The 115,343-nt window shown below is 29.7% G+C and carries 104 protein-coding genes, 2 tRNA genes, 1 rRNA gene and 1 pseudogene (2 of these 108 cut by a window edge); 72 read left to right on the forward strand and 36 right to left on the reverse strand.

What is annotated here, in order from left to right; genetic code table 4:
• The 5 genes from O3I44_RS01710 to dcm form a co-directional block, all read right to left on the reverse strand.
• A protein-coding gene (locus tag O3I44_RS01710; protein WP_303717467.1) for a DUF262 domain-containing protein crosses the window boundary here: on the reverse strand, nucleotides 1-2,135 show its 5' portion. The gene continues 163 nt to the left of window position 1, outside the view; the window shows 2,135 of its 2,298 coding nt (coding positions 1-2,135); it begins with the start codon at nucleotides 2,133-2,135; its stop codon lies beyond the left edge, outside the window.
• On the reverse strand, nucleotides 2,119-2,655 hold the full coding sequence (locus O3I44_RS01715) for a hypothetical protein (protein WP_303717468.1): 537 nt from the start codon (nucleotides 2,653-2,655) through the stop codon (nucleotides 2,119-2,121). The genes O3I44_RS01710 and O3I44_RS01715 overlap by 17 nt, the downstream gene beginning before the upstream one ends.
• Nucleotides 2,656-3,060: 405 nt before the next feature.
• Nucleotides 3,061-5,307, reverse strand: a complete 2,247-nt coding sequence (locus tag O3I44_RS01720; protein WP_303717469.1) for a DUF262 domain-containing protein — start codon at nucleotides 5,305-5,307, stop codon at nucleotides 3,061-3,063.
• On the reverse strand, nucleotides 5,291-5,821 hold the full coding sequence (locus O3I44_RS01725; RefSeq protein ID WP_303717470.1) for a hypothetical protein: 531 nt from the start codon (nucleotides 5,819-5,821) through the stop codon (nucleotides 5,291-5,293). Before O3I44_RS01725 ends, O3I44_RS01720 begins: the two co-directional genes overlap by 17 nt.
• Complete coding sequence (gene dcm / locus O3I44_RS01730; protein WP_303717471.1) at nucleotides 5,811-7,055, reverse strand: DNA (cytosine-5-)-methyltransferase; 1,245 nt, start codon at nucleotides 7,053-7,055, stop codon at nucleotides 5,811-5,813. Before dcm ends, O3I44_RS01725 begins: the two co-directional genes overlap by 11 nt.
• Nucleotides 7,056-7,170: 115 nt before the next feature.
• On the opposite strand from dcm, the gene O3I44_RS01735 reads away from it, so the two are divergent.
• A complete protein-coding gene (locus O3I44_RS01735) occupies nucleotides 7,171-8,106 on the forward strand; it encodes a protein NO VEIN domain-containing protein (RefSeq protein WP_303717472.1) in 936 nt (311 codons plus the stop codon).
• Nucleotides 8,107-8,109: 3 nt separating this feature from the next.
• Here the strand turns inward: O3I44_RS01735 and O3I44_RS01740 are convergent, their stop codons facing one another.
• Nucleotides 8,110-8,820: a tyrosine-type recombinase/integrase gene (locus O3I44_RS01740; RefSeq protein WP_303717473.1), complete on the reverse strand. Its 711-nt coding sequence runs from the start codon at nucleotides 8,818-8,820 to the stop codon at nucleotides 8,110-8,112.
• 534 nt (nucleotides 8,821-9,354) lie between these two features.
• Here O3I44_RS01740 and O3I44_RS01745 point away from each other — a divergent pair.
• From O3I44_RS01745 to O3I44_RS01770, 6 genes are all read left to right on the forward strand, one after another.
• Nucleotides 9,355-9,774: a hypothetical protein gene (locus O3I44_RS01745; protein ID WP_303717474.1), complete on the forward strand. Its 420-nt coding sequence runs from the start codon at nucleotides 9,355-9,357 to the stop codon at nucleotides 9,772-9,774.
• An 82-nt stretch (nucleotides 9,775-9,856) separates the two neighbouring features.
• The gene (locus tag O3I44_RS01750) at nucleotides 9,857-11,881 is read left to right on the forward strand and encodes a lipoprotein 17-related variable surface protein (RefSeq protein ID WP_303717475.1); all 2,025 of its coding nucleotides are present in this window, start codon (nucleotides 9,857-9,859) and stop codon (nucleotides 11,879-11,881) included.
• Between the two features lie 24 nt (nucleotides 11,882-11,905).
• On the forward strand, nucleotides 11,906-13,450 hold the full coding sequence (locus tag O3I44_RS01755) for a hypothetical protein (protein ID WP_303717476.1): 1,545 nt from the start codon (nucleotides 11,906-11,908) through the stop codon (nucleotides 13,448-13,450).
• A 138-nt stretch (nucleotides 13,451-13,588) separates the two neighbouring features.
• On the forward strand, nucleotides 13,589-14,419 hold the full coding sequence (locus O3I44_RS01760; protein WP_303717477.1) for an ABC transporter ATP-binding protein: 831 nt from the start codon (nucleotides 13,589-13,591) through the stop codon (nucleotides 14,417-14,419).
• Nucleotides 14,419-15,633: an ABC transporter permease gene (locus O3I44_RS01765; protein ID WP_303717478.1), complete on the forward strand. Its 1,215-nt coding sequence runs from the start codon at nucleotides 14,419-14,421 to the stop codon at nucleotides 15,631-15,633. The genes O3I44_RS01760 and O3I44_RS01765 overlap by 1 nt, the downstream gene beginning before the upstream one ends.
• A gap of 7 nt (nucleotides 15,634-15,640) precedes the next feature.
• Nucleotides 15,641-18,232, forward strand: a complete 2,592-nt coding sequence (locus O3I44_RS01770; RefSeq protein ID WP_303717479.1) for a hypothetical protein — start codon at nucleotides 15,641-15,643, stop codon at nucleotides 18,230-18,232.
• 46 nt (nucleotides 18,233-18,278) lie between these two features.
• On the opposite strand, the gene O3I44_RS01775 is transcribed toward O3I44_RS01770, so the two are convergent.
• On the reverse strand, nucleotides 18,279-18,566 hold the full coding sequence (locus O3I44_RS01775) for a rhodanese-like domain-containing protein (protein WP_303717480.1): 288 nt from the start codon (nucleotides 18,564-18,566) through the stop codon (nucleotides 18,279-18,281).
• A 67-nt stretch (nucleotides 18,567-18,633) separates the two neighbouring features.
• On the opposite strand from O3I44_RS01775, the gene O3I44_RS01780 reads away from it, so the two are divergent.
• From O3I44_RS01780 to O3I44_RS01900, 25 genes are all read left to right on the forward strand, one after another.
• A complete protein-coding gene (locus tag O3I44_RS01780) occupies nucleotides 18,634-20,661 on the forward strand; it encodes an Mbov_0121 family peptidase domain-containing ABC transporter (protein ID WP_303717481.1) in 2,028 nt (675 codons plus the stop codon).
• Nucleotides 20,642-21,019 carry an MAG1140 family protein gene (locus O3I44_RS01785; RefSeq protein WP_303717482.1) on the forward strand — a complete coding sequence of 126 codons (378 nt, stop codon included), beginning with the start codon at nucleotides 20,642-20,644 and terminating at the stop codon, nucleotides 21,017-21,019. The genes O3I44_RS01780 and O3I44_RS01785 overlap by 20 nt, the downstream gene beginning before the upstream one ends.
• Nucleotides 21,020-21,036: 17 nt before the next feature.
• Nucleotides 21,037-21,492 (forward strand): rRNA maturation RNase YbeY, encoded by a 456-nt coding sequence (gene ybeY, locus O3I44_RS01790; protein WP_303717483.1) that lies wholly within the window; start codon nucleotides 21,037-21,039, stop codon nucleotides 21,490-21,492.
• A complete protein-coding gene (locus O3I44_RS01795; RefSeq protein ID WP_303717484.1) occupies nucleotides 21,485-21,853 on the forward strand; it encodes a diacylglycerol kinase in 369 nt (122 codons plus the stop codon). Before ybeY ends, O3I44_RS01795 begins: the two co-directional genes overlap by 8 nt.
• The gene (gene cdd, locus O3I44_RS01800) at nucleotides 21,853-22,251 is read left to right on the forward strand and encodes a cytidine deaminase (RefSeq protein WP_303717485.1); all 399 of its coding nucleotides are present in this window, start codon (nucleotides 21,853-21,855) and stop codon (nucleotides 22,249-22,251) included. The genes O3I44_RS01795 and cdd overlap by 1 nt, the downstream gene beginning before the upstream one ends.
• Complete coding sequence (gene era / locus O3I44_RS01805) at nucleotides 22,242-23,111, forward strand: GTPase Era (RefSeq protein WP_303717486.1); 870 nt, start codon at nucleotides 22,242-22,244, stop codon at nucleotides 23,109-23,111. The genes cdd and era overlap by 10 nt, the downstream gene beginning before the upstream one ends.
• 31 nt (nucleotides 23,112-23,142) lie before the next feature.
• Nucleotides 23,143-23,805: a DNA repair protein RecO gene (gene recO, locus O3I44_RS01810; protein ID WP_303717487.1), complete on the forward strand. Its 663-nt coding sequence runs from the start codon at nucleotides 23,143-23,145 to the stop codon at nucleotides 23,803-23,805.
• Nucleotides 23,806-23,925: 120 nt separating this feature from the next.
• Nucleotides 23,926-25,272: a glycine--tRNA ligase gene (locus tag O3I44_RS01815; RefSeq protein ID WP_303717488.1), complete on the forward strand. Its 1,347-nt coding sequence runs from the start codon at nucleotides 23,926-23,928 to the stop codon at nucleotides 25,270-25,272.
• Nucleotides 25,273-25,443: 171 nt separating this feature from the next.
• On the forward strand, nucleotides 25,444-26,967 hold the full coding sequence (locus O3I44_RS01820; RefSeq protein WP_303717489.1) for an MATE family efflux transporter: 1,524 nt from the start codon (nucleotides 25,444-25,446) through the stop codon (nucleotides 26,965-26,967).
• Nucleotides 26,968-27,026: 59 nt separating this feature from the next.
• Entirely contained in the window at nucleotides 27,027-27,548 is a 522-nt protein-coding gene (locus O3I44_RS01825) for an MHJ_0274 family protein (protein WP_303717490.1), read from the forward strand.
• Complete coding sequence (gene pgsA, locus O3I44_RS01830; protein ID WP_303717491.1) at nucleotides 27,549-28,154, forward strand: CDP-diacylglycerol--glycerol-3-phosphate 3-phosphatidyltransferase; 606 nt, start codon at nucleotides 27,549-27,551, stop codon at nucleotides 28,152-28,154. It begins immediately after the preceding gene.
• A 60-nt stretch (nucleotides 28,155-28,214) separates the two neighbouring features.
• Nucleotides 28,215-30,734: an alpha-amylase family glycosyl hydrolase gene (locus O3I44_RS01835; protein ID WP_303717492.1), complete on the forward strand. Its 2,520-nt coding sequence runs from the start codon at nucleotides 28,215-28,217 to the stop codon at nucleotides 30,732-30,734.
• 73 nt (nucleotides 30,735-30,807) lie between these two features.
• On the forward strand, nucleotides 30,808-31,242 hold the full coding sequence (gene rplM / locus O3I44_RS01840; RefSeq protein WP_303717493.1) for a 50S ribosomal protein L13: 435 nt from the start codon (nucleotides 30,808-30,810) through the stop codon (nucleotides 31,240-31,242).
• Entirely contained in the window at nucleotides 31,242-31,634 is a 393-nt protein-coding gene (gene rpsI / locus O3I44_RS01845; RefSeq protein ID WP_373317542.1) for a 30S ribosomal protein S9, read from the forward strand. Before rplM ends, rpsI begins: the two co-directional genes overlap by 1 nt.
• A gap of 30 nt (nucleotides 31,635-31,664) precedes the next feature.
• Nucleotides 31,665-31,741: transfer RNA gene (locus tag O3I44_RS01850), tRNA-Ile, on the forward strand.
• A gap of 37 nt (nucleotides 31,742-31,778) precedes the next feature.
• Nucleotides 31,779-31,855 (forward strand) — tRNA-Ala (locus tag O3I44_RS01855).
• 96 nt (nucleotides 31,856-31,951) lie between these two features.
• A complete protein-coding gene (gene upp / locus O3I44_RS01860; protein WP_303717494.1) occupies nucleotides 31,952-32,575 on the forward strand; it encodes a uracil phosphoribosyltransferase in 624 nt (207 codons plus the stop codon).
• A gap of 59 nt (nucleotides 32,576-32,634) precedes the next feature.
• Nucleotides 32,635-33,543 (forward strand): ATP-binding cassette domain-containing protein, encoded by a 909-nt coding sequence (locus tag O3I44_RS01865; RefSeq protein WP_303717495.1) that lies wholly within the window; start codon nucleotides 32,635-32,637, stop codon nucleotides 33,541-33,543.
• Nucleotides 33,536-34,369, forward strand: a complete 834-nt coding sequence (locus O3I44_RS01870; RefSeq protein WP_303717496.1) for a hypothetical protein — start codon at nucleotides 33,536-33,538, stop codon at nucleotides 34,367-34,369. Before O3I44_RS01865 ends, O3I44_RS01870 begins: the two co-directional genes overlap by 8 nt.
• A gap of 120 nt (nucleotides 34,370-34,489) precedes the next feature.
• Nucleotides 34,490-35,056 (forward strand): Holliday junction branch migration protein RuvA, encoded by a 567-nt coding sequence (gene ruvA, locus O3I44_RS01875; protein WP_303717497.1) that lies wholly within the window; start codon nucleotides 34,490-34,492, stop codon nucleotides 35,054-35,056.
• The gene (ruvB, locus tag O3I44_RS01880) at nucleotides 35,040-35,996 is read left to right on the forward strand and encodes a Holliday junction branch migration DNA helicase RuvB (RefSeq protein WP_303717498.1); all 957 of its coding nucleotides are present in this window, start codon (nucleotides 35,040-35,042) and stop codon (nucleotides 35,994-35,996) included. Before ruvA ends, ruvB begins: the two co-directional genes overlap by 17 nt.
• Nucleotides 35,997-36,043: 47 nt before the next feature.
• Nucleotides 36,044-38,560 (forward strand): protein translocase subunit SecDF, encoded by a 2,517-nt coding sequence (gene secDF / locus O3I44_RS01885; protein ID WP_303717499.1) that lies wholly within the window; start codon nucleotides 36,044-36,046, stop codon nucleotides 38,558-38,560.
• 156 nt (nucleotides 38,561-38,716) lie between these two features.
• On the forward strand, nucleotides 38,717-40,015 hold the full coding sequence (hisS, locus tag O3I44_RS01890; protein WP_303717500.1) for a histidine--tRNA ligase: 1,299 nt from the start codon (nucleotides 38,717-38,719) through the stop codon (nucleotides 40,013-40,015).
• Nucleotides 40,002-41,696: an aspartate--tRNA ligase gene (gene aspS / locus O3I44_RS01895; RefSeq protein ID WP_303717501.1), complete on the forward strand. Its 1,695-nt coding sequence runs from the start codon at nucleotides 40,002-40,004 to the stop codon at nucleotides 41,694-41,696. The genes hisS and aspS overlap by 14 nt, the downstream gene beginning before the upstream one ends.
• Nucleotides 41,697-41,743: 47 nt before the next feature.
• A complete protein-coding gene (locus tag O3I44_RS01900; protein ID WP_303717502.1) occupies nucleotides 41,744-42,232 on the forward strand; it encodes a hypothetical protein in 489 nt (162 codons plus the stop codon).
• On the opposite strand, the gene O3I44_RS01905 is transcribed toward O3I44_RS01900, so the two are convergent.
• Complete coding sequence (locus O3I44_RS01905; RefSeq protein ID WP_303717503.1) at nucleotides 42,207-42,596, reverse strand: hypothetical protein; 390 nt, start codon at nucleotides 42,594-42,596, stop codon at nucleotides 42,207-42,209. The genes O3I44_RS01900 and O3I44_RS01905 overlap by 26 nt on opposite strands.
• Nucleotides 42,597-42,625: 29 nt before the next feature.
• On the opposite strand from O3I44_RS01905, the gene O3I44_RS01910 reads away from it, so the two are divergent.
• From O3I44_RS01910 to O3I44_RS01940, 7 genes are all read left to right on the forward strand, one after another.
• Complete coding sequence (locus O3I44_RS01910; protein WP_303717504.1) at nucleotides 42,626-43,102, forward strand: signal peptidase II; 477 nt, start codon at nucleotides 42,626-42,628, stop codon at nucleotides 43,100-43,102.
• Between the two features lie 545 nt (nucleotides 43,103-43,647).
• A complete protein-coding gene (locus tag O3I44_RS01915) occupies nucleotides 43,648-44,619 on the forward strand; it encodes an alpha/beta fold hydrolase (RefSeq protein ID WP_303717505.1) in 972 nt (323 codons plus the stop codon).
• Nucleotides 44,620-44,622: 3 nt separating this feature from the next.
• On the forward strand, nucleotides 44,623-46,539 hold the full coding sequence (locus tag O3I44_RS01920; protein ID WP_303717506.1) for an MFS transporter: 1,917 nt from the start codon (nucleotides 44,623-44,625) through the stop codon (nucleotides 46,537-46,539).
• Between the two features lie 85 nt (nucleotides 46,540-46,624).
• The gene (locus O3I44_RS01925) at nucleotides 46,625-48,751 is read left to right on the forward strand and encodes a helix-hairpin-helix domain-containing protein (protein WP_303717507.1); all 2,127 of its coding nucleotides are present in this window, start codon (nucleotides 46,625-46,627) and stop codon (nucleotides 48,749-48,751) included.
• 1 nt (nucleotide 48,752) lies between these two features.
• On the forward strand, nucleotides 48,753-49,265 hold the full coding sequence (locus tag O3I44_RS01930; protein ID WP_303717508.1) for a hypothetical protein: 513 nt from the start codon (nucleotides 48,753-48,755) through the stop codon (nucleotides 49,263-49,265).
• Nucleotides 49,258-49,719: a DUF4231 domain-containing protein gene (locus tag O3I44_RS01935; protein ID WP_303717509.1), complete on the forward strand. Its 462-nt coding sequence runs from the start codon at nucleotides 49,258-49,260 to the stop codon at nucleotides 49,717-49,719. Before O3I44_RS01930 ends, O3I44_RS01935 begins: the two co-directional genes overlap by 8 nt.
• Entirely contained in the window at nucleotides 49,709-50,116 is a 408-nt protein-coding gene (locus O3I44_RS01940; RefSeq protein ID WP_303717510.1) for a hypothetical protein, read from the forward strand. Before O3I44_RS01935 ends, O3I44_RS01940 begins: the two co-directional genes overlap by 11 nt.
• A 61-nt stretch (nucleotides 50,117-50,177) precedes the next feature.
• On the opposite strand, the gene O3I44_RS01945 is transcribed toward O3I44_RS01940, so the two are convergent.
• Nucleotides 50,178-50,333 (reverse strand): hypothetical protein, encoded by a 156-nt coding sequence (locus O3I44_RS01945; protein ID WP_303717511.1) that lies wholly within the window; start codon nucleotides 50,331-50,333, stop codon nucleotides 50,178-50,180.
• An 85-nt stretch (nucleotides 50,334-50,418) separates the two neighbouring features.
• Nucleotides 50,419-51,639, reverse strand: a complete 1,221-nt coding sequence (glyA, locus tag O3I44_RS01950) for a serine hydroxymethyltransferase (protein ID WP_303717512.1) — start codon at nucleotides 51,637-51,639, stop codon at nucleotides 50,419-50,421.
• Nucleotides 51,640-51,858: 219 nt separating this feature from the next.
• Between glyA and O3I44_RS01955 the strand changes: the two genes are divergently transcribed.
• The 9 genes from O3I44_RS01955 to atpC are packed head-to-tail and all read left to right on the forward strand — an operon-like array spanning nucleotide 51,859 to nucleotide 58,857.
• Nucleotides 51,859-52,278 carry a hypothetical protein gene (locus O3I44_RS01955; RefSeq protein WP_303717513.1) on the forward strand — a complete coding sequence of 140 codons (420 nt, stop codon included), beginning with the start codon at nucleotides 51,859-51,861 and terminating at the stop codon, nucleotides 52,276-52,278.
• A 3-nt stretch (nucleotides 52,279-52,281) separates the two neighbouring features.
• On the forward strand, nucleotides 52,282-53,058 hold the full coding sequence (locus tag O3I44_RS01960; protein ID WP_303717514.1) for a F0F1 ATP synthase subunit A: 777 nt from the start codon (nucleotides 52,282-52,284) through the stop codon (nucleotides 53,056-53,058).
• A 25-nt stretch (nucleotides 53,059-53,083) separates the two neighbouring features.
• Nucleotides 53,084-53,365, forward strand: a complete 282-nt coding sequence (locus O3I44_RS01965) for an ATP synthase subunit C-like protein (protein WP_373317530.1) — start codon at nucleotides 53,084-53,086, stop codon at nucleotides 53,363-53,365.
• Between the two features lie 2 nt (nucleotides 53,366-53,367).
• Complete coding sequence (gene atpF / locus O3I44_RS01970; RefSeq protein ID WP_303716602.1) at nucleotides 53,368-53,916, forward strand: F0F1 ATP synthase subunit B; 549 nt, start codon at nucleotides 53,368-53,370, stop codon at nucleotides 53,914-53,916.
• On the forward strand, nucleotides 53,916-54,455 hold the full coding sequence (gene atpH, locus O3I44_RS01975) for an ATP synthase F1 subunit delta (RefSeq protein ID WP_303716604.1): 540 nt from the start codon (nucleotides 53,916-53,918) through the stop codon (nucleotides 54,453-54,455). The genes atpF and atpH overlap by 1 nt, the downstream gene beginning before the upstream one ends.
• Nucleotides 54,456-56,162: a F0F1 ATP synthase subunit alpha gene (gene atpA / locus O3I44_RS01980; protein WP_303716606.1), complete on the forward strand. Its 1,707-nt coding sequence runs from the start codon at nucleotides 54,456-54,458 to the stop codon at nucleotides 56,160-56,162.
• Nucleotides 56,162-57,010, forward strand: a complete 849-nt coding sequence (gene atpG, locus O3I44_RS01985; protein ID WP_303716607.1) for an ATP synthase F1 subunit gamma — start codon at nucleotides 56,162-56,164, stop codon at nucleotides 57,008-57,010. The genes atpA and atpG overlap by 1 nt, the downstream gene beginning before the upstream one ends.
• A gap of 9 nt (nucleotides 57,011-57,019) precedes the next feature.
• Complete coding sequence (atpD, locus tag O3I44_RS01990) at nucleotides 57,020-58,447, forward strand: F0F1 ATP synthase subunit beta (protein ID WP_303716609.1); 1,428 nt, start codon at nucleotides 57,020-57,022, stop codon at nucleotides 58,445-58,447.
• 2 nt (nucleotides 58,448-58,449) lie between these two features.
• On the forward strand, nucleotides 58,450-58,857 hold the full coding sequence (gene atpC / locus O3I44_RS01995; protein ID WP_303716611.1) for an ATP synthase F1 subunit epsilon: 408 nt from the start codon (nucleotides 58,450-58,452) through the stop codon (nucleotides 58,855-58,857).
• A 357-nt stretch (nucleotides 58,858-59,214) separates the two neighbouring features.
• On the opposite strand, the gene O3I44_RS02000 is transcribed toward atpC, so the two are convergent.
• Both O3I44_RS02000 and O3I44_RS02005 read right to left on the reverse strand, forming a co-directional pair.
• Nucleotides 59,215-59,424, reverse strand: coding sequence for a hypothetical protein (locus O3I44_RS02000; protein ID WP_303716612.1), 210 nt, complete (start codon nucleotides 59,422-59,424; stop codon nucleotides 59,215-59,217).
• 77 nt (nucleotides 59,425-59,501) lie between these two features.
• A complete protein-coding gene (locus O3I44_RS02005; protein WP_303716614.1) occupies nucleotides 59,502-60,074 on the reverse strand; it encodes a hypothetical protein in 573 nt (190 codons plus the stop codon).
• A gap of 112 nt (nucleotides 60,075-60,186) precedes the next feature.
• Between O3I44_RS02005 and O3I44_RS02010 the strand changes: the two genes are divergently transcribed.
• From O3I44_RS02010 to O3I44_RS02035, 6 genes are all read left to right on the forward strand, one after another.
• Nucleotides 60,187-60,909 carry a phosphotransferase gene (locus O3I44_RS02010; RefSeq protein ID WP_303716615.1) on the forward strand — a complete coding sequence of 241 codons (723 nt, stop codon included), beginning with the start codon at nucleotides 60,187-60,189 and terminating at the stop codon, nucleotides 60,907-60,909.
• Between the two features lie 829 nt (nucleotides 60,910-61,738).
• Nucleotides 61,739-62,215 (forward strand): hypothetical protein, encoded by a 477-nt coding sequence (locus O3I44_RS02015; protein WP_303716616.1) that lies wholly within the window; start codon nucleotides 61,739-61,741, stop codon nucleotides 62,213-62,215.
• A 35-nt stretch (nucleotides 62,216-62,250) separates the two neighbouring features.
• On the forward strand, nucleotides 62,251-64,044 hold the full coding sequence (gene lepA / locus O3I44_RS02020) for a translation elongation factor 4 (protein WP_303716618.1): 1,794 nt from the start codon (nucleotides 62,251-62,253) through the stop codon (nucleotides 64,042-64,044).
• Nucleotides 64,045-64,065: 21 nt separating this feature from the next.
• Nucleotides 64,066-64,188, forward strand: coding sequence for a hypothetical protein (locus tag O3I44_RS02025; protein WP_303716620.1), 123 nt, complete (start codon nucleotides 64,066-64,068; stop codon nucleotides 64,186-64,188).
• 31 nt (nucleotides 64,189-64,219) lie between these two features.
• Complete coding sequence (locus O3I44_RS02030) at nucleotides 64,220-64,873, forward strand: hypothetical protein (protein WP_303716622.1); 654 nt, start codon at nucleotides 64,220-64,222, stop codon at nucleotides 64,871-64,873.
• Complete coding sequence (locus tag O3I44_RS02035) at nucleotides 64,873-65,691, forward strand: MSC_0882 family membrane protein (RefSeq protein WP_303716624.1); 819 nt, start codon at nucleotides 64,873-64,875, stop codon at nucleotides 65,689-65,691. Before O3I44_RS02030 ends, O3I44_RS02035 begins: the two co-directional genes overlap by 1 nt.
• Before the next feature lie 46 nt (nucleotides 65,692-65,737).
• On the opposite strand, the gene O3I44_RS02040 is transcribed toward O3I44_RS02035, so the two are convergent.
• Nucleotides 65,738-66,883 (reverse strand): iron-containing alcohol dehydrogenase, encoded by a 1,146-nt coding sequence (locus O3I44_RS02040; protein WP_303716626.1) that lies wholly within the window; start codon nucleotides 66,881-66,883, stop codon nucleotides 65,738-65,740.
• Nucleotides 66,884-67,003: 120 nt separating this feature from the next.
• Here O3I44_RS02040 and O3I44_RS02045 point away from each other — a divergent pair, with 120 nt between their 5' ends.
• From O3I44_RS02045 to rrf, 3 genes are all read left to right on the forward strand, one after another.
• Nucleotides 67,004-67,231 carry a YneF family protein gene (locus O3I44_RS02045; RefSeq protein ID WP_303716628.1) on the forward strand — a complete coding sequence of 76 codons (228 nt, stop codon included), beginning with the start codon at nucleotides 67,004-67,006 and terminating at the stop codon, nucleotides 67,229-67,231.
• Between the two features lie 35 nt (nucleotides 67,232-67,266).
• Nucleotides 67,267-68,307, forward strand: a complete 1,041-nt coding sequence (locus O3I44_RS02050; RefSeq protein ID WP_303716629.1) for a DMT family transporter — start codon at nucleotides 67,267-67,269, stop codon at nucleotides 68,305-68,307.
• Nucleotides 68,308-68,320: 13 nt separating this feature from the next.
• Nucleotides 68,321-68,424 (forward strand): 5S ribosomal RNA (gene rrf, locus O3I44_RS02055).
• A 43-nt stretch (nucleotides 68,425-68,467) separates the two neighbouring features.
• Here rrf and O3I44_RS02060 read toward each other — a convergent pair.
• From O3I44_RS02060 to mutM, 4 genes are all read right to left on the reverse strand, one after another.
• A complete protein-coding gene (locus O3I44_RS02060) occupies nucleotides 68,468-70,432 on the reverse strand; it encodes a heavy metal translocating P-type ATPase (protein WP_303716631.1) in 1,965 nt (654 codons plus the stop codon).
• Nucleotides 70,413-70,616, reverse strand: coding sequence for a cation transporter (locus O3I44_RS02065; protein ID WP_303716633.1), 204 nt, complete (start codon nucleotides 70,614-70,616; stop codon nucleotides 70,413-70,415). Before O3I44_RS02065 ends, O3I44_RS02060 begins: the two co-directional genes overlap by 20 nt.
• Nucleotides 70,603-70,935, reverse strand: coding sequence for a winged helix-turn-helix domain-containing protein (locus O3I44_RS02070; protein WP_303716635.1), 333 nt, complete (start codon nucleotides 70,933-70,935; stop codon nucleotides 70,603-70,605). Before O3I44_RS02070 ends, O3I44_RS02065 begins: the two co-directional genes overlap by 14 nt.
• A gap of 421 nt (nucleotides 70,936-71,356) precedes the next feature.
• Nucleotides 71,357-72,166 (reverse strand): bifunctional DNA-formamidopyrimidine glycosylase/DNA-(apurinic or apyrimidinic site) lyase, encoded by an 810-nt coding sequence (gene mutM, locus O3I44_RS02075; protein WP_303716637.1) that lies wholly within the window; start codon nucleotides 72,164-72,166, stop codon nucleotides 71,357-71,359.
• 190 nt (nucleotides 72,167-72,356) lie between these two features.
• Here mutM and O3I44_RS02080 point away from each other — a divergent pair, with 190 nt between their 5' ends.
• From O3I44_RS02080 to deoC, 6 genes are all read left to right on the forward strand, one after another.
• Nucleotides 72,357-72,881, forward strand: a complete 525-nt coding sequence (locus tag O3I44_RS02080; protein ID WP_303716639.1) for a hypothetical protein — start codon at nucleotides 72,357-72,359, stop codon at nucleotides 72,879-72,881.
• 619 nt (nucleotides 72,882-73,500) lie between these two features.
• Nucleotides 73,501-78,240, forward strand: coding sequence for a beta strand repeat-containing protein (locus O3I44_RS02085; protein WP_303716641.1), 4,740 nt, complete (start codon nucleotides 73,501-73,503; stop codon nucleotides 78,238-78,240).
• 184 nt (nucleotides 78,241-78,424) lie between these two features.
• Nucleotides 78,425-78,691, forward strand: coding sequence for a hypothetical protein (locus O3I44_RS02090; protein WP_303716643.1), 267 nt, complete (start codon nucleotides 78,425-78,427; stop codon nucleotides 78,689-78,691).
• 292 nt (nucleotides 78,692-78,983) lie between these two features.
• Nucleotides 78,984-79,583: an FMN-dependent NADH-azoreductase gene (locus tag O3I44_RS02095; protein ID WP_303716645.1), complete on the forward strand. Its 600-nt coding sequence runs from the start codon at nucleotides 78,984-78,986 to the stop codon at nucleotides 79,581-79,583.
• 634 nt (nucleotides 79,584-80,217) lie between these two features.
• Nucleotides 80,218-81,513, forward strand: a complete 1,296-nt coding sequence (locus tag O3I44_RS02100; RefSeq protein ID WP_303716648.1) for a thymidine phosphorylase — start codon at nucleotides 80,218-80,220, stop codon at nucleotides 81,511-81,513.
• A gap of 1 nt (nucleotide 81,514) precedes the next feature.
• Nucleotides 81,515-82,177, forward strand: coding sequence for a deoxyribose-phosphate aldolase (deoC, locus tag O3I44_RS02105; RefSeq protein WP_303716650.1), 663 nt, complete (start codon nucleotides 81,515-81,517; stop codon nucleotides 82,175-82,177).
• Nucleotides 82,178-82,423: 246 nt separating this feature from the next.
• On the opposite strand, the gene O3I44_RS02110 is transcribed toward deoC, so the two are convergent.
• The 3 genes and pseudogenes from O3I44_RS02110 to O3I44_RS02115 all read right to left on the reverse strand — a co-directional run bounded on the left by O3I44_RS02110 (nucleotide 82,424) and on the right by O3I44_RS02115 (nucleotide 82,915).
• On the reverse strand, nucleotides 82,424-82,582 hold the full coding sequence (locus O3I44_RS02110) for a hypothetical protein (protein WP_303716651.1): 159 nt from the start codon (nucleotides 82,580-82,582) through the stop codon (nucleotides 82,424-82,426).
• 1 nt (nucleotide 82,583) lies between these two features.
• Nucleotides 82,584-82,643: pseudogene (locus O3I44_RS03665) on the reverse strand (hypothetical protein); the annotation flags it as partial.
• Nucleotides 82,631-82,915 carry a hypothetical protein gene (locus O3I44_RS02115; RefSeq protein WP_303716653.1) on the reverse strand — a complete coding sequence of 95 codons (285 nt, stop codon included), beginning with the start codon at nucleotides 82,913-82,915 and terminating at the stop codon, nucleotides 82,631-82,633. The gene O3I44_RS02115 and the pseudogene O3I44_RS03665, both read right to left, overlap by 13 nt.
• Before the next feature lie 245 nt (nucleotides 82,916-83,160).
• On the opposite strand from O3I44_RS02115, the gene O3I44_RS02120 reads away from it, so the two are divergent.
• Both O3I44_RS02120 and O3I44_RS02125 read left to right on the forward strand, forming a co-directional pair.
• A complete protein-coding gene (locus O3I44_RS02120) occupies nucleotides 83,161-84,873 on the forward strand; it encodes a hypothetical protein (protein ID WP_303716655.1) in 1,713 nt (570 codons plus the stop codon).
• Entirely contained in the window at nucleotides 84,851-86,797 is a 1,947-nt protein-coding gene (locus tag O3I44_RS02125; RefSeq protein ID WP_303716657.1) for an ATP-binding cassette domain-containing protein, read from the forward strand. Before O3I44_RS02120 ends, O3I44_RS02125 begins: the two co-directional genes overlap by 23 nt.
• A gap of 127 nt (nucleotides 86,798-86,924) precedes the next feature.
• Here O3I44_RS02125 and O3I44_RS02130 read toward each other — a convergent pair whose 3' ends face one another.
• Nucleotides 86,925-87,272 carry a hypothetical protein gene (locus O3I44_RS02130; protein ID WP_303716658.1) on the reverse strand — a complete coding sequence of 116 codons (348 nt, stop codon included), beginning with the start codon at nucleotides 87,270-87,272 and terminating at the stop codon, nucleotides 86,925-86,927.
• Nucleotides 87,273-87,279: 7 nt separating this feature from the next.
• Between O3I44_RS02130 and O3I44_RS02135 the strand changes: the two genes are divergently transcribed.
• Complete coding sequence (locus tag O3I44_RS02135) at nucleotides 87,280-87,681, forward strand: hypothetical protein (protein ID WP_303716660.1); 402 nt, start codon at nucleotides 87,280-87,282, stop codon at nucleotides 87,679-87,681.
• The gene (locus tag O3I44_RS02140) at nucleotides 87,671-88,498 is read left to right on the forward strand and encodes an ABC transporter permease family protein (RefSeq protein ID WP_303716662.1); all 828 of its coding nucleotides are present in this window, start codon (nucleotides 87,671-87,673) and stop codon (nucleotides 88,496-88,498) included. The genes O3I44_RS02135 and O3I44_RS02140 overlap by 11 nt, the downstream gene beginning before the upstream one ends.
• A 671-nt stretch (nucleotides 88,499-89,169) precedes the next feature.
• Here the strand turns inward: O3I44_RS02140 and O3I44_RS02145 are convergent.
• The 8 genes from O3I44_RS02145 to O3I44_RS02180 are packed head-to-tail and all read right to left on the reverse strand — an operon-like array spanning nucleotide 89,170 to nucleotide 100,746.
• Nucleotides 89,170-90,582, reverse strand: a complete 1,413-nt coding sequence (locus O3I44_RS02145) for an ATP synthase beta subunit C-terminal domain-containing protein (protein ID WP_303716664.1) — start codon at nucleotides 90,580-90,582, stop codon at nucleotides 89,170-89,172.
• Nucleotides 90,582-92,075 carry an ATP F0F1 synthase subunit alpha gene (locus O3I44_RS02150; protein ID WP_303716665.1) on the reverse strand — a complete coding sequence of 498 codons (1,494 nt, stop codon included), beginning with the start codon at nucleotides 92,073-92,075 and terminating at the stop codon, nucleotides 90,582-90,584. Before O3I44_RS02150 ends, O3I44_RS02145 begins: the two co-directional genes overlap by 1 nt.
• Nucleotide 92,076: 1 nt before the next feature.
• Nucleotides 92,077-95,028, reverse strand: a complete 2,952-nt coding sequence (locus tag O3I44_RS02155; protein WP_303716667.1) for a hypothetical protein — start codon at nucleotides 95,026-95,028, stop codon at nucleotides 92,077-92,079.
• Nucleotides 95,028-95,465, reverse strand: a complete 438-nt coding sequence (locus O3I44_RS02160; protein ID WP_303716668.1) for a hypothetical protein — start codon at nucleotides 95,463-95,465, stop codon at nucleotides 95,028-95,030. The genes O3I44_RS02155 and O3I44_RS02160 overlap by 1 nt, the downstream gene beginning before the upstream one ends.
• A gap of 2 nt (nucleotides 95,466-95,467) precedes the next feature.
• Complete coding sequence (locus O3I44_RS02165; protein WP_303716670.1) at nucleotides 95,468-96,286, reverse strand: hypothetical protein; 819 nt, start codon at nucleotides 96,284-96,286, stop codon at nucleotides 95,468-95,470.
• Nucleotides 96,287-96,294: 8 nt separating this feature from the next.
• Entirely contained in the window at nucleotides 96,295-97,794 is a 1,500-nt protein-coding gene (locus O3I44_RS02170; RefSeq protein WP_303716672.1) for a hypothetical protein, read from the reverse strand.
• Nucleotides 97,784-99,130 (reverse strand): hypothetical protein, encoded by a 1,347-nt coding sequence (locus O3I44_RS02175; RefSeq protein WP_303716674.1) that lies wholly within the window; start codon nucleotides 99,128-99,130, stop codon nucleotides 97,784-97,786. Before O3I44_RS02175 ends, O3I44_RS02170 begins: the two co-directional genes overlap by 11 nt.
• 8 nt (nucleotides 99,131-99,138) lie before the next feature.
• Complete coding sequence (locus O3I44_RS02180) at nucleotides 99,139-100,746, reverse strand: hypothetical protein (RefSeq protein WP_303716675.1); 1,608 nt, start codon at nucleotides 100,744-100,746, stop codon at nucleotides 99,139-99,141.
• Between the two features lie 741 nt (nucleotides 100,747-101,487).
• Between O3I44_RS02180 and O3I44_RS02185 the strand changes: the two genes are divergently transcribed.
• From O3I44_RS02185 to O3I44_RS02195, 3 genes are all read left to right on the forward strand, one after another.
• Nucleotides 101,488-101,742 carry a hypothetical protein gene (locus O3I44_RS02185; RefSeq protein ID WP_303716677.1) on the forward strand — a complete coding sequence of 85 codons (255 nt, stop codon included), beginning with the start codon at nucleotides 101,488-101,490 and terminating at the stop codon, nucleotides 101,740-101,742.
• 420 nt (nucleotides 101,743-102,162) lie between these two features.
• Nucleotides 102,163-102,393, forward strand: coding sequence for a hypothetical protein (locus tag O3I44_RS02190; protein ID WP_303716679.1), 231 nt, complete (start codon nucleotides 102,163-102,165; stop codon nucleotides 102,391-102,393).
• Nucleotides 102,394-102,513: 120 nt separating this feature from the next.
• The gene (locus O3I44_RS02195; protein ID WP_303716681.1) at nucleotides 102,514-103,383 is read left to right on the forward strand and encodes a UTP--glucose-1-phosphate uridylyltransferase; all 870 of its coding nucleotides are present in this window, start codon (nucleotides 102,514-102,516) and stop codon (nucleotides 103,381-103,383) included.
• Between the two features lie 19 nt (nucleotides 103,384-103,402).
• Here O3I44_RS02195 and plsY read toward each other — a convergent pair whose 3' ends face one another.
• The 6 genes from plsY to O3I44_RS02225 all read right to left on the reverse strand — a co-directional run bounded on the left by plsY (nucleotide 103,403) and on the right by O3I44_RS02225 (nucleotide 113,026).
• Nucleotides 103,403-104,089 carry a glycerol-3-phosphate 1-O-acyltransferase PlsY gene (gene plsY / locus O3I44_RS02200; protein WP_303716683.1) on the reverse strand — a complete coding sequence of 229 codons (687 nt, stop codon included), beginning with the start codon at nucleotides 104,087-104,089 and terminating at the stop codon, nucleotides 103,403-103,405.
• A gap of 34 nt (nucleotides 104,090-104,123) precedes the next feature.
• Nucleotides 104,124-106,244, reverse strand: coding sequence for a phenylalanine--tRNA ligase subunit beta (locus O3I44_RS02205; protein WP_303716685.1), 2,121 nt, complete (start codon nucleotides 106,242-106,244; stop codon nucleotides 104,124-104,126).
• Nucleotides 106,244-107,191 carry a phenylalanine--tRNA ligase subunit alpha gene (pheS, locus tag O3I44_RS02210; RefSeq protein ID WP_303716686.1) on the reverse strand — a complete coding sequence of 316 codons (948 nt, stop codon included), beginning with the start codon at nucleotides 107,189-107,191 and terminating at the stop codon, nucleotides 106,244-106,246. Before pheS ends, O3I44_RS02205 begins: the two co-directional genes overlap by 1 nt.
• Nucleotides 107,192-107,503: 312 nt before the next feature.
• A complete protein-coding gene (locus O3I44_RS02215; RefSeq protein WP_303716688.1) occupies nucleotides 107,504-108,325 on the reverse strand; it encodes an Hsp33 family molecular chaperone HslO in 822 nt (273 codons plus the stop codon).
• Between the two features lie 224 nt (nucleotides 108,326-108,549).
• On the reverse strand, nucleotides 108,550-111,090 hold the full coding sequence (gene parC / locus O3I44_RS02220) for a DNA topoisomerase IV subunit A (RefSeq protein WP_303716690.1): 2,541 nt from the start codon (nucleotides 111,088-111,090) through the stop codon (nucleotides 108,550-108,552).
• A 16-nt stretch (nucleotides 111,091-111,106) separates the two neighbouring features.
• On the reverse strand, nucleotides 111,107-113,026 hold the full coding sequence (locus O3I44_RS02225) for a DNA gyrase/topoisomerase IV subunit B (RefSeq protein WP_303716692.1): 1,920 nt from the start codon (nucleotides 113,024-113,026) through the stop codon (nucleotides 111,107-111,109).
• 57 nt (nucleotides 113,027-113,083) lie between these two features.
• Between O3I44_RS02225 and O3I44_RS02230 the strand changes: the two genes are divergently transcribed.
• Nucleotides 113,084-114,157, forward strand: a complete 1,074-nt coding sequence (locus O3I44_RS02230) for a nicotinate-nucleotide adenylyltransferase (RefSeq protein WP_303716694.1) — start codon at nucleotides 113,084-113,086, stop codon at nucleotides 114,155-114,157.
• Entirely contained in the window at nucleotides 114,148-114,783 is a 636-nt protein-coding gene (locus tag O3I44_RS02235; RefSeq protein ID WP_303716695.1) for a phosphorylase family protein, read from the forward strand. The genes O3I44_RS02230 and O3I44_RS02235 overlap by 10 nt, the downstream gene beginning before the upstream one ends.
• Nucleotides 114,784-114,874: 91 nt before the next feature.
• Here the strand turns inward: O3I44_RS02235 and O3I44_RS02240 are convergent, their stop codons facing one another.
• Nucleotides 114,875-115,343, reverse strand: partial view of a DNA polymerase Y family protein gene (locus O3I44_RS02240; protein ID WP_303716697.1) — the final stretch only. Its footprint extends 773 nt past the window's final position; 469 of the gene's 1,242 nt are visible here — the last part of the coding sequence; its start codon lies beyond the right edge, outside the window; its stop codon occupies nucleotides 114,875-114,877.

Genomic DNA, 115,343 nt, shown 5'->3' on the forward strand with positions numbered 1-115,343 from the left:
TGATCAATCTTTATTTTAAAATCAGAATTTTTCACTTTAGAATTAAGGGATTGAGATAGTATTATGTAATTACCTAGTTTGTTCAATGAACCTTGGTATTCTTCGTTAAATAGTTGGTTAGTGAAATGATCACCATATTGAGTCCTTCATGTTGAAGACATGCTTCTTTTTTGAGGCATTATATGTTCTAATGAAGCTTTAAGAAGTATTTGATATCTTTTGTTGGTGATATTATTTGATGACACAATTTCCAATCTCTTTAGAATGGCTATGGCATATGACGGTTGTCAGTCATTCTTTGTTTGCAATTCACTTTTATAATCATTAAAACTAGGTAATGAAGATATTTTTCCGGGAATTCTAATGCCCTCAATAAATAATTGGTGACTTATTTTCAAAGTGGGAGAAATTAGCTTATCAAAGAAAAATGATAATGATTGACCAACATTATTAACCACTAGTAATCTAATAATATATTTTTCTATATCTTCAAATAGCAAAAGGATTTTTTCTTTGTTATTGATTTTCTTAATTGATTGTCCCTCAAAAATAGATTCATTGTATAAAACATTCATCATTAGTGGGAAATGGACATTTTTTATTGAAGTGTTTTCGATTGGTAATTTGAATACAAATAATTGTGAATTTGATTCTCTATAAGCGCCTGATTTTAGTTCACAATATATTGTAAACAACCTGGCTGGCTTTAAAAGGGACTTTCTTAATTGTTCAACTGACTCAAACTTTGTCTTTTTTCTTGGCCATACATTAGCAAATATTTTATGTATTTTACCTTTTTCGTTTAATGCTTCATTATGGATTTCTTTGTGCTCAATGCGGCAATAGAATGTGAAAAAATCTTGTAGAATAACGAATTGCTTCTTTCCTCATGACGTTGATGGTATTAGGAAGAGTTCATTAAGCAAATGATCAATCGCATCTTCATGATTAATCAAGAGTTTTACTTCAATATTTTTGTATATATAATTTTTAATTAAATCTCATTGAAATAAATCCAATCCTTTACTATTAAGATTTTCAAAAATTTGTATTTCATTACCTACATCATTATTAAATTTTAGCTCAGTAACAACAAATGAGTATACAAATGTTGTATAAAATTCATCAACATCAGTATCGTTCATTTTGTCAAGAAAATCATTAATTATTTCAAAATTTTTAAAAGCTCTTGAATTTTTAAAAGGTTTATCATCTGTAATTAAACCCATTAAAATTTTCTTAATAAAATGAATTTCACCAAATTGTCTAGATGTATTTTTATACTTATTAGCTAATGATGGAGATAAATCATCTAGTTCTTTTGGCATTTTTAATATTTTTGATTTCTTGAATCTATCTATAATTGCTTTAATAATTAGCAAAGATGTTGTAATTCTTTGCTGCCCATCTATTATTCTCATGAGCTTATTCTTATTGTCTATTGCAAGTGCAAGAGATCCAACATAATGGTCTTTTTTATCTTTTACTCTATCCTTAATATCTTGAAGAAATATTCCGACATTATCATCTGTCCATGTATATGCTCTTTGATATGTAGGTATTAGGAAAGAATATTCTGAACAAATTATTTCAAATATTCCTTTTGTTTTTGATGTTAGAGAGTCGGAATTTGCCATAATATCTTCACTAGATACATTTGATGTGCCTTTATCCGAAAAAAGGCCTCCATATATTGATGAATTAAATTCATATTCATCATCATCTCTTTCACTTCAATCATTTAACTCCATAATAAAATGTTTTATTACAATGTAAATTTGCTTCAAGAATTCAATTGATGAAAATACATCATCGTCTATTATATAAGGTTCATCAACTTTCCTAGGCACAAAATGAGCACTCTCATTTGCTTTTATTTTTATACTATATAAAGCATTTTTCACCTTAGATGATATTGCATGTTTATTTTTATAGTCGTTGATAACAAAATCTAAACTAGGAATTTCATCATAATAATGGGAGAAAATTAATTCTAAAATTCTTCTTCCCTCAAGAAAAACATGCTCTAGTTTATTATCAAATATCGAAGATTCAATTTTTCCAATTGATTGTGTAATTTCCAAATGTTTTTCAGTCAATGTGAAATCAAACATTATTTTAAAATTGTTTGTCATATTTCTCCTTAAGTTTTCGAACATATTTCTTATCTCATGAAATTTCTTTTTCATATTTACTAATTAGTTTATTAATTGTGTCAATGCCAAGAAATCCTCGAACTGTTCGAATTTCTTTTTTCGATATATCATTTTCATTGATCACATTTGATGTAACTAATATATTAATCAATATTGTATTTCTATATCTTTGTGTTCTTAAATCACTAGATTCTTTAGTTATGTATATTTTTGAAAGGATAGCCAATTCATCATATGAATTCAAGTTTGTATTAATTCTAAATTTATTATTCAATTTTAATAAGAAGCCAAGTGCAATTCATACTTCGAAATATTGTCTTGCTGTTGATTTTGAATTAAAATCCATTACTACATTTCCATTTGATAATGTGACTTCATAATTATTTTCTGTTTCAATTAAGTGAATGGCTTCCCCTGTTGTAATTCCTGTATCCACAAGTGTGATAAACTTATTTAAATAGGTACTTGCACCTGTTCCTATCATTCAATATTTATTCATACACACCCCTTTCAAAATCTTTAATAAATTTAAATATATCTTCAAGAACTGTAACTACTATTGAATTACCAGCCTGCCTATATAGCTTTTGTTCCCCTAATCAAGTTGACTAATAACTTGTTTTTAAAATAAGTCTTATTTAGTTCCTCTTTCATTGGATCAGGAACTCGGTTTTGGTTTAAACTTGTGATTCATATCAGACATGTCTAATTTCTGAAAGATCAATATCTAATTTATTATTATCATTAAGATAGAATAACTTAGGAACGTGGACAAAAATATTCTTTTATGTTTACATTGACTTCATAGTGGTATTTTTGCATAAATTGTTTTATTTTATAGAAATGAATCATCATATAAAAATAAAAAATATTCTTATCCAATATACTATATTAATAATATTTTCTATGTGTTTTCATCATAATATATTTTATGTTTCACTATAAATCTTGCCATTTGTTCTGCTCTTTTATTGATGTCATCAAATGTGAATTCTTTTTTTTCTAATAAGTTCATTATATGATCAATATTATCACTTCATCCTTTTGCTGATATTGATGAGTTTTTATATACATCTTTTTTTATAATAAATGGTTTATTTCCAGCTCTTGAATTATCGCCAAGCGCTAATAACAAAGCATTTCCCATAGAATTCTTACGCGAGTCACGCATTGCAATAAATTGTTCTTCTGAAATATTGCTGTCTTGATAATCTGAATATTTTAATTTTTGTGCCAATATATGTTCATGAGTTTTTTCCATTCTTGTGTATCCGGTTGATCCTTGCTTAATTTTTCGCAACTTAAATTCAATATGAGTTATTAAATTTAATATCTGGGAAGTATTCCATGACCCAAAGGAACCTATGTGATTCTCAAATTCTTCTAAAGTCATCATTTTTAGCGATGATTGTTCTTTTAAAAAATGGAAAAGATTATCTTTTTTTGGATCCAATGATTCTGACATAAATTTATCTACGATATTTTTTTGATTATTGCCATAAACAGGAGCTCTCATAAAATATGTTTCAATAGTTCTAAGAGATAATAATAGTTGTGGGGAAATGCTTTTCAGTGTTCCCTTAATATTAAATGAGCAAGTTTTAAGCATTATGTGAATAAATATTGGCATGACATCATCTCTATTAACTAGATTTATGATATGAGAATACCCATGAAGTGCACTACTATTCTTTTTGTATAAGTATTTTAATTCTAAATAACAATTAAAAACTTCTTTAATTTCACCTATTCCTTTTTGAAATTCTGCAACTGATGAGTATTTTGTCTTTGATTGTGGTCAAATGTTTTTAAAACCGATATATGCTTCATCTTTTCAAACATTTTTTTTCAACATAGCATATTTATATCTGGTATAGATAACAAAGAAATCTGATAATGGCTTTAGCGAATTGTTGTCTGTTTCGACATTCAGTGGAAATAGAAATGTACTCAATAATAATCTATCAATTTCTTTTTCATTTAATCTAAATTCCTTTGGTGATATTCTTGAAAATATATATGATCTAATTAAATCTCATGACTTAAGTTCAGTCCCACCAGTATTTAAGTTTTCGAATATATCCATTTCATTATCTATTGATGTTTTGAATACAAGGGTTGCAACTTCAAGCTTTGTTATGAATGTGGTATAAAATTGTAAAAATGCCTCATCATCAAGTTCCAAAAGTTTATTTTTTATTAATTCTAAATTATTAAATGGTATCTTATTATACTCTGGTGTATACACACCACCTGCAAACAACATACTAACTGATTTTTGTACGGAAAGAACATCTTGGCTTACATATATATTTTTTATTTTTAATTTAATGAATTCTGATAATTCTGACGGCATTCTAACTTCTCTTCTAATGAAATCATCATATAAAGCTTTTATGATTATTAATGTTGTTGTGATTCTTTGCTGCCCATCTATTATTCTTAGTATATTATCATTTTCAACGGCGATTGCAAGTGATCCAAAGTAATGAGTTTTACCATCGGTTGTTCTCTCGATAATGTCATTCATTAGCTTGGTAACATTCTTTTTTTCTCATGTGTAATCTCGTTGATATGTAGGAATGTTAAAGACATAGTCTTTAGAAAAGATTAATTGAGATAATGTCATCTTTTCAGCTTGCATATCATTATTTGAATTTGACAAATCCTCCCTTTGAACATTATTATAGAAGTTCCCCAACATATCTTCTTGATATTTAACTCCTTTAAGTTCTTCTATTTCAATAATACCTATACCAATTCACTTTATAAATAATCACAAGTTACGTAATGCTACTTTTGCTTCTTCTAAAGTAAAAATCACTTCAAATTCCTTATCACTTTTTTTGTATGATGAATGTGTCTCTCTATTGGCGATGTTTTTCAAATAATGCAAACCACTAAGAACATTAGTTGGAATAATTTGTAATTGGCTTACATTATGTATTTTTGACCCAATGGGACCATCTATGTTAATAGTGGAATCAACAGTGAAAATTTCTTCAACATTTTTTTTAACTTCAACACCAAAATATTGAAGATCGTTTTTATTCAACATTGTCTCCATCTTGCTGATTCTATCAAAGATTTTTATTTGTAGTTGTTTCTCAAATATTTCGAATTCATCAAGCTTTTTAAAATTTATATTCATATAATAGCTCCTTAGTTTTTTTAATATATTCTTTGTCTTTTGATAATGTAACTTCCATCGGAGAAATTGCACTTTCAATTAACTCTTCTGTTATTCTGTCTATGTTAGACAATGAGTTGAGTTTCTCCAAATCATTTAAAGTAATTTCTCCATATGAATAGAGTGTGTTTATTATTATTGTTCATCTTATGTTTTGTATTTTTTCATCATAATGGTACTCTATTATTTTTTTTCGTATAAAGTGAAACATTTGATTATTTAAAATTGGTGCAAATTTTATGCAATAACAATATTCCATCTTTTCTACTAACCCAACAGATATTCATAGACTTAAATTTTGTTGTAAGGTTGTTAATGATTTCATGTTTATATCTTTATTTTTATATAGAATAAATGTCTGTTTTGTGTTTTCTATCAATGTATTAAATTTATCCCCTTTTTTTGAATTCATAAATATATCGCAATAATTATCTATATATTTTTGAAAACCAGTTCCAATAATTCTATATTTCATGTCGCCCTCATTCTATATCTTTTATGTATTTAAAGATATCCTCTAGAACAGATACAACAATCGAATTACCAGCTTGCCTATACAGGGCTTCTTTTGTTATATGACCTTCATCATATTTTATTTTTACAGCGGAAAAATCTTCGTTATCATACCCCATAATTTGATAACCCTCTCTTGGTGTTATGAATCTTTTTTTCATAGCATTTATTGGATTATTTAGCTTAATCATCCCTATGTTGGGGTGTCTATCTTGCTTAGTTGTTAGTGTATTAAATGTGTATTCTAATCCCTTTCTCCATTCCCTATCCATCAAATCACAGTTTTCATCAACCATTTTTAATCTTGATGATGTAGGGTTGGGAGTTGCACTATTTATTTCATCTTTAAACTCATCTGATGAACTCAAAATTTCATAATACATTTTTTTTCTTTGTTTAATGCTTAGCGTATTATTATATTTATCATCAAAATTATCCTTAAATTCTTTGTCTGACATATCGTTGGTTCAATTTAATACAGATATTGCAAATACTCTTTCCCTTCTTTGGAGTGCGCCATGATTTAATCCATTCAAAACAATTGTCTTGGTTATGTATCCTAGTTCTTTTAAGAATTTTACTCATCGTAGATAATCATCTTTATGTTTTTTACTCAAGATATGTTTTACATTTTCCATTAATAGGTATTTAGGTAATTCAATATTATTATCAATAGCCTCTAAAAGCATTCTTCTTATTTGCCAAATAAGACTTGATGTAGACTGTGATTTCTCGTTCATTCCTTTATCCCTTCCCATATTTGCAATAGATAATCCTTGGCAAGGGAATGAATATGTTAATAGATCAACATCTGTCAATAGCTTACCAGACGTATTTGCAATATCTGGGTAATTAGAATTTGCAATATTAGCAGCCATTAGATTTCTTAAAAAATCAATATTTTTAGAAGTGATATTTGCAGGTGTTTTTGAATTCAAAGAAAACGTTTTATCATTAAAATATTCTAAAACATCCTTCTCATTCATTTTATTTATTTTATGTAACTTTTTTTCAAATTTTATTTTATTATGTATTTGAGCATAGGCAATGATGGCCATAGCATCTCATTCTGATGTCTTGATAACCTTAAAATATTTTTTTGACTTATCTATACTAGTCAATGCCTTATGTTGTGAGCCTATGCCTGCAAAAGTTTCATATACTTTTAAGGGAAATATAACCTCAGTTTTATTCATCTATGCTCCTTTAAAAATGGTTTAATATATTTAAATTATATAACAATAAAAAAAATATGTAAATAATGATTATATATACGGGCTGTAATTCAATAAAACTGAGGTTATAAGTAGCATGGCATTTGAGGATATTTCAAAATCTTACTTATGAAACGGATCAAGAAATACATTCCCATCAAATTGATGAAATGATATTTTGATGGATTATTTACACTTTGATATCACAACAAGTGATCTTGAGCAAAAATATAGAACAACACTTAAAAATGCTTCAAAAACAAATAATAAATCAAATAATATGTATATATCAGTTCTATTAAATCGCCTATTACTATTGGGCGCAAAAGGAAGTTTGAAAAAAGATAATTACAAAGATTGCAAAGCAGCAATAAATAGTTACGTTTCACAACTTTTGAATGAAGCTGGAAAAAGGTATAAAATAACTAAGAAATGGAAAGAGCAAATAGAAAGATGGAATAATTATATTTTGAAAGAATCAGATTTTTCATTTGATAAAAATCAAATAAAAAATGCCCCTGTTTTTATAAAAAATACAATGAGCAAAATTAGGGAAGTAAATTATAAATTCAATGATATAAAAACAGAATATTTAAATAATCATTCTGATGATAATGATAAGGTTATCAAGGAAGTAGGTAAAATTGGTGAGGATATCATCCATAAAATATTGATAAATCAACATGGAATTGATAATGTTATACTAACCAGATCTTTTGATAAATATGCGGCTTATGATTTTGAAGTTACATCAGGTAAACAAAAAATATATATAGAGGTCAAGTCTTCAAAAAAGAGAAATAATATCAATTGATATATATCTAGAAGAGAAATGGAATTTTATAAAAAAAACAAAGATAATTACATTTTATATTTTGTTAAGAATGTTTATATTCCTAGCAAGATAACAAAAGATGATTTTGCTTTTATTGAAAAAATAAAATCCCCTAATATTTTAATTGATGAAAATCATTTTGGAATTCACAGTAACACATTTATAGTTACCCCAATAAAATATAAAGGCCTTGCATAGCCCTTATATTTTTTGTAAAAAATCTATAATATTTTTCTCGTTGAAATGTATATAGATCATTGTGGTTTGAATGGAGGCATGACCCATTAATCTTGACAAGAATTCTATTGGAATATTTTTCCCAATTAATCTTGAGGCAAAAGAATGCCGTAAAACATGTGGGGATAACCTTTTTCTATTAATAGCTTTTTTATATTCTTGGAATTGCTTATAAATTGTAGAATATGACATCTTATTTCCCTTTATTGAAAATACATATATATTTTCTTGATTTAAATTTATAAATAAATCTTTTTTATATGGAACCATTCGTTCCATTCTTCCTTTTCCAATTATTTTAATGTATACATCTGAGATATCTGACCATTTCAAATTTATCAGCTCACCTACTCTCATCCCTGTCTCTCATAACACTCTTAAAATAAGCTTATTTCTTATTGATAATGTATAGTTTTCCATTATTATTGAATCATATATTGTTTTATATTCTTTTTCCGAAATCACATTTATGCTATGAACCAACCTATTTTTATTGTGTTCAACTAAAAATGTTTTATCGCAAAAATATTTCATAGATGCAGCTATAACTTTTTGAGTTGATATTGAATATTTTATCTTCACTTTTTCTATTCAGTTATCAATATTCCCTGATTCTAAATTTTCTTTATACTGATTGAATCAATACATATATATTTCTTTTGTTTTATTCTCCATAACTTCCTTTCTGGTTTTACCCAATGAAATTATTTAGTAATAAAACCAAAAAAATAATTATTATGTATGTTTATCTATTAAGTTAATAATTTTTATCATAGACATATTTTTTAATATACAAATCACAATATATATTTTCATTTGTATATGATTTTGGTTCATAAGATAATATAAAAATGCTATCAATGACATAATTTTATAAAATCATAAAATAAATTTATTTATAATTGACTTTATATAAAATAATGAGATGATATGGCAAAAATGAATATTACAAATAAACTCGACTTGATGACATACTTTGATAAAAACGCTGAAACAATAAAGGAAACAATACAACAACCTTCATACGATGAAATGTTTCAAGTTGCATTCAAAAAAAGTGAAGCAGTATTATTTTATCATTCATTATTAGTTGTTTTTAAAGGTAATATGCGCTTTTTGAAGTGAATGATAAAGATAATATTTTCAATATTACATCTGCTTTACAAGCGCAAATTTTTGTGGATACAATGTTAATCTGCATCCTTGAGCTTGTGACTAGAACATGACATCAGAATCATGGGCGATGAATTAAAGTATAAATTCCTTGTAGAACATAATAAAGAGATGCTACAACAAGAAGGGATTAAGAAAAACATAAATTGAAGATTCAATCATATATTAGATAATATTAAGTTCTTAAGCACAAATATAGAAAATGAAATGAAAACAATCTTTAATGATAATCAAAATACTTTAAAAGGCTTTTTTTATACATTTATAAAACCTTTTAATAAAATCACGAATGATATTTCTGATGATGAAATAATTACATTTTTACTTCAGTTATTGAATGTAGAAAATGATATTACTAATGATGATCATAGTGCAAAATGCAGATCAATCGCTGAGCTTATTAAAGTCATATATAAAAATAGATGTGATAGATGAACAATAGATGTATATCATTAAATAATACTTGAATATCATTAAGAGTATATAATTCAATTATGTTATTAATACAATTACGGACGGGATATAATTAATGAGATATATGAAAAAAAATAAAAGACTAGCTTTAGGGTTTGGAATGCTAACAACAGTTATTACTCCAGTTGTTGTAGCAATATCATGTGATGAAGAAAGTCCTACTAAAAAACCTGTAGATGATTCACCAGCACCTGTAGATGATTCACCAGTATTAACACCAGCACCATTTGTTTTTACAAATGACTTAGCTTTCTTCAATGATGTCTCATCTTCAAAAACTCAAGCTAATCTAATAACTGCTATTAATTCAGCTAATGGGGTTATCACTCCTAATGTGCTTGGAATTACTGAGCCAACTTTAACCTCGGGGGTAATAGCAACATATGCTATTACAACACCACTTAATGATCAGACAGGTGTAGTTACTGTGAGCGTTACTTTAACCAAAGGGACTGAAACAGCAATTAAAGATATTACAATAGGCTTTAAAACTCTTGCGGAAGAAGCTAATACCAATATCAACCACGTTGTAAGTGATATTAACATAATTTCTTCTACAGCGCAGAGCAATGAACCAATTCAAGCAATAACAACTTATGAACATTTTGGACCTATTGAGGCTTTAAAATATAATATCACCCTTCCTGATTTGAAAGGTACAACATTATCTTATATTCACTCAGAGCTTTTGAATGATGGAGAATTAACTTTAACGATTAAAGTAGAACTAGAACATGGCATAACCCAACTTGGCACTATAAATGTTGCTATTACAATAATATATATTTCAGAAACCCAGAGAAAATATAATGCTGCTGTTTTGATTATTGAAGGATTCTTGAGTGATATAAAAACAAAAGGCATCTTTGGTGTTAATAAGCAAGAATTTAAATTGGCTATCCTTAATATAAAATCTAACCCAATCCTAAGAAATATTATTGAAGATAAGACAGATTTTGATATTGTTGATTTCTTTGATGATAATATTACAATTGATAAATTGTTTGTTATTATCCAAAATGTAAGAGACAATGGCATACGGAACATTAGTGATGATGATCTTACAACTATTAATCATGTCATTGATAAATTAGCTTCACCTGATAAATCTAAAAACTTTAAAGATACTATCGGATTTATTAATAAAGCATTTAAAACTAATTTAAATGATCTATTGACTAGTGATAAAACAATTTTAAACCAATTTTTACCTGCAAATACAGCCACAAGTTCATTAGATATACTATCATTAATCCAAAAAGTTCTTTTTGAAGGTTTTAATAACCCAAGTGAATCAAGTGATCCTCTGATTGTAGTTAAAGAAATGTCAGATTACATCTATAATCAAATTATTGCAGCCAATGTCATTACAGAAGATGTTGTTCCTCAAGAGGCTAAAGACCAAGGGGTGGATCTTCCTGAGATAAAGGAACTTGTTAAGAATTTGATTCATTATTTATTGGCAAATCTTGTAGGTTCGGTAAGTGAAATCGAATCTCAATCCAGTGATAGTGATATGATTAATAATGAATTTTTCAAAGGTAAAGGATTATTAGAACTTAATGAAGAAGACTTTAAAAATCTCATAATATCTATATCGGCATTATTTGTTAATTTCCCAAGCATTGTTGATCAAGCGATAGATTATGCTTTTGCTAATACAGATATTGATTACGGGGGTAATTTGCTTTGGAATTTTGGTGCAGGTGTGGCGGCTCCTATAATAATTAAAAGTAAAGTTGGAGAACTCATATTGAACGACTCAAAAAATAATGGATATTTAAAGATTTTTGATACTATAGATCCTACTGACTTTGCTAATACGCTTTATAAACTAGTCAACCAAAATATTTCAGCAATAAACATTGATGATGTTAAATTGGTTCTTAAGTTTATTGAAAAAATTAAACCTTCCTGAAGTTATAATTTAAGTGATGAAACAATTACATTTTTACTTAAGTTCTTTAATGAAGGAATTGATATGACTCAGGATGATCATAGTGCGGAACGCAGATCAATGGCTGAGCTTATTAAGGGCATATATAAAATAGATGTAACGGATGAACAGTTAATGTATATTATTAAATAGCATTTAGCTATAAAAGGAGAAATAATGAAAAAATTATTATTAGGATTAGGAGTAATTACTACAGCTTCTTCCCCAATTGCTGTTATGATGTCTTGTTCAAAAGGCAATGATAAAAAAGAGGAAAAAATGGAAAACACAGAAAGTCTTGTAAACCACATTCTGTCAATAGGATTATTTCATATGGAAAATGATGATTTAATTGATTCTCTCACTAAGTTAAAAGAATCTTCATTGCTTGATGCTGCTGATGACTTATTTGTGGGCATTTCCGATAAAATAAAATCTTTGGATGTTAATAAAGTTGTAAACGTTATGGATATCATCAAAACCACACAAATATCAGCATTGAGCGATACAAACATTACAGATATTAAAGATATTGTAAAAATATTTATGGAACCAGAAGATTATGATAATTTTGACAAAATATTTAATTTTGTACTAGATGGAATAAAAAGAGGTCCTAAAACTGTAGTTAATAATGAAGTTGAACTTGAAAAAATACTTACATCATTCAATGTCGATATGTCAACTGAACTTACAAATCTGATGAATGATGTATTATTTCATGGCTTGGAAGATGCCGATGATGGAACGAGTGCAATTGAAATTCTTGTGTCCTTAATTGGCGCAGCTTTAACACCTGTATTATTGGAAGAAATGAATGCCGACACTACTAATGAAATAATTGTAATAATCAAACAAAATATCATAGAAATGTTAAAACCTATTGATGCTAATGAAATTAAAGCAACATATGAAAACCTTTGAACAACAACAGATCATGATTTTATTGATGCAAATGATGAACTTGCATTTCAACTTAGGCTCAACGATAATACTGGAATATTAACCAAACAATCCCATCTAAATGCTTTCATGGAAACTAGTGAATATACAACTAAATCTGATGCTGAGAAAGCACCTTATGAAGCTAACAAAATTTTACTTGATAAAGAAGTTGATTACTACAACAATACATTGAAATCTATTGTTGACGAGCAAATTGATGCTGATCCATTTTCATTGGGAGATGTACCATTATTAAAAGGTGTTGGTATTTTAGTATCCACTCTTGAACAAATGAAAGCAAATTTTCATTTAATAAGGGATTTTATAATAAATTTTAGAAATAATAAATACCATTTAATTTATGCAATTAAAGGACTTCTTTCTAGTCAACCGGACACATTAGCTCCTGTTTTACATATCTTGGAGAATGATATTTTTGAAAAGGTTATTGCAATAGATTTTGATAAAGCAGCAACTGCATTATTTAATTTTCTGGATAGTGGTTTTCAAAACCTAGATGCAAGTAATATTCAGTCGCTTCTTCCAATAGTGAATATGGTCCTTACTTTTAATGGTGAAGATAACGTTCATGAATTTGAAGTTTTAACTATTCCAGAAATTCAGTCCGTATTAGATCTTATCAACAATGGAATTGGAACAACAATCAGATCTAGCGAGAGTGACATAAGATCTGCACTTAAAAAAATTTTAAATGTTGCATTAAATTCTTCTGTAAAAACCATAATTCCAAATGTGCTCTTTGGGGAAGCTAAATAATAAATATGGTTAGATGGTTTGTCTTTTACTAAGTGGCGATTTTTATATAGTTAAATTAAACATAATAATATGTATTAATTAATTGTATGTATTCTTATTTATTTATTTATAATATTAAAGATTAAATGAAGATAATTTATGAACAGAATTATTACAGAACAATTCGTAATAATCTATAATGAAAGAACAACAATGTCAAAAACAAAATTAAATAAAAATAATTTTAAGGTCATCAAAGGTAACGAAATCTTAAAGGTTAAAAATATATCTAAGCAATTCGGATCTTTAAAAGTACTGGATAAGGTTTCATTTCAAATGGACAAGGGCGAAATAATAGGTTTGGTTGGTGGTAATGGGGCAGGTAAAACCACTTTAAGTGAAATAATTGCTGGTATTATTACCCCCGATTCAGGCACTATTAAATATATCATGGACTACAAGGAAACATTTAAAGAAAAAATTGGTATGCAATTCCAACAATTTGAATACCCGTCTGGGTTAACTGTTAAAGATATTATATCTTTTGCTCGTAACTTAAGGAAACTGAAAATAGCCAATCAAGATTTAAAAGAACTACTCAAGATTTTTAGAATGGAACCATTTTATAAAAGGAGAGTGAATAATCTCTCTGGTGGCCAAAAACAGAAGTTAAATATTTTGATATCCATGATCCATGATCCCGAATTTTTAATTCTAGATGAACTATCCACTGGACTAGATATTTTATCTCGTGATGAAATTATTAAGTTTACTAAAAAATTGCTTATTCAAAATAAATCATCATGTATTTTGATTTCTCACCAAATGACCGAAATTGAAGAATTATGTTCAAGAGTTATAGTTTTAGTTGACGGTAAAATAGCTCAAGATAGGAAAATAAAAGACATCAAAAAAACTCGTGCTTCACTATCTGATTACATCAAAGATATTATCAAAACAACGGCCAAATATAAAGGTGAGGTGATTTAATGAGAGCAACATTCATATTACTTAACTCTTATTTTTGAAAAACGGTTTATGGACCCATTATATCTTTTGTCATCCCCTTTATATTGTTATCTGTTCTTGGTCATATATTTAAAGTTGAATATGTTTATCCAGGCATTATTGCTTTATCTCTTATGTTCATTGGTCTATTATCTCTTCCTCTTGCTATTATGGAGTTTAAAAGAACTGCTATATTTAAATACATTGGCTCTTCTCCTGTTAATACTATGAGATTTACAATTACTGTTGTTGTTTACTTTGTCTTTATATCGATCATTTCATCCATCATTATTTTCTTAACAACAATGGCACTATTTTCATCTGAATCGTTCCCAAATGGCTCTATAACGCGTGGCATTATGGGTGGTATTTTTGCAACTGTTGCTGGATTCTTCTCATTCTTTATTGCTTCTGGTATCCATTTATTGTTTGTTATAGCATCTGGTATTTTAATTGCCACATTTTCTAAAACACCTCAACAAGCATTAACAATTGGTATTTGCATCATTATCCCGTCAATGTTTTTATCTGGAATGATTATATCAGTTGATATTATTGCTCATTCTCCTGTTCTTAACTGGATTTCAAGGGTTATCCCCTATCGTTATTCGACGGGGAATATAATCATTGCTTCTACACCTATTGAACAAGTGGGCGATATTCTTAAATGGTTAACTCCAGATCAAAAGAGGTTAATATTTAAGTCAGTTGAAGATAGTGGTGTTATTAATATCACCGATGGCGTTTTAGGTAATAAATCAACTCCTGTACATAATGTGATTGATTTAATAAATGCACAAAATAATATTCCGGAAAATTTTGAACTTCATAATATTTTGGATAAAAGATTGTATGAATTAGTCATCAAACGATCCATTGATTTAAAAGCAATGTATTCTGACAATAATATATTTCAATGAACACATTCTTGAGCTGTTCAAAGAATTCCAGAACCTGATGCTATCAAATTATTTTTAGCAAAATACCTTGCTACATATAAAAATAATAGCAATATCGATAATCCTGTCATCACAAAAATTATTGATGGGGATTACACTTTTTTAGATGTATTTATGAAACAAACAAATATTTTATATTATAAGCCAGATAGAGTGCTAAACCTATTATTGCCCTTGTCTATGATTATACTATCAACCTGATATATTAGCAAGAATTTTAAGTGGTCAATAAGATAGGAAAAAAATGATAAAAAGAAAACTTGTATTAAGATCATTATTGATTGTGAGTATTCCAGGCATTGTAATTGGAACCACCTTGTCAGTTGCCCTTGCATCTAAAGATAAAAAACTATTAAATAATTTTGTTTATCCTGTTGGCTTTGGCGAGACTTTCTTTGATCAAAAAATTATATCGCCAGCTTCTGTATTTATAAAAAATAATATCTTTTTTCCTCATGGGGAAATTAAAACTAATGATGAGACTTATATCTCCAAGAATCTTTTATATGATTATATCCCTTTAAATAAAAAAAATATATCAGTGGCCAACATAGAAAATATGATTGATTCAATTGATTCAGAAAATATCGAGTCTATAAAAAACTTAGAAGTGAAATTTTCTGAATTTCATTCTGATGTTGATATAATGAATAAATTTCTAGAAATAAACAAAAAGTTGTATGAATATAAAATAGAACATGTTAATAGTAAATTGGGTATTTATTGATATTCTGATGCCAAAAAGAGAATTTCATATATAAAAGTCTATAAATTAAAAAAAGAACCTGAGGATGAAAAATTAATTGACGAGTTCATGGAAGGCCTTAATCGTAATTTTAGAAAACCCAATATCATCGGCAAAAAAATAAATTTCTTACAAATTTTTTACAGTCCTGCTATTATGTCGCCATCATTTATGTCCTTTAACTTTTGGTTTCCAGATCTTATTTCATCAGATGAGAAAAGTATATTTAAGTCTGGTGATTTGTCTCATGAAGTAATCCAAAAAAAATATGGTGGTACTGAAGATGTGTCAGACATAAGTTATGATCCAAGTAATCCTTATTACGTAAAATCAAACTTAGGTACTTCGGATTTTTTTAGAAATAATTTATTTATAAATTTACTCAAAAAACGTATTTTACCATTTATAAACGCAACAATTGATTACGAAGAAAAAAAAGTTAAATACATTATTGATTTTGCACACTTGAATAATGATTCAGAAATAATCACCAAAGCACTGGGAGATAATGTTAAAAACCCCACAAATATAACTAAAAGAGTTTTTGAAGTTGATATGAGCGATGTTTTAGCACAATTAGAGACACAACCTTCTGACCGAGGTGAAATATCACTAGATATGCAAAATAAAGACATTGTGTACAAGTCGATTACCAGCCAATGAAGCAAGTATGTTACTATTCCTTTTATAAAACAAAGTCTAAAAATTATATCTAGTAAAATGATTTCTTTAAATGGATTATCACAAAATTTACATGATACTATTATTATGATAAACAATATTCATAATGAGATAACACAAATCCAAGAAAACATAGGTTCTAAAGAACCTGTTGAGTATTTATTTAAGCAACCATATGATATAGTTGATAATGCAGGCACAATATCTTCAACCACGCTATTGGATGAAATAATTAAAAAGATTAATGCATCACAAGATCTTGTATTTCCGAAAAGAATATTAAGGATCGCTTTTGAAGAATTTAATGGTTCCAATGATAGTGTTAAAAATAAATGATCTGAATTCGATACGTTTACTAAAGCAAAAGTGGGGGATGATTCACTCCGTGATTTGTATTCTTTATTAACAACTTGGAACATTATTTCATCGGTTATTAAAAATAGAATATTAGAAATCGCACCAGATGCAAGTCTTGATTTGTATGATAATTGATGACTTGATCATATTGTTCAGTTATTAAAAGAAAATAATTTACTTCGTGAGGAGGAAGGTATTGGTAGCGTCTTAAATAATTTTGAAGGCATTTTTATTAAATTAATTGATAATGCCAAAAGAGGTAGATCGTTTTCATTGGACAAGAAATCTATCTCTATTGTACTGTCACTTGTTCTAAAGAAAATGAATACAGTTAAAAGAGAAGATATTGCTACACTATTGGCAGATTTCTTTAAAGACGAGGCTAATCTTGGTAAATTAATTAGACTACTGTCTAGTCATGCCACTGGCGAGGAATTTTTTAGTAAATTCATAGATGATCCTAAAAGCATTATTGACTTAGTGGTAAATAATGATGATCTTGATCATAGTTTTATGCAGGAATTAGGAACATTATTATTCGATAAAGAATTACTAACTAAAATTTTAGATATAAATTTAGGTCCGATGCTTACTGGCCTAAAATATGGCTTCAAAAATCTTTCGGATTACAAAGAAGCAATTAATTTTATTTATGATGGATTGTGAGATAAGGATATTTTCATAGGTAATGTTGGAAAAATATTATTTGAACCACTATATAATGTTAATAATACAGCTTTAGTCAAAGTGGTCACAAATATGAATGATGAAGATATTTATAAGATATCCAATATACTAAAAAATGGATTACATTCAGCAAATGTAACACAAATTGAAGAATTTTTATTTGTAATCAAGAAAATTTTTACTGCATTTAGTGATCCTAGTCAAGAAGAACTTATGGATGCTATTGGTTTAAAACAACAAACACTCCATGACATTAATGATGTTTTTAGTAGGTTGATGCCTGATACTGATTCAGACAATTTGGGAATAAGCGAAAATGATATTTCACAAAAAACAGCTAATCTTCTTTACTTATTAACAAGGTAAAAAAATTATTGTTGTTTTTACTTTTTATAGTAATGTATTTTAATATCTATTTTTTATCATCCAAAGATCTGGTTTCATATTCACAATTGACAACATCTAATCCTTGTTCTTCGAGTGTTTTTGATGCCACCATTGATCTCCCTCCTGAACGGCACATAAAATAATATGTTTTATTTTTATCAAATAAATTAGATCCATCTTTCAATATTTCTTTTAGAGGAATGTTTTTAGCACCTTCAATATGCTTGGCTTTAAACTCCACCGGTGTTCTTACATCAACGAGATTTATTTCGCCAACATGCTTTGTTGCTCACTTTATTTTCACTTGTTTCATTATCACCTTCTTTGAAATAATTATACATTTTTTGAAAAATGTTGCTTGTTTTGTTACATATTTAAGTATGAGAGTAAAAAAACAAATAGATATTAATGAATGTGGATTAGTCCTAATCCAATCATTGCACCATAAATATTATAACAAATGAATTGACATCAATGTGCTCAAGAAAAATGCTCAAATATCAGAAAAAGGAATGACAATTGCCAACCTCATTATACTCGGTAAAGAGTACGGGATTGAATTGGAAGCTTATAAAGGTAATGCTGATGATTTTCTTAATGCTAATCTAAAGGGATACTACGGATGTATCTTTAACAAGGATGGTATTAACCATTATGTCTTATTTAAGAAAATTGCTCAAAGAATCTTGATAGTTGATCCCCTCAAAGGTAAGCGACTCATTACACATGCTGAATTCACCAAAAAATTTGGCAAGGTGATTTTCGATATCAAAAAAAGTTTGTATACCAAACGAGAAGAAAAGATGCCACACCCCTTTTCATACCTATTTAAAACCCCCACATTAATTTTTAGTATCTTGTTATTAATATTCATTAGTATTGCTCTTACTTTTGCTGCAACATCTTTGATGAAGATTATTGTTGATAGTATCATTCCGGGCGGCCTTGATCGGCAACTTATCATTATCATTTTAATTTTTATATGAATTGCTTTTTTACAATCTTTTTCTTCAATTTTTAAAAGTTTCTTTACCAAGAAATTAAAACTTATAATCGAGGTTGATCTGACCTTAATTTATTTTTCTAAAATTAGAAATGCCAATATTTTGGACTTAAGAAAAATTAACACTAGTGATCATTTGCGGAGATTATCTTTAATTGAATCTTCATCATCTTTTATTTCTAATATCTTTTTTGCTTTATTTGGTGAGCTTGTAACATTAATTATTTCGGTGTCAATCCTGGCATGAATCAACACACAAATGCTACTAATTATCATGGTCACCGGTTTCTTTTTAATGATTAATACCTTTATTTTAAATCTTTTTATTAAAGATAAGTATGAAAGCATTTTAAATAAGCAATTAAAATTTCTTACTTCCTCTATTGATAATATTATGTCCTTAGACGAGCTAAAGGAACCGGCAATTAGTCATTATTTTAAAATGAATCACACCAATGATTATTTTCAATATAAAAAATCTGAATATTCATTATGAAAGATAGATACATTTCTTTCCGCCATTAACCAATTAATTGTTAGTATCATTCCTATTATTTTAATTTATATTGGTACTACATATATTTTTGATGATAAATTGTCAGTTGGATCTATGATCATGTTTGTTTCAGTGTTTCATTCATTCATTAATCCATTAGAAAGCTTAACACATATGCTTGCAAAAGTGCCCTTAGCTCAAAAGAATTTAAAATTAATTTCCTATATTTTGGGTTTAGATGAAGAAGTTGTTGTGACTAATGGGATGGATTTATTTGATTTAAGAGCAATTACATTGGCAGATATTAGATTTGGCTACGACCGAAATATTTTAAAAATTAACAATTTTAAAATTGATAATAATCTTCATATTACTGGCAAAAACGGCTCAGGAAAATCATCATTTTTGAATCTTATTTCCACAAGATATAGATCAGGAGGCACATTAACTTTTAATGACATCCATAAAAACCAATATCATCTAGAAAAATTGAGATCAAAAATATTTTTGGCATCGCCAAATACATATTTACCTGCCACAAGCATTTATGAATACATTACTTTAGGAGATAAAAAAGCTACAGATATTTTTAATGCTAACATAATTAATTATCGTCTACATTCATTAATGAGCGATATTGGTTTAACTTTTGAACAACAAATTATCCAAAATGGCATTAATCTCTCATCTGGTCAGCGGCAATTAGTTATTTTACTAAGATTATTTGCATTTGGTTATGAATTAATTCTTTTAGATGAGGCTCTAGAAAATGTGGACAACAAGAAAGTACAATGATTAGCGAAGTCCATTAATGAAATTCAAACTGGAATTTTTGTCGAAATATCTCATTCGAAAAAATTTATTGCCAAAGCGAAGGAGGTTGACATTAATGAAATTACTAAAAATTAATCCCTTTTACTTTATCTTGTTGTTAGTTGTCATGGCTAGTTTTATTGTTGTCTTATGTTTAATATCCTTTTTACCCATCGAAAAATCAAGGCAGGTAATTTTAGTCGTTAATGATCGCCATCAAAACAGTCTTTCAGTAGATGCCAATACAGCTAACTTGCTTAAGGGCAATAAAGAGATATCAATTTTGTTAAATGATCATGTTTATCATGCTGTTATTAAGGCTATTGTGATTAATGATCATAATTATGATATTGTCATTGGTGGCATGGATGGCAAATTATTGCCTGGATCACATGTTCAAGCAACCATCATCTACGATCACACCACTCTTTTAAGAACATTATTAAATATTTAATGATGTATAATTATGTAATGAATAAGGTATATATAGAAAATGAACACAAAATTTCATTTAGTTATAAACGACTATACAAGAAAATACTTAATGAAATATTGACATATTTAAAGATTGAAGGACAAAGTGAAGTTAATGTTATTATTGTTGACAACAAGTCTATCAAAGCGATATCTAAAAAATACAAACATATAGATAAACCAACTGATGTTTTATCATTTTCAGCTGGATTTAAAAAGTTAAAGCATCAAATTCATTACAATATGTTTGGAGATATTTTTATTTCTTACGAAAAAGTGTTTGAGCAATCCAAAACATATAATCACTCTCAAAAACGGGAATGATGTTATTTATTTTCTCATGGATTACTTCATCTTATTGGCTATGATCATGTGACTAAAAAAAATGAGGAAGAAATGAATCAAATAGTAGATATAATTATGAAAAAGATAAAGGTGGAACGATATGTTTAAAGTATTGAAAAAAATTAAAAAGAAATTTTTCTATTCGTTTGTCGGATTATGAATCACTGCCAAGGAAGAAAAATCAATGTTAGTATATTTATTTATTTATTCAATTTTTATTGGACTAGGTATTTGATTGAAACTAAATATAACTGAATGAGCCATCGTTATTATGGTTATGTTTATTGTCTTAACAGTTGAGATATTAAATACTGCTGTTGAAGCTACGGTTGATTCGGTATCCTTTCAATATAATGTTAAGGTAAAGAAAATTAAAGATATTGCTTCAGGAGCAACATTGGTAATAACTACAGGAATGTTTGTGACATTTTGTATAATATATATTCCAAAATTAATGGAAGCTTTATAATGAAAAAAACAATGGATAGTAGGTTAAATGAGTTATTAAAAAATGCTTACTCACCATATTCTGATGTTAAGGTAGCTGCTATATTAGAAATTGATGGTCAAGAATTTCATGGTGTTAATGTCGAAAATTCTTCTTTTGGAGCAACAATATGTGCAGAGCGCTCAGCGCTAGTATCTGCCATATCTGCTGGAATTAAACCTATGGATATTACAGATATTCATGTGACGTCTTCATTAGACAAACCCTTATTTCCGTGTGGACTTTGTTTGCAAGTAATGGCAGAAACAATGCAACCAAATGCCAAAATACATATTTATTTTAATGGAAATGATGAGACAAAATTACTTAAAGAATTATTACCATATACCATAACCAAAGAAAGCTTTGGATGAAAGTAGGTTTTGTCACAATTGTTGGAAGACCAAATGTCGGTAAATCGTCACTATTAAATCATATTCTAGACTACAAAGTTGCGATTACCTCAGACAAACCCCAAACAACAAGAGATCAGATTAAAGGCATTTATAATGATGATGATTCACAAATTGTATTTATTGATACCCCTGGAATTCATAAACCAAAACAAAAGTTAGGAGAATCTTTAAATGTATCTGCTTATAAATCTTTAAAAGATATTGAGTTGGTTTTATTTTTACAACCCGCTAATGAATTAATCGGTCCTGGTGATCGTAAAATTATTGAAAAAATTAGCAACTATCGTTGTGCGGCTGTCATTACCAAAATCGATGTTTCTAATCAAGAAGAAGTTGTGGAAAAAGTTAATGAATTAAAGGTCTTAGGCTTTAAAGATGTTTTAGCTACTTCCATTGAAATTAATGAATCAATAGACTCTTTAATTAATTTTATCAAAGAGAATCTGGAAGTAGGTTCACCTTATTATGATCAAGAACAAATAACCGATTGTTCCATGAAATTCATTGCTAAAGAAGCCATCAGAGAAAGTGCCATTAATCTGATGAAAGATGAGATCCCACATTCATTAGGAGTAGTTATTGATGACTTTGACGAAACCAAATTAGAGAATCGATACTTTATATCAGCCACAATCTATGTGGAAAGAGATTCTCAAAAAGGCATTTTAATTGGTAAAGATGGTTCGATGATTAAAAAAATTGGAACATCTGCCAGAAGAAAAATTTCTTATTCATTTGATAAAAAAATTGTTTTAGATTTAAGAGTTAAAGTTAGTAAAAACTGAACATCGAAAGTTGAAGAAATAATTAAAATGGGTTACTAAAGGCGTCACTCTTTTTCTTTATAATTTAAGTATGAGTGAAACAAAAGAAGTTGGCATAGTTGTAAAAATGTTAGATTATGATGATTATGATCAAATCATTACAATTATAACTAGCACTGAGGTTATTGGTATTATTGCCTTAGGCGTAAGAAAGATCAATTCTAAAAATAGAGTTGCCTTGCAACTAGGAAATATTATTGAAGTAGAATTATTTAGAGCAAGGTTGAATGGTAAGCTTTCAAAATTAAAAAGAGCTAACATTATTAAGCAACCACCCATTCTGGAGCTTGATACTGCAGAAGTATTGCTAGAAATTGTTGGATATTTAGTAAAAGTAAAAGATAGTCCTAAAAATATTCTCAGCATGATTTTTGAATCATTTCCGTTTTTGGGGACTCAATATAATCACCATGTTAAGACGTATATTATGTTTCATTATTTAAATATCATCGGTCAAATGCCTACATCTCATGGTTGTATTGAGTGTGGTAGCTTGGATCATATCGATGGTTTTGAATTTTATCAAGGCGGTTTTACTTGTAAAAGACACATTATAAAATCAAGAGATTTAGAATTTTTAAAAGCAATTCAAAGTATTGGTCATTCTTTTATTGATTATAAAACCGTTGATGCATCCACTAATAAATTAGTCTTTGCAGAAATTAAAGATTTTATTAGTAGATCAAATTGATAATGTATAATTTATTTGCAATGATGCCGTGGAAAGGCTGAGCTAAATAAAATATCATAAGAGAGTCCTATAGGGGTGGAACGTTGGCCTCCTATTGAGGACTTTTTTATATGAAGGGACAATATGAACGATCAAAAAGACTTTAAGGAAATTCAATTACACTTAAAAGAAACGGGTTTTGTTTTCCAAGGTTCAGAAATTTATGGAGGTCTTGCCAATACATGGGATTATGGGCCTATGGGAGTTTTGTTGAAAAAGAATATTCAACAATTGTGATGGAAAGAATTTATTACCAAAGAACCAAATAACTACGGACTTGATTCTAAGATTTTAATGAACCCAGAAGTTTGGGTTGCCTCGGGCCATGTTTCTAGTTTCTCTGATCCTTTAATTGAAAACAAAGTTAATGGTAAACGTTATCGTGCTGACCACATTATTGAGGCACAAGATAGTTTGCTTAATGCAGAAGCCATGAGCAAACAGGAAATGCAATTGTTCATTCAAGAAAATATAAAAGAATATGATGGGGCCAAAACTAATTGAACAGATATCAGAGAATTCCACTTAATGTTTGAAACTCATCAAGGTGTATTGGTTGATAATAAATCAAAAGTATTTTTACGTCCTGAAACAGCACAAGGCATTTTTATGAACTTTAAAAATGTCATGAGAACAACAAGAGCCAAATTGCCAATGGGCATTGGTCAAGTTGGTAAATCATTTCGGAATGAAGTCACACCTGGTAACTTCACATTCAGAACACGAGAATTTGAACAAATGGAATTAGAAGTATTTGTTAAACCAGGTGATGATGAACAAATGCATAGTTACTACCTTGACAAAGTTCAGAAATTCACTAAAGATTTAGGAATTAAAGTTGAATCCATCAAAACAAGAATTCATGATCAAGATGAGTTGGCACATTATTCTAAAGCTACTACTGATATTGAGTTCATGTTTCCATTTGGCTGAGGTGAATTGCTTGGAGTTACAAATAGAACCGACTTTGATCTTAAAACTCACATGAAACATTCAGGAATCAATTTAGAATATCGTGACCCCATCACAAATGAAACCTTTATACCTTATGTTATTGAACCATCAATTGGACTTGATAGAATGACCTTGGCAACATTAGTTGATGCTTATGAATTAGATGGTGAAAGAATAGTTCTTAAACTTGATAAAAAAATTGTTCCTTACAAAGTAGCTGTTTTACCTCTTAATAAAAAATTTCACGCAGAAACAGCTAAAATTATCTTTAATAAACTTATAGACACGGGCATTGAAGCTACTTATGATGCTGCTGGATCAATTGGTAAAAGATACCGAAGACAAGATGCTATTGGTACACCCATATGCTTAACTATTATTGATGAAACACAAACGCAAGATAAGGCCACTATCAGACATAGAGATTCTATGAAGCAAGAAGATATTCTAGTTTTAGATCTTAATAAGTATATTTAGTTGTTTTGTATAAAATTATTTTGGATTAGCTAAATCCAAGGATTTTTTCATAAAGCAGTTTTTAAAACAATGATAATTCAATATTATTTTGTTAATAATAACACATTTTTTGAGTTAAAAAAAACGAAAATATAACTAAAATATTAGACCAAACAATATACAATTATATGTATGAATATTATTAAGCGTCATTTTCCAAGCAACGCATCTAAATGAAAACTATATTTAAGAACATTTTGGCCCATTGTTTTAGGGTCGGTGCTTTTTGCTTTAAATGGTGTTATAGATAACTTTATGGTTGGTCATATCAACCAAGGACAATCATCATTAGGAGCCATTAACTCATGAACAAATATTTTAATTGGTTGATTTATTGGAGTGGCAGCAGGTGGCTCTGTTGTTATGTCTCAGTTCTATCATGATAAGCAGTATAAAATTGCTCAAGAAATATCAAGGTACAGGTTTTATTTATCGATTATTCCGGCTGTTGGCTTAGCCATTGTAGCATGATCTGATCCTGATGCTTTAACGAAAGTGTTTTATAATGGTAATGTTAATTCATTGCAAGGGCAGATTTTGATGTCCAATGCAAGGGCGTATGCAAAAGTTATTGCTATTCAATGGATTTTCATTTCCCTTACCTTTAACTTAGGAAACCAGTTACGTGAAATTGGTCATGGTAAAATAACGATGTTTTGAGGCGCCGGGACTTTGGTAGCTAATGTTGTTCTTAATTCTATTTTGATGTATGTATTAGGTATGGGTGTAGAAGGGGCCGCATGAGCTTCTGTTTCTGGAAGGATTGTGGCGTTGATAGTGGGGTTTAATTACATGTACTTCATGAAAATTAAAATTGGGTTTAATCCTCTGACTATTTTTAATGTTTCCCTAAGAGTTAGAAAAATGTTTTGGAAGCGTTGAGCCTATTCCATGTCTATTTTCACTGTCTTTTTCTTTATTGTTGCTAGAAATATCTTTTATAGCTCTGGGTTCCATATTTCAACTGATGGCAGCGGCTTGGGGGTTGGAATATCTGGTCTAGCTATTATTTCCTTAACGGGAGCTTTAACTAATGTGTTTACCACAACTTTTTCGGCCCTCTCATCGATGTCAGCTAGATTTGTTGGATCAGAACTTGGTAAGGGTCATTTAGAACAAGCTAAAATTAATTCTGATGAATTAAAAGGTTTTAACACCCTTATGGCTTGTTTTCTAGGCGTGCTAGGAATAATATTCGCTTCGTTCATTCCGTTTATGGGGTTTCTGTCACTTGATAAGTTTGGTGAAAATCATGAACTAATCTTTGACTCCCGCGCTTTCTTATTGCAAGTTCGTAATTCGATGTTTGTGATTATTTTCTTTTATCCTATGTGAATATGATTTTCAACTTCCTATCGTAATGGTAATGCTGGAGGCAAAGGTGGATGGTTTGCCTTTGTTGATTGAATTATCAGCGGACCCATTCAATTAGGTTACTTAGCTTTTATTGCTTACTATATTGTTCCTGCTTCATCTACTATACAAGAACATTTCTATTTAGTTTATATGATATTTCTTTCCTCAGATTTCCTTAAATTAATCTTGCAAGAAATTATCTATATGTATTATCCATGATTAAATTCGCTGACTAAAAAAGAAACTTCAGCTAAAGTAAATGTTACACCCGATCCTTTTAGAATTATTCAGAAAAAATAATTATAATGATGTTTTTTAGTTAAATAAGATAAAATATTATTATTGTAAAAGGAGATACTATGGGTGGACCAACAATCTGAATTGTTCTTGGTGGATTAATTGGAGTGGTTGTAATCTTTCTTGTCGTAACTACGACACTTGACCGAAAGAAAAATAGAAAACTTAAAGTTGAAAAAACTAAACTTGATTCTGAAGTAAAAGAATCAGGCACTAAAATTGCTCAAGAAATAACAAAAATAGTTGATAATAATAATATTATGCTTAAAAACTTTGTCCCTTCGATTGGTAAATTGAAAATGTCAGATATTAATTCAATTGCTAAAAAAGAATTGCAAGATATTCAAAAATCTAGAACATTTAAATTAATTCAACACAACAAGGAAGAATATGATAAATTTAAAAAAAATCTGGATACATTAATTAAAAACAAATCTAATAATTGATTGAAAAATAACGAACAGGGAATAAGTTTTTTCAAGAATTATAAATTCAAAGATCCAACACCACCAAAATCTAAAAAAGAAGCCAAAAAAAAATCTAAAAAAGATGCTAAAAAAGAAATTAAGAAGAGTGACAACTAAATGAATACACCTAATAAATTAACTATCTTAAGAATCATTTTGGTTATCCCATTTATTATCATAATGTCCCTAGCAATTTCCATTGATGGGGCCCTAGATTTTTTTGGTAATAAAAAGAAAGCTGTTTATTTATTTGTGGCAGGAGTTATTTTTGCAGTAGCTATGATAACTGATTTCATTGATGGTTATCTTGCTAGAAAAAATAATCAAATAACTTCATTTGGCAAATTATTTGACCCCTTAGCTGATAAATTTATGACAACATCTGCTTTAATTATGTTGTCAGTTTTGGAGGTTGTTCCCTTTTATATAACCTTATTATTTATTTTAAGAGATATCTTAGTTGATGGGTCTCGAAATATTTCCGCTAAACATAATGTTAGCATCGCAGCATCGTGATATGGTAAGTGGAAAACACTGTTATTATCCATTGGTTTATTATTAGTGTTTTTTATTACACCATTTATTCATCACAATTTAGATTTAATAAATCCTTCTTGAGAAATATGGGTACTCATTATTCCTATTTTAGGCGCAGAACTATTATCTGTAGTTGGGGGAATAGATTATTTCAAACAAATCACAAAATATATAAATATGGAATAGCAACATTCATATTTTATTTTTGATATAATTTAGAAAATTAGATATTTAAAAGGAGCAGCAATGGCAATTAGAAAAAAGCAAATATTTTATGAGGTTAACCCACGATATTTTAGTGACTCTTCAGGAGATGGTATTGGTGATCTTAAAGGGTTATCTAATAAACTTGATTATTTTAATTATTTAGGAATTAATTCTATTATTTTACAAAATATTTTATCTTTGAATTCTGATGACTTAGTGCAAAACTATGTGCAAGTTGCCAAAGATTTAGGAAATATTGATGATTTAAAAGAAGTTATTTCTCTTGCCAAAGAAAAAGGAATTAAAATTTTAATTGAAATGCCCATTGGTTACATTAAAGATTCTCATAAATGATTTAAAAATGCAAATGAAGATGTTGGAAGTGAATTTAGTCAAGTAATTGATTTTATGCCAAAAGATGATACTAAGAATATTTCATTTAAATATTCTGAAAAACAAAAGGCTTATTATGCTATTGACGATAAAACAAAAGAAATACCATTAAATTGAAAAAATGAACAAGTTAATAATCAATTTGGTAAAGTTCTTCGATTTTGAACTGATCTTGGGATTAATGGGTTTGTTTTTAAAGATTTTGAGTTCATCACCGATATCGAAAAGAATGAGAAAATGTCTGACGACACACTTAAGGAATTAAGAAAATTTTATCGAGCAATCAAAGAAATGAATGATGGAACAATTGTCATTGGTAAATCCGATATTCTTGGTCTGGACGGAAGTAAATTTACTAATGGAGCAACACAAGTCTTTGATTACTTTATGCCAACTGAAATATCTATGATTGGAACTAATCCTAAATATGGTGCTGATTTTATTGGAACTTTTAAAGCATCAAAGTTGGCAAATAAAATGAATAAAGCTCTTAAGAATAAACACAACATTATTACATTTGGTAATGAAAATATTGGTAGAATAAATGAAAGATGGGGAAACAAAGGGCAGTTTTCTGATGAATCTGCTAAAGCCATTGGAATGTTACTGCTTCTTCATCCTGCTTCTTCATCTATTTATTATGGAGATGAAATTGGTTCTTTAAATATTGGATTAACTCATTTAGATGATTTTCAAGATGTAACAATCGCAGAAAGAATGCACCGTTTACTAAGTGAGCGTATTAAAGAGAAGCATTTTATGGATGCACAAGTACTACAAAATCCAATTAATGCAAGATCACTAATGTCATGAAGTGATGAGAAAAATGGTGGTTTTTCTTTAAGTGAAAAAACAGTTACCCCAGTTTCGTATAATTACAAAGAGATTAATGTTAAAAATCAGTATAACAATACAAAATCTACTTTAAGCTTTTTCAAGGAACTAATTAGAATATCAAGTACGCCTGATTATAAGAACATTATTGAAAATGGAGAATTTAAAATATCATCATGAATACCTGGTGTTATTAAAGTATCAGCAACTTATAAAGAAAAAGGAGTTTTCTTTTATGTTAACTTAACCAATAAAGTTAAATTAATTATAAGACCTAAATCAGGTAAAGTTGTTCTTTCCACCAAATCTCATAAAACATATACTGAACTACCAAAAAGTCTAGATGCATATGAAGGGATCCTAATTTCTAAGAAGACAGATATTGCCATTTTAGCTAAGCAAGAAGATTATGAAATAGCAAAAGATAAAAAAAAGGAAGAAGAGGCAATTGCCGTTACTAATGAAGCTAATAGATTAGTAATAGAGCAAGCTAAGCTAGATGAAGCTAACGAAAAATTATTAATTAAAAAATCTAAAGATCAAGAAATAAGGAATGATGAAGCTAGAATTGCTAGAGAAGAGATTCAAAAAAGTAAAATAAATGAACAGAAGAAATTAAAATCTGAAAAAATAGAGCAATTTGAAATTAAGAAAAAAGAAGCTGAAGCAGAAAAAACAAGATTACTTCAACTTGAAGAAAAATCTAAATGAAGAGAACAAAAGATGATAGAGCGTGAAAAAAGATCCAAACTTAAAGACGCAGAAAAAACAAGACAACTTGAAATAAAACAAGCTCGAAGATTAGAAAAAGAAGCTGAAGCAGAAAAAACAAGATTATTTAAAATCGAAGAAAAAGAAAAAGCAAGAGAAGAAAGTATGCTTGAACGAGCAGAAAAATTAAAAAACAAGTCAGAAAAAACAAGAGAGCTAAACATAAGAAATGGGGAAAAAGATAATAAAAAAGAGACTTTAGAAACAAACCAACAAATTACCGAAAGAAGTGAATCAGAAAATGACTGAAATATGTCAGAAATTGATGATTTAAGATTAAAAAATATTGATAATAATTTTGAGGATCATAATCAAAAAAGAGATCATCATGATGATCAAAAATTAAAAAATACCCTCGAATTGTCACGTGTTGAAAGAAAAGTTGCTAAAGAAATTTTAAAGAATAAAAAGAAGTTTTCTATTATGGAAGAGGAAATCTTAGAAACAGATAGAACTACTTTAACAGAGGACGATATAGCCGCTACAACCCAGATCAATCCCGATGAATTTGATGATTTTGAAGCATTTTTAAGTGATGAAGAAAATAAAAAGAAAAAATAGGCGCGACTTATTTTTTTGTTATAATTACAAAGCACTTTATAGTCCGTTACAAGATATGAAGCAAGGAGAAATGATGAGACAAACAACAATCATAAAGCACACAGAAGTAAAGAAAGAATGATTTATTGTTGATGCTGAAGGAACAACTTTAGGTAAGTTGGCAACGCTTGTTGCCTCTTACTTGAGAGGGAAACATAAGCCAACATATACGTCAAATATAGACATGGGTGATAATATTATTGTCATTAATGCTAAGAAAATTATTTTAACAGCTAATAAAGAACAAGATAAATTATACTATTCGCACTCGATGTACCCTGGCGGGTTAAAAGTTATAAATGCAGCTGCATTAAGAGCTAAAAAGCCAACAGCTATAGTGGAAAAAGCTATTAAAGGAATGCTTCCTCATAATAGATTAGGGTCACAACAATTTAGAAATTTATTCGTTTATGCAGGAACAGAACATAAACAAATGGCTCAACAACCAAAGAAATTAGAGGTTCAATAATGGTGGATGTAACTTATAGAGGATTAGGAAGAAGAAAATCTTCAACAGCAAGAATTATCATTAAGCCTGGTAAAGGTGAATTTATCATCAATAAAAGGCCAGCCATTGATTATTTAATGTCTGAGGTGTTATTACAAGATGCTTCTCAACCGTTAGTATTTACTAAAACAAATGGAACATTTGATATTAAGGTTAATGTTAAAGGAGGAGGCGTTTCTGGGCAAGCTGGGGCTATTAGACTTGGTATTGCTAGAGCGTTATTAGAAGCTTCTGGTAGTTATCGAACTATTCTTAAAAAAGAAGGAATGTTAACAAGAGATGCCAGAGTTAAAGAACGTAAGAAACCTGGACTTAGAAAAGCTCGTAGATCAAGACAATTCTCAAAACGTTAGTTTAAAAATCCTATTTATAGGATTACTCATGGGAGCGTAGCTCAGCTGGTTAGAGCACACGACTGATAATCGTGAGGTCGATGGTTCAAGTCCATTCGTTCCCACCATACCATTAAATTGATCAATAACCTTTTTAGGGTTTATGGGGGGGTAGCTCACCTGGCTAGAGCACCTGCCTTGCACGCAGGGGGTAGTGGGTTCGATCCCCATCCTCTCCACCAAATATCATTAGATATCAGAAGTACCTTTATACGGGTATTTTTTTATTGAAAAAATATCACCATAAACATTTATAATTTAAATAGAAAATAGGTAATATGTTAAAAATATTAAATCATCCTTTGATTAAAATCAAGCTAACTAAAATGAGGGATGAAAAAGCAAGTCACACAATTTTTAGACAGTGTTTGAATGAAATTGCATCACTCATGGTATATGAAGTTTTGCGGGACTATAAGACAAAACCTCTTGATGTTAAGACCCCAACTGGATCAGTGGCAAATGGTCAGGACTTTAACAAGGAAATAGTGATTGTTCCCATCTTACGTGCTGGTTTAGGAATGGTCCAAGGAATTGAGCGGCTTGTTCCTCAGGCACGGATCGGCCATATTGGTATGTATCGCGAGGAAACAACATTTAAAGCAGTGCCTTATTTTTATAAAATGCCTAATGTTGATAAAGCATCTGAAATTATTGTTGTGGACCCAATGCTAGCAACTGGTGTCTCATCTAATGATGCCATCAGTAAGTTGAAGCATGATGGGTTTAAAAAGATTAGACTTGTATCATTAGTTGCTGCCCCTGAAGGAGTTAAGAGAGTTGAAGAAGCTAATCCTGATGTTACTATTTATCTAGCGGCACTTGATGATAAATTAGATGAAAATAAATATATCAGACCTGGTTTAGGTGATGCTGGGGATCGTCTTTTTGGGACTAAGTAAATAATACTTAACTAATAAATATTAAAATTTTATTACAAATTTTACAGAATGGGGAATAAATGGCTTTAATAATGAGAAATATCAGTATAAATTATAAAAATTTAAAAGCATTGGATAATGTTAGTATTAGATTCGAAGATAATGCTATTATTGGATTAATTGGTTTTAATGGTTCAGGTAAAACTACATCATTTAATCTTCTTACTAATCTAATTGAGAATTATTCAGGAAATGTATTAATATCAGAACAAAAAGACGGCCAAGAAGTTGAAAGATTAATGACTCGAAATGATCATTATATGTTTTCGTATTTATCGGCTGGATCTGAACCGCAAAATAACGAATTAGTTATTGACCAATTAGGTTATTTGGGTTCATTGCATGGATTATCTAAGAAAGGAACATTGGCCCAAATCAAAGAGATTATTAAGGTACTCGAATTTGATGGAAAACTAAATAAGCCTATTAAATCATTATCCAAAGGTAATCAACAGAAAATTAAATTAGCAGGAATTTTCATTAATCCTAATATTAAATATCTTTTATTAGATGAACCTTTTGATGGACTAGATCCAATTATGATTGAAAAAATTAAAAATTATATTCTCTCCATAAGAAAGGGGTTAACGATTATTATTACATCTCACAGAATGGATGTTGTTGATAAGATGTGCGATTCTTTTTATATTTTGAAAGACGGTGTATTGGTGGATTCTAAAGTTCTAGATGTTAATGATAAAACCATTCGCATGTCTGTTAATTTGGAAGTATCTTTGAAAAATATTAAAAAAACTAAATATGTTTTAGGAGCAACAAAAAATAATAAAGAGATTATTATTAAAGTTGAATCATTGGAAAAATTTAAGTTTGTCAATAAAAAATTATGTTTAGATCCCAAGTATGTTTGGTCATCCTTAAAAGAAAAAAACTTGACTGAATCAGTTTTTGAGAGATATGCTCATGATTAAAAAATATTCTTTTATGCGTTTATTATTAACAGAAATTAAGTTTTCTTTAACTCCAATAAAAATTTTGTCACTATGTATTGGCGGATTAGTTATGTCTATTTTATTTTCTTCTTACATTCCGCTTTTTATTAATGAAAAAACAACAACACTTGCTCTCTATATGTTTGCAGTCAGAGGCACATCGGTTTTTATATTTTCTAGAACCGCGACAGCTATTCAGGATAAAGCAACCATTGATAAAAATAAAGCAGTTTTTTTGTATTATAAAAAAAATTGAGTAACATTGTCAAAACTTATTGTAGAAGTTATTATTTTTATAATTGGAATGCTTATTTTATTTGCCATAGCAACTATTTCACCTATAGCTCATGGGAATTATATCAATTATGTTGATTATTTTATTAATATGTTAAAAATATTGCCAGGGTTTATTGTAACTTATATCTTTGTTTTTTCATGTTGCAAATGAGTAATATCATTTATTTCCAAACAAAGCTTAGCTTATGCAGCCTCAATCTTTTTAACGCTTTTAATCTTGTCTCCTATTTTGATTCTCAACTTCATTCCACAGGCATCTATTTTGCATTTTGCATCAGAAGATGGAGCCCTGAGCGATAATGTATTTAGTAATAATCAGTTCATTATTGCGTTTATTCCTCTTTTGAATTTAGGTTTAATTACAGGCGTTGGAGTACATGTATCGGACTTTAGTGCCATTGATCATGATTGATATGTTGTTATTCCAATTTTATATTCAGTCCTTTTCACATCCATTTCATGAACGATGCAATCTTCAGCACAAAAAAGATACTTAGTAGCAACATAAAAACCGATGTAAAATTTTTATCAGCAAATTTATAGCAACATAATGTAGCTATTTTTCTTTATTTTTTTCTTTTTATATTTCACACACTTATTTTCTATACATATTTAATCAGGAGGAGAAATGAATTTATATAAAATAGGAAAAATTGTATCGATTGGCAAAACATACATTATTATAGAATCAAACTACACTGGTTCAATAATTTACGTTGCAAGGCCAAAGGAATTTGAAAAAAGCAAAGTAAGAAAGGTTTATATCTATGAACACAAAAGTGAATATACAGAATCTATCTATGGTTTTAATAGCTTCAAGGAAAGGGTTTTCTTTGAGAATCTATTAAAAGTAAATGGAATTGGCCCCAAAACCGCTATCGGCATTTTGAAAGAGGGCATTCAAAGACCCATTCAACTTATTGCCCAAGGTGATACCACTGGACTTTCACAGTTTCCATCAATTGGATTAAAAACCGCTAATCAAATTGTATTTCAATTAAAAGATCTTTATAAAAATATTGAAATAATCAAAGACGGATTCATTAATCCGCACGACATAATATCGCCAATGAAAACATTAGGCTTTAGTCAAAAACAAATTGACTATGCCATTAGTCATTTAAAACCAACAAAAAATATGGAAGATTTAGTTGAGTCAGCCATAAAACTAATTTCTAATGCTAGTTTCACTTAAGCCTAGAACATTTAGAGAGTTCATTGGGCAGAAAAAACTAAAATGTGTTTTAAAAGTAATCATTGAATCATCTAAAAAAAGAAATATAACAGTTGATCATATTCTTTTAAATGGCAGACCCGGCTTTGGTAAAACAACCTTAGCCACAATTATTGCTAATGAAATAGGCACTAAAATTAAATATGCTCAAGGACCGTCCTTAGAAAAAAAAGCAGACATCTTATTACTTTTAGGATCTATTTCAAGTGGTGATGTTATATTTATTGATGAAATCCATGGAATTAACAAATCAATCGAGGAACTACTTTATTCAGCTATTGAAGAAGGGGTAATTGACATAATGGTTGGGCCAGAGGGAGATTCAAGAATTGTTAGGATGAAGCTACCTCCATTTACTCTCATAGGCGCCACAACTAAAATTGGGATCATGTCTACGCCCCTAAAAGATAGATTTGGTATTGTTGGGAAAATAATTGATTATACCGATGCTGAAATGATTAAAATAATTAAGCAAAGCATTAAAAAATTTAAGATCAAAGCTGATGATATAAGTGTTGAAATGATTAAGGAATATTCAAGGTTAACACCGCGAATAGCAAATAATTTGATCAAACGAATTGTTGATTTTATGACAATTAAAAATAAAAATGAAATATCACTAACTATTGTAAAGAAAACATTTGAAACATTAGGTCTATATAAATTTGGTTTAAATGATGGACACTTAAATTACTTACGATGTTTAGCTGAAACATTTTATGAAAAAAGTGCATCTTTAGAGAGTATTTCATCTATTCTTATTGAAGATAAAAAAAATATTCAAGTTGAATTAGAGCCAATTCTTTTGAAACGAAAGTTTATTGAAAAAAATGCAAGGGGTAGGAAAATTACAAATGAAGGTATTAATTATTTGATCACGTATAATTTAGTTAAAATATAATATTTTTTTGACTTATATTAGTTAATTAATAAGATATAATAAGTCATATGAAATTTTTCAAGTTGAACAATGTAAAGAGAATAATAATTTTAGGTACCACCTTAGTTGCAACAATCATCGCAATCGTGTTCGGTTCATTATTTTATGTTGGCAAGGATGTTAAAAAATCAGTTGAGTATTCAGGTGGATATGAATATACAGTCCAAATTCAAACTCCAAATAATTCAAGTGGTTTATCTGATCAAGTTGCGCAATCGATTTATGATCGAATTGATTCTCTTGGTGTGGGTGGAGCTAAAGTTGAATCAGGAAAAAATAATGATGGCGGAACTGTCAGGGTTAGGTACCCAGGTCTTACTTCTCAATCTGATGTAGATCAAATGCAAAAATTAATTACTGAAAAACCTCATTTAGTATTTACAGATATTTATGGTAATACATTATTTGATGAAGATGGTCATTTTAATCGAGCATTAAGAAATTTAAATGGTCAAGTGCCATCTGGTCAAGTCCCTGGAGCATATGGAACAGAAAATTATAAAAGATCTCGTGTTCCTTTAGAATCTGGCGGAGCAAAAAATATTTTTACTCAAAATGGTGAAAACAAAGTTGAAATTAGCTTGGATTCAGCCAGGTCTGCTAGAGAGTGATTTGACGCAACAAGTTATGTTTCAAAATTAGGTAAAGGAAAAAATTCTATTGTTGCTTGACTTGATATTAATAAATTTATTTCAGAGATGAATAACTGACCGGGACTTGGTTCTCAAAATCCATTCTTATCTGCTTATATTGATAATAATCCTAGCAAACCCTTGAGAAAAGAAACTGTTGATGCTGGAAGATTTTTGATTTCTGTGGCGTCTGTTAAAGCACCACTTAATGGTCGTTCATTTGTTTTAGAAGGTAATTTCACACAAGAAGAAACAAAAGTTCTTGCAAGAAAACTTAATTATGGATCATCACATTACTCATTAAAATTCTTATCTTCAAGAGCTATTCCTGCAACATATGGTGAAAATGCATTTAATAAAGCGATGATTGCAGGTATTATAGTTTTTGCTGTTATTGCCATATTCTTAATCGCAAATTATGGATTATTAGGAGCTCTTTCAACAATATCAATTGGCTTATATTTATTCTTGACTTTATTAATGTTTACAGTTATGCGTGGTGAATATTCGCCTGCCACGATTGCTGCTTTAATTATTGGCGTCGGTATGTCAGTTGATGCTAATATTATCACCTTCGAACGACTCAAGAGTATTATTTATTCTGGATCATCGGTTAAAAAAGCTCATAAACAGGCCAATCGACAATCTTTATCTGCGATTTTTGATGCTAATATAACGACGTTAATAGTTGCTTTTGTTTTGTTCTATTTCGGGACAAGAAACATTATTGGATTATCCATAACTCTAATTCTTTCAATCATATTTACCTTAATTATTATGCTTGGTTTTACAAGGGTTATGTCATCTGTTCTTGTTGGGACAGGATTATTCGAAAATAAAAAATGGCTTGTTGGTATTAAACCAAAGATCGATATAAAAGCACAAGTCGTTTTAAACAAACCTGATTATGTCAAAACATCTAAATGGTTTTCTTTGACTTCATTATTTATTATTACTATTGGCGTCATTCTCTTTGCGATTTTAGCGGGCATAGCTGGTTCATTTACTGGAGGAATGAATTTCTCAAAGGACTTTACTGGTGGAACTGATATCACAGTTAAATCCAAATTAGCAGATAATTCCATCAATAAGAGTGATGAGAATGGCATTGTTAATAATTTAATTATAAATGGTGTGCCTACTGAAGATATTAACAAAATATATGATGGTAAAAAATTAACAGGAATTAGTGTTAATACAAAATTAGAAGTTAACCTTGCTGAAATCAATAAATTTGACACCGACAATAGACACTTTAAAATAAATGCTAATATTGTTTCTAATACAACCGCTAGAAAAATTGTTCAAAACGCCTTAATCGCCATAGCTATAGCAATTGCCATTATTGTTGCCTATACATTAATTAGATTTAAATGAACTTATTCATTTGCAGCAATTGTTGCCCTTGTCCATGATGGGTTGATTGTGACTGCTATATTTGTCATTACAAGATTACAAGTATCCCCAATCTTTGTGGCAGGAATCTTATCGATTATCGGATACTCTGTTAATGATACGATTGTTACATTTGACCGGATCCGGGAGCGGATGGATGCTCATGTCGGAAAATTGAATGATGATAATATCAAATCAATTGGTAATCAAGCGGTTAAGGATACGATCAAAAGATCGATCTTAACTTCATTTACAACCATCATTGCTATCTTGATTCTAATGTCATTTGGTAATGCCACAAAATTATCATTTAATCTTGCGATGTTGGTAGGATTATTGGCAGGTACATATTCATCAATCTTTATTGCCACTTATCTTTGAACAAAAATGGAAATAAGAAGGCAAAAAGGCATTAACAAAAGAAAAAAAAGCGGCTTTTGAAATACCACAACTATTGAAGAGCAAACTTTTACCGGTATCAATGATTATCGGTCATAGTTGGTATATAATTAATTTATGGAAATAATATTAATCAATGACTAAGGAGTATGACACCTTATGAGATTATCGAATAAATCACGTTACGGTTAAAGAGTCTTAATTAAGGTGGCGCGTTAGCCCTTAGTTGTGACTTTTTTATTAAAGGAGAAAAGAATGAATAGACCAAAAGGAACTAAGGATATATTTGGGAAAGATCAGATTATTATGACAAGCATTAAAAACACTTTGAGATCAATTGCTACTATCTATAACTTTCATGAAATAGATACACCAATCTTTGAACGCAAAGAAGTTTTTGTTAAATCAGTTGGTGAAACATCAGATATTGTATCTAAAGAAATGTATGAATTTAAAGATAAAAAAGGTCGTGAAATGGTTTTAAGACCTGAAGGAACCGCGGGAGTTATCAGGGCTATAGTGGAAAATAAATTATTTATTAATGAAGAAACTTCAAAAGTATTTTACATGGGCCCAATGTTTAGATATGAGAATCCTCAGAAAGGAAGACAAAGACAATTTACCCAATTTGGAGTCGAAATGATTTCTGAACGTAATGCCTATGCTGATGCTGAAATTATTTTAATGGCTGATTTTATTCTTAAAGCCTTGCAATTAGAAAATGAATTATTAATAAATTCCTTGGGTGATAAAGCAACAAGAGAGAATTATTCAAATGCTCTGAGAAAATATTTTATTCAATATAAATCTGAATTATCGCCGATTTCTATTAAAAGAATTGAAACTAATCCCATGAGAATTTTAGATGATAAAATTGATGGACCAAAAGATTTTGTGAAGAATGCTCCCAGAATATCAGATTTTTATTCAGATGAAACCAGAGAATATTTTAAAACTCTCACTGATTTTTTAGACATAATGAATATTAAGTACACAATTGATCATACTCTTGTCAGAGGGTTGGATTATTATACTGATACTTCTTTTGAATTTATCTCAAAATCAAAAACAGCAGGAGCTCAATCAACATTAATCGGGGGAGGACGATACTCCGGGTTGATTGAATCATTTGGTGGTCCTAGCCTTTCTGGGATAGGTTTTGGTGTGGGTATAGAAAGAATTGTTAATGATATTAGAGAAACATTTAATGAAAACGAGCTCCAGACAAACCTTCATGCTTATGTTTGCAACATTGATCCTTCTTCACAATCTGCAACCGCTAGGATTGTGCAGATGCTAAGATCGTCAGGATTAGTTGTTGAATGAAATAAAACACCGACAAAACTTGTTAAAACATTTGTTAAAGCCGATAAATCCAATGCCCACTACAAAATCATTGCAGGACCAGAAGAACTAGCTAGAGGAGCTGTAATGGTCAAGCATCATGAGTTACAGGAGGAAGTCTTGCTTAGTAATTTAGTAGATTATATTGTTAATGATAAAGGTCATAGAGATTACCATAATGACGAGGAGCATCCAAATGAAAAAAATTAATAATGGCGAATTAAGAATTCATGACATCGATAAAGAAGTAACTCTTTATGGTTTTATAGCCAACAAGCGCAAAATGGGTGCTATGACATTTTTGGACTTAAGAGATAGATGAGGTATTACACAACTTGTTATTAAGGAACATATTGAAGAATTATCAAAAGAAAGCGTTATTCAAGTTTTGGGGATTGTAGTTAAGAGGCAAGATGCAAATACCAAGATCCCAACTGGAGAAATTGAAGTTGAGGTAAGTAATATAGTTATACTTTCAAAAGCACAGCAACTACCATTTATCATAAATGATAATCTTGAGGCCAATGAGGACACAAAGTTAAAGCACAGGTTCCTAGACTTAAGAAGACCAATCATGCAAAATAAGATTATTACTAGATACAAGCTCAATAAAGCATTTAGGGATTTTTTAGATACTAAAGATTTTTTAGAAATCGAAACTCCTTTATTATCTAAATCAACTCCCGAAGGAGCAAGGGATTTTCTGGTTCTCACTAGAAATGAAGGAAAATTCTTTGCTCTTCCCCAATCGCCACAATTATATAAACAACTATTAATGTCTTCTGGTTTTGAAAAATATTTTCAAATAGCCAGAGCTTTTAGAGATGAAGATTCACGAAAAGATCGGCAACCAGAATTTACTCAATTAGATATTGAAATGTCTTATGCTAATGAAGATGATATCAAGACATTGGTTGAAGAAATGTTTGTCTTTGTTTTTGATAAACTTGGTCATAAAATTAATATTCCATTCGCAAGAATGAATTTTGAGATAGCCATGAATGAATATGGGAGTGATAAACCTGATTTAAGATATGAATATAAATTAGAAAATATTCAAAAATATTTTAGTGAAACAGATTTTAATGTTTTTAAATCAGCCCCGGAAATAAAAATGATTGCATTTGATAAGGTATTGTCTCAAAAGGAAATTAAATCACTTGAAGAAATTGCTAAGAAAAATGGGGCAAAAGGATTGGCTTGAGCCTCATATGATGAAATGACTCTTAATAAGAATGGTCCCGGTTTTAAGTTCTTTAAAAAAGAATTAGAAAAAATCATGATCAATAAACCAATGAAATCTTGAACAACATTATTTGTTGCTGATACATTACATGTTGTTAATCAGGCATTAGGTGCAATTAGAGTTGAGTTAAATAATCTCTTTGATTTGGCAAGTGATAAATTTAATTTTGTTTGAATCGAAAATTGGCCATTATTTAAAAAAGATGATGAAGAGAATAAAATTATTGCTTTTCATCATCCTTTCACTTCACCAACTGAAGCTACCAAAGATTCATTTGATACTAATCCATATAATGCTATGGCAAAAGCTTATGATCTTGTATTAAATGGTTTTGAAATAGGTGGTGGATCAGTTAGGATAAATGATTTAGAATTACAAAAAAGAATGTTTAAAACAATTGGTTTAAATGAGCAGCAATACATGTCTCAATTTGGATTTTTCTTAGATGCTTTTAAATTTGGATTACCCCCGCATGCTGGAACTGCATTTGGTATAGATCGTATTGCTATGATTTTAACTAAATCACAATCCATTAGAGACGTAATTGCTTTCCCTAAAAATTCTAAAGGAGTGGCAGTTATGGAAGATTCTCCTTCAAATATTGTCAATAAACAATCAAGGGATTGCCCCACAATTGTCAAATAATATTAAAATAACCACCATAATAATGAAATAATATATATAATTTTATTATGGAAAAAACATGCATTATTAAACAAATAACATTATCTGGATTACTCATCGGACTCGCCATTATCATTGGTCTTTTTTTACACTTTCCCTTATTCGGGGGGCAAGTGTATTTGATTGGAATTATTATTTTTGTCATGCCATTATTCTTGCGAATTGATATGTTGATTATTTCTGCTATTTCATCCGTGGTATTAGTTGATGTTATTTCTGGATTTGGACAATATTCTTGAATGTCAGCCATTGCTTACGGTCTTGCCATTATCCCTATTTGATTGATGCTTAAATTGCAATTTAAAATTTTTTATTTTATTTCGTTAATAATAAGTTCATTAATTATTATTGCAACTTATTATTTTTTAGAAAGAATCACTTTTGGGAGTGCTTTAGCATTTAAGGATTTTCTTGCCACATCATTACAAATGGCAATTGTGGTGCCTATTGTCATTATGCTTTATTGACCTCTTAAAATGGCATCGAAGATTCTTTAACCTCTTCTTGAGAAAGATCATAAGCTCATAGTTTTTGAATAAAGATGGCTTTCTTACTCTTTGAATAAAATGGTTTATAGCTTAGTTCGTTAATAAAGCTTGCATATGAACTTTTTAAAATACTAGGTAGATCTTTTGATAATTGTTTTAATTGCCTCAGATTCTGAGCCAATGGAAAAATGAATAAAATTAAGAGGAATAAATTAAAAGTCATAACCACATTATTTCAATAGATGTAGCATACAACTGTTGCTATAATAATGAAAATAGCAAAAGCAATAATTAATAAAATCGATCTTGTTCTTCATTTTAGAAGAAATTCCATTTTATTAATAAAATATTTTTTTCGTTCAAATTGGTTCATATTAATATTATAAGTGTATAATATTATTAATGATAAATAAAATATATTACAAGTGAATTTTTTTTGGTCTTATTTTTCTAATATTATTAGCAGCTGATCAGTCACTGAAGCATTTCTTCTTTAATGAACCATTTGATGAAATTCAACATGATTTTAAGTTTATTGGTATTAGAGCTAATCTTCATTATGGCACCACAATGTTTGATATGTTGAATATCCCTATTTCTAATTTTTGGAGCATTGTTTTGTTTGCAGCTTTAGCTGTAATCTTTCTTGTTATTCTATTTTTTACTAGATCGCCTTGAGTTATTATTAGTTTATCAATTTTAATAGCTGGAATCTTTGGTAATGGACTAGATAATATTTTTAAGGGCTATGTCAGAAATATTATTTTTATGCCACTTCGAGATTTAGGCACATTTAATTTGGCAGATATATTTGTTGTAATAGGGGCACCATTAACTGGTATTACACTTATATTTACATCATTTAAAAAGAAGGCTTAGTACAATATTTTGTAATTTGATTTATAACCCCAAAAGTCATTATCCTTCATTACTGAAATCAAGTGTATGAGTTGTTTGCTTCTCGAATATTGTTTTAATTATATACACCAAACAATGGACCCATGTGTTCATTGTTTAGTGTATTGACTTTTTGGGTCAATCTAAAATATTTTTACTAACAGATTATTGTAAATTTCTTTCTCAAATAATAGGCATGCTTTAAATGTTGGCTCACTCTTTCAATTTTTTCCCTATTTTGTAAATATACTATTGCTTGTAACAGGTTCATAATGATTCGCTAGAACAATAATTTTATTTACTAAAATTTTATCATTTTGTTTTGATGGTCTCTATGATTTTCTTTTATAGTTCATTTAATTGCTTTCTTTTTATTTGCTTGTACAATAGCATTATAAAGGAGCAACTTCTTTTTTATCATTAGTACAATCAAGGGCAGGAAAGAACGTTATTTTTTTATTTATTATCTTCTCAAAAGTAATATAATTTTTTTGTTTAAAACATTATGAATATGGAGGTGCTTTAAAATGAAAAAAGAAGTTTTTCAAGCCAGTAATGATAAAACTAAAATTACTTATTATTCATGAAAGATAAATAATCCTAAGGCGACTTTTCAAATTCTTCATGGATCTATCGAACATGCTATCCGCTATGATCATTTTGCCAAGACCTTAAATAAAGCTGGTTTTTCTGTTTACGCTATGGATATAAGAGGTCATGGCGAGACTGGAAAGCGGGGAATCCTTGGACACATAGCAGATCATAATGGAGCCAACAAAGTGCTGCATGATGTTCATCAGTTGAATAATATTATTAAGTCTGAAACATATGGTAAGAAGTTAATTTTACTTGGTCATTCTATGGGGTCATTTATTGCCAGGGCTTATGTAACTAAATATAACGATATTGATATTATAATCCCAATTGGAACAAATCAAAAACCAAGAATAGTAATTCATTTTTTGAATTTACTTGCAGAAATAAAATCGATTAGACACGCTCAAGATGGTGGAACATTTATTTCTAATTGGTCATATAAATCATTTAATAATAAATTTAAGGATGAAGGTAAGTTTGCATGATTGTCAAATAATAAATTAAATAGAGAAAATTATTCAAATGATGCACTAACTAAGTTTGAGATGAGTAATAAATCATTTTCTGTTTTCTCGAATTGAATGAAAATGTTTACTAGCAAGATTGAAGCAAGTAATATGGATAAAAAGGTGTGTGTTTTATTATTGAATGGGGTGCTTGATCCGGTTGGGTCTATGGGTAAAGAAGTCGCAAAGGCTAATAAGTTTTATACCAAATTGGGATATTACTCAGAGCAAATTGAATATGAAGATATGCGTCATGAAATATTGTATGATGATCTTAAGGAATTGGTTTACCATGACATTATCCAATTTGTTAATAATCAATTAAGTTGTGACGCTCTTATTCAATCAGCGACTGTACAACAACTTAAAAAAAGCGAAAAGAAACAAAAGGAGTAATTAATGTATCTTAGACATAAAATAAGAAGGAATCCAAATAATTTTAACGGCAAGAAAATTATTAACATTCTTGCTGAAGAAAGAAAACCAGAAATAATTGATAAAAGATATAAATGCATTTTTATCTCTAATTTATTTTTATTGACGCTAATTTCTGTATTTTCATTTATTAATGCTCCATTAGTTATATCTTTTAGGTTATTTACTCCATTTTTAGGGTTTGCAATTGTTTCATGATTTCTATTATTAATTATTTCAGGATTTCAAGCTGGATTATTGCTTAGCAACGCTAGAAAATTTAGACCTTTTCATCATTTGGTTATTTTAGTTTCCGTTGTATCATTTGTTTCACCAATTATTTGCATTTTTGCAGTGGCATTACAAGTTATCAGCTATTTATTTTTGAATTCTCATAAAAAAATTATCATTTCATCAATGGTTTGAGGGGCACTATCATTATTGTTAATTCCTGTTGTGGGATTTCTATTTTTACTTATTATAGGTGGAGCCACCCAATTGTCTAAAAATGATACTACATCTTATACTATTCAAGACAGTGATACTAATAAAAACATTTTATTGGATAAAAAAGATGAGAATTACAACAAAGTAGAAATACAAAAACAATGATTAACAGCTATGACTTGAAACATAGGCTATGCTTCAACTGGTTCAGAAGCTGATTATTTTTATGATACAAATAATGCTGGCAAAGCAGGGAGCATGGGTAAAGCAAAAGATCTTGCAACAGTTAATGCTCACTTAGATGGTATTAAGGAATTTATTAAAGTGGCAGTTACCGGCGGCGAATTAGAAACATCTATCGACGATAAACATCCTTTGTATGATGGTGATGGTGATAAAATAAATGTGAATTCAAAAATTTTGACCATTCCTAAAATTGATTTTGGGATGATACAAGAAGTAGATCGTCCGTCTGTTAGATCGATGTACACAGACCAACCGAAAATTATTGCTGACTTAATGCCTGATTATGATTTACAATTTGTTAATAATTTTAAGGTCGGTTTACTACCAGCACCCTTTAAGGATCCTAATGGTCAAGTGGACGCCGGATTATTATCGTTTTCATCATATAATATTGATTCTAAACTTGCTTCATACAATGATGATCTAATAATAGATGGACCAAAAAAACCCAGAAGAGTTTCATTAAACTCACCCGGTAAAGGTCTTGATGGTATCTTTAATTTAAAAAGGGCTATAGGACTTGTTGACTATGAAGCTAACAATGGCAAAACATTACATATGGCTAATGTGCATTTATCAGCCTTTTCACATGACAAAGAAAAAAGGAATAAAGAATATATTGAAATTATTAATTTATTAGTAAAATGAGAAGAAGCAGGTGATTATTTTGTAATGGGGGGCGATTGAAATACAGATATTATGGATGCCTATTATTATACTAAAGCAAAAAATATCTATGAAGGAAGTGGCGAAGATTATTCACAGTCTCTAAGTAATGAAAACATCTTTGGATATAAATACAAAATCAATAGTTTGAGAAGTCTTGATGCATTTGATATTGCAAAGTTCCCGAATGCTTTTAGACAGTTTATTGCTAGCAGAAAAAATACTGACAAGCAAATTAATTTCTATGCTGATCCGGCAATAAATAATAGCTCTATAAGATGTGCTGGCCAAAGATGACAAGGAGCATATGCAACAAGAAATGGGGTTAAAGTTAATGCTCCATTTAAACCAAATGATTATGTACCTACACAAGCGACAATTGATGGATTTTTAACCTCATCAAATATAACAGTTGATGATATAAATCAACCAGTTATAACAATCCAACAAGGGTGGCACTCCAATCCAATGAATCCCACCCACCCATCATTATATGCAGATTCAGATCATAATCCAGTTATTATGAGATTCAAGCTAAATTAGTCTAAAATGCTTACTATTTGTCGCAAAGTTTTTTATCATAAATGTAAGATGAAAGATAAATTACATTTTTTTATATAATAGACACATGATTGATTCCATATTCCAAGTAAGTAGACAACTTCATATATCTGAAAAGCAAATTAAAGTTGTTTTAGATTTTTTAAATGAAGGTTCCACCGTGCCCTTCATTGCCCGTTATCGTCAAGCTAATACTGGTGGTCTTGACGAGGAACAAATTGAAGCTATTAATGTTTCCTATCAATATACCATCCAACTTAATAAGCGAAAGGAAGCAATCATTGCTTTGCTTGCTGAAAAAGAACTATTGACTCCTGATATACATAGTTCCATCACTACAACAAATACCAAATCAGCATTAGAAGCTATCTATGAACCATTCAAGGAAGGTAAGGCCACTAAAGCTACCAAAGCAATCAAGTTAGGATTGGAACCTCTTGCCAAGTTAATTTGAGAATCAGTTAATGAAAACTTTTCACCTTTATTAGAAGCAAAACAATATTTAAATGATGAAGTCAAAGATGTGGATTTTGCTATTGAACAAGTGCAGTTAATTATTGCTCAATGAATGTCACAAGATATTAAGGCGCGTAAGATCGCAAAAGATTTTATTTTCAAGACTGGAAATATTGTTTCTAAAAAGAAAAAGAAAGCTGAAGATGGAAAAGAACGATTTGCCCAATATTATGACCATAAGGAATTATTGGTGAAAATACCAAATCATAGAGTTATGGCCATAGATCGTGCAGAAAAATTAAAGATCATTAATGTGGACCTTGAATTTGATGATTCAAAAGTTATGTTTGATTTAAATAAACATTTTGTCAAAATCATTAAAACAGAAAGTATTTTCAAAACATCACTAAGTGATGCTTCCAAAAGATTAATCATGCCATCCATTAAGCGAGAAATAAGAAGTGAACTATTTGATAAAGCAGAAATTTCAGCTATTAAACTTTTTGCCAATAATTTAGAAGAAATGTTACTTGCACCATCAATTGGTGAAAAAGTTATTTTATCCATTGATCCTGCTTTTGCCTCTGGATGCAAAGTTGCTGTTCTAGCTGGTAATGGTGATGTCTTGAAAATTGATCTAATTAAACCCACTGCACCTTTTAATAGAATTGAAGAATCAACCAATATTATTAATAAGCTAATCGATCAATATCATGTTGATATTATTGTCATTGGCAATGGAACAGCTTCTCGAGAAACTGAAGCTTTTGTGGCAAATGTTGTTAAGAATCGTAAAGATTCTATTCCTTTTGCAATTGTTTCAGAAGTTGGAGCATCAGTTTATTCAGCTTCTAAGATTGCCATCAAAGAATTTCCTGATTTATCAGTTGAACAAAGATCAGCAATTAATATTGGTAGGAGATTCCAAGATCCACTTAATGAACTTGTTAAAATAGATCCAAGAGCCATTGGTGTTGGGCAGTATCAACATGATGTTAACCAAAAGGAATTATCTAATTCATTAATCTTTAAAGTTAATAAAGTCGTTAATACTATTGGTGTCAATATCAATAGTGCCACGCCAGAAATTCTTTCATATATTGCTGGCATATCTCCCAAAGTTGCTGAGAATATTATTTCTTACAGAAAAGAAAATGGTATTTTTAAAAATAGGAAACAAATTAAAAAAGTGAAGGGACTTGGTCCCAAGACTTTTGAACAAGCCATAGGTTTTATGAGAATTCATAATTCTAAAACGTTTTATGACAAAACACAAATTCATCCTGAATCTTATAAACTAGCTGATCAAATTGTTAATAAACTAAATATTGATTTAGAAAACATTGATAAAGCATTATTAACTAACATTAATCTTCAATCTCTTGCTGAGGCATTTGATAGCAACGAATATGATATTAAATTAATTATTGATTCTATTAGAGAGCCTGGCAAAGATATTAGAGAACAAAGAGATGGACCATTGCTTAAAACTGATGTTTTAAAAATTGAGGACTTAAAGGAAGGAATGCAACTTGAAGGAACGGTTCAAAACATCACTGATTTTGGTGTGTTTGTCTATATTGGCATTAAACAAGCGGCTTTCATTCATATTTCTAAAATGTCCGATAAGTTTATTTCTCATTCTTCTGATATTGTAAAAACTGGTAAAAATGTTATAATTGAAATAATCAAAATTGAAATTAAGAGGGGGCGTATACAAGCAAAACTTGTAAGTTAGAATGAAAATAAACAACTCCTTTAATGATGAATTCAAAAATCCAATTAGATTAGCTAGTGATAAACTGAAAGAATTAAAAATAAAAAAATATAACTCCAAAATTGCTTGGATAATATTTTCTGTTGCAATTCTTGTTTTAAATATCACAGTTTTAACAATGGCTATTATTGGTATAATTAAGGTAATTAATGCATATAATGCTAATCCTGATATAGCTGATTTTACATCACAAGTACTTCCTACTATTGGTGTATCCATAGTATCAATTATGATTTTTGTATTGACAATCACTATCGCAATTTATGAAGGAACAATGAAAAGCAGTATTTATTTAAGTGCATCTGAAAATATTCAGTATTTGACAATTAAATATATGGAAGGGCAAATATCCATATCTGAAGCGGAATTTCAAGATAAAATTAATAAGATCTATAAGGCTGCTGTTATGTCCAAAAAGAAAGTAGCCTTCGGTAAAACATTATTAACAATTATGACAGGGGGTAATAATGGGTAGAGAAAAAAAACTTAATACAAAATTTTTAATTTTTAAGCCGAATGTATTTGTTGAAAGACAATTACGTAAGGCTAAAAAAAGAAAAATGATTTCAAAATATGTTTATTATGCATTTAATATTATTGCTATGATTTCTTCATTTTTTGTAGTTTCATTAACAACAATTATATTTTCCAGAATCTGAACCAAAACTACTCCAGAATGGTTTTTCTACACCACGACATCCATTTCTGCCATTACTGCTTTTATTGTATCAGTGACTAATTTCTTTTATGTGAAGGAAATGTTGAATAAATATACAAGACAAGTACATTACATTGAAACGCAGATAGCATTTTTTGTCTTAGGATTAAAAGAATATAAAAGTAAACGTGATAAAGAATTCAATTTATTCCACAACGTGTGTTCTTTTATAGACATTAATTTAGCAAAGGAAAGTGAAAATGAAAAATAGAAATAACTTAGAAATATCAATTAACAAAATCTATATGAAAGTATATACAAAATACTTAAAATCACGTTTAGTATTCATTTTTTTAAACGTACTTTTGATTGCATTTGTGTCGTTAATGATTATTATCAATTTATTCGCTATAAAAAAGAATGTTTTTGATAGTACTAAAATTTATTATGTTGTAATTGCTATCGGATCAACTTTAATTGGTTTATTAACATCAATGTCAGCATTCATGCTATTTAGAAAAAATGGGATTACAGCCAAGGAGCAGTATAAAAATATAAAATTAGAATTAAAGGCTTATAAAGCATCAATTGGTAAATACAAAATTAATGAAGCTGAGAGACAACAATTATTCATTGAAGAAATCCATAAAATATCAGATAATCACTAATAAGGTGATAATATTTAATTAGAAGAGGTAAAATGAAGAAAATAACACTTAAATTACGAGTTTATGGGATTAATTTTTTCTTGAGGTCAATTATTTTGAATCTAGCATTAGGATTTTCAATCACTGCAATAGTGTTTATGTCTCATCGAATCACAAAATGAGCATTAATTGCTATTGTCTTTGCTGCGATCTGATCAATAAGATCATCATTGGCCACGTCATTTAATGAAGTATGCTTAAAAAAGCAAGAATTTTGTATTTTGTCATTAGAAGATTCGGCAAGAGTGACAAAGCATTAATTTCTAAAAATATTGTTGTAATAATTTTGTTACATCTTTTTTTATATCTTTATTATCCTTGATTGCCATCACCATCAGTCTTGCAAGTTCCCTAAAGTCTTTTTCATTGAATCCTTTTGTTGTCATAGCTGCTGTTCCTAGTCTAACGCCTGATGTTACCATCGGTGATTTTGTGTCATTAGGAACAGTGTTTTTATTAACTGTAATATTATTTTTTTGCATGATGTCTGAAGCTTCTTTTCCGGTTATCCTCATATGTTTCCAAACATTAATAGTAAACATGTGGTTATCAGTACCACCAGAGACAACTGGAACTCCTAATTTAACAAATTCATCAGCAAATGCTTTAGCATTTTCTAATAACTGTTTTATATAGATTTTGAATTCAGGTTTAAGTGCCTCAAAAAACGTGATCGCTTTTCCGGCAACAACATGCATCAATGGTCCACCTTGATATCCTGGAAATATTCAACGATTTACTTGTTTAGCTACTTCCTGGTTATTTGTCATAATTATTCCGCCTCTTGCGCCCCGAAGTGTTTTATGGGTTGTGGAAGTTATAATATCTGCATATTTAACGGGTGATTCATGTTCACCAACAGCAATAATTCCGGCTATGTGAGCAATATCAGCCATTAGCTTAGCCCCGACTATATCAGCTATTTCCCTAAATTTTTTAAAATCAATTTTTCGAGAATAAGCCGAATAACCGCAGATGATTAATTGTGGTTTTTCTTTTTTAGCTATAGCAAGAATATCATCATAATTCAAAAATCCATTATCATCCACTCCATAACTTACCGCTTCATAAAATTTTCCAGAAAAATTAATGTGATAACCATGAGTTAAATGGCCACCAGCATCCAATGATGCTCCAAGAATTTTTTCACCTGGTTCAATCATAGCTGCAATAGCAGCAGCATTAGCTGATGATCCAGAATGTGCTTGGACATTAACAAATTCCACATGAAATAATTTTTTTGCTCGATCAATAGCCACTTGTTCAATTTGATCAACAAATTCACAACCATCATAATATCTTTTTCCTGGATAACCTTCAGAATATTTATTTGTTAAAATAGATCCAACTGCTTTTAGAATATCTTCCGATACAAAGTTTTCAGATGCTATTAGTTCTATATGCTCGCTTTGTCTTTGTTTTTCTTTGTTAATACTGTCCATTATTTTCTTGTCATTCAGTTGAATCATGGCACCTCTTTTCATTCAAATTATACTTTTTTAAAAAGAACATTTTGTTATTTTTAGATAGTTTTTTAATAATGCTAATAAATTTTTAATAAATTGTATCCATTTTTTTAAAAATTGGAATACAATGTAAATGGGTAAAAAATTAAGATTTTTAAGAAGATCAATTGCCCCGACCTCCGGTCTTTTTTTTAAAAAAATACTTCTACCCAAAGGATACCAGTGCACAAGAATTCTATGGAAAAAAATATACTAATAATATCATTCGCTATGCTTTTATTAGGAATGGTTATTTTTGGATCATTATGAACCAAAGATAGTTCTTGAATACTAGGTTGGATGGTGGGAGCACCAGCTTCTATCATTGGTTACCTAGTAGGTATGATTGTTTTGACAATTATTTTAAGAAATAAGTCAAAAGCAAAGGGCATGTGATTGACCCTCTTTAGAGTAATCATTACATTTTTATTTCAAGCCATATTATTTATTGGGATTATACTAATTAATAAAAGGGCTCATGGTATTAATTTATGAAGTGGTCGAGACTTAAATATTATGTTTAGTCCCATTAACTTATTTACATACCTTTCTGGAGTCGGAATTATTGCAATCAGTACTTTTGCTGCTAGCATGCCTATATTTACGAAAGGAAAATAATAAATGAAAAATTTTACAGATAATTTTATGAACACTAAATTACAACCACAAATATTTTCGTTAGTTTTTGTGACAATTATATTGGTTGTTTTATCAATAGTTATATATACTAAAACTAAAAAACAACAATCAAATAAAGCGCCAGAAGGATTTATGCTTTTGGCTGAACAATATGTCATGGGAATTGACAATCTATATAAGGAGATCACAGAAGAAAAACTTGCTAAACCAGGTCCATATATCTTCACGCTAATTACTTTTTTGTTGGTATCAAATTTAACTGGTTTGATTGGCATAAACCCTCCAACAACTTCTTATTCAGTAACGCTGATAATTGGTTTGATTTCTTGAATTGGCATTTATGTTGTAGGACTTTTATATCAAAAAATGCATTTTTTTAAAAAGTATCTTAATCCGATTGAAATACTATCTCAGTTTTCGCCGCTTATTTCGTTATCATTCCGTTTGTTTGGTAACATGATCGCCGGATCAACAGTTTTGTACCTTTTTTATTATTTTTCATCATGAGCATGAGGACATGTCCCTGTGATTGGAGAATTTAATATTTTAGGGCCCATAATTGTTCCATTACTTCATGGATATTTTGATATATTCGATGGATTAGTACAAGCATTCGTGTTCTCATTATTGACAATGATTTATTGAACACTAGAAGCAGAAGAACCTGAAATTAAAGATAAGGTTAAAAAAACTAAAGCCAAAAAGGCTAAGGCATACAGAAAAGAAATTAAAAGAAAAAATAAAATCGCAAGAGCGTAGACTATAAAGTCAGAAAGAGGAAATTATGGCAGATACAGCAATAGCAGCTGATGTATTAGATAAAGTAGTTACAGTAAGTATTGGACGTGGACTAATAGCAGTTGGAGCTGGACTAGCAATGGTTGGAGCTTCCGGAGTTGGGGCCGGTCAAGGTGTGGCAGCTGGTAGAGCGGCCGAAGCTGTAGGTAGAAACCCAGAGGCTGCATCTAAAATTAGAGGAATGTTCATCTTAGGTTTGGGAATTGCTGAATCAGCAGCCATATATTCACTTATTGTTTCAATTCTTCTCTTATTTGTATTTAAGTAAAAATGACAATAGTAACAAATTTTGTTGCCCACAATGCTTCTAATTTATCAGTAGAACTTAAAGATAAATTTGATGCATTATTTCCAACGTGGCCTACTATGTTGGCAACAATATTATCATTGATTATTTTGTTAACTATTTTAACTAAAATGGTATATAAACCCGTTAAAAAAAGTTTTCAAAATAGACAAAACTATATTCAAAATAATATAAAAGAGGCTGAGATGATGAACTCTCAAGCCATAACAGATAGAGAATTAGCTGATAATGAATTAATGAGAGCCCAAATTGAAGCAACTGAAATTATATCAAATGCTAAAGTGAAGGCCGAGATTGTTAGAGCAGAAAAATTAGAGATCGCCAAGGAGGAAGTTGTTAAACTTGTAAAAGATGCAAAAATAGATATTAAGCATCAACAAGAAAAATTTGATGAAGAATCCAAAGAAGCAATTATCAATGTAGCACTTACTGCCGCTTCAAAAGTCATTGAAAAAGAAGTTGATAATAAGACGAATAGAAAAATTATTAGTGACTTCATTAAGGCTAAATAATGTCAGAATATATAAATGGATATGCTTTGGCATTACTATCTCTTGCTCAAGAAGAAAAGAAATTAAAACATTATAAACAATTTTCAATAGACACAATTGAAGCTATTGAAGATAATGAAGAAATTATTCATTTGCTTGATTCCAAGTCAATTGAATTAGAAGAAAGAATTAAAATTGTAAAAACAACCTTCAAAAAAACAAACAATAATTTTATAAATTTATTATCCATTCTTGTAGAGCGTTCTAAATTTTATTTGATAATTGGTATTCTTAAAAAATTTATCAAGCTAAGTAATAACATTTTAAATATTAAAGAAGGTATTGTTTATTCAGTTAATGAATTAACAAAGAAAGAATTAGAAGATATTCAAACAAGAACTTTTAAAACTCTAGGATATCAAGTTGTGTTGAGCAATAAATTAGATGCTGAATTAGTTTCAGGACTAAAAATCATTGTTGGTGATGAAATTATTGAAGATACAGTGATGTCACGCCTTGAAGCAATTAAGTATGAATTATTAAAAAGGAAGGAGAATTAAATGGCAGTTAAAGCAAATGAAATATCAGCTATTCTTAGATCTCAAATTAAGAATTATGGTAAAAAAATAAGAACTGATGAAGTTGGTGAAGTTATCACTATTGGTGATGGTATCGCTCTTGTATCTGGTCTTGATAATGCCATGTTAGGTGAATTACTTGAGTTTCCAGGAAAAGTTTTTGCCTTAGCACTTAATCTTGAAGAAGATGCCATTGGTGCTGTTCTTCTGGGACGGGGATTTAATATTAAAGAAGGCGATCTTGTTAAGAGAACCGGAAAAATTATTTCAATACCCGTTGGAGATGCTATGCTTGGACGTGTTGTTGATGCGTTGGGAATGCCACTTGATGCCAAAGCCAAACCAAAGACAGTTAAAACAAGACCCGCCTTTAGAGTTGCTCCTGGAGTTATGACTCGTAAAGAAGTTGACCAACCAATGGCAACGGGACTTGTTTCAATAGATTCAATGGTTCCAATCGGTCGTGGACAGCGTGAATTAATCATTGGTGATAGACAAACTGGTAAAACAGCTATTGCTCTTGATACAATCATTAATCAAAAAGGTAATGATGTTAATGTTGTTTATGTGGCCATTGGTCAGAAAAATTCCTCTGTGGCTCAGATTGTGGAAAAATTAAACATTTATGGTGCAATGGAATATACAACAATTGTTGTTGCTTCAGCATCAGATATGGCACCATTACAATATCTTGCACCTTTTGCGGGTGTTACGATTGCTGAAGAATGAATGGAACATGGTAAAGATGTTTTAATCATCTATGATGATTTATCAAAGCATGCTGTCGCCTATAGAACACTTTCATTACTTTTAAGAAGACCACCTGGACGTGAAGCCTATCCGGGAGATATCTTTTACTTACACTCGCAATTATTAGAAAGAGCTGCCAGAGTAAATGAAGATAATGGTGGAGGTTCTATTACTGCCTTGCCAATTATTGAAACACAAGCAGGTGATATTTCAGCTTATATTCCTACAAATGTTATTTCAATCACTGATGGACAAATTTTTACAATGACTCACTTATTTAATGCTGGACAAAGACCTGCAGTTGATCCTGGTTACTCAGTGTCTCGCGTTGGATCAACAGCTCAAATAAAAGCTATGAAACAAGTTTCTTCATCGTTGAAATTAGAACTTGCTCAATATAATGAAATGGCAGCCTTTTTGCAATTTGGTTCTGATTTAGATGAATCAACAAGAAAAATTTTGTCTCACGGAAAAAAAGTTTTAGAGATTATGAAACAAGATCAATATAAGCCATTGACTCAAATTGATCAAACCATTATTTTATTATCAGTTAAGGAAAGATTGGTCAACCCTATTCCGGTTCTCGAAATAGCTAGGTTCAAAAATGAATTAGTCAAATTCTTTAAGAGTGATAAAAAAGCTTTTGAACTGAAGAAATTATTAATTCATTCCAAAGCATTTGATGATATTTTATTATCTAGATTTATATATATAATTGCTGAATTTGTTAAGAGATTCCTTAAAACTATTGTGAATTATTCAGCAAAAGAAAATGATATATTACCTAAGATTGATGCTCCAATTCTAGCAAAAGCAAAGGCGGGTGTTTCAAAAACTACTAAAAAAATAATTACAAAGAAAAAAGTTGTGCAAAAAAAAGCTAAAAAATCTGTATCAAAAAAATCAGTGGCCAAGAAAACCACATCCAAGGCTAAATAATGGCATCATTACAAGAAATTAAATCAAGATTAGGTTCTATTATCACAACAAAAAAAATCACTAAAGCTATGCAACTTGTTGCAACAGCTAAATTACAAAAAGCACAAGGTAATTTAAAATCAATTCAAGAATATTATTCATCTGTCTATAATACATTTCAAGAATTATTAGAAAATGTGAAAGATGTCAAAACCTTATTACCTGAAAAAGCAGAATACTCAACACTTTATATCTTAATCACTTCAGATATTGGTTTATGTGGATCATATAATTCTAATATTTACAAATTAGCAGCATCTGATATGAAACATAATGATAAAATGATTGTGATTGGTACTAAGGGTGTATCTCATTTCACGTCAATTGGTCGAAAAATGATTATTCAACTTCCTTCTGCTGGAGATGACCCAAATTATATCTTTGCCTCTGAAGTTGGACGTGAAGCAATTGCATTATTTTTGACTCGTAGTATTGATTGCATCAAAATTGTTCACACTACATTTATTAATTCTCTTACACAAGAAGCAACTATCACTCAACTATTACCCACAGATGAGATGGCAAGCAAAAAAAGCCAAACGAATAAATCATTAATTGTTACAGAATTTGAACCATCTCCTGAGAAGGTTTTGCTTAATGTGATTCCTTTATATATATCGGCAATGATTTTTGGATCAATGGTTGAATCAAAAGTGTCAGAAATGTCATCACGAAGAATAGCAATGGAAAAGGCAACAGATAATGCTCAAGATATTATTGAACATTTAGAACTTGAATATAATAGAGCGCGTCAAGCGGCAATCACTCAAGAAATTTCTGAAATTGTTGCTGGGGCAGATTTGGAATAAGGAGAAAATATGGCAAATAAAAAAAATACAGGGAAAGTTGTCCAAGTTTTAGGTCCGGTTGTTGATGTCAGGTTTTCTGATGTTAAATTACCTAACTTGCTCAACGCTTTAGAAATTAATTTTGGCACTGACCGATTTATTATTGAAGTTGCACAACATATTGGTGATGACACCATCAGAGCAATTGCAATGGGTTCCACAAATGGTTTGGTCCGAGGAATGGAAGTTATCGACACTGGTGCTCCTATTTCAGTACCGGTTGGGAAAGAAGTATTAGGAAGAATGTTTAACGTCTTGGGAGATCCAATTGATGAAAAACCAGCTCCTAAAGCATTAAGAATGCCAATTCATCGTGCTTCACCAACATTTGAAGAGCAACAACCAACAGTAGAAATTTTAGAAACTGGAATAAAAGTTGTTGACTTACTAACTCCTTATGCTAAGGGTGGTAAAATTGGTTTATTTGGTGGAGCTGGAGTTGGTAAAACTGTGCTTGTACAAGAGTTGATTCATAATGTTGCTAAAGAACATGGTGGATTATCAGTTTTTGCTGGAGTCGGAGAAAGAACACGTGAAGGTAATGATTTATTTTTCGATATGAAAGCCACTGGAGTTTTAAGTAAGACAGCACTTGTCTTTGGACAAATGAACGAGCCTCCTGGTGCCCGTATGAGAGTAGCTCTTTCAGGACTAACGATGGCTGAATATTTCCGTGATAACTTTGGACAAGATGTACTTCTATTTATTGATAATATCTTTAGATTTACTCAAGCTGGTTCTGAAGTATCTGCCTTGTTAGGTCGTATGCCTTCAGCTGTTGGTTACCAACCTACACTTGCAACCGAGATGGGCCAACTACAGGAAAGAATTACATCCACTAAAAAAGGGTCAATTACATCTGTTCAAGCTGTTTATGTTCCTGCTGATGATTTAACTGATCCAGCACCTGCTACAACATTTAATCATCTTGATGCTAAAACTGTGCTTGATCGTAACATCGCTGCCCTTGGAATATATCCGGCAGTTGATCCCCTAACATCAGCCTCAAGAATGCTTGATCCATTAATTGTTGGAGAAGAGCATTATAAAATAGCTTATGAAGTTCAAATGATCTTACAAAGATTTAAAGAGTTACAAGATATTATTGCTATTTTAGGGATGGATGAGCTTTCTCCGGCAGATGCATTAACAGTCAAGCGTGCTCGGAGAATTAGAAACTTTCTATCGCAACCATTTTTTGTGGCTGAAAAATTCTCTGGGTTTCCTGGCAAATTTGTTAAAACTGCTGATACAGTTAGAAGTTTCAAAGAAATACTTGATGGTAAGCATGATTCACTACCTGAGTCAGCCTTCCAATATGTCGGAACCATTGAAGAAGCAGTTGCCAAAGCGAAAAAGGCTGAAACTAAAGATGCTCAAGAGGAAGTTCAAGCTTAATTATGCAAAATAAAACTCATTTAAAAATAATGACTCCTAATGGCATTTTCTATGATAAGGACATTGCTATTGTTACTGTTAAAACTTCTGAAGGTAATATTGGATTACAGCATGGTAAATCACCATTTATTGCTTCATTAGAAATTTCAGAATTAACAATTAGAAGTGAATGGGGATCTAAAATAGAAGAATGTGCGATTGATGGAGGGCTTGTTTATGTTACTCCAAGTGATGTACAAATTATTACGGATTCAATTGAATATAAAGAAAATATTGAATTATATAGAGCTGAACAAGCTAAAAAAAATGCAGAACTTGCACTTAAAACTAAACTGGAGGCTTCTGAAGAACTTAAACAAAGAATTGCTCTCAAGAAAGCTATTAATAGAATTTCAGTTAAAAAATCATAATCTTTGCACTAAATTATAGAAGTATTTAATAACCTAAATGACTAATCATTTAGGTTATTTTTATTATTCAAGTGGTAGAACAATAATTTATCTAAAGCCAATAGTGTTGTGGTGACCTAATTATCTGTATGCCAAGTGGTAAATTCATTCAATGTATTACCTTAGTGGATGCATGTGAGTCTGCTCATTTTGTTAGTTAAATGTACAATGAGTATGAACTTAATTTTTATTGTCTTTAATGAGAATTCATAAATCAAATCTAATATTTGTTTTTCACTATGTATTTTACCAAATTGTCCTTTACCCTCGGCAATAGCTCCTTTGCTTCTTATTCAAGTTTTCAACTCTAATATGTCTTTATAAATTTCTTTCATTTTTCTTTTTTTCTATTTTCTTTTTTTCTATTTTCTTTTTTTCTATTTTCTTTTTTTCTATTTTCTTTTTTTCTATTTCAAATTTTTTCTCCTCTAAATCTATTTTTTTATTTTCTCTATTTCCTTTTCCTATCAAAAAACATATTACAGTTATAATGAGCGCAATTAGCGCAATTGATGTAAATAAAAACATTTTTGCTCCTTTTTTTCCTCAATATAATAATTATACAACTTTTTATTTGATAACTGCAACCAATCCTGTTGCTACAACTAATATTTTCATTTCAACTTCTTATTCATTTTTTTATTCAACATTTTAAAAACTGGCACAAAGGCAATTGCAGCCAAAATGTGAATGGGTGTTTCAATCAATCAATTAATTGCACCCGACCCAATAACAATTCAAAACTCCTTCCCTGAAAAAGGAATATAAAACCCCAAAAACAAGATAAAATTTCATAGCAAAGCTGATATAGCTATTATAATAGCTTTTAAATATATTTTATCTTCTATCTTTTTTAATAAATTAATAATAATTGCTAAGATGAATCCCATAATTATTCTTGAAAACCATGAAACTACAATCCATTGTCATATGCCGCCAACAAGAGCAATTAATATACTACCATAAATAATACCATGCAAAAATGCTACCATCCCAAATAAAATACCAGCTATAATAGCGCCTTTTGCTTGTAAATGGATTGTCATTACTATAACTGGAATTAACATAATGGAAATATGAAAAGGCCCAATTGGAATAAAGCCAATAAAAGGGGTTAAACCCATAAACAAAAATAAAGATGTATACATTCCATATAAAACTATTTCTCTTGTGGTCATTTGCTGAGATACTTTCCATGTTTAACTTCACCTAAATTCTTATTTATCTCTCATAAGTAACTCGATGATTATTTTAGCTAATAAATACATTATACATATGTATAATAAGAGTATGAAAATTATTAACACTGGTTTTACTAACAAAATAAAATATATGGAAAATAACGAAATGGTGATTGAAAAAACTTACAACGGATTTAATCATCAGTTGGATTACAAAGTTTTAGATACTTTTGATTTTGTTCCAAAAGTATTAGAAAATAATGAAAAAATTATTAAGTCTGAATTTATCAAAGGTATTTTGCTTACCAACCCTAGCGATAATGATTTAGTTGCTTTGGCGCAAGAAATGAGAATGGTTCACCTTTCAAGTATTAAACTGCCCAAAAACAACTTAAAACATCGTGTTGATGAATATCTTAAAGTAATTCATGATAAAGGAATCATAATTAATGAAATTGAGAATAATTATAAGCCGATGATTAAACTTATTAGCAAAATGAAACGTATTAATCCTGTTCATAATGATATTTGATCAGGTAACATCATTAAAGATAATACTGGTAAAATATGAATTATTGATTGAGAATATGCCACTATGGGTGATAAACATTTTGAATTGGCTTATTATATTGAATCAGAGAGTTTAGATGACTATCAAATTCAAATTTTATTAGATGCCTATGATGGAGTGGAAAATAAAGATAGTTACAACAAAGTACTTATCCAAAAATATCGAAAATTTGTTTTATGATTAATTATTTGCTGAGCGTATGCTCAAGAAGAAATGCCATTTCCATTGGATACGTATATTGATAAATTAAAAAAACAATAAATAGTATTTTTTGATTATTCTAATTATTTTTTGTTGTCTTAATTATCGTTATTTATTAAAAAATGAAATTTATTTGAAATTCAAGTTGCTCCTTATGTTTATTATAGTGTGTAGTTGCATTTTCAATATCAGGAAATAAATAAAGATGAATGTATATAAGATCTTTATAATAACCAACAATATGAAAAGATGGATCATCATAAAATGAAAGTTTATTTAAATGTAAATATTCTGTTTTATTTTTACACATTTTTCTATTGACTTTATTTGGACTTGTTGTTTTTGCATTTGATTTATAATTAAACAATCATGGTTATGAATTTTTATTTAAAATATAATTGGTTCTTTTATATACGTCAAGAGAAAGGAATATCATATTTTGATCATGGATAAAAGGCCTTAATAAATCGCTATTTAAGTGAAGGGACATTATAGTTTTTCATTCTTGATTTATCTACCATCTTTATTTACTTTATTAAAATTCATGTTTACATATTAACATATGTCTTTAGCTTTCAAGGAAGTGTAAAAAGAATTTTAAGGGGTGATTTTGAGTAAGTATATTGAAACTTTTAAATATATTGTGCTATACTATTTTTATCAATAGGAAGGAATACATTATGCCAAATAGGAGAAAAAAATCATTTTTAGCTCATAGGAAGAGAAAAATCGCAAAAAGTGATATCACCAAACTTGAAAGAGGAGAAGTGACTAAGAAGTAGATAATATCTTAGCTATTTTGTGAGTTTATGAACTAATTTCAGTTAGTTCATTTTTTAATGAAGAAATAAAAAGAAAATAATTCTATAATTCATGCTAAAATTTATTCATGTCAACAAAATATATACAAAAACGCAAAGACGGAAGATGAACAGTGTCTTCATCAAAAGCAGGTAAAGTATCAATATCGTTCAAAACAAAAAAAGAAGCAATCATGAAAGCTAGCTCTCATAATCTTACAACTCATCTAGGAATTATGATAGATGGCAAGTGATTTATGAGTAGCGTTGCACCCAAGCAAAAGAAACCAAAAGCATCTACTTCTAAAAAACTAGCAACAAAAAAATCAGTAATAAAAAAACCAATAATGAAGGCTGATAATGTTTCAACAAAAAAACGATTGATAGTTAAAAATCGTTCTACTGTATCAAAATCATCATCTAAATTAGAAACAAAAGAAAACAACGATCAACTAGTTTGTAAAAATGATTCAAAATGCAAACATAGAATTACTGCGTTCTTCATATCAATTATTTTTCTTCTTGTAATTATAGCCCTTGCATTTGTAATTGCTTACTTCAGATAAAACACATAATGTGTTTTTTAATGTAAAATACAAATATGAAAAAATCTAACATACGTAATTTTGCAATAATTGCTCATATTGATCATGGGAAATCAACACTTGCTGATCGTATTTTAGAAATGACTAATACTGTGGAAAAAAGAGAATTAATTTCTCAATATCTTGATTCAATGGATATCGAGCAAGAAAGAGGAATAACAATTAAGCTTAATGCTGTGCAAATAAAATATAAAGAATATTTATTTCACTTAATTGATACGCCAGGACACGTTGATTTTACTTATGAGGTTTCAAGATCTTTGGCAGCATGCGAAGGTGCGCTATTACTGGTTGATGCTACACAAGGGATCGAAGCGCAAACTTTAGCAAATGTCTATCTAGCTATGGATAATAATCTAGAGATCATTCCAATTATTAATAAAATTGATTTACCATCAGCTGATGTTGAAAGAGTGAAACGTGAAATAGAAGAAGTAATTGGTATACCAGCTGATGATGCAATTGAAATATCAGCAAAAACAGGAAAGAATATTGATTTACTTTTAGAAAGAATTGTGAGAGATGTTCCTCCACCAAAGAATGCTGATGATAACAAACCTCTGAAAGCTTTGGTGTTTGATTCATATTTTGATGTTTACCGTGGCGTTGTTCTTCTTGTGAGAATTTTTAATGGCACAATCAAACTGAGAGATAACTTTAAATTTATGTCCTCTAATAAGAGCTTTGATGTTGTTGAGCTAGGTATTAAAAGTCCTGATGAAATTAAAAAGGATCAATTAACTGCAGGTGAAGTGGGATGAATATCAGCATCTATTAGAGATGCAAAAGATATTGCGATAGGTGATACTATCACACTTGTTAATAATCCTACTTCTGAATCCTTACAAGGTTATAAAAAAATGAATCCCGTAGTTTTTACTGGTTTTTACCCTATCGATGGACGGGATTATCCTCAATTAAAAGAAGCATTAGAAAAAATATCATTATCAGATTCATCTATTGTATATGAGCAAGAAACCTCCAAAGCTCTTGGTCATGGATTTAGAGTTGGGTTTCTAGGTTTATTACATCTAGAGGTTATTCAGGAAAGAATCAATCGTGAATTTGATGTTTCAATTATCGCTACTTCGCCATCGGTTGAATTTAAAGTTCATTTAACTAATGGTAAAACAGAAATTCTTTCTAACCCTGCTGCATTTCCAAATCCTAACTATATTGAAACCATCGAGGAACCATTTATTAAAGCAGAAATATTAGTTCCAAATGAATATGTTGGAACCATCATGGAATTATGTCAAAACAAACGGGGAATTTATATCGACCTTGTTTATATGGACGATGTAAGGCGTAAATTAATTTATGAACTGCCATTAGTGGAAATTGTTTTTGATTTTTTTGACTCGTTAAAATCAATATCAAAAGGATATGCATCTTTTGATTATATTTATATTGGTCATAAAGAAACGAAATTGTCAAAAGTAGACATTTTGCTTAATGGTGAAAAAATTGATGCATTTTCATTTGTTGTTCATCGTGATCAAGCAGATTCAAGAGGCAGAGAAATTGCTAAAAGAATTAAAGATATTATTCCTCGTCATAACTTTGAAATACCAGTTCAAGCAGTTATTGGCGGGAAAGTTATTGCTCGAGAAAATATTAAAGCTTATCGAAAGGATGTTACTGCAAAACTTTACGGTGGTGATGTCACAAGGAGACAAAAACTTCTTAAAAAACAGAAGAAAGGGAAAATGAAGGCAAAGGCCTTTGGATCTGTGGAAGTTCCACAAGATGCTTTTATAAAAGTTCTTAAAGCTACTAATGAAAAGTAGTTTTTTCTTTCTAATGACATTATGTCTAATTTAAGAGCATCAATAGTAGCGTTTTCAGTATTTTTCAAAGAAAGAAGAGAAACAATGAAATATGAGCAAAATAGTAATAAAGTAGTAAATAGTAATAAAATTGTATTTGATTAGTATTAAATTAGTTTTATGATATAATTAATACATGGAATTGAAACAATATACCGATGAAAAATATGTTCCACTTAATGACTTGAGTGCTTTTGGTGACTCTATTGTTAATCAAATTATTGAATATAGAAGATCATTCACCGAGATGGTTCAGATCACAGATCTGGATTTTGTTAATATTGTTGAAACACCAAAGCTCGTTAAAAAAAGATATTCAGTCAATGTTGAATTAAAAGGTTCAGTTGACATTGAAGCAAAAGATAATGATTTTATTTTAAGTATTTCCATTAATCTTGTTCTTGGTAAAGAAGTAAAAGGCATATCGGTGTCTGAGAGAAGTGATATATTTAAAAAATATAAAGAAAATGGGAATGATTTAACAATTGTTACAAATTATTTAATTAATCATGTTGATAAACTTATCTATAAAACATCAAAAAACGAATTAGATAAATTACTACCATCAATTACGAAAAAGGATAAAAAATTTATTGAAAAATATTATGATTCTAATTTGAATTATGCAATTGAAGATTATCAAGATATAAATAAATCATCATATGAAACAGCAAGACAAGGGCTAGAACGGTTAACGAATTTAAAACTCTATATTAAAACAAAAGTTGCTAAGAAATTTATTTATAAACCATCAATAAAATTAAATAAAATAATGAAAGGAGGAAACTAATGGATATTAAACCTTTATATGATACAAACACAATTAAATTTGTTAATCCCGCTGTCACTTCGGCTACAAAGCTATCACAAAAAGTTGCAGTTGATCCTGACAATGTAATTCCAAATGGTATATACAAAGTTATTAGATGGGAAAACATTAGACAAAAAGTTACACTCTCATTATTTTCTATATTATCAATTGCTTCCATAATTTTTATTGTTTTATACATGACTGTCCTTAACTCGTCCATTTTATCCATTATTATCCCTTCTTGTATTTTGGTTCTTTCATTTTATAAAATATTTATTACAATTAGCGAGATAAATTATCTTACAAAATCATTAATAAGATATAAAGAAGATTTAAAAATTGGCCTCTCAGATGCACCACCATTTATTGCAAAGTTATACAAAAGCATCATTAAGAAGCAGGCTAATCATAATTGAATTACATTTGTGATTGTTTTTTATGGTGGTATTACGACATTATTGTTATGATGGCTAAAAGATGTCTCATTTTGAATATTTAATTTTAAAGAGTGGATTAGAATGTGATTTTCCAACCCCGACTTAATGACTATTATATTTTCTATTGCATTATTAAGTGTGATGTTAATACAAATAGTTTTAACGATTCAAAGAAAGAAAAAGTTATTAGAAATAGATCTTTATTTTGGAAATAAAATAATGCCAGAATCAGATTCAATCGCTATTAAGCAAGATATCAATAAATGTAATCGCAGATTGTTTGTTATATCGATAATGATCTTTATGATAATTCCGGTTATTGCATGATTTACCTTCAAATTCATCAAGAGAAAAAGATAAATATTTAGTTGTTAATAAAAATATGCTTTGCATATTTTTATTAAACTTAAATCATTGTTTTAATTAATTTTTTTAGTTCGTCATCTTGAAAATCAAATATTCCTCTGTAAGTGGTATGGTTAATAATTTTTTTCATATCATCCTCAGTTATTTGAGAGATGTCATCATATTTAGTGAATGTATTGGGTATGTTTCATCCATCAATCATGACTCTTAACCCGGTCACGAAATCTTTGGCTGATTCTTTCTGAAATAATTCTTTGGCAAGGTGTGTTGCTCTTTTATGGAAATCAGGATTATTATTGATTCCGTATTCGTAGTATCAATATGAAATGGTTCCTAAGCCAGCGCCGTGACTTATATCTCAAATAGCCGAAAACGCATGTTCTAGTTGGTGAACAAATCAATCAGAACCTCTTTGTTTAAAGTTAATAACTTTATTTAGAGCAAATGATGAAGTTATCATTAATGACTCTCTTGCTTCAAAGTTCTTTGGATCATTTAAGGCAATCGGTACATTTTTCATTAATGTTTTTAACATTCCGATAATCTGGTTATCAGAATAATCAAATGGTGTTGCGCCAAAGAATTGTTCTAGTAAGTGCGAAAATATATCAAATGAACCTGAAGCTGTTTGTCACGGACTAACAGTATAGGTATATGTTGGATCTTCAATTGCAAAGATTGGAGCTCTAGTAAAACCACCTTTTTTTTCTTCTGTCTTTGCATTTCTGACAACCGATCCATTATTGTTTTCACTAGCAGTTGCAGACAATGTTACTATTGCGCCCATTGGAATTGGCTCATTTTTCATTTTCACTTTCTTCATAATAAAATCTCAAGATGATGTTCACTTATTTGTCATTTTCGTGGCAATGATTTTGGAGGCATCAGTTGTTGATCCGCCACCAATTGCTAAAATGAAATCAACACCATTATCTTTACCAAATTGTGCTGCTTTATCAATTGTGCTGTGTAACGGGTTTGGTTCAATTCCACCAAATTCAATATATTCAATCCCAGCATCGTTTAGAAGTTCGATAGCTTTAGTCATTATTCCATTTCTTTTAACGCTACCACCACCATAAGTAATTAATACTTTTTTGGCATTTGTATTTTTAATTAGTAATGGTAATTCTGTAATTGCCCCTTCCCCAAATACTATTTCCGTCTCAAATTTAATTCTATCCATATTTTATCTCCTTGTAATTTCTACTAAAATTATATTAGAATAATCTGATAATCGAAATAAGAAATAATTTATTATTTTATTGTTTATAATAGTATTAATTAGAAATAAGAAGGAGTTTATATGTCGCTAGCATTAGGGATTGGTTTAATAATTGGTATTTCTATTATTACATTATTAACCGGAGCAGCTTTAGGATTCTTTTTTACAAAGAAAATGTTTGAAAAACAATTAAGGGAAAATCCACCCGTAAACGAGAAAATGATTAGGGCTATGTTTCTGCAAATGGGCAGAAAACCATCTGAGGCTCAAATTAAATCTGTTATGAGATCAATGAAGAATGCAAAATAAAATGGCAAAGCCATTTTTTTGCTTATAATAGTATCATGCTATTAAAAAAGGATAAACTAACTGGTGTATTTTCAGCCACAGGTGTTGCCCTATGTCAAGGAATGGAAGGAATTTTGATTCAGGTTTTTATCTTTGTTTTTTCTAGTGCAGTACTAGCTAATAATGCTTTTGGTGGAGCTGTAATGGCCGGTAAGGAGTTAATTGGTCTTATCATTGCAATTGCTTTCATCGGGCCTTCGACATTAGTATCAACTATAAAAAAAATACGATCCAAAGAAGGTTTGTTCTATGTCCTTGCGGCAATTCTTGGAACAACAACAGGTAATATTTTTTTCACATTGTCTATTATTAATGCCGGTCCAACTTATGGTGTTATTTTAACTGCGCTGTATCCAATCATGTCGATCTTATTGTTAAAATTCTTTATTAGAAAAAAAGAACCATTGCTTGTTTGACTTGGTGTTTTTATCACGATCCTAGCTGGGTTACTATTTCTGACATTACCGGCATTCATTAATGGATCATCTTTTTCACTAATCACATTACTTGGAATGCTTTTTGGATTACTTGCTGCATTCTTTTGAGCTTTTGAAGGTGTGTTTTTAAAGCTAGGAATGAATATGAAAAATAGAGTCTTTGTCAAGAATGAAATTATTTTAACAAGAAATATTTTTACAACTTTAACTACATGAATTTTCATCATGCCCATCTTAATGATCTATGGCAACACCTTTTTGTATTTTGTTGAAATTTTAAGCACTTGAGAAGCACTTTTAATTATTATTGCGGTTTCCATTAATGTTGTTTTATTAAGATATATGCACTTGGATGCAATCCAAAAAATCGGCCCCAAGATTACATCAATCATTGATACTAATAACTTCTTAGTTCCAGCCATTGCTGCTGAGTTTCTGCAATACCTTCCAAATGGAATTGATGGGGGTTCTAATGGTTTTGAAACATTACCTTTATGATCATTTTTATTGTTAGTTCCCCTCCTAATTGGTGTACTCATAGTAATCTATTTTAATAATGATGCAAATAAAGCAGAAATTTTAGATAAAAAGATGGAATAATGTGTATAATTTATTTGGTCATCATATCGCTGAGGTACACCTGATACCATGCCGAACTCAGTAGTTAAGTTCAGTGGAGCCGACAATACCGTAAGGGAAGATAGGGAATGGCTTTTTTTTAGCCCTTTTACAACAATAATTTAATAAAAAATTAGCATTGCTAATTTTTATTTAACCATCTGTTCCCTAAGACTTTATAAGCAAAGGCATTTGTTGCAACCAATACATCTGATGTGGCCATTAAGGAGGCTCCAACTCATGGTTGAACAAGCAATAAGAAGGCAACAGGAATAGTGATAACATTAAACATAAATGCATAAGTCAATGCCATTATTACTCAACGGTTGTTCATACTACTCAGTGCTCTTACTTTGTTAATCATAGTGAAGTTGTTGTTAATGATTGATATATCTGATAGTGAATTTGTGATATCACTACCAGATGAAAAAGCAATTGATATGTCAGCTTGCTTAATGGCTATCGAGTCATTAAAACCATCGCCAATGAAAGCTACTTTTTCTTTTTCTTGTAATGTTCTAATTATAGTTGCTTTTTGATCCGGCTTAATTTCATAGTGGATTTCATTAATTCCAATTTTGTGACCAATGGTGAGAGCAACTTCTTTTTGATCTCCTGTGATCATAATGGTTCATATTCCTTTTGATTTTAATTGCTTGATCACATCCTTGACTCCGGGTTTAATCACGTTTTCTAATTCAAAGATTAGTTCCGGTTTATTATCAATATATAAAGCAATATTAGTTGTTTCTTTGTTGCCCTTTAAATATCTTTTTATGGCAACTTTATGCCCATTTCACATACCTTTAACACCATCAATGTTGGTTGAAGTAATTTTTGTCACTTTTTCCATTTTACCTTCTAGTTCTAAAATAGTAGCTGCAATAGGATGTTTCACATTTTGTTCAAGAGTTTTTGCTAAACCAATATATTTTTTGTTACCTGTCATCTTTTTAATATTGAATTTTTCAGAAGTAATAGTCCCTGTTTTATCAAAAGCATAAATTTTTACTCTGGCTAATTCTTCTAATGCAATAGGATTATTAATTAGAATACCATTTTTAGCAGCAAGTGTTGAAGATACTGCATAGACTAATGGTGTAGCTATTCCTAAAGCACATGGACAGGCAATTGCAATAACTGTCACCGCTGCTGAAATTGATAAAATAAAGTTAGAATCATTTTTCACTCATGGCAAATTAATACCCACTGTATAAGAAGTTGCTAATCAAACGATTAAAGTTGTAAGTGAGATAAGTAACACAACAGGAACAAATCACTTAAGTATTTTATCAGCTATTTTTTGTAATTTTGGTTTAGCCATTGAGACGTTTTCAATACTTTCAATAATAGTAGAAATGGTTGATTCATTGTAATTCTTCGTCACTTTAACTAAAACATCATCACCGAGATTATAGGATCCAGAAATAACAAATTGATTTTTTGACAATCTAATATTTTTGGATTCGCCTGTGATATTGGAATAATCAAAACTTGCATTGGATTGGACTAGTCCATCAAGTCCCACTATTTCTCCTTTTCTAACAATAATCAAATCCCCAATTTTTAAGTTTTCAGCTTTATCTTGATATTCTTGATTATTTCTGAAGATGGTGACACTGGGATTTTTCATGTTTTCTAATTCTTCATATGCTTTCAAGGAACTCTGTTTGACGCTACTTTCCACTTTGTGTCCAATATTTGTGACCACAATTAAAACTGCTGGCCCTTCTCACATGGTCGTATATGAAAACATCGGTGAATCATAATGAAAAAATGACATACCAATTGAGAAAATAAATAATATATGCGATGCTAAACCAATTAAGGTATCCATATCATAAATTCCTTTAAAAGCTTTTTGATAAATCTTTAAATATCTCCGACCTTCTCAAAAAATAAGATATGAAGTTAGAGGGAATCAAATTCCATAGTGCCAAGTTCAGCTGATGGGGCCAGATGGTTGAACAAGATTAAGGATAATAAAATAAAGAAACGGAATAAGCAATAATATACTTCTAATTCAGAATCATCTGGACTTGCTTTTGTCTTCATAATGATACTGGTGACCTTTTGTTTTATCACGGTTATGATTTTCTTGCTTCATAGCCAATTCCCTTAATAGCTTTGATGATATCTCCATGTGTTATTTTGTTTTCATCATATTTAATTTTTGTAATTTTTAAAACTGGATTGGAAATTGATTCACAACCAATTTTATTAAGTGTTTTATCAATATTAATAGCACATGCTGCACAATGCATATTAACCTTTAGTTTAGATATTGTCATGTTTTGTTCCTTTCAATGAACAGTTACACACAAAGTGTTTATTTTCACGAGCTAAAATTTGTGGCTCCACAATATCTTGTCACTCAGATTTCCATTTTGTGTTAATGTAGTAGTATCTTTCTTTAAGTACTTGTTTATATTTTAGTATGCCAAGTTTTAAAAGCATCCCAATGTGCTTTGAAAGGTTAGATTGTGATATGCCTAACTTATCAACCATATATGTTAAGTTATGATCTTGACAACTACAATCTCAAAAGTGGGCTATCAGCTTACTTTTATTTTCACTTGATAATAATTTATTGATTTCGTATATAGTCATATGATTATCCTTTCATATGAATAATAACATATATATGGTAAATTTATTTTTATTTATGGCACATATATTTATTCTTTAAATTTCTTATCAATGCTTATAGTACCACGAAGGAGAATTAAAAATATAGCAAAAGCATTAACCCCCTCTTGCGTTAACTTTATAAGTTTCTTGGTAGTGTTTGGAACTTACCTTTAATTGTTGGTTTAATTATTGCGGTTATTGAAAGAGATAAATGCATCTCAATAAAAAAGAAATGAAATAAATAAAATTTTAAAAAATACAAAAGAAGAAAAAATAAATATGAATTTAGAAAAAAGAAAAAACAACATTTACAAAATGCATTGCATGATGAAATTATAACTGCAGCTGAATTTGAAAAAAACTTAAACAATTTGAGACAGAATACAATAAGTAAAAAGAATTACTTTTGACAATGTGGGCAATAATAAGTGCCTCGCCCTCCAACTTTAATTTTTGCAATTGTTCTTTTACATCTTGGACATTTTTCTCTGGTCTTACCATGAACTTTCAAGTGATCCTGATAGCCTCCTGCTTGGTCATTAAAAGAAACATAAGATTTAATAGTTGTTCCACCCATTGACGTAGATTTATCCATAATTTTTGCTGAAGATCTTAAAATTTTCTTCAACTCACTTAAAGTTATTTGATTGCTAGGTCTTTGTGGGTTGATATGCACATGGAACAATACTTCATTGACATATATATTCCCTAGTCCATTAAGCACGGTTTGATCTAGTAAAGATGACTTAATGGCAATACGTTTGTTTTGTAATTTGGCTTGCAATTTTTTAACATCCATATCTTGAGGTTCTTTTGCCAATTTAGAGAGCGGTAATGTGTTTTTATAATTTTGGTTTGTTCTTAAATGAAAGGTTCCAAACATCCTGCTATCGTTGTAAGCTAAATCAAAATCTTTGAATTTAAAAATTATCCGGTCATGTTTTAATGGTTCGCCACCCACCACGTGATAACTACCTTCCATACGCAAGTGACTCAACATGATTAGATTATCTGATAAATGAAAAACTAGAAATTTGCCATAATTAGTTACATTCAAAATTTCCTTGCCTTTTAATATGTGAATAAATTTTCTTTTGCTAATTTCCTTAATGAGTTTTTCTTTTAGAACAACAACATCATTAATCACTTGACCTTTGATGTTCTTATTAATCATTTTAGATGAGACTCTCACCTCAGGTAATTCTGGCATTTGGGCTCCTTTTTAGATGTTACTATTATAAATAAAATGTTTCTTAAAATGCTAAACAAATCAAAACATAATTTTATGAACATATTTTAAATAACCAAATATAATATTTATGATAGTAATTTAAATAAAATCCTAAAATATTGATTTAAGATTATTATATTATGTAACATAATTATCGAAAGGAGTCAATATGAAAAAAGAATTAGAAGAAAGATCAAATAAGCAAGTTAAATTAATGGCTTGATCATTTGGTTTAAATTTTGCATTTATATTATTGATATTTCCAACTGCTCTGATTCCAGTGTCTGCACTCTTATATACTGATGCTATCTTATGAATTGCAATAATTGGTGGTATCTTATGAGGTGCAATATGAGGTGCAATATTAATTACAAACATTGTATTTTGGATTTTAGGAATTGTGAATTCTATTAGGATTAATGACATAACCAATAACTCAGGTATATTGATAGTATTTTCAATATTCACATTTGGTATTGTTGGCCTAGTTATTTCAATTGTTGAAAGAAATAAATATAGGGCACAAAACTATGAATTCACACCTCGGTTTGTTAATCATAATAATATGCAACCAGCTGGAGATGAATTTAGTCAAAAGAAACAAAGCTTACAAAATGCTTTAAGTAATGGAATTATTACTGCTACTGAATTTGAAAAAAAATTAAAAGTTTTGCAAAAAGAATATCAAAAATAAGCTACATACAATGTTGTATTGACGATTGACTATTATAGTTAGATATTCTAAAAATATACAAAAGCAACAAATTAATCATGTTGCTTTTGTTATAATAAGGACACAGTTTTAATTGGTTTCCTGCTAATCTAACCATCAAGGAAAGTTTCTAAGTACTCATAAATGTAGCTTGCCATAGATCTCTTGATGCATCTTTAAGAATTTTATTGCCTACTAACTCAAACACTAACGGGTATCATATGTTTGCCTAATAAATTTACTTAACTTTTTATACTTTTCAGCACACCTATTAATATTCTTGCGCTTGCGCTTATTCTTCACTATATATTTTTTCCATGTGGGCACATCATATTTTCTTTTTGTTTTAGACTTTCAAGGATATTGTTTGCAATAGATTTGTCATTTGAAATAACAAGCATTTTTTAAACATAATTGAATTCGTTTTACTCTGATATTTAATTCTTTGGTAATTTTATAAATAAACCATTTATTTGAGGTGCTCTCATAATGATTTGCAAGTCTAATAATTTTTTTGTTAAAATTATGATATGTTATTTTTTAATATATATATATATATATATATGACCTTATAATTATTTTAATATACATAAGGAGAATAATGTCCAAGAGAATTAAAATAGCGGTTTGCGGTGGAATTGGAGCAATAGTAACAACCGCTATAGCAGTTCCATTATTAATGATGAATAATGGTGACAGTGTTTACATCACACCAGGAAAGAAATTAGTCGATGCTAAAATTATAGAGTCAAGAGAATATGGTACTTTCAAAGAAACCTTTCAAGATTTAAAATTAGGACTTACTAATATCAATGTGACTGATATGAATGATGATGGGGATAATTTAGTATTGACAGCTACTGGAGTATTACCAAGAGCAACGGTTTCAACTCATGCGAGTTTTATTGTACAAAGTGCAGCAGCAATTCAAGCCAATCCTAACACCATTAAAGCTATTTTTAATGTTGTTAAAGCAACAGGTGAAGTAACTTTACTTAAATTATTAGAATCAGGGTCCAAAGAAAGTGAAGCAGTTATTAAAGCTGCAATTACTAAAAATGAAGTGCTTAATACAACTGCGATGGAACAACCAACTGCTAGGATGATAGATAGAATTACTAACCCAAATAAGTTAACTCTAGAAGACAAATTATCTAGAGTTACGACTTTTGAAAGTTATTTTGACTCACTACCAGTAACTATTTTCAATGAGGGTGTTACAGCAGATATTGATAAAGCTGTCTATGACCAAATAAAAATTGATGGTGTACATACCATCAATGCTTCTTCAAACATTGATGAGATGAATTTCTTATTTAATGCAGCAGGAAGTGCAGGATCATTAAAAGATGTTGTCGATGCAGGATTAGTAATTTATAATAATGCGATTGCTCTTGCTAACACCGCTGCTAAAAAAGCTAATGATCAAAGACACCTTGATGCTGAACAAGCAAGAGTTAATAGTCTAAGTTCAAATGGAGCTACTGCTAAAAGTGCTGATGCTGAGGACAATGGAGCTTTTGACAATAATGCCCAAAGCAAATACGGGATTACATTAGGTAGTGTCGCTGATGGTACATTTACTTATACTTATGATGCTAGTTTGACAACGATTACCATTACTGCAGTTTTAACTGATGGAGCAAGTGATTTAACGGTACCAACAATAACACCTATTACTTTAAGTCCTACACCAGCGGAAAATACAGCAACAGAAGCTGTTGCAAATTTACTAGCAGCTAAAACTGCAAGTAGGAATGCATTTACAGATTATTTTGATGATTTAACTATAACTAGTTTAGAGGGTGGTGCCGTTGATCCTTCGGATGCTAAAGCTGCTTATGAGAAAATAAAAACTGATGGCTTAAGTAGTATTGACAGCGCCACATCTATTGAGGACGTCGATGGCTTGTTTAGTAGAACAACAAATATAGGATCATTAAAAACTGATGCTGATGTTGGTTTAATAATTTATAATGCTGCGATTGCAAAAGCTAATGATCAAAGACACCTTGATGCTGAACAAGCAAGAGTTAATAATCTAGTTTCAAATGGAGCTATTGCTAAAAGTGCTGATGCTGAGGACAATGGAAATTTTGACGATAATGCCCAAATCAAATACGGGATTACATTAGGTAGTGTCGCTGATGGTACATTTACTTATACTTATGATGCTAGTTTGACAACGATTACCATTACTGCAGTTTTAACTGATGGAGCAAGTGATTTAACGGTACCAACAATAACACCTATTTCTTTAAGTCCTACACCAGCGGAAAATACAGAAACAGAATTACTGATAGCAGCTCAAACTGAAAGTAAGGCTGCGTTTATAGCTTATTTTAATGCTTTAACTATAACTAGTTTAGCTGGTAATGCTATTCCTTTTGCTGCTCAAACTACTTATGAGAACATAAAAACTAATGGCTTAAGTAGTATTGACAACGCCTTATCTATTGAGGACGTTGAGGCCTTGTTTAGTACAACAAATATAGGATCATTAAAAACTGCCGCTGATGTTGGTTTAGAAACTTATAATGCTGCGATTGCAAAAGCTAATATTGATAATGATGCATCTTTACTGACAGCAGCTAGAACTGCAAGTAGTGAGGCGTTTATAACTTATTTTGATACTTTAGTTACAACTAGTTTAGAGGGTGATGCCATTGAACCTTTGGCTGCTAAAACTACTTATGAGAACATAAAAACTAATGGCTTAAGTAGTATTGACAGCGCCACATCTATTGATGAGGTCAATGCCTTGTTTGATGGAACAACAAATATAGGATCATTAAAAACTAATGCTGATACTGGTTTAGAAATTTATAATGTTGCGATTGCAAATGCTAATCGTACTGCATCTTTACTAACAGTAGCTAAAACTAAAGCAAAAGGATTTATTACCACCATTGTGGATGGTTATGCTACAGTGGATCCTGCGAATCATGATGCATCACTATTTGGAGCAATTGCTAATGCCAAAACAGCAGCTGATGATGCGATAAATGATGCAACAGATATAGCTGCAGTTAATATCCTTGCTACTTCAACAACTGTTGGATCAGAAGTTGCCAAAGTTCTTGAAGTTATTAAAGCATATGAAGATTCAACAGGGACAATAGCTATTGCTTTAGAAAACGCTAAAACTATAGCAAAAGGATTTATTACCACCATTGTGGATGGTTATGCTACAGCGGATCCTGCGAATCATGATGCATCACTATTTGGAGCAATTGCTAATGCCAAAACAGAAGCTAATGATGCGATAGATGATGCAACAAGTATAGTTGCAGTTAGTGCTCTTGTTGCTTCAACAACTAGTGGATCAGAAGTTGCCAAAGTTCTTGAAGCTATTAGATTATATGAAGCTTCAACAGGGACAATAGCTATTGCTGCAGCTTTACTGATAGAAGCTCAAACTGAAAGTAAGGCTGCGTTTACAACTTATTTCGATGCTTTAATTATAACTATACCCAATGGCGCCATTGTTCCTGAGCCTGCTAAAACTACTTATGAGCAAATAAAAATGGATGGCTTAAGTAGTATTGACAGCGCCACATCTATTAATGACGTCAATGCCTTGTTTAGTAAAACAACAACAACAACAGGATCATTAAAAACTGCTGCTGATGTTGGTTTAGTAATGTATAATGCTGCGATTGCAAAAGCTAATGATCAAAGACACCTTGATGCTGAACAAGCAAGAGTTAATAAGCTAGTTTCAAATGGAGCTATTGCTAAAAGTGCTGATGCTGAGGACAATGGAAATTTTGACGATAATGCCCAAATCAAATACGGGATTACATTAGGTAGTGTCGCTGATGGTACATTTACTTATACTTATGATGCTAGTTTGACAACGATTACCATTACTGCAGTTTTAACTGATGGAGCAAGTGATTTAACGGTACCAACAATAACACCTATTTCTTTAAGTCCTACACCAGCGGAAAATACAGAAACAGAATTACTGATAGCAGCTCAAACTGAAAGTAAGGCTGCGTTTATAGCTTATTTCGATGCTTTAATTATAACTATACCCAATGGCGCCATTGTTCCTGAGCCTGCTAAAACTACTTATGAGCAAATAAAAATGGATGGCTTAAGTAGTATTGACAGCGCCACATCTATTAATGACGTCAATGCCTTGTTTAGTAAAACAACAAATACAGGATCATTACAAACTGATGCTGATGCTGGTTTAATAATTTATAATGATGCGATTGCAAAAGCTAATGATCAAAGACACCTTGATGCTGAACAAGCAAGAGTTAATAATCTAGTTTCAATTGAAGCTACTGCTAAAAGTGCTGATGCTGAGGACAATGGAGCTTTTGACAATAATGCCCAAATCAAATACGGAATTACATTAGGTAGTGCCGTTGATGGTGCATTTACTTATACTTATGTTGCTAGTGATAGAACGATTGCCATTACTGCAGTTTTAACTAATGGAGCAGGTGATTTAACAATACCATTAGCAACATCTATTGATTTAAGTCCTACACCAGCACAAAATACAGCAACAGAAACAACAAAATTACTGACAGCAGCTAAAACTAAAAGTATTGATGCGTTTACAACTTATTTTGATGGTTTAGATATAACTCCTTTAGTCGATGATGCCATTGTTCCTTTGACTGCTCAAACTACTTATGAGAACATAAAAACTGATGGCTTAAGTAGTATTGACAACGCCTTATCTATTGAGAACGTTGAGGCCTTGTTTAGTACAACAAATACAGGATCATTAAAAACTGCCGTTGATGATGGTTTAGAAATTTATAATGCTGCGATTGAAAATGCTAATCGTACTGCAAGTTTACTGACAGCAGCTAAAACTACAGCAAAAAGATTTATTACAACTGCCTTTGAAACAGCTCCTTCACAAGATGATGATGCTTATGATGCATTACTATTTGGAGCGATTGCTAGTGCTCAAACAGCAGCTAATAATGCGATAGATGATGCAACAGATATAGATACAGTTAGTGCCCTTGCTTCTTCACCAATTATTGGAACAGAAGTTGACAAAGTTCTTGCAGCTATTAAATTATATGAAGATTCAACATTAAAGGTTAACTTAGCTAAATTTGTGAATGTAGATTCTTCAAAAGATGCAAGTGAGTTAAGTGCTTTGATGCGAAATTCTGGAAGATATGTTACCGTTGATGAACTTGGTATTGCTTATCCAATATTAACCCCTGGTGTAATAGCAAAATATGAGATTCAGTCATTTGCTAATTGGCCAGGAAAACGTGCATATGCTCATGTGGTTGTTATTTTAACCAAAGGAACTGAAACAGTTGAAAAAAAGATTACAGTCTGACTAAGACAATAATAATTTGAAATAATAAGAGTAAATGCCATAAATATAATTTGTGGCCTTTTTCCTATCGTTTTTTATATTTACTTCCTAAATAAAACAAAAAGAATGTTAATCTAATTATCTTAAAATGATTCAAATAATTTTGCATTTAACGTTGGGGGTTCACTCCCGCCCTTAAGTGTACTAGTTAGTTACTTTGGGCAAGCTAAAAAAATGTCTTGATTCATATCAGAGATGTTTCAGGGATCAACTTACAAATGTAATTGAAGGTGTTCAAGCAACACAAATTGCCAAAACAATGAAACACGGGAGAGCATTCTCTAAAGAGGTTGGACATAAGGTGATTATGCTAAATGTTGCAAGATATAATCAATGAGAAATAACGACTGATCTGGAAGAGGGAGGAGTTAACTTTTCTGAAATATATGAACCTCATTCTGATATTGTGTTACATACAAGGTAACTGAAGCCATTTTATAAAATTCCTGCTGCAGAAACGGGCTCAGTGGGTATTGCAAGTATATTGAACAACCTTGTTTATTAGTTCAAGATAGTCATTAAAATGTTAAAATAAATTTATCATTATTTGATAAAGACTTTTTGAATTAAACTTATTTAGAGGATTAAGCATAATTTCTCTAAAATGTTTAAAAGCAAAAATTCCTACTAAATAATTCTGCACACTATATATAGAAAAAAAGAATTATGTTTGTTGGTATGTAGTATAATTAATAAGAATTAAGAAATGAGACAAAATGGCAAAAATATTAGTAATTAAAACATCCATGACTACAAATACACCTAGAGGATCTATTTCATCAGCTGCTCTTGATAAATTCATGGAAATATATCAGAGTAAAAATGTTAGTGATGAGGTTTTTATATTAGATTTAAATAAAGATCCAATTGGTAAGAATGTTCTAACTGATGAATCTTTTAGCGATTTTTGAGCAGGAGCTGATCATTATATTAATCAGTTAAAGAATGTTGATAAATTAGTATTAGCTTCACCCATGACTAATTTTAATTATACAGCTGTTCTAAAAAACTATTTAGACACTATTTTAATGGCAGGCAAAACATTTAAATATAAATATGACGGCAAAGGTAAAGCTGATGGATTAGTAAAGAACTTGAAGGTACAACTAATTACTTCTCAAGGTGCTCCTAAAGGTTGATATCCCTTTGGAGACCATACTATTTCTTTAACAGGTACATTTAAATTCATGGGATCGGAAGTAGTTAAGCCGGTTATTATTGCTGGTGTGAAAACTCCAGAGATGATTAATCTATCCAAAGATGAAGTCATTGCAATTTATCTAGATGATATTAAAACTGCAGCAGAATCATTCTAAAATAGCAATTATGTTATTTTTTATTGATCTTTTTATTATGTTCTAAAATCTTTAGTTATATAAATCATTTGTGATGTCTTTTACATATGTTGTGCACTTGATTTTCCTTTATTAATCTTGATAAGCAGTAAAAATCACCTTTCACAACTATGAAAGAAATCGTGTTTTGTTAATTTATAAGCATTATTAATAACATTTTTGATTTGAAAGGATTAACATATGAAATATAAAGAGATAAAAAGGAAAAATTAATATTATGATTAAAAGTGTTCATATTTGTTCTAACCCCATAGGATCATTATTTGGTCCCAGATTATTAAATGATAGTGATAAAATGGTGTAATGAGATTCAAAATTTTGTTATCCATGTGGTGAATCTGCATATAAGGTAATTATGATTACAACAAATGAAAATTAATACTTAATTATTGGAGTTTTATAATTTAATTAAAATATTATAGATAAGATCTTGCTATTTTACTATCGACGATTGTTAACTATATTTGTTATTTTCAATAAGACATAATTTGAAAACTTATAACAATATTTTGTCAAAACATAATATAATTAAGGTAATTCCATGAGGATGAAAAGTGAAAGCTCAAAGGCCTAAAAACTTATGGGAAGGAACATAATGACAATCTTAGATATAATTGAACTTAAAAAAAATAAAAATGAATTAACTGAAGATCAAATATCTTTTTTAGTAGAAGGTTTTACTTTAGGTGAAATTAAAGATTATCAAATGGCCGCTATGGCAATGGCCATTAGACTTAATGGAATGACTATCACTGAGACAGTTTATTTAACTAAAGCAATGATGCATTCAGGAGATGTATTTGACTTATCGGCTATTAAAGGAATTAAGGTTGATAAACATTCAACAGGCGGCATTGGTGATAAAACTTCAATTGCTGTTGGGCCCATCGTCGCATCACTTGGTGCTTTAATGGCCAAAATGTCTGGCAGAGGACTTGGTTTTACTGGAGGAACTATTGACAAGTTGGAATCAATTAAAGGGTTCAAAACAGAATTAAATAGCCAAGAATTTATTGATCAGGCGAATAAAATTGGCTTAGTCATTATTTCACAATCAAAAAATATTGTGCCGGCAGATAAAAAACTTTATGCATTACGAGATGTAACAGGAACTATTGATTCAATCCCCCTAATTACTTCATCTATTATGTCTAAAAAATTAGCAACAGGATCTGATGCTATTTTGTTAGATGTTAAGATGGGTGATGGAGCATTCATGAAAACATATGCTGAAGCTGAAGAATTAGCTACATGAATGATTAGTATTGGCAAAGAATTAGGTCGAGATGTTAAGGCGGAAATAACTAATATGAATTGTCCACTAGGTAGAGCAATTGGTAACAAAAACGAAATTATTGAAGCCATGGAGATGTTACAAGGACGTGGTCCGACAGATTTTGTTGAACTAGTAATTTCAACATCATCAAATATTTTAGTGCAAGCCAGACTCTTTAGTAATTTAGATGAGGCCGCTAAAAATGTGAAATTAGTTATTAATAATGGCAAAGCCTTTGAAAAATTCAAGGAATGAATTATTACTCAAGGCGGTGATTTAGATGATTTGCTAAGTAATAATTTCTTAGATCCTAAATACACTCATCAAGTTAAAACGAACAAAGCCGGTTACATGGAAGTTACTTCAGCTGCTCAATTTGGTTTAGCAGCAATGCGGATAGGAGCTGGAAGAACAAATAAAGATGATGCTATTGATAATGACGCTGGTATTTATTTAAATAAAAAAACAAATGAAAGTGTTAAAAAGGGAGATGTATTATTTACTCTTTACTCTTCTAATGAAATACCTGAAAATATTATTAAGGATTTAAATAATGCTTATAATATAAATGACAAAAAAATAGAGAATAAAATCATTCTCGGAAGGTTAGGTTAATATGGATTATGCAAAATATATCGATCACACTTTATTAAAAGCTGAAGCACAAACAAAAGATATTGATAAATTGATTCGTGAAGCTAAAGAACACGGATTTAAAACAGTTTGTGTTAACTCATCATGAGTTAAATATTGCGCAGAAAAACTCAAAGGTTTAGATGTTGGAATCACTTCAGTTGTGGGGTTTCCATTAGGGGCTATGATCACTCAAGCCAAAGCCCATGAAGCTAAATTAGCAATTGATCATGGGGGTACTGAAATTGATATGGTAATGAATATCGGTAGAATGAAAGAAAAAACATATGAATATGTTCTTAATGATATCAAAGCTGTTAAAAAAGCGGTTGGTGATCATGTTTTAAAAGTCATTATTGAAACAGCATTATTAACTGAACAAGAGACCAAAAAGGCCACAGAACTTGTTCTAGAATCTGGAGCTGATTTTGTCAAAACTTCTACCGGATTTTCTTTTAGAGGAGCATCGCAAGAAGACGTGATCATTATGAAAGAAGTTGTTGGTGATAAAATTGGAATTAAAGCAGCAGGTGGCGTTAAAACTCTCGCTGATTTAAAAAAGATGATCGAACTTGGTGCCACAAGAATCGGCACTTCCTCAGGGGTGAAATTAATTTCCGGAAAAGAAGTTGGAAAAAGCTATTAATATGATTTTAAGGTTACATTATATTTAAGTATATAAAGAATTTTTCGTATTCGTACATGATTGCATATTCTTTTGTTTTAAAGGGTGTTTTTTATGCCACTTGGATAACAATAATCATATATGTAATAAATCCTAATATCGGAATAAAATAATATGGCTTTTAATTATTATAAATTTATTCTATTTGTTGTATTTGGTTCATGTCGATATTATATATGACATAAACAATGCCATTGTTTATTAATTTTAATATAAAATTATGATGTTATTATAAGTAATATTTTTTTCCATCTCCAACATTTTCATTTTGAATCCAATTCTAACCAATGCTGAATAATCACCTTTTTCGATCATTTCTGATAACTCTATGACAGGCAATGATAAGGAAATGTTTATTTTGACCACAAACATTTCCTACATATCTTGCTGATGAATGTCATTTATTAGCTATTTCTAAATAACTCATTGTTTTTCCATAAGGAATATTAGTAATTTCTGATCAAATTTTCTTTTGTATCTTTGTGTCTGTAAACTTATACCTTTTGCTTCAGATAACTTCTTTTCCGGAAAGATATACAATCATTTTTTAAATGTTTCAAGAAGAGATGAAGCATTAAATTTGTTTTCATTGTCAAATGTCAATGGTGTAATGAAGTTATTTTCTTCTTTCAATGTCATTCAACCAAACTTAGTTAAAAAAGACATTTCTTTTGTTTTATCATATCTTGAATTATACAAAAAATATTGTTGTTACATTAGTAAAATCATCGTTTTTTCATGCTAAATGCCATTCTTTTTGAATATGTGGTTTTTAAGATAGCAATATATCTAATTCCTATTTGAGAACATATTATTTATATGTTAAAAAAATATTTAAGAATAAAAATGTAGTAAAATTAATTTAAGGATAAATGTGTAAACATCATCTGGCAAACATCAAATGCACCATGCAAATTATAAAATATGAGTGGCAAAGGAGAAAAATGATTACAAAATTGAAAAAAAGAATGTATAGATTACTTTCATTATCATTACTAATAGGTACCACGGTGTCGATGACAATATCATGTGGAAATAGTAATAATTCAGAAAAAGATAGTGTTTTATTTTCTCGTGATAATAAAATCATTATTGCTTCTGCTATCCCTAAAACATGACCGCAATATAATTCTTTAAAAAATATTGTTAAAGATTATAATGAAAATCATAAGAATGAAGATGGATTTATAGAAGTAGTATTTTTAGGGAACGAAGAAACTAAAACCGAGAGTGGTAATTATGGTGAACTAAGTTCAAAGGTAAATAAACTTGTATCTTCAGGTTCTAATAATATACCTAATATGATGATTTCTAATTTTAATGAAGTGTATGAGCTTTCTGGTTATGATAAATTATTAAATTTAGAAAATGAAGGTGGAATTGATAGAAGTATTTTTGATGACAAATTTGTGACAAATAGAACAAAACTGAAAACTGAAAAATATATTGATGGTTTATGGGCTGTTCCCATAACTGTGACAACAAACTCATCAGTTGTCTTTAATATGCCGGTAATGAAAGTGTTATTAGAACTTATGGAAAACCATGGAGCAACCATTGGGCAAGCTCAGCCGAATGTTTTTATGAACGCTATAATGAACAACACTAATAATATTGATTCTTATATAGGCACAAAACCTGATGGTTATAAAGACCCTTCTACTTTATGGCAAGATCATTCAACAAATCTTAATGTCACAGATCTAGATAATTACACAATAAATGATAGCACTTTTAAAACACTAGAAGGCTTATATGATTTCTCAATGAAAGCCAGAGATTCATTAGAACTTACACAAGCTCCATATATTGCCGGATCATATTTTATGAATGATTTTTTAACTTCTTTAGACTCTGACAGTGGGGCAACAAATGCTTCATTTCCTCTTTATAGGGCAAAAACATCTGGAAAAGGATTTGATTTTCCGTTTTTAATCAATGATAGTGCAGACGAAACTAAAGTTAAAGTTGCTTTTAAAAATATGTTAAAACCAATAATAGATGGCGCAATGGCTCCGCCTGAAACTTTTAATGTTGGAGGTATAAGAAATGGTCAACATGCGATAGCAACAATGCCTGCTGTATCTGCAAGATATTCATATCAAAATGCTAACTTTGGTGCTTATGCTGGAAACGGTTTTGCTTTTGAGGATATGTACTATCTTCCTCAAATATCAACATATTCTTCTAAAACATCTACTTCATATTCACTAGCAGAATCTTCCTTGCTTGGTATCAAAACAACATCGCAAAAAGATAAGGCCGTATTAAATTTCATTCATTTTATCTACCAAGGCAAAATGAAAGATAAAACTAAGGTTGTTGATTATTTAGAACAATCAAGTGGGTATGTAGTTCCTTTAAAAGAAAAAATGACTCCAGCAGCTATTCAAGATATCACATCCAAATATGAAGCACTAAAAAATGATCCTACAGATAATGAACATACCAAAGGTGCGATTAATAGATCATTATTAAACACCTATCAATCAATTAACAACGGGAAATATAGAACTTTAGATGGTGATCAATATACATCTAAATTATTATCCATCATAAAAAATACATTTGATACTATTATAGAAAATCCTCAAGATTGAAATTGAGAAAAATTCATAAGTGAGATTAATAAACATGAGAACGAATTTAATACTTAATTCATTATTAAAAAATAGTTTCGAACATAAAAAAGTAACTAATTTTACTTTAGAAACAATCAAAAGAGAAGATATTGTCAATTACCCTGATGACATTAATTTTGCTTTTGAAACAGATTTAGGTTATGGAGGGTATCTTGAAAAAAGATCGTTTTATAAAGATGAAAAACATGTCATTCATACTGGTATTGATTTATTTGTGAAGTATAAGCAGGAAATATTTGCTCCATTTAATGGCTTGATCACCGATATCGCCTTTACTGGTCCTGAAGAGTATAAAGTTGGCAACGGGACTGGTTATCAAATTATTATGTGACATACTTTTGATCAAGTTAGAGATGTTTTAGGAATAACAAAAACAAATAAAATATTTAAGGGTAAAAAATACCTTAAAATCATTTATATCCATCTAGATAATACATTTATTGAAAAAAATAATCATCATATTAAGTCTAAAAATAACAATGGTTACATCAGACGACACCTATCATTATCCAAATCAATTTGCAAAGATCAAAAGTTAGCAAAGGTAGGATCAAGATACAATAACGGTGGTTGAGCACCGCACATTCACATTGAAACATTTATTAGAGATGAAATAGAACAAATTTATTTTGATGATGTGGATGATTTTGACAATAAAGTGGCAATTGGTGTTACAACATCAGATAAAATAGCAATTTTAAAGAAAAAAAATATTATAGATCCTGATTTGGTGTTTGGTTTTTCAAATATCAAAAACATCAATCAAAAAATGACATTAGAAAACATTAAAAGAAGAAAAAATATCATTTCTATTAAAGATTTAGATGTTACTTATAATAAAAAAAATCATGTCATAAAGAAGATTAGTTTTGATGTCAAGCACAATGAAATAATCTCTATTTTAGGTCCTTCAGGATGTGGTAAAACAACTTTACTTAATGCTATTTGTAATTTTATTAAATATAGTGGTGAAATAAAAATAAAAAATATAGTTGATTCATCAGATATTGGTTATGTCTTTCAAGATAACCTTTTATATGACAATCAAACAGTATTTAATAATATTGTTTTAGGAGCAAAATATAATAAAAAATTCTTGTTTAACTCATATATCATTAGATGAGAAAAAATTGAACTTAATGATGAAGATAAATCCGAATTATTAAATATTAAGTCGTTAATGAAATTGTTCTTAACTAAGGTAATTGCTAAAAATATTTTTGTCAGAAGATTTAACAAGTTTAAAAAATTAGTTCATAATAAATATGAAAAAATAAATTTCAAAAAAATGTTGCATGATGATGTAAGGCAAATCATGAAAATATTAGGCATCGACAAATTAGCTAATTATAAGCCTAGGGATATTTCTGGTGGTCAAAAGCAACGAGTTTCAATTGCAAAAGCCATAATTAAAAAACCAATTATTCTTGTTATGGATGAACCATTATCGTCTTTGGATGCTAGAATCAAAAATGATACAAGAGAATGAATTAAAGATATTCAAAAACTCTTTAATATAACACTCCTATTTGTGACGCACGACCAAAAAGAAGCTATGTTATTGTCTGATAAAATTCTTTTATTATTTAATGGAGAAATTATGCAATATGCCTCTCCAAAAGTTATGTTTAATGAACCTAATAATGAATTTTCTGCAAGATTTATTGGTTGGCCTGAAATTAATTTAATTAAAGATACCAAAACAAAAAGACACTTTATTAGACCAAATGATATTAACATCAAAAGAGCAAAAACAGGTACATATACAATAGATAAAAAAGAAATTAATGGTCATGAGTTTATTTACTATGTAAAAACTAATAAAACAGGATTAAATATCATTTCTTCAAAAGACCTTTTAATTAACGAAAAGATAAACATAAGTTGAGATAAAAAAAATGAATTCTTTTTTGAGGCTAAACAATGAATAAAAAAATAAGTTATAACTTTAAAAATTATCTATTATTAATTCCGACCATATTAATAATTTCATTATTCATAATTGTGCCATTAATACATATGGTTTCTGATTCTATAAAAATACATGATAAGTATGACTATAGTAACTATGAATATGGGATCGGTAATTTTAAAAAAACACTAGGTAATAGCTTATTTAAAACATCTATTATTAATACAAGTATATTGCTTCTAATTGTCAGTCCTATTACAATAGTTGCTTTCTTTTTCATTTCTATAGCAATAAGTTCAATTGCTAACAAGATCATTAAGAGTAAATTTATGGCGACAATATTTTTACAATTCTTTGTTTCATCATACGGAATTGGAATGTCATTTTTATTATTGTTTAGTGATAGACAAAATGTTTTAAATTCCATATTTAATACTTCAGTCCCATGAAATTCTTCAACAAATAGTTTTTTCCCTATTTTGGCTCTCTCTCTATTTTTCATATGGAGAATGTCTGTTATTAGTATTGTTTTATTTGTCTTTGCAATTTTGAGAATTGATTCTAGAAATGAACTTAGTGTGAAGTTGGATAATATTGGATTCTTTAAGAAAATTCAAATAGTTTATTTACCACATATGAAAAATAATTTAATATTGCAGCTTTATATATTTATCTATGAATCATTATTTATGTATCCCACAATTTTTGTTGATCCATTTATAGTCAATGGTCAAACTGTTATGTATTACATTGTTAATCAACTGCAAAATGCGTCTATTACTCAATGAAATATGGCAGCGGCGGCTTCAATACTTGTGTTAGTTTATATTATTGCAATAATTGCCTTTACTTGGTGTTTAAGAACAATTATGAATCTATATAGATATAAGAGGTTTAAATATGAAAAATAAGATTTTTATTTCTGTATTAAAATTATTCATGATCATCTTTATTTTGATTTTTATATTTTTCCCGATTTTATATTCATTCATTTTTTCTACATTTGATACAGTACAAGAACAAGTTAGAGATAATAATACTTTAATCATAAGTAACTGAAGTTTCCAAAACTATACTACTGCCATTAAAGAAGGATATTGGAAATCGCTGATTTTTTCATTTGTGTTTGCTATCGTGCTAGTTGCATTTAGAATAATTATTTGTGGCATGGCTGGATATGCCTTAAGTAGAAAATCTCTTATATTCAAGAAAACTATTTTTTTTATTTTGTTATTTGTCTCAGTTTTTCCTGAAAATGTCTTATTAGTAGGATTACTTGGATTATTTAATTCATGAGATCTTAATTCATATATGGGAAAAATATTTATGCTATCTGCTCCTAGCATTTTTTCAATGTTTACTATCTTACTTTTCAGAAATGCCTTTATGTCCATTACAGATAATGAACAAAAGATTATGCTTTTAGATAATTTATCATTAATAAAAAAAATATCCGTTGTTTATCTTCCTAAAATGAACATAGCACTAACCCTAACTATCATAATTGGCGCTTCCTCTGCATGAAACTCATACTTATGGCCTAGCATAGCCCTATTTAATTCATCAGAACAAACGCTTGCTACTTGAGTCTTTTCAATTGGTAATCTTCCTAGCGGTGACACTTCTATGGGAACAAGAATGGCGGGTACCATTTTATACATATTACCTATTACAATCATTTATACAATCATTCATCCTAAAGTTATGGCTTCATTTAAGAAGATATAATAGAAAAATTGATTATTAATAATCAATTTTAATAATTGCATATATATTTAACTTTAACCAAGGAATTTGAATGTTGAAGAAGAGCATAGTCAGTATCTTTTGTAACATTTAAATAAATTAAAAACACTTATAAATGTATGAATGTGTTCCTGCTTTTACAATGGATTTATCAATAATTATGATTCTAATACGACATGTTGTAAATTGTTGTTCTTGATCAATTGATATACTTTAAACTTTATCAATAGTTTTATTTTAGTAGTAGACTAAATTATAATCTATTCTTTTATACATAAATCAAGTGCAAATATTTACACAAAATATCTTTTTAAGTCTCCTCATTGTGTGGCGTGATGTATAAATCTTCCACAATCATAACAACCATTTCATACTGCGTGTTGAATAAAGTTATATAATGACAAAATATGTATTTTAGAATATTTAAAGGAAATAACATTAATTAAATTATTACAGGAGCCTCTTCAAGACTTGGATGATTTTTGATAAATAACTTGCTTCAAGAAATTTTGATGTAACGTTGGTTGCTAGATTGAAAGATAAATTACAAGAATTATCTAATGAATTGGAAACACAATATCATGTTAAGGCAACTGTCTTGGTTTTAAATTTGCTATCAGAAAAATCAGTGAATACATTGATTAAGCTAGTACCTAATTATCAGTAGTGATATCTTCTTTGTTTGCTAATTTAGATTCTGATTCAATAAGATCTTTAACACTAACGATATATAAAAATTTAGATGGATCAATGCCTTTTGTATGCCCATTAAGAATTAATTCGATGGATGAAAGGGTTGTTTCCAGTGGTACATAGACACCACTTTTTTGGGTAGATTCTTCTGCAGTAAAGAAATTTTGTGTGAAGTAAGATTGTAATTGTCTTGCTTTTTCAATAGTGTCAATATCTTCTTCAAAAATACCATCTGCCCCTAAAATTGATAATAAATCTTCTAATTCTGCATATCTTTGAAGATTTTTTTTAGCTTTAATAACAGCTCTTAAGTGTCTTTCTCCAATGATTGATTCTTTAACATTATTTGATGATGATTGTAATGGGTCAATTGCCGGATATCTTCCTGATGAAGCGATACGGCGATCTAGTACAAGTGAACCATCTAGATGAGAAAAAATAGCAACTGCAGCTGGATCTGTAATATCATCAGCCGGTACAAAAATTGCCTGAAATGTAGTAATAGTACCAAATTGAGAATTTGATAATCGTTCTTGAACGTTAGATATTTCCGTAGACAACCTTGGTTGGTATCCAGATTGTGAAGGCATATTACCAAGTGAAGAAGAAAGCTCTGCTCCAGCTTGAATAAACCGATAAATATTATCACAAACCACTAAAACATCTTTTTTTTCTACATCTCTAAAGTGCTCAGCTGATGTAATGGCTGAATAAATGAGTTTCATTCTAGCGCCCGAAGTTTCATTCATTTGTGCAAAGTAAAGCATAATATTGTGAATTAATTTAGCATCAACTAGTTCCTTATATAGTTCTTCTCCTTCGCGTGATCTCTCGCCAATACCTGCAATAATAAAAACGGTCTTTTTATCTGACTTGTATTTATTCAAATTATTAATTACTTCTTTAATGATCAATGTTTTGCCAACACCAGCGGCCCCGAATAAACCAATTTTATCGCCTTGGACAACCGGAATAAAGAAATCTAAAACCTTGATTCCTGTTTCTAATAATTTTGTTTTGGATGTAAATCATTTTTCTGTATTCTTATAAATGGTTACATTTTCTCGTTTAAGATTTTTAGGTAATGGTTTATTATCAGTTATTTCTCCTAGCGCGTTAAAAATTCTTCCTAAACCTTCTTTGCCAATTGGAGCTTGAATAGTTTTCTTGGTAGATGTTACTTCTTCACCAATAGTCAACTTATTTTTTTGTTTTAAGATAATGGTTCTAACAGTCGAAACATTAACAACAACTTCTGTTGACAAGATCGTGCCAGATTTGGTTTTTAAGATAATACCAATTGATGGTGTTGTTGCTTTTGAAAACTCCACATCAATTGTATCTGGTGATATTTTTATAATTTTTCCAGGCATTATTCACCACCTTTCATTGATAGATATTCAACTTCAAGGATAATATCATTTTTCATTCCTGAAGCAATCTTCACCAACGGTACAAAGACTACTTTTAAAGCATTGGTAAAGTCTTTATTACCATGTTCATATTCTCCACTGGATATTTTTTTGATAATTTTCTTAGCGCCATCATTTATCTTACAAAAGTTTCAAAACGCTTGTGAAAACTTTGTTCTATCAACTATTTTTTCTAATAACCTCATTCTAAATAATTCCACTAAAATCATGATTTCGTTTTCATGGTAACCTTGAAATCCAAATTGAAGTAAAATATTATTGATCGCAACTCAATCATTAATTTTAGATTCTAATTCTTTTGAAATATTAATAGACATGTCCGCGAATTTTTTAATATCAAGCAATGATGAGTATTCAGCTTTCAAACCTTTTGATGTTTTTTTCAATATTTTACCTTGGACAGATGAGCCTGTTCTTGAAACTGATAGACTAATATCTATTGCGGGATATTCACCATTGTTAAACATATCTATGGATGTGAAGATTTGCCCATCAGTGATAGAAATTATATTAGAAGGAATTATAGAAGCAAGATCACCCTGAACGGTTTCTACAATAGGTAAACATGTAATTGAACCATTTTTATATTTTTCATTAAATTGCCCGGCTCTTTCTAATAACCTTGCATGTTGATAAAAGATATCAGTGGGATACGCTTCTCTTCCTGAATTGGTTCCAATGGACAAAGAAATTTCACGATAAACATTAGCATGTTTAGTTAAATCATCAATTATTAGTAAAACATCTTCTCCTTTATAAGCGATTGCTTCAGCCATGGCCATCCCAATTCTTGGAGCAAAAAATTGTTGTGAAGAAGAGTCTGGATTTGCAAAAATAATTGTGACATTTTTTTCAGCTTTGTGCTCAATTAAGGCATTATAAATACCACTAACAGAGTTACGCTTTTGGCCAACTGAGACGTAAATTATTTTGATCTTTTTATTTTTTTGATTAATAATTATAGATAGAGCAATGGATGTTTTACCTGTTGTCCTATCACCAATAATTAATTCCCGTTGTCCTTTGCCAATAGGAATCATTGTATCTATTGTGATAATTCCGGTTGTTAATGGGCGTGCTAATCCAATTCTATCTAATAATTCTGGTGGATTATTATCTAATGGAGATTCACCAAGTTTTTTACCAAGGTTTTTATTGGCAGGATGAATAATATCACCAAATGGCGAAATGATTGATCCAAAATGACCACTCATCAAAGAAATATTTTTCAAAATATTTTTTGTGGTAGCTATATCAATATTGGACTTGATGCTAGAAGGGTCTCCTACCACCAATAATTTCGCTTCATCTTGAGTTGCTAAAATAACAATCCCATTAGCGTCTTTAGATAATTTAAAGAACTGGTCTTGCTTGTAGTTGTATTTACCTTTGATGGTAACAATGTTATCTTGTATTTTTGTTATTTTTGGCATTTTAGAACCCTCCTTGTACTATAAAAAATCATAATTCTGTTATCACTGATATGGCAATGATGCTTATACCGATAAAGACAGTGATTGTGGTAACAAGTTTTCCACCCCGCATCTTAGCTTTCTTACTTACCATATTAGCTAATTTCTTTTTGGCTCTTACGGATCATAATGATGTTGCTATTGCACCTAATCCAGCAATACCTGAAGCTACACCAATACCAAAATAAGCATATTTATATTTGGATTCAGTTTTCGCAATTCCATCAATTACTTTGATGAATATATTTGAATCAATATATCTACTGAATTTTTTAATCGTTTCAGTGTTATTGATCATCCCTTTATAAAAATCGTGATTTTTAGTTATTTCAAGTAATTTCTCAAATACTTCATGGTAGGCATTTACAAGATTAGTATCTTCATGTGTTAATGAGCGATCTAGGATTGTTTCTAATTTCTTAATGATGTCAATTGTATCAGGTATGAAATTTCCAACATCATTTAATAAAATGGTAATTTTAGCAATCGCTTCTAACTTGAGTCATTTCAACATTTTCTTTGATAATATGTCTTTATGAAAAAGTTCATCAAGACTATTTTTAAATATATTACTGATATTATTAATCAAATCATTTATTTGATTGTCAATTTCAGAATTACCTATTAACTGCTTTCTTACTGTTTTGACGGATTGATCTGTAATTTCTTGGAAATCATTTTTAGCATCTATAATATTAGTTTCAGTAAGGCCACTAAATTCATAGACATAATCATTAGAAACTAAAACATTTGTCTTTAAATCATTATTAAATAAATCTATTTGTTCTAGTTCTATTGTTCATGTAAGTCCCAATCCACTCCTTATAGTTCCAAAGGGATTATATGTAGAATCAACTTGCTTGATTGTAGAAGACCTTAATTGAGCGCCTTTTGGTAAACTTGTAGCGACATCCTCTACAGTTGTTGTTCCATCTATATTTACAAGAGCGTTGTATAATGTATTTTTATCAATATTTATAGCATTTTCTGGATTGTATATTGTTGAATCAAAAATAGATTTTGGCTTCCCTCTAAATTTGAACAGTTTATCTCTAATGGGTTTTAATTGGTCATTGATAGAAAGTGTATTGATTTGGAAAGATGTTTTATTAGTGTCATTGAATATAGATTGATCAGGAAAATTGCCGTCTATTATAGTGAGATTTACAAGATAATTATTATCCATCCGCTGCTGGACTGATGTATTTTTACTAATGTTTTCACCATACTCCAAGCTATGTCATCTGTCTAAATATCCTTTTATTTCCAACCCTAATAGTTGGGTTGAAAAATAATTATTACCAAGTTCTTTACCTAGAGCATAGCTTTCAAAATATTGTCCAGGAATCGTGCTAGGTTCTTGGGCATTATAATTATCGATAAGTCTTTTGATAATTGTTGTAGCCAACTCATATTTCATGGTATTTAATGATCTTGGATTTGATCCATCAGAAGATAACTCCAATAATCTTTTTTCAGGATCATCAACTTGAGCTCCATCTATTATTTCTAACTTAAATTGAATTACAGAATTATTATTGTTTGGATTGGAATACTTTATCTTTATATTTGCCCCGGTTGGATATTTATCTTTTACTTTTGCTTTAATTTCTTTTATTTTTGCAGTTAATTGTTTTACTTTGCGGAAAATATCTGATCTTGAATCAGCATTTGATGCATTTTCAGCTAATTTTTCCAATTGTTCCAGTGTTATTTCATGTGAATCACTTGAAGATAATTTATTTATGAGTTCATAAGGATTAATATCAAGAGCATCTGCAAGCTCCGGGATTTCAAATATAGTCTCTGGCAATATTGCATTATAATGATAATAACCAAAAAATAATTTACTTGCATACAAAAGGCCCGCACCCGAATTTTTAATTTTGATTTCATTCACTTGATAAACTATTGGATGTGAACCAGCATTTTTATTATCATGAATTCATCTTACGGTAATATTTGCTCTATCTTTGTCCGGAGTCTTATTAATATCAATGTCTAAATGTCCATATTTGTCACCATCATTATGATTCAAGAGTGGATTTAAAATATTTCAAATTCCAGGAATTAATTTATTCAAAATACCAAGCTTATCATCAGATTCATCATTATTAACTTTATCAATAAGTTTTTTTTCAATTGTTTCTGGGTTAACCATTTTGTCTGTTTGTGTCTTGTAATATTTAGCAATGTATTGCAGAATATAGTTACCTAGCATGTCCGATGTATTTTGATTATATGTTCCCAGATTACCCAATTTTATCCGAAGTCTTTCATAATAAATACCTGATTTGTATATTCCATCAAGTCCGCTAATTTGATTATCATTTGATGTCATACTATTTTCAGTCGATTTAATTATTCTATAAATATCCGCTTTAGGAAAAAGTGTTCTAGGATCATCATCATTAAGAGCATCAATACTATTCATTAATGATAGTAAGTTTATTTCTGGATGTGGTACATTAAATTCTTGTGCAATAGCCATTGCTTTTTTATGAATCTTGTCTGTTACTGTTTTTTTAAATTCTTCTGAAGAGTTAACTATTTCAGTATCTAACATATTAAAAAAATGACGTGCATAATCATAGTTTTCATATTCAATTTTAATTATTGCTAATTTTGGAATAGTTTCTATAAGAAATTGTTTTATATTAAAAGCGGGAGCTGTCATTATGATTCTGTTAATTCTATCAGTAAAATCAACTAGTTTTGATGAATTTATTATAATTGCTCCTAAGAAAATGTAATAGTGCACATCAATTGCTATTTTATCATTTGAGTCATTTAACGAATGAAAAATGTTTTTTATTTCATCGGTTGTAAATGTTGTAGGGTCCTGAATTCTGAATTCTTCTTGAACTTGAGCTTGTTGAAAGCTTGTTGGGACTTGTTGTACTGTTGTCACCATTAAAAACCACTTCCTATATCGTAAGGAATGTTATGTTTTTCCAAACACCTTAGTTCATAGGAACCTTTAGCAGTGTTATATTCAGTTATTTCTTCTATAGTTAAACCTAATTGAGTTTTTTGTTTATATAGTTTTACTAATGATTCCATTTCTTTATCATAGCTCTTTTCAAAATACAGTTTTTCTCCAAGTAGATATGATGAATCATATGGAGACATAATTATGATGTTTCCATCTTTATCAGATTTAATGATCACTCTAAATAAAATATATTGAAAAATAGACTTATCGGTTTCGAAGATGAGTTTAGCTGCAATGGGACAATGGAATTCATGTTTTTTAATCTTGTGATCATAATTGACGGTAAAAATATGAGCAAATTTTATTTTATGCTTAATTATTTTATCTTTTGTTTCAATTATCAATTTATATCACATGATTAAGCCCTTTTCGCAATTTGTTTGACTAGTATCATCTCTTCAGTTTCGATTTTCCTATTTAACTTATTTAGTTCTAATTTAAGAAAAAGAATCTTTTTATCAATATTCTTAATCGACCCCTCGTATTTAATCAGTTTTTCCTTGTAAAAGAATATTTTAGATTCATTATAAATACCTTCAATAATGTTGGACACATATGTATTAGTTATATTTACGATGGTTTCAGGCAATGAGTAATAGAATCTCATTTTATTTAAATCCTTTTTTATTTGTTCATTGTGTTCAATAGGAAATAATTGATATGCCTCTGTCTTCATTTTAGGCGTATTAGATACAATCATCACAGAGTCAAATAACGAATTAATAATAATATTGTTAATTAACCCTATGACATTTTCACTGGATTCATTAAAATGTTCAAATTCTGCATAAATATCCAAATTATTACTTTTAACAAATTTTATTCCAGGAGCGCCAACGACAATTATTTTATCATTTTCTATATCAAATCCGTTCATTAAAATATTTTCTAATTTTTTATGAGATGTTTTAATTAAAATAGAAGGAACTGTTATAAAGAGCCATATTTTTTTGTGTTTTATTTTTTCTTTAATCTTTTTAGATATCCTGGTGGATATTCGATATTGGTTTTGAGAAAACCCTAAAATGTCTTTTGTTGTTTCAGCTATTTTATAGTGGTGGTTACGAGTTTTATCAGATTTAGCAAGTTTTTGGATTGTATAAAATTTAGCGATCACAATGATCCCTTTAATCTTGGCTAGATTCTTTGATCTTTTTAAAACTTTGGCTTTATCCATTTAAACTCCTATCTTATAAATGCAATATCATGCAAAACAATTACTTCCTTATTAACCAACTTAATAGCTACATTATTTGAAATTTTAACAATAGCACCTTTTTTGAGCTTTTCTTTTAAAACTTTTTGAAACATAATTGAATAATCGTTCTGCGGAAGAGAAATAATATTTGATTTATAACTAGATGTATTTTTATTTCATTTAATCAACTTGTATTTCCCTACTTTTTCTAATTTAAAGTATCCATCTAACATTTGAAGAGTTTTTTTCATGAGAACATTAGCAAGTTGTGCAACAACTTGTGATTCAACATCCTCATCTTTTATTTCGGTGTCTGTCATATACGCTGCATATTTAGCAAATTCTCTCAAGTCGATTAATGAATCTTTATCTTTTAACTTGATCATTTCAATTATTAGTTCTTTCTCAACTTCACTTACTTTCAATTTTGCAAGTGTTTTTTTGATGTTGTTGGAATTATATTTGTCATATATTTTTCGTTCACGTTTACCCACTTTATTAAGTATTGTTCCTTTGATAAGGTTTTTTTCATATCTGGAGATATTTTGGACAAATGATTCCTTTGTATGGATTGATTGAAATACCATTTGGTTGCTATCTGCTAATTCACTTAAATTATTATTTAGTTCATCATTTGCTGATTCATTAATTTCAATTTTTCTATCTTCATAATATATTTTCTCTTTTTTAATATTATTTTTTGTATCTTCAACATTTTTTTCTAGTTCTTTAATTTCATATATAGAATCTTCATTAGCAATTAATTTTTTACCCTTTAATATTAATAACCGCTCATTATGCTTATTTTTCGTTTTAATTCTTTTTAGTTTTAATTCTTTTTTTTCTGCCTTGGCCTTAACTATTCTTTCCATTATTTTTGCTTTTGCATTTTCCCGATTTTTTTTCCTTTGAATTGCAACATCTGCTTTCTTTTTGAGAATATCCGCTCTTTTTTTGTTTAGTTCATCCTCTGCCTGAAGGATTAATGCTTTATTATTCTTGTTTTTTTTGATAAGTTGTTTTTGTAATTTATTTTTGTTTTCAAGAGTATTATTTTTGACTTGAATCAATTTTTCTTTTTGCGCTTGTTTTTCTAATCTGATTTCTAATTTAATCTTTTGTAATTCAACTAAGCATTTTTTCTTTTGATTGATTGCTACATTTTTTTGATCTATTTTTATTAGGTTTAAATCATCTTTTAACCCTTTTTTAGCTTTTAATAATAATTCCTTATTCTTTGCGATCAATGAATTTTGATTAACGATTTTTTTCTTTTCTTTTAATTTTTGTGCACGATCCATGTTTCTTAATTGAATTTTTTCTTTCTTTAAATCTTGCATTAATTTTTGTGTCTTTAATCTTGCTTTAGTTTGTTCAACTTGAATCTTCTTCATCATTTCATACAATTGCGTTTTGGCTGATGCTATTTCAGTCTTAGTTTCATATTTTTGTTTAATAATTTTCTCTTTTAACTCTTTATTGGACATATTTCATTCCTTTCTTTTTTCTTTTTAACTTGTCTTGATACTTTTTACTTTGATATTTGATAATTTTAATAGATTCTTTAGTTATGGATCTATATGTATGGAGTGTAGATATAACTGTTAATACTTCCAAGTATGTAATAACAACCATCGGGATAACTCACAGTATTTTATCAATTGAAAACGGCATAATTGTATCTGTTATCCTGAATAATATTTGCATTGTCCATATCAGACCCAAATATAAAAATAATGTGTACGTCAGCACTGAGTAACCAGTTGCATATGTTGGTGGGAGTTCTGGTTCCACTAGTATATTAAGGATATAAATATAGATAATTACTGGTAAGGCAAAATAAATCCCGAAGAATAAATTCATGTTTGCTCAAATTGACATTATAAATAATAAGGCAATGGTAATAAATAATGTAGTATTTGATATCAGTAAATAAACTTTTGATGTGACATCACTTTCATTACGGACTATAAGGGTTAGTGTACACAAAATAGCACAAAATATAATTGTTACAATATATATTCATTTTTGTCAGTTAATAGTGGGTATTTTTGCATAAGCCAGGAATCATATTAATGTTGGCCCAAGTGTTAGTAGAGCATTTCATAATGACATAATTCGGTTAGTTGTTAATGAAATGAACTTATTTGTCTTTGTGGTCTTTCTTTTATAAAACCATAATCACAAATAAACGCAAATAAGAGTTCCGCTTGTTATAAGAGCAAATAATAACTGTGCATTTGCAGCTTCTATTAATGATACAAAGTTGAGTTTTTCAACAACCAACATTGGAATAAACGTTTCAAAGATAAAAATAAGAATAATGATTACAATAACTTCCATCAATATTTTGAATATTTGTTCATTTGCAAAGAATGGTCGTGTGTTCCATTCTGCTATCAATATGATTCATCTCCACAACATATTTACTCCAATAAAAATAATTAATCATGGAATTACATATGAATAACCAATTATGTCATTAGGTTTATGATCTTTTGATATAAAGATGAATAGAATGTTCAATATCGCAAACAATAAAGGCATAATGTATGAAAGCAATGAGCTATTATAAGAAATATGAATATTAAAGTTTGTTTTCTTAAATGTATACCAGATTAAGGATAATGATATAGAAATTCATGTGTATTTTTTTGCATCATCTACTGATTTTGGAATTCCATCAGTCGTTTTAAATAACAAGATAGACGCAATGACAAAGTAAAAGACAAAAAAAACAAAGGATGTTATTTTTTTGGCAATTGAGGATGAGCCAATTGTTTCGGTTGTTATTATTTTAATTAAATTAGCATTTGTTTTCACGTTTTTTCCTATGTTCCCATTCAATCTCTATATGCTGTTACTAATTTTTCTTTTTTAATATTATAAATAGATTTTGCTTTATCAGCTATTATCTTAATATTATCAATCCTTGCATCTCACTCTGAAATTAGCATTGTTTGGTAGCCGATTGATTCTTTAATACGATCATTAGCATCAATAGCATTTTTTAATTCCCCAATTGGTTCCCCGTCTTTAGAAAAAAGCTTTTGAAGGTTGTAAATTGTTTGCGATATTAGTGGATCAGCTAACCAATGTGTCTTGTTTTTCTCGACTGTATCATCATTTATTATTCTAATAATTTGATCAGATTCTTCAATCTTATTATTTCAGTTAGCTATTTCTGTATTAATAATAGTTTTAGCACGTTGTTTTAACTCATCGACTTTTTGCTGCTGAGCATCAAGAATATTTTTTTTATTTTTAGTAACTTCTGAATTATCATGTACCATTAGAGCATCATCTTTTTCTGCAAGGTTTCTTTTAAGAATACCAAGTTCTCTATTCATTATCGTTGAGTTGCCATGCCCTATGTTGGGATCATAGACAAAAGATTCATCTTTTATTTGTCCAAAATTATAAGAATATATATATCAGTTTCCAACATCCTTAATATTATTTTCAACCAGAGTTTGAGTTAAGTTGTTATTTATTCATTGTGGAGAAAATATATTGGATAATTCATTTATTATTTTCTCTCTTGCTAATATTTTTTTTAATTTTATTGCTTTTTGTTTCCTTAGTTTTTCTGTTGTTTCATCCAATAATGTTTTTACTTTATTTTGAGCCTTTGTGGCATCAGTAATATTCTTATTAAAGATTATTTCTTCTCATGGTTTAATATTCAATTGAAGCTCTTCAATATAAATATTTTGAATATTTTGTGGTATATTTAATAATAGCGGATGTGATAATAAGTACGACTTTAATTGCTCTATAAATAATGTTCTAATAACCATTGAACCGTCTTCGTTATGAATGAGAATATCATTATATCCTATAATGTTGCCGTATTCATCTTCTCCTGCTTTATAAGTTTCTTCATCATATAATAATGGATCTATTTTATGCTCTAGTAACTTTAAGAAGGATTTAATAACGGATGAAACTGCCGCTGGAGACTTAGCTAAGGAATTTAAAATATTTTGATGCCTTATTAACTCATCTTTTTGTTTTAGTTCTTGATCTATTGCCGTTTCTGTATCTAAATTAAAAATATTAATCAAACTACGTAATTGATCGTCTAAATTACCATCTGCATTTTTGAAAAATTCATCAACATAATATGGCGCATCGTTGTTGTCTGCTTGACCAACAGAATAGATCTTTGCCAACCAATCAGTTGTTTTTGTGAATGTATTTTTTTCTTTCAGGGGGGTTGTCATAACATTAACTGTTGCAGTTGTGTATGAAACTCAAAGAATTGATGTTAAAAACAAGATGGACCCACCAATTAACTTGGATCTTCGAGGATTGGAATAAGTAATAATTTTTTTTTCTGAAATTGTGACTTGTTTAGTAATATGAGATCAATGTTTTGTCCACAATTTAGAAGATGATTTATGAATTGCTCAAGTCAAAATATATGTAATGGGCATGCATAAGAAAGAGAATAATAACACTACCCGTTTTTGGTATACGCCTTTTAAAGTATCATTATCAAAAGAAAAGGCCGATTTAACTTGTCTATCAAAAAAAACAGTTTTATAAACACTTCAAATATTATCATAAAACAAGTAACAAACACCAATAATTACAAGGTTAATTGAAAACAATAAAATGGACACAACAAGTGCCCCCTTCCAACCTTTTTTAAATCCACAAATTATAGTAGGTACAAAAATAATGCAAAACACTACAATGGATAGTAATGATGTTCAAAGCATATTATAAATTATATGCTATTTATATGGATTATTTGTTATTTGTGAATCACACAAGATTTTTACCCCATCCAACCACATGGCAAGTTGATCTCTAGAAGTTATGATTATTTTCAGGGGAACATGCTATTAAAAACATTAGAAAAGAAGATTAAAGAGGACTTGCAGGCGTAATTACATTACAGAGAAAGTATTGATTACATTAAAATTAATCATAATAGCCAACATGTCATTAAGTTAAAAGAGTTTTCCCAAGAAGTTAGGGGTAAGTTCCAAACACTACCAAGGAACTTATAAAGTTAACGAAAGAGGGCGTTAATGCTTTTGTCATATACTATCTTTAGAAGAAATTAAGCTCCTTTCATTATCAACTAGAACCAAAATACTTAATTGGTGAAGATTGAAGAAATTTAGAAATATTTATAATGATAGATTTAACAAGAGTCATATTTGCTTTTGACATTTATAGAGGAATACGAACAAATATATACAATTGATGGCATTGATTATCATCCATCTTCTTCGTGCATTCATAATACACTATTGGATCTGGGATATTATTCACAACTCTCATTTCATAGCACAAAAAGAACCGCTAGGCATAGAGCCAAAAGATTTCAAGACATTCCTGATAAACAACAACAAACAATTAAAGGTATTATGGGCAAAATTGTTATGAAAGAAATTAGGAGAGAAAGATTCTTAATATAGAAAATCTGCTTATACCAATTGATGCTTCTGAATTGAATGAATTAATGATTAAATATAATATTAAAGTTCTTGAGGACAAACAATGTATTTTTAGGGAAAAAGGTACGGGTTCTTAGATTCACAAGGAAAAAGGGCATATGTAAATCCTGGAAGAAAAGAGATAATCATTAACCATGAAGACAAAATAACAATATCTCTTAGTAAATACATTCTAAGTTACAGTGAACAATATAAAGGTAAAAAAGTCCAATTACCCAATCTTGAATCAATTCAACAAAGAGTAAATGGTCTCAAGAAAAAAAGATACAAATATCTTAACATCTGATTTAAGAGATATTTATGCAATTTTTGATGGCAAAATTAGTTAGTTGAACCTTGTCTAAAAATGATAAATTTTAGTTAACTTCTAGGAGCATCAATTTGGCATGTAACTCACGAAATACATTAACAATGGATAATGGAGGAGAAAATAATTTGATCCATGAAATCATCAAAAGAAGCAAGTTGTTTAACTGCAATCCTTATTACTTAGGTGAAAAGGGAACTTTAGAAAACAAGCAGAGAATTGTTAGAAGAATTTTTTCAAAAAATAAATCTTTAGATAGTTACAAAAATACTGACTTAGTTATTATTCAAAAAGATTTAATATAATTTAGATATAAAAAATGAACCAATTTTATTGACTCAAAATTACTATCATTTACTCTCTACTTTACATTATTTATAGTCTCATAATAAACATGCATTTTTGAATTACTTTATAATATATTTATGAAAAAAATAAAAAAAATAATTATTCCTGCCGCAGGGTGGGGAACAAGATTTTTGCCTTTGACAAAAGTTGTCCATAAAGAATTGGTCCCTGTTTTAAATAAACCCATTATTCAACACCTTGCTGAAGAGGCTGTAGCGGCTGGAGTTGAGGAAATAATCCTCATTATTTCTCCTAGAAAGTTAGAAATATCAAAATATTTTACTATTAATAGCCAATTAGAGCATGAATTAAGAAAAAAAGGTAAAGTTGAATTACTTCATAAAGTTCAGGCCACAAATGATTTATTAAAAATATCTATTGCCATTCAAAATGAACAATTAGGACTGGGACATGCTATTTTTATGGCTGCTGATCAAATTGATAATGAGCCTTTTGGGATTATTTTAGGAGATGATTTAATTAAATCAAAAATACCAGCTATTAAACAATTAATTGACGTTTATAACAAAACAGGTTCTTCTGTTATTGGTGTTCAAACAATCAGTGACAGCCAAATACACAAATATGGAGTTGTTATTCCTAAAAACCCTTCTGAAAAAAATGATCAGTTATTTGAAATTAGTGGGGCTGTTGAAAAGCCAGATTTAGAACATGTACCTTCCAATAAAGCTATTCTAGGCAGATATGTCTTCACACCGCAGATAATGCATTTATTAAGAGATTTAAACCCAGGAGTTGGTAATGAAATAAATATTGTTGATGCCTTTGATGGATTTCTTAAAAATGAAAAAATTTATGCTCTTGATTTTGAAGGACAAAGATACGACCTTGGTTCTGTTGATGGGTTTGTAAAGGCACAAATCGATTACGCCTTAGATTCTGATGATATTAAAGATTCAATCATGGAACATATTTCCAAAAAATAAGTCACAATAATATTGTGACTTATTTTTTAGCTTTAATTACTAATTTTCGCTCAGTTTTTAACAAGACTCTACCGATATTACCTTTATGTGTATATAAGACAAGTAATGCTAAAATAGTAATAAAAATAGTTGTTACTCACCAAGGGAAATTATTTAGAGAAATAATATGACTTCATCCATCATTCATATGAGGAATTTGCATCAAAATAATGTGAACTAAAATAATGATAAACGGACTAACAACAGTCCCTAATGACACAATTTTTGTCTTATAAACAATTATAACAAAGAGTGCAAAACCAATAAATCAAAGGGGTCAGTAAATAATGAAGAGAAATCCAGCATAAGTAGCACCACCCTTGCCACCTTTAAAACCAAAGAATATAGGATATATATGTCCGATCACACTCCCAAAAGCAGCGCCTTGAAACATAATGTGATTTCATTCTCCTTTTAATCAAATTGAAGCAGCCATAGCAACACCAACAGCTATCATTGGTTTACTCATGTCTAATATTAAAACTACTATGCCAAATTTAGGGCCATAGGCTCTTAATGCATTAGTTGCTCCTGCATTACCTGAGCCCCTCATTCTTATATCTTCATTAACAAATCATCTTGAGATTAGTATAGAAAAAGAAATTGAACCCAAAAGGTAACCTACAACAGAAAAGATGAGCGTAATTCATATTGATTGTCAAGTCATAAAAATATTATACATAAACATAAAGAAAATTGAACTATCCCAATTCATTTATTTGCTTATCGGTTAATATCAGCTTAACTGTAACTTTATTTAATTCTCCTTGTTTAAATTCATCGATCACATTTATCTCAGTGGCATTAATATTTTTAATGAAGTTGCCTATTTCTTCTCCCTCTTTAAGCTCAAACGTAATGTCTCTGCTTTTCAGTGGAGCATCATTATATGGGATAATTTTTTTTGAATAATTTTTATTATTTAAGATTAATTCCACAATATAAGCATCAACATTAGTAAGTGATGGATGAACTTTTCCTATCCATCCAATCATATTACCATTTAATTCAATTGTTGCTGAAACACCGTTATGAAGTGAGGATAAATAAGTTCTCTTAAAGGTTGCGCCTTTTGGAAGTAATTGTATTGCATCTCTTTTCATATTTAAAAAGCTTTTAGTCGTACTTGCCATGCCAAATGTTTGTATACCATCTCCAATCATGCTCTTAGAAAAGATTGATATGTCTTTTATTCCTCTTTTTTGGTTATAGTCAATAACACTTAATAGGGTTATTGCTTGTGAATATTTGATAACTTCTCTTTGTTTTGAAATAAATGTTTCCAATACAATTTCATTATCGAAATTAAATGGATTAACATTATTAAGTTCTTTGGATATTAATGAATAAGTTTGCACTTCATTATAACCCATAGCACATATTTTGCCCTTATAGTCAGTGATGTGTCTTATATCGGTCGGCATAATCTGGGGTTTTGATGCTTCAAATGAGTTATAACCGATAAACCTAAATATTTCTTCATTAAGGTCTTGATATGATTCAATATCGTGACGATATGTTGGAATTGAAACTTTATTTTCTAGAAATTCAAAACCCAAGCTTTCTAATGAGCTGATAGCATTTGCATATCTTGGGTGTGTGGTAATATCAAACCCTGCAAGTGATGATGCCTTATCCATTGTGTAATTAACTAATATTTGGTTTTTATCGATAAAGTTTATTGGTCTAGAAAATGTTTTTAATTTTGAGCTTAAATATTCAATTGCTAAGGATGTTGTTCCAATACCGATATTTTTAGATGATTGAATTGATGCTTGAGTATCTAATTTAACAACCTTCATAGAATTTCTTATTTTTTTAATATCGAAGATACCAAGTTCAATAATGAAATCTTTTGTTGCTTTATTAATGGCAGTATCTTCCAATCCAATAACCCCAGCTACAGAAACTACTTTGTCATCAGATGTTATAACAATGTTATTATTTAACTTAATCTTTTTACCGCCAAATACTGTTACTTCTTCTGATGATAATGATGTTTTAAATTTTGTTCCGACATTATTTTTATCATAAGCATGCGTTGGTTGACCAGTCATAATTAATGTTAAGTTAGTTAAGTCAACAATATCACTAATTGATTTTATTTTATTTTTACCTAAAAAAATCTGCTCTTTAATTGTTATCTTAAAGTCTTTCTGAGCCTCAATCAGTACCAATGATTTTTCTGATCCATTTGACACCTCTATTGTTGAAGAAAGTGTGCTCTTATTTTTACTTAGATCCAATTGTGTTGTTTTAAAATATCCTGATAATTCTTTTGCCATTATCAGATAAGATCTTGCATCAGAGCGATTTGATAGTATATCAATGTTAAATAAAGTATCTTTTAGTCCTAAATATTCCACAGGATCACTTGATAAATCAATATTATCTTCATATAAGGTGATCATATCATGTTGCTCGGGTCTTACATATTCAGCATGAATACCGATTTCACTAATTGATGTAAGCATTCCTTCCGAAATTATCCCCTTTAGTTCTTTACTTTGAATTTCGATGCCATTAAGTTTAGAACCAGGAATTAAAGCCAACACAATGCGATTGTTTTCTAGATTTTTGGCTGTTGTTTGAATTATTCTTTCTTTGTCATCAAATTGAATTTTTGTAACAGTTAACTTGTCACCGTTAGGATTTTTATATATTTCGATAATTTTACCGAATTTCACTCCTTCAATATTTCCAAATGAAATTGACTCTTCCACTTCAAAACCAATAGAATTAATGGCATCGCTCATCTTTTCTGGTGTTATATTATTAGGTAAATTTGCCAGTCTTTTAAGTTCATTATAAGAAAATATCATTATTTAATCTCCTGGAATTGTTTTAGAAATCGCATATCATTTTTATAAAACTCACGAATATCATTAATACCATATTTTATCATTGCAATTCTTTCAATACCAATTCCGGCTGCAAAACCATTCATATCATTATTATAATTAGCTGCATCAAACACTTTTTTATGAAGCATTCCAGCCCCTAATACTTCAATTCATTTTTCATTATATTTAATATCAACTTCAACAGACGGTTCTGTAAATGGGAAATAAGAAGGTCTTAATCTAATTTCGATCTCGTCTTCAAAGACATATGACATTAATGATTTTAACGTCCAAATTAAATTAGGAAATGATAGATACCCCACCGATACTAAATCTGCCTGCATAAATTGATGTGAATGAGTTTGATCATCTTCATCATTACGATAAACTTTACCAATTGTAAAATGCGAAAACGATTGATTCTTATTTTCCTCTAATTCTCTAGCTGTAAAGCCAGTATTATGAGTTCTTAATAATAAATCATTGTTAATATAAAGTGAATCTTGCATTTCTCTTGCTGGATGATGCTCAGGAATATTTAATCTTTCAAAATTATATTCATTAGTTTCAATCTCACTACCTATTGTTTCAAAATAGCCATTTTGGATAAATCATTCTTTAAATCTGTTGGATACTAAAGTCATGGGATGAAGTGTCCCCTTTTGATTGACAGGGATAGTTACATCAATTCATTCATTTTTGGTCTTATTGTTGATCACAATCATTTTAATTTCTTGAGCTTTAGCAGCAAATAATTCTTCGGCTTCAATTTTCAAGATGCTAATAGCCTTGCCAATTTGACTTCTTTCTTCGATGCTTGCCGATCTTATTTTATTTTGAAGAATTTTTAATTCACTGCCTTCACCATAAAATTTATTCTTTTCTAGTTTTAATTCTTCTAATGTATGTATATGATCCAATTTCATTTCTATCTCCCTTTTATATAAAACCCTACAAGGAGCCAATGTACCACCCTTATTAAGGCTCTCTTTCCGTAATGTGGATCCATTTTGCAATCTCTATGCCAGCGAATTCAAGTTATTTCGGACTACCTCTGACGTCATTGATTTATTTATCTAATCTCATTATATATCAAAGCAAGTATTGATAAAACTAATTATCTATATCAAGTGCGCAAAATATAATTGTGATCAAGTGGTTGCTAATGTCTTTGCTGTCATCGAAATTATAATTACAGAATCATCCATTGTCACAGGCATAAAATACCTTTTATGTGTTTAAATATTAAAATCTTTATTAGTAAATCTAAATTGTTTATGGCAAAACCTGCATTTAACTTCCACAAATCCTTTTTCAGAAATAAGTTCCTTAATATCATTAGCTGACATTGTTTTAGCTGCATGAAACATTTTTTCTTTTGAACAGGTCGTCTTTCATTGTAAAGTTGTTGATTCGATAATGGTGCCATCTATTTTTTTGATATAAGACTTTGTATTCATTTTAGACAAAGAATTTTCTTTAATAAAGTTTTCAACTCACAAGACATCTTTTTCACTGTGACCTGGCAACATTTGGAAAACAACAGCTTTAGCTTGCTGTAACATATTTTTCTTTTTTAATAATACAGAAGATATAACGGCAGAGTAAATTTGCTCTGATTGATCTAGATAATACGCTAAATCTGTTGTTATATCTCCATTAGCTATTTCAACATTTCCACCATAATTTAATTTATCACCTTTATGAACAATTTTCAAGTGCCCACCATCACCAATACCAAGTGTAAGTGGAATATCGTTAAATTTAGTATCATCATATTCAGTGACAACACTTGGATCACCCACCAATGCTCTGACACCATGTTTGCCATCATATTCAAAAATAATTGTTTTTAATGAGCCATTTCCATTAATAAATATTGATGTTTGTAAACCTTTTTTTAATGCAAAAAATGCTCCGTATGTGGCCATTGCTGTTGACATGGATAAACTTGCTAAGGGTTTGGTATGGTGTACATCCATAATTTTCTGTGAAAGCTCTGTCATTTCAGAGACATAGATTCTTATATTATCTTTTAAGATGTGAGTGATATTATTCATAAGTCTTATTATACTAATATATTATTTATAGGTATGAAATTTATTCATAAATAATAAATAGTTTTAAATTAGTTGTAAAAGAAGAAAATATTTAAGCTAGGCCAGCATTTATATAGGCAATATATATTGTAATAAACGCCAAAACATGATAGTTAAAATAATGTGACATTGAATAAAAATGCTCCTATATTAAAGGAGATAGTATATTTATCAACAATAAAATATTAAATATCTTTTAATAAATCATCGATGGATACTGGAGATACATCATCAATTAATTTCTCGGCATCTTCAAATGTTTGTTCTTCAGAAACATTATCAATTTTATGAAATAGTCTGGACTTAGTATGAATACGATTAAACTTAAGTATTTTACCACCAGTTGTTTTTGCAGGCCCTAATTTAGAAAATCCTTCATTTGTTGATGTAATATTAACATTTTTCATTTTAACGATTGATAAAGTGGGCCCATCATATTTAAAGGCAGCTTGTGTGGCTTTCTCAACCACTGCCGCATCAATAGCATAATGAGTATTACCTTTAACGAAATTGTATATTTGTTTACCTTGGGTTGTTTTGCTAAAAGCTGCAATGGAAGTAACTTTAATTTTTTTCACTCCGCCACGTTGAGAAATCAATCCCATCATGTCACTTTGACTAGCTAAAACAAATGTTGTGACGCGATCTTCTCCAGATAATTTGATAGCTATAGCTCCACCGGTTTTAGTTCCTTGTGTTGTTAGTTGATGCTCTAAATACTTAACAGCCTTACCAAGTTTATTAATAATAATAACTTGCATATGACCATTAGAAGGTTTGGCACCTATTAATTTATCATGCTCATCTAATTTCATAGCTGTCATCGCTGATGAATATCTTTTGACACTAAAACTCTTAATTAGGGTTCTTTTAGCTTTTCCTTTTGCGGTTACTAAAACAATATAAGCATTTAGGTCAAAGCTATTAACTGAGATAGCATCAACTAATTCTTCATCAGGATGTATCGATACAAAATCATTTAAATGCTTACCGATTGTTTTGAATTTAACCTCTTCAATTTGATGAACAGGTAAATACATATATCTTCCTTCTGATGTAAAGACTAGCAACTTATCACTAGTATTTATTTTATGGAAATAAATTAACATATCCTCTTCTTTTAAACCATATGTTGAAACTTCATTAGCTTCAAATGATCTATTAGAAAATTTTTTAATATAACCTTTTTTAGATACTCCAACCCATACATCCTCGTGTTGGATCAACTCCTCTTCATTAACAATTAATGTTTCTAGTTCATTGACTACTTCTGATTTTCTCGGATGACCAAATATTTTTTTAACTTCTTTTAATTGATGAATTAAATTTTTACTAAATTCTTTTTGATCTGAAAGTAATAATTCATAACGAGTTATTCTTTCATTAAGATTATTTCTTTCTTCAATATAAATACTTTGATCAGTTCGAGACAATCGATATAAACGTAAATCAGCAATAGCATCGGCTTGTAATTTAGTAAAGTTAAATGTGTTAATTAAAGCTTCTACAACACCGGATTTAGATCCAGGGGCATTTCTAATTACAGCAATTACTTTATCGGCTATTTCTGAAACCTTGATAAGTCCTTGAACTATCTCTAATCTTTTAGTATCTTTTTGGAGATTAAAATTAAGAGCATTTCTTTGCACTAATGTTTGATGATTTAAATATGCATCAATTAATTTGCCTAATCCCATCAATACCGGGGCATTATCTTTAATAGCAATATTATTGTAGTTGTAGTAAATTTGTAATTCCGTTTTGGCTAATAAATAAGTAAGGATTTTTGCTGAGTCAGTATCTTTATTTAATTCAATCATAATGGAAATACCATCTCTGTCAGATTCATCTCTAACTTCCTTAATACCCGAGATCTTTTTATCATATTGTACTGATGCTAGTTGTCTAACTAGTTTAGATTTGACAACGCCATAAGGAATTTCACTAATTTTGATAAATGGTTTTGTTTTCGATGTTGAAACTTCATATTTAGATCTAATAACAATTTTGCCTCTACCTCTTTCAAAAGCAGAGTAAATACCATCATAGCCCATGACGATTCCCCCGGTAGGAAAATCAGGACCTTTTATAGTTTTTAGCATAGTATTTAAACTCGCATTGGGGGACTTAATTTTAGTGATGATTGTATTAATGACTTCAACTAAGTTATGCGGTGGCATTTCAGTGGCATACCCAGCTGCAATTCCTCTGGCACCATTAATTAATAAGTTTGGTATTAGACCAGGCAAAACAGTCGGTTCTCGCTCAGAGTCATCAAAATTAGGAGCGAACTTGACCGTATCTTTTCTAATCCCATCAAGCATATAGTCAGAAATTCTTTCTAACCGCGCTTCAGTATACCTCATAGCAGCAGCAGGATCATCATCAATAGATCCGTTATTACCATGCATTTCAATTAATGGCATGTTCATTTTTCAACTTTGTGACATTCTCACCATTGCTTCATAAATGGATGAATCTCCATGGGGATGATACTTACCAATTACATCGCCAACAACACGGGCTGATTTTTTAAATGGTTTATTGTAGAGTAATCCAAGTTCTGACATGGAAAATAAAATTCTTCTTTGGACCGGTTTTAAACCATCTCTAGCATCAGGCAGAGCACGACCTTGGATAATATATTTAGAATAACGTGCAAAACGATCAGACATAATCTGGTCTAGTGACATATGTAAGATGTGGTTATCTTTTTTATTGTTCATTGGCGCCTTCCTTATGTTATTTTATTTCAAAATCATCTTCAAGTGTAAATTTAACATTTTTATTAATTCAATTTTTTCTCGGCTCGACATGATCACCCATTAAGGTCGATACTCGTCGCTCGACAATGGCCATGTCATCAATGGATACCTTAATCATTGTTCTTGTATCGGGATTCATTGTTGTTTCTCATAATTGATCTGCATTCATTTCACCTAGACCTTTATAACGTTGAATATCTCCGCCCTTAAATGTATCGAGAACTGTTTTTAATTCATTCTCATCTCATGCATATTGTTGTTCATTTTTGCCATTCACCTTTTTGGACACCTTATAGAGAGGTGGAATAGCAATATAAACTCTTCCTGAATCAAATAATGGTTTCATATATCTAAATAAGAAGGTTAATAATAATATTTGAATATGAGCCCCATCGGTATCAGCATCAGTCATGATAACGATCTTGCCATATTGCACATCATCCACAACAAAGTCCTTGCCAACTCCAGCTCCGACAGTGGTAATGATGGTTCCTATTTCTTCATTTCTTAAGATATCAATCAGTTTGGCTTTTTCCGTATTAACTACTTTACCCCTTAGAGGCAAGATCGCCTGGAATTTTCTATCTCTTCCTGATTTAGCCGAACCTCCAGCTGAATCCCCTTCAACTAAGAATAATTCTCGTTCTAAAGGATTTTTACTTTGGGCTGGTGTTAGTTTCCCCGAAAGAATCTCCTTGCTACTTAATTTGCTTTTAACTGTTCTTGCATCATTTCTTGCTTTTCTAGATGCTTGTCGTGCTGCTGAAGCATCAACTGCTTTACGGACAATCTTAGTTGCATCATTTTTTCGCTCTTGTAATCAAAATGTTAAGTATTTAGTCAATAATTCTGTCACTGACTTTCCGGCTTCTGGAGTTCTTAAAGAATCCTTTGTCTGACCAACAAATCCTAGAATATTTTCCGGAATCTTAACTGATACTACGACAGTTAGTCCTTCTAAAATATCACCTAATTCAAGCGTATCTTTACTCTTAAGCATTTTTTGCTCTTTCGCATACTCGGTTATGATTTTTTTTCAAGCACTTTTTATGGCTCTTTCATGTGTTCCACCTTCTTGTGTCTTGATATTGTTAACAAATGAAATAATTGTCTCATTATAATCGTTGGTATATTGAAACCCAATTTGCGTTTCGACATCAAAAAATGTCCCCTCAAAAGAATATGCTTTAGTTACAGGAGTTTTAGCTACATTAAGAAATTCCACAAATTCTCTAATACCATCATTAGATAAAAATGTATCATTTTCACCATGAAATTCAGATTTTAGTTTAACTTCAACTCCAGATATTAAAAATGATGACTCTTGCATTCGCTCTTTAATGATTTCATAGTTAAGGGAGGCTTTTTTAAAGACGGAAATTGACGGCATGAAAGTTATCTTTGTACCATTTTTAGAAGTTGGTCCTATTTTTTTTGTATTTTTAACGATTTTTTCACCATTAAAAATTGTTTCATATTCAAAGCCATTTTTATAAACTGTCGCAATAAGTCAATCTGAAAAAGCATTAACTACAGATGATCCCACACCATTTAATCCACCAGAAGTTTTATAGGCTGAAGATTCTCCACCGAATTTACCACCAGCATGCAGTTCAGTAAAGATAAGTTCCACAGCGGTTTTGCCACTAGCTTTATGAACATCAATCGGGATACCCCGACCATTATCTTCAACGGATATTGATCCGTCTTTTTTAATGATTACCTGTACTTTATTAGCAAATCCACCCAAAACCTCATCCATAGCATTATCAACAATTTCTCAAACTAAATGATGTAAACCGGTTGCATCAGTAGATCCGATATACATTCCTGGTCTTTTTTTAACAGCCTCTAAACCTTTTAGTACTTTAATACTACTTGCATCATATTTAGTCATAGGAATATTATAAACAATAAATATAAAATAATATTGTGTTTTTATTATAATGGATACATGAAAATAGGTATCTTTGGGGGTTCATTCAATCCCGTACATAGAGGACACATTAGTGTGGCCGAACATGCTATTAAGCATTTATCACTAGATAAACTCATCTTTGTACCAGCCTTTAAATCCCCTTTTAAATCTAAAGTAAAGTATGTCGATGGTCAACACAGAATTCAAATGTTAGAGATTGCTAAACCCCAAAAAGCAACTATATCGCATTTTGAAATCAATCGCAAAAGTATTTCATACACCATTGACACCGTTAAATATTTTAAGCAAAAATACCCCAACGATGAACTATTTTTAATTATTGGATCAGATAATATTCATAAATTGAATAAATGAAAAAGTATTAATGAAATTGTTGAGATGCTGAAAATAGTTGTTTTCAGAAGAGATAATGAGTTTTCAAAACTTAACATTAAAAGATATGGATGCATTTTAATTGATAATCCTATTTATGATTTTTCTTCTACTTGATTTAGAAAAGGTCATATGCATAATGTTGATAAAGCTGTTATGAAATACATATCCTCACAGTATTTATATATTCCCGAATTAATGAAAAATATGCTAGATCATAAACGATATCAACATTCTAAGTCTGTGGCTTCATATGCAGCCAAGTTTGCCAAATCAGCTGGGGTTAATTCAAAAAAGGCGTGAGTAGCTGGTTCGCTGCATGATATTACCAAATCTTGATCATTTGAACGACATAAAAAGTTCTTAATAAATCAAGATGTGGATATAACAAATATTAAAGATTTTCAACTTCATAGTATGAGTGGTTATTATTGATTAAAAAATAAATACATGATGGAAGATGAAGAAATCATGAAGGCTGTTTTGCGGCATACATCATTAGCAGATGAGTTGTCAATGATGGATAAAGTCATTTTTGCAGCAGATAAAATGTGCGATGGCAGAAGGCATCCTGGCATTCAAAATGACCGAGAATTAATAATGAAAAATTTTGATGTTGGATTTAAAAAAATTATTGGTATAGTGTATGAGTTATTAATAAAAATGAATCGTGATTTCAGTGATGAAGAAAAGGCGATTTACGAAAGGTGGAAATAATAATTGGAATAATAGTAGCAGATTCAAATGAAATTAATTCATTTCCCTTTGCTATAAGAGAGGTTAAGAAAATTAATCAATTTAGCTTTATCATCTTTAAAAACGATATTGTTTTTGTGCATGCAGGAATCGGGATAGCTAATGCGGCGGCGGCAACGCAAGCTTTAATTAGTATTTTCCATGTGCATATGATTATCAATTATGGTACTGTTGGTGGCAATAAACATGTTAATCTTTATGATGTCATTGCCCCCCAAAAAATCTTTTATCATGATGTCACGACTCCATGATACAAAAGAGGTCAAACACCAAATGAAAAAGAATTTTATTTAAATGACTTAATATGAGAGAAAAACAATAATTTGGGTTCAGGATCTTCGTTTATTGATAAAAAAGAGACAATACTTAATTTAAAAAATGAGTTAGATATTGATATTTTTGATATGGAAACTGCTGCTATAGCTCAAATTGCAGATAAAAATGATGTCAAGTTACAAGTCGTTAAGGTTGTATCTGATTCCATTGGTCATACTGATATTTCTCATGGAAATATTAATGATCGTATAACTAAAGCGGGCATAATTGCTTTTGCAGAAATAATAAAATTAATACAAGGTCAAGAATAAATAATTTCTTGTTGAGGATGATAAAAGTCATGATAAGACATTAATGTTTAATGATTTATAAAAACTTACTACATAAAAAGTTACATAAGATTTACTTATCATAATGTTTAAGAATTCGGTCAGATTCAATATATCTAGATTGAGTTCTTTTTCTTTTAATATTTAGTCTGCCTTCCTTCCCGGTCATAATTGCCTTTGTTTTCATTTTTCTATTAACGGTCTTGACTATGGTTTCAATTTTTGATTCCACAATAGGTTTATCAAAGACAGACATTTGATAACTAGATTCAAACATATCAGATAATTTACCAAGATGCACACCAATATATTTTATTTTATTATTTTTTCAAATATCATCAAATAAATCAACAGCTTCTTTAAAAACATCTGCATGAGAATTAATGGGTCTTTGAAGGGATTTTTGCTTTCGAATAACTTTAACTTCCTTTCCTCCAGCTTCTTTAATGGAGACCGAAACAACTTTGCCAACAGTATTCCTCATTTCTGCTCTGCTTGTGACCATATGGGTTAATCTTGATAATTCTTTCAAGATATCATCA

Source organism: Candidatus Mycoplasma mahonii (assembly GCF_030550815.1).
GTDB lineage: Bacteria > Bacillota_I > Bacilli_A > Mycoplasmatales > Metamycoplasmataceae > Mycoplasma_O > Mycoplasma_O mahonii.